Source organism: Neobacillus sp. NPDC093127 (assembly GCF_044754175.1).
Lineage (GTDB): Bacteria > Bacillota > Bacilli > Bacillales > Cytobacillaceae > Neobacillus.
On record NZ_JBIVOP010000005.1, the window covers coordinates 115,343 to 230,685 of the forward strand.

The 115,343-nt window shown below is 41.0% G+C and carries 103 protein-coding genes and 2 pseudogenes (2 of these 105 running past the window's edge); 80 read left to right on the top strand and 25 right to left on the bottom strand.

Going from position 1 to position 115,343, the window contains the following annotated elements; all coding sequences use genetic code 11:
* The 5 genes in view from ACIQCO_RS09085 to lsrF are tightly spaced (at most 53 nt apart) and all read left to right on the top strand, a layout consistent with a single transcriptional unit that may run on beyond the window.
* Nucleotides 1–1,000, top strand: partial view of a sugar ABC transporter ATP-binding protein gene (locus ACIQCO_RS09085; protein WP_400427612.1) — the 3' portion only. The gene continues 509 nt to the left of window position 1, outside the view; 1,000 of the gene's 1,509 nt are visible here — the last part of the coding sequence; its start codon lies off the left edge, out of view; it ends in the stop codon at nt 998–1,000.
* Nucleotides 993–1,988 (top strand): ABC transporter permease, encoded by a 996-nt coding sequence (locus tag ACIQCO_RS09090; RefSeq protein ID WP_400427615.1) that lies wholly within the window; start codon nt 993–995, stop codon nt 1,986–1,988. The genes ACIQCO_RS09085 and ACIQCO_RS09090 overlap by 8 nt, the downstream gene beginning before the upstream one ends.
* A gap of 6 nt (nt 1,989–1,994) precedes the next feature.
* On the top strand, nt 1,995–2,993 hold the full coding sequence (locus ACIQCO_RS09095; RefSeq protein ID WP_400427618.1) for an ABC transporter permease: 999 nt from the start codon (nt 1,995–1,997) through the stop codon (nt 2,991–2,993).
* 6 nt (nt 2,994–2,999) lie between these two features.
* Nucleotides 3,000–4,073: an autoinducer 2 ABC transporter substrate-binding protein LsrB gene (gene lsrB, locus ACIQCO_RS09100; protein ID WP_400427621.1), complete on the top strand. Its 1,074-nt coding sequence runs from the start codon at nt 3,000–3,002 to the stop codon at nt 4,071–4,073.
* Nucleotides 4,074–4,126: 53 nt separating this feature from the next.
* Nucleotides 4,127–5,005 (top strand): 3-hydroxy-5-phosphonooxypentane-2,4-dione thiolase, encoded by an 879-nt coding sequence (gene lsrF / locus ACIQCO_RS09105; protein ID WP_400427623.1) that lies wholly within the window; start codon nt 4,127–4,129, stop codon nt 5,003–5,005.
* 170 nt (nt 5,006–5,175) lie between these two features.
* On the opposite strand, the gene dacB is transcribed toward lsrF, so the two are convergent.
* Both dacB and ACIQCO_RS09115 read right to left on the bottom strand, forming a co-directional pair.
* Nucleotides 5,176–8,043 (bottom strand): D-alanyl-D-alanine carboxypeptidase/D-alanyl-D-alanine endopeptidase, encoded by a 2,868-nt coding sequence (gene dacB, locus ACIQCO_RS09110; RefSeq protein WP_400427625.1) that lies wholly within the window; start codon nt 8,041–8,043, stop codon nt 5,176–5,178.
* Between the two features lie 173 nt (nt 8,044–8,216).
* A complete protein-coding gene (locus tag ACIQCO_RS09115) occupies nt 8,217–8,609 on the bottom strand; it encodes a hypothetical protein (protein WP_400427627.1) in 393 nt (130 codons plus the stop codon).
* Between the two features lie 129 nt (nt 8,610–8,738).
* Between ACIQCO_RS09115 and ACIQCO_RS09120 the strand changes: the two genes are divergently transcribed.
* The 18 genes and pseudogenes from ACIQCO_RS09120 to ACIQCO_RS09205 all read left to right on the top strand — a co-directional run bounded on the left by ACIQCO_RS09120 (nt 8,739) and on the right by ACIQCO_RS09205 (nt 26,580).
* Nucleotides 8,739–9,731 carry a macro domain-containing protein gene (locus ACIQCO_RS09120; protein ID WP_400427629.1) on the top strand — a complete coding sequence of 331 codons (993 nt, stop codon included), beginning with the start codon at nt 8,739–8,741 and terminating at the stop codon, nt 9,729–9,731.
* A 77-nt stretch (nt 9,732–9,808) separates the two neighbouring features.
* Nucleotides 9,809–10,462, top strand: coding sequence for a vWA domain-containing protein (locus ACIQCO_RS09125; RefSeq protein ID WP_400427631.1), 654 nt, complete (start codon nt 9,809–9,811; stop codon nt 10,460–10,462).
* Between the two features lie 238 nt (nt 10,463–10,700).
* Entirely contained in the window at nt 10,701–12,086 is a 1,386-nt protein-coding gene (locus tag ACIQCO_RS09130; protein WP_400427635.1) for an amino acid permease, read from the top strand.
* Nucleotides 12,087–12,425: 339 nt separating this feature from the next.
* On the top strand, nt 12,426–12,977 hold the full coding sequence (locus ACIQCO_RS09135) for a GNAT family N-acetyltransferase (RefSeq protein ID WP_400427637.1): 552 nt from the start codon (nt 12,426–12,428) through the stop codon (nt 12,975–12,977).
* Between the two features lie 283 nt (nt 12,978–13,260).
* Nucleotides 13,261–14,019 (top strand): 3-oxoacyl-ACP reductase FabG, encoded by a 759-nt coding sequence (fabG, locus tag ACIQCO_RS09140; RefSeq protein ID WP_400427640.1) that lies wholly within the window; start codon nt 13,261–13,263, stop codon nt 14,017–14,019.
* A 50-nt stretch (nt 14,020–14,069) separates the two neighbouring features.
* Nucleotides 14,070–14,849 carry a DeoR/GlpR family DNA-binding transcription regulator gene (locus tag ACIQCO_RS09145; protein WP_400427642.1) on the top strand — a complete coding sequence of 260 codons (780 nt, stop codon included), beginning with the start codon at nt 14,070–14,072 and terminating at the stop codon, nt 14,847–14,849.
* Nucleotides 14,850–14,914: 65 nt separating this feature from the next.
* Nucleotides 14,915–16,177: a class-III pyridoxal-phosphate-dependent aminotransferase gene (locus ACIQCO_RS09150; protein ID WP_400427645.1), complete on the top strand. Its 1,263-nt coding sequence runs from the start codon at nt 14,915–14,917 to the stop codon at nt 16,175–16,177.
* Between the two features lie 22 nt (nt 16,178–16,199).
* Nucleotides 16,200–17,213, top strand: coding sequence for a phosphotransferase enzyme family protein (locus ACIQCO_RS09155; RefSeq protein WP_400427647.1), 1,014 nt, complete (start codon nt 16,200–16,202; stop codon nt 17,211–17,213).
* Nucleotides 17,214–17,255: 42 nt separating this feature from the next.
* Nucleotides 17,256–17,582: a hypothetical protein gene (locus tag ACIQCO_RS09160; protein WP_400427649.1), complete on the top strand. Its 327-nt coding sequence runs from the start codon at nt 17,256–17,258 to the stop codon at nt 17,580–17,582.
* Nucleotides 17,583–17,765: 183 nt separating this feature from the next.
* The gene (locus tag ACIQCO_RS09165) at nt 17,766–18,026 is read left to right on the top strand and encodes a BMC domain-containing protein (RefSeq protein WP_400427956.1); all 261 of its coding nucleotides are present in this window, start codon (nt 17,766–17,768) and stop codon (nt 18,024–18,026) included.
* A 45-nt stretch (nt 18,027–18,071) separates the two neighbouring features.
* Nucleotides 18,072–18,704: pseudogene (locus tag ACIQCO_RS09170) on the top strand (phosphate propanoyltransferase); the annotation flags it as partial.
* Between the two features lie 247 nt (nt 18,705–18,951).
* Nucleotides 18,952–19,320 (top strand): BMC domain-containing protein, encoded by a 369-nt coding sequence (locus ACIQCO_RS09175; RefSeq protein ID WP_400427651.1) that lies wholly within the window; start codon nt 18,952–18,954, stop codon nt 19,318–19,320.
* A gap of 41 nt (nt 19,321–19,361) precedes the next feature.
* Nucleotides 19,362–20,298, top strand: a pseudogene (gene mdh, locus ACIQCO_RS09180) (malate dehydrogenase).
* A gap of 149 nt (nt 20,299–20,447) precedes the next feature.
* On the top strand, nt 20,448–22,049 hold the full coding sequence (locus tag ACIQCO_RS09185) for an APC family permease (protein WP_400427653.1): 1,602 nt from the start codon (nt 20,448–20,450) through the stop codon (nt 22,047–22,049).
* Nucleotides 22,050–22,084: 35 nt separating this feature from the next.
* The gene (locus tag ACIQCO_RS09190; protein ID WP_400427655.1) at nt 22,085–23,017 is read left to right on the top strand and encodes a metallophosphoesterase family protein; all 933 of its coding nucleotides are present in this window, start codon (nt 22,085–22,087) and stop codon (nt 23,015–23,017) included.
* Nucleotides 23,018–23,332: 315 nt separating this feature from the next.
* The gene (locus tag ACIQCO_RS09195) at nt 23,333–24,232 is read left to right on the top strand and encodes an acetamidase/formamidase family protein (protein WP_400427657.1); all 900 of its coding nucleotides are present in this window, start codon (nt 23,333–23,335) and stop codon (nt 24,230–24,232) included.
* Nucleotides 24,233–24,416: 184 nt separating this feature from the next.
* Nucleotides 24,417–25,517, top strand: a complete 1,101-nt coding sequence (locus ACIQCO_RS09200; RefSeq protein ID WP_400427660.1) for a DmpA family aminopeptidase — start codon at nt 24,417–24,419, stop codon at nt 25,515–25,517.
* Between the two features lie 112 nt (nt 25,518–25,629).
* On the top strand, nt 25,630–26,580 hold the full coding sequence (locus ACIQCO_RS09205) for a ribose-phosphate diphosphokinase (protein ID WP_400427661.1): 951 nt from the start codon (nt 25,630–25,632) through the stop codon (nt 26,578–26,580).
* 114 nt (nt 26,581–26,694) lie between these two features.
* On the opposite strand, the gene ACIQCO_RS09210 is transcribed toward ACIQCO_RS09205, so the two are convergent.
* Nucleotides 26,695–27,147, bottom strand: coding sequence for a DUF2269 family protein (locus ACIQCO_RS09210; RefSeq protein WP_400427663.1), 453 nt, complete (start codon nt 27,145–27,147; stop codon nt 26,695–26,697).
* 113 nt (nt 27,148–27,260) lie between these two features.
* On the opposite strand from ACIQCO_RS09210, the gene ACIQCO_RS09215 reads away from it, so the two are divergent.
* Both ACIQCO_RS09215 and ACIQCO_RS09220 read left to right on the top strand, forming a co-directional pair.
* Nucleotides 27,261–28,577: an MFS transporter gene (locus ACIQCO_RS09215; RefSeq protein WP_400427665.1), complete on the top strand. Its 1,317-nt coding sequence runs from the start codon at nt 27,261–27,263 to the stop codon at nt 28,575–28,577.
* Nucleotides 28,578–28,712: 135 nt separating this feature from the next.
* Nucleotides 28,713–29,786, top strand: coding sequence for an NAD(P)H-dependent flavin oxidoreductase (locus ACIQCO_RS09220; protein ID WP_400427668.1), 1,074 nt, complete (start codon nt 28,713–28,715; stop codon nt 29,784–29,786).
* A 69-nt stretch (nt 29,787–29,855) separates the two neighbouring features.
* Here ACIQCO_RS09220 and ACIQCO_RS09225 read toward each other — a convergent pair whose 3' ends face one another.
* The gene (locus ACIQCO_RS09225) at nt 29,856–30,677 is read right to left on the bottom strand and encodes an RMD1 family protein (protein ID WP_400427670.1); all 822 of its coding nucleotides are present in this window, start codon (nt 30,675–30,677) and stop codon (nt 29,856–29,858) included.
* 126 nt (nt 30,678–30,803) lie between these two features.
* Nucleotides 30,804–31,967, bottom strand: coding sequence for an acyltransferase family protein (locus ACIQCO_RS09230; protein WP_400427672.1), 1,164 nt, complete (start codon nt 31,965–31,967; stop codon nt 30,804–30,806).
* Nucleotides 31,968–32,068: 101 nt separating this feature from the next.
* Here ACIQCO_RS09230 and ACIQCO_RS09235 point away from each other — a divergent pair, with 101 nt between their 5' ends.
* The 4 genes from ACIQCO_RS09235 to ACIQCO_RS09250 all read left to right on the top strand — a co-directional run bounded on the left by ACIQCO_RS09235 (nt 32,069) and on the right by ACIQCO_RS09250 (nt 37,494).
* Nucleotides 32,069–32,389: a respiratory nitrate reductase subunit gamma gene (locus ACIQCO_RS09235; RefSeq protein WP_400427674.1), complete on the top strand. Its 321-nt coding sequence runs from the start codon at nt 32,069–32,071 to the stop codon at nt 32,387–32,389.
* 45 nt (nt 32,390–32,434) lie between these two features.
* Nucleotides 32,435–34,816 (top strand): polyprenyl synthetase family protein, encoded by a 2,382-nt coding sequence (locus ACIQCO_RS09240; RefSeq protein ID WP_400427677.1) that lies wholly within the window; start codon nt 32,435–32,437, stop codon nt 34,814–34,816.
* A 182-nt stretch (nt 34,817–34,998) separates the two neighbouring features.
* Entirely contained in the window at nt 34,999–36,459 is a 1,461-nt protein-coding gene (locus ACIQCO_RS09245) for a protein adenylyltransferase SelO (RefSeq protein ID WP_400427679.1), read from the top strand.
* Between the two features lie 129 nt (nt 36,460–36,588).
* The gene (locus tag ACIQCO_RS09250; RefSeq protein WP_400427682.1) at nt 36,589–37,494 is read left to right on the top strand and encodes a TIGR01777 family oxidoreductase; all 906 of its coding nucleotides are present in this window, start codon (nt 36,589–36,591) and stop codon (nt 37,492–37,494) included.
* A 36-nt stretch (nt 37,495–37,530) separates the two neighbouring features.
* Here ACIQCO_RS09250 and ACIQCO_RS09255 read toward each other — a convergent pair whose 3' ends face one another.
* On the bottom strand, nt 37,531–38,775 hold the full coding sequence (locus tag ACIQCO_RS09255) for an MFS transporter (protein WP_400427684.1): 1,245 nt from the start codon (nt 38,773–38,775) through the stop codon (nt 37,531–37,533).
* Between the two features lie 65 nt (nt 38,776–38,840).
* A complete protein-coding gene (locus ACIQCO_RS09260) occupies nt 38,841–39,296 on the bottom strand; it encodes a CBS domain-containing protein (protein ID WP_400427686.1) in 456 nt (151 codons plus the stop codon).
* 275 nt (nt 39,297–39,571) lie between these two features.
* Here ACIQCO_RS09260 and ACIQCO_RS09265 point away from each other — a divergent pair, with 275 nt between their 5' ends.
* The 3 genes from ACIQCO_RS09265 (at nt 39,572) to ACIQCO_RS09275 (ending at nt 41,231) form a co-directional block, all read left to right on the top strand.
* The gene (locus ACIQCO_RS09265; RefSeq protein WP_400427688.1) at nt 39,572–40,003 is read left to right on the top strand and encodes a MarR family winged helix-turn-helix transcriptional regulator; all 432 of its coding nucleotides are present in this window, start codon (nt 39,572–39,574) and stop codon (nt 40,001–40,003) included.
* A 105-nt stretch (nt 40,004–40,108) separates the two neighbouring features.
* Complete coding sequence (locus ACIQCO_RS09270) at nt 40,109–40,768, top strand: hypothetical protein (RefSeq protein WP_400427689.1); 660 nt, start codon at nt 40,109–40,111, stop codon at nt 40,766–40,768.
* A complete protein-coding gene (locus tag ACIQCO_RS09275; RefSeq protein WP_400427691.1) occupies nt 40,746–41,231 on the top strand; it encodes a nitroreductase family protein in 486 nt (161 codons plus the stop codon). The genes ACIQCO_RS09270 and ACIQCO_RS09275 overlap by 23 nt, the downstream gene beginning before the upstream one ends.
* Before the next feature lie 154 nt (nt 41,232–41,385).
* Here ACIQCO_RS09275 and ACIQCO_RS09280 read toward each other — a convergent pair whose 3' ends face one another.
* The 4 genes from ACIQCO_RS09280 to ACIQCO_RS09295 form a co-directional block, all read right to left on the bottom strand.
* A complete protein-coding gene (locus ACIQCO_RS09280; RefSeq protein WP_400427693.1) occupies nt 41,386–42,150 on the bottom strand; it encodes a sulfite exporter TauE/SafE family protein in 765 nt (254 codons plus the stop codon).
* A 164-nt stretch (nt 42,151–42,314) separates the two neighbouring features.
* Entirely contained in the window at nt 42,315–43,226 is a 912-nt protein-coding gene (locus ACIQCO_RS09285) for a YIEGIA family protein (protein ID WP_400427695.1), read from the bottom strand.
* A 36-nt stretch (nt 43,227–43,262) separates the two neighbouring features.
* The gene (locus tag ACIQCO_RS09290) at nt 43,263–43,544 is read right to left on the bottom strand and encodes a hypothetical protein (protein ID WP_400427697.1); all 282 of its coding nucleotides are present in this window, start codon (nt 43,542–43,544) and stop codon (nt 43,263–43,265) included.
* Nucleotides 43,545–43,643: 99 nt separating this feature from the next.
* Nucleotides 43,644–44,864: an MFS transporter gene (locus tag ACIQCO_RS09295; RefSeq protein ID WP_400427959.1), complete on the bottom strand. Its 1,221-nt coding sequence runs from the start codon at nt 44,862–44,864 to the stop codon at nt 43,644–43,646.
* Nucleotides 44,865–45,051: 187 nt separating this feature from the next.
* Between ACIQCO_RS09295 and ACIQCO_RS09300 the strand changes: the two genes are divergently transcribed.
* The 5 genes from ACIQCO_RS09300 to cysC are packed head-to-tail and all read left to right on the top strand — an operon-like array spanning nt 45,052 to nt 48,877.
* On the top strand, nt 45,052–45,819 hold the full coding sequence (locus ACIQCO_RS09300) for a phosphosulfolactate synthase (RefSeq protein ID WP_400427698.1): 768 nt from the start codon (nt 45,052–45,054) through the stop codon (nt 45,817–45,819).
* Entirely contained in the window at nt 45,804–46,331 is a 528-nt protein-coding gene (locus tag ACIQCO_RS09305; RefSeq protein ID WP_400427700.1) for a histidine phosphatase family protein, read from the top strand. The genes ACIQCO_RS09300 and ACIQCO_RS09305 overlap by 16 nt, the downstream gene beginning before the upstream one ends.
* A 36-nt stretch (nt 46,332–46,367) precedes the next feature.
* On the top strand, nt 46,368–47,078 hold the full coding sequence (locus ACIQCO_RS09310; RefSeq protein ID WP_400427701.1) for a phosphoadenylyl-sulfate reductase: 711 nt from the start codon (nt 46,368–46,370) through the stop codon (nt 47,076–47,078).
* 38 nt (nt 47,079–47,116) lie between these two features.
* A complete protein-coding gene (gene sat / locus ACIQCO_RS09315) occupies nt 47,117–48,265 on the top strand; it encodes a sulfate adenylyltransferase (protein WP_400427704.1) in 1,149 nt (382 codons plus the stop codon).
* Between the two features lie 12 nt (nt 48,266–48,277).
* Nucleotides 48,278–48,877 carry an adenylyl-sulfate kinase gene (gene cysC / locus ACIQCO_RS09320; protein WP_400427706.1) on the top strand — a complete coding sequence of 200 codons (600 nt, stop codon included), beginning with the start codon at nt 48,278–48,280 and terminating at the stop codon, nt 48,875–48,877.
* Nucleotides 48,878–48,889: 12 nt separating this feature from the next.
* Here the strand turns inward: cysC and ACIQCO_RS09325 are convergent, their stop codons facing one another.
* Together ACIQCO_RS09325 and ACIQCO_RS09330 are read right to left on the bottom strand one after the other, a co-directional pair.
* Nucleotides 48,890–49,507 carry a YitT family protein gene (locus ACIQCO_RS09325; RefSeq protein ID WP_400427707.1) on the bottom strand — a complete coding sequence of 206 codons (618 nt, stop codon included), beginning with the start codon at nt 49,505–49,507 and terminating at the stop codon, nt 48,890–48,892.
* A gap of 135 nt (nt 49,508–49,642) precedes the next feature.
* On the bottom strand, nt 49,643–49,849 hold the full coding sequence (locus ACIQCO_RS09330; protein WP_400427711.1) for a capping complex subunit for YIEGIA: 207 nt from the start codon (nt 49,847–49,849) through the stop codon (nt 49,643–49,645).
* A gap of 225 nt (nt 49,850–50,074) precedes the next feature.
* Between ACIQCO_RS09330 and ACIQCO_RS09335 the strand changes: the two genes are divergently transcribed.
* Nucleotides 50,075–50,656 carry a hypothetical protein gene (locus tag ACIQCO_RS09335; protein ID WP_400427713.1) on the top strand — a complete coding sequence of 194 codons (582 nt, stop codon included), beginning with the start codon at nt 50,075–50,077 and terminating at the stop codon, nt 50,654–50,656.
* Nucleotides 50,657–50,792: 136 nt separating this feature from the next.
* On the opposite strand, the gene ACIQCO_RS09340 is transcribed toward ACIQCO_RS09335, so the two are convergent.
* Together ACIQCO_RS09340 and ACIQCO_RS09345 are read right to left on the bottom strand one after the other, a co-directional pair.
* On the bottom strand, nt 50,793–53,105 hold the full coding sequence (locus ACIQCO_RS09340; RefSeq protein ID WP_400427715.1) for a thiamine pyrophosphate-dependent enzyme: 2,313 nt from the start codon (nt 53,103–53,105) through the stop codon (nt 50,793–50,795).
* 24 nt (nt 53,106–53,129) lie between these two features.
* Nucleotides 53,130–54,134, bottom strand: coding sequence for a 2-oxoacid:acceptor oxidoreductase family protein (locus ACIQCO_RS09345; protein WP_400427718.1), 1,005 nt, complete (start codon nt 54,132–54,134; stop codon nt 53,130–53,132).
* Between the two features lie 385 nt (nt 54,135–54,519).
* On the opposite strand from ACIQCO_RS09345, the gene ACIQCO_RS09350 reads away from it, so the two are divergent.
* The 3 genes from ACIQCO_RS09350 (at nt 54,520) to ACIQCO_RS09360 (ending at nt 56,019) form a co-directional block, all read left to right on the top strand.
* Nucleotides 54,520–55,017 (top strand): hypothetical protein, encoded by a 498-nt coding sequence (locus ACIQCO_RS09350; protein ID WP_400427721.1) that lies wholly within the window; start codon nt 54,520–54,522, stop codon nt 55,015–55,017.
* Nucleotides 55,018–55,154: 137 nt separating this feature from the next.
* The gene (locus ACIQCO_RS09355) at nt 55,155–55,535 is read left to right on the top strand and encodes a hypothetical protein (RefSeq protein WP_400427722.1); all 381 of its coding nucleotides are present in this window, start codon (nt 55,155–55,157) and stop codon (nt 55,533–55,535) included.
* Nucleotides 55,525–56,019, top strand: coding sequence for an aminodeoxychorismate lyase (locus ACIQCO_RS09360; RefSeq protein ID WP_400427724.1), 495 nt, complete (start codon nt 55,525–55,527; stop codon nt 56,017–56,019). The genes ACIQCO_RS09355 and ACIQCO_RS09360 overlap by 11 nt, the downstream gene beginning before the upstream one ends.
* Before the next feature lie 71 nt (nt 56,020–56,090).
* Here the strand turns inward: ACIQCO_RS09360 and pabB are convergent, their stop codons facing one another.
* A complete protein-coding gene (pabB, locus tag ACIQCO_RS09365; protein ID WP_400427727.1) occupies nt 56,091–57,839 on the bottom strand; it encodes an aminodeoxychorismate synthase component I in 1,749 nt (582 codons plus the stop codon).
* Between the two features lie 211 nt (nt 57,840–58,050).
* On the opposite strand from pabB, the gene ACIQCO_RS09370 reads away from it, so the two are divergent.
* From ACIQCO_RS09370 to ACIQCO_RS09460, 19 genes are all read left to right on the top strand, one after another.
* The gene (locus tag ACIQCO_RS09370) at nt 58,051–58,668 is read left to right on the top strand and encodes a TetR/AcrR family transcriptional regulator (protein WP_400427729.1); all 618 of its coding nucleotides are present in this window, start codon (nt 58,051–58,053) and stop codon (nt 58,666–58,668) included.
* Nucleotides 58,669–58,725: 57 nt separating this feature from the next.
* Nucleotides 58,726–59,664 carry an MBL fold metallo-hydrolase gene (locus ACIQCO_RS09375; protein ID WP_400427731.1) on the top strand — a complete coding sequence of 313 codons (939 nt, stop codon included), beginning with the start codon at nt 58,726–58,728 and terminating at the stop codon, nt 59,662–59,664.
* Between the two features lie 273 nt (nt 59,665–59,937).
* On the top strand, nt 59,938–61,572 hold the full coding sequence (locus ACIQCO_RS09380) for an AMP-binding protein (RefSeq protein WP_400427734.1): 1,635 nt from the start codon (nt 59,938–59,940) through the stop codon (nt 61,570–61,572).
* A gap of 367 nt (nt 61,573–61,939) precedes the next feature.
* Nucleotides 61,940–63,178, top strand: coding sequence for a thiolase family protein (locus ACIQCO_RS09385; protein ID WP_400427737.1), 1,239 nt, complete (start codon nt 61,940–61,942; stop codon nt 63,176–63,178).
* Nucleotides 63,179–63,209: 31 nt separating this feature from the next.
* Nucleotides 63,210–64,349 carry an acyl-CoA dehydrogenase family protein gene (locus ACIQCO_RS09390; protein ID WP_400427739.1) on the top strand — a complete coding sequence of 380 codons (1,140 nt, stop codon included), beginning with the start codon at nt 63,210–63,212 and terminating at the stop codon, nt 64,347–64,349.
* Between the two features lie 84 nt (nt 64,350–64,433).
* Nucleotides 64,434–65,204, top strand: a complete 771-nt coding sequence (locus tag ACIQCO_RS09395; protein WP_400427741.1) for an SDR family NAD(P)-dependent oxidoreductase — start codon at nt 64,434–64,436, stop codon at nt 65,202–65,204.
* Between the two features lie 78 nt (nt 65,205–65,282).
* Complete coding sequence (locus tag ACIQCO_RS09400) at nt 65,283–66,440, top strand: 2-hydroxyacyl-CoA dehydratase subunit D (protein WP_400427742.1); 1,158 nt, start codon at nt 65,283–65,285, stop codon at nt 66,438–66,440.
* A 35-nt stretch (nt 66,441–66,475) separates the two neighbouring features.
* A complete protein-coding gene (locus ACIQCO_RS09405) occupies nt 66,476–67,777 on the top strand; it encodes a 2-hydroxyacyl-CoA dehydratase subunit D (protein ID WP_400427744.1) in 1,302 nt (433 codons plus the stop codon).
* Nucleotides 67,778–67,790: 13 nt separating this feature from the next.
* The gene (locus ACIQCO_RS09410; RefSeq protein WP_400427746.1) at nt 67,791–68,702 is read left to right on the top strand and encodes an acyl-CoA dehydratase activase; all 912 of its coding nucleotides are present in this window, start codon (nt 67,791–67,793) and stop codon (nt 68,700–68,702) included.
* 36 nt (nt 68,703–68,738) lie between these two features.
* On the top strand, nt 68,739–69,527 hold the full coding sequence (locus ACIQCO_RS09415; RefSeq protein WP_400427748.1) for an enoyl-CoA hydratase/isomerase family protein: 789 nt from the start codon (nt 68,739–68,741) through the stop codon (nt 69,525–69,527).
* A gap of 17 nt (nt 69,528–69,544) precedes the next feature.
* The gene (locus ACIQCO_RS09420; RefSeq protein ID WP_400427749.1) at nt 69,545–70,312 is read left to right on the top strand and encodes an SDR family NAD(P)-dependent oxidoreductase; all 768 of its coding nucleotides are present in this window, start codon (nt 69,545–69,547) and stop codon (nt 70,310–70,312) included.
* Nucleotides 70,313–70,356: 44 nt separating this feature from the next.
* Complete coding sequence (locus ACIQCO_RS09425) at nt 70,357–71,544, top strand: CaiB/BaiF CoA transferase family protein (RefSeq protein ID WP_400427751.1); 1,188 nt, start codon at nt 70,357–70,359, stop codon at nt 71,542–71,544.
* Between the two features lie 56 nt (nt 71,545–71,600).
* The gene (locus tag ACIQCO_RS09430) at nt 71,601–72,377 is read left to right on the top strand and encodes an enoyl-CoA hydratase/isomerase family protein (protein ID WP_400427963.1); all 777 of its coding nucleotides are present in this window, start codon (nt 71,601–71,603) and stop codon (nt 72,375–72,377) included.
* Between the two features lie 80 nt (nt 72,378–72,457).
* A complete protein-coding gene (locus ACIQCO_RS09435) occupies nt 72,458–73,234 on the top strand; it encodes an enoyl-CoA hydratase/isomerase family protein (RefSeq protein WP_400427754.1) in 777 nt (258 codons plus the stop codon).
* A gap of 36 nt (nt 73,235–73,270) precedes the next feature.
* A complete protein-coding gene (locus ACIQCO_RS09440; RefSeq protein ID WP_400427756.1) occupies nt 73,271–74,131 on the top strand; it encodes a 3-hydroxyacyl-CoA dehydrogenase NAD-binding domain-containing protein in 861 nt (286 codons plus the stop codon).
* A 197-nt stretch (nt 74,132–74,328) separates the two neighbouring features.
* Nucleotides 74,329–75,816, top strand: coding sequence for a TIGR02677 family protein (locus ACIQCO_RS09445; protein WP_400427758.1), 1,488 nt, complete (start codon nt 74,329–74,331; stop codon nt 75,814–75,816).
* Nucleotides 75,817–75,821: 5 nt separating this feature from the next.
* Nucleotides 75,822–76,985, top strand: coding sequence for a TIGR02678 family protein (locus ACIQCO_RS09450; RefSeq protein ID WP_400427759.1), 1,164 nt, complete (start codon nt 75,822–75,824; stop codon nt 76,983–76,985).
* The gene (locus ACIQCO_RS09455; protein ID WP_400427761.1) at nt 76,982–81,091 is read left to right on the top strand and encodes a TIGR02680 family protein; all 4,110 of its coding nucleotides are present in this window, start codon (nt 76,982–76,984) and stop codon (nt 81,089–81,091) included. The genes ACIQCO_RS09450 and ACIQCO_RS09455 overlap by 4 nt, the downstream gene beginning before the upstream one ends.
* Nucleotides 81,084–82,370, top strand: a complete 1,287-nt coding sequence (locus ACIQCO_RS09460; RefSeq protein ID WP_400427764.1) for a TIGR02679 family protein — start codon at nt 81,084–81,086, stop codon at nt 82,368–82,370. The genes ACIQCO_RS09455 and ACIQCO_RS09460 overlap by 8 nt, the downstream gene beginning before the upstream one ends.
* A gap of 402 nt (nt 82,371–82,772) precedes the next feature.
* Here the strand turns inward: ACIQCO_RS09460 and ACIQCO_RS09465 are convergent, their stop codons facing one another.
* The 5 genes from ACIQCO_RS09465 to ACIQCO_RS09485 form a co-directional block, all read right to left on the bottom strand.
* Nucleotides 82,773–84,116, bottom strand: coding sequence for a TldD/PmbA family protein (locus ACIQCO_RS09465; protein WP_400427766.1), 1,344 nt, complete (start codon nt 84,114–84,116; stop codon nt 82,773–82,775).
* A 4-nt stretch (nt 84,117–84,120) separates the two neighbouring features.
* Nucleotides 84,121–85,509, bottom strand: a complete 1,389-nt coding sequence (locus tag ACIQCO_RS09470; RefSeq protein WP_400427768.1) for a TldD/PmbA family protein — start codon at nt 85,507–85,509, stop codon at nt 84,121–84,123.
* Nucleotides 85,510–85,690: 181 nt separating this feature from the next.
* Entirely contained in the window at nt 85,691–86,527 is an 837-nt protein-coding gene (locus ACIQCO_RS09475; RefSeq protein WP_400427771.1) for an SDR family oxidoreductase, read from the bottom strand.
* A gap of 120 nt (nt 86,528–86,647) precedes the next feature.
* Nucleotides 86,648–86,842 (bottom strand): alpha/beta-type small acid-soluble spore protein, encoded by a 195-nt coding sequence (locus tag ACIQCO_RS09480; RefSeq protein ID WP_400427773.1) that lies wholly within the window; start codon nt 86,840–86,842, stop codon nt 86,648–86,650.
* Nucleotides 86,843–86,940: 98 nt separating this feature from the next.
* On the bottom strand, nt 86,941–87,915 hold the full coding sequence (locus tag ACIQCO_RS09485) for a 2-hydroxyacid dehydrogenase (protein WP_400427775.1): 975 nt from the start codon (nt 87,913–87,915) through the stop codon (nt 86,941–86,943).
* 247 nt (nt 87,916–88,162) lie between these two features.
* On the opposite strand from ACIQCO_RS09485, the gene ACIQCO_RS09490 reads away from it, so the two are divergent.
* From ACIQCO_RS09490 to ACIQCO_RS09500, 3 genes are all read left to right on the top strand, one after another.
* Nucleotides 88,163–89,473: a DUF4139 domain-containing protein gene (locus tag ACIQCO_RS09490; protein ID WP_400427776.1), complete on the top strand. Its 1,311-nt coding sequence runs from the start codon at nt 88,163–88,165 to the stop codon at nt 89,471–89,473.
* Nucleotides 89,474–89,687: 214 nt separating this feature from the next.
* Nucleotides 89,688–90,947, top strand: a complete 1,260-nt coding sequence (ftsZ, locus tag ACIQCO_RS09495; RefSeq protein ID WP_400427778.1) for a cell division protein FtsZ — start codon at nt 89,688–89,690, stop codon at nt 90,945–90,947.
* A 186-nt stretch (nt 90,948–91,133) separates the two neighbouring features.
* A complete protein-coding gene (locus ACIQCO_RS09500) occupies nt 91,134–92,114 on the top strand; it encodes a proline dehydrogenase family protein (protein WP_400427780.1) in 981 nt (326 codons plus the stop codon).
* 145 nt (nt 92,115–92,259) lie between these two features.
* Here the strand turns inward: ACIQCO_RS09500 and ACIQCO_RS09505 are convergent, their stop codons facing one another.
* On the bottom strand, nt 92,260–92,682 hold the full coding sequence (locus tag ACIQCO_RS09505) for a hypothetical protein (protein ID WP_400427784.1): 423 nt from the start codon (nt 92,680–92,682) through the stop codon (nt 92,260–92,262).
* Between the two features lie 311 nt (nt 92,683–92,993).
* Here ACIQCO_RS09505 and ACIQCO_RS09510 point away from each other — a divergent pair, with 311 nt between their 5' ends.
* Complete coding sequence (locus tag ACIQCO_RS09510) at nt 92,994–93,974, top strand: VanW family protein (RefSeq protein WP_400427786.1); 981 nt, start codon at nt 92,994–92,996, stop codon at nt 93,972–93,974.
* Nucleotides 93,975–94,031: 57 nt separating this feature from the next.
* On the opposite strand, the gene ACIQCO_RS09515 is transcribed toward ACIQCO_RS09510, so the two are convergent.
* Together ACIQCO_RS09515 and pepF are read right to left on the bottom strand one after the other, a co-directional pair.
* Nucleotides 94,032–95,081 carry a sulfite oxidase gene (locus ACIQCO_RS09515; protein ID WP_400427788.1) on the bottom strand — a complete coding sequence of 350 codons (1,050 nt, stop codon included), beginning with the start codon at nt 95,079–95,081 and terminating at the stop codon, nt 94,032–94,034.
* Nucleotides 95,082–95,207: 126 nt separating this feature from the next.
* Entirely contained in the window at nt 95,208–97,022 is a 1,815-nt protein-coding gene (gene pepF / locus ACIQCO_RS09520) for an oligoendopeptidase F (protein ID WP_400427790.1), read from the bottom strand.
* Nucleotides 97,023–97,078: 56 nt separating this feature from the next.
* Between pepF and ACIQCO_RS09525 the strand changes: the two genes are divergently transcribed.
* The gene (locus ACIQCO_RS09525) at nt 97,079–97,597 is read left to right on the top strand and encodes a PaaI family thioesterase (RefSeq protein WP_400427792.1); all 519 of its coding nucleotides are present in this window, start codon (nt 97,079–97,081) and stop codon (nt 97,595–97,597) included.
* A gap of 96 nt (nt 97,598–97,693) precedes the next feature.
* Nucleotides 97,694–98,095, top strand: a complete 402-nt coding sequence (locus ACIQCO_RS09530) for a hypothetical protein (RefSeq protein WP_400427794.1) — start codon at nt 97,694–97,696, stop codon at nt 98,093–98,095.
* Nucleotides 98,096–98,138: 43 nt separating this feature from the next.
* On the opposite strand, the gene ACIQCO_RS09535 is transcribed toward ACIQCO_RS09530, so the two are convergent.
* Complete coding sequence (locus tag ACIQCO_RS09535; RefSeq protein ID WP_400427797.1) at nt 98,139–99,011, bottom strand: TetR/AcrR family transcriptional regulator; 873 nt, start codon at nt 99,009–99,011, stop codon at nt 98,139–98,141.
* Nucleotides 99,012–99,223: 212 nt separating this feature from the next.
* Here ACIQCO_RS09535 and ACIQCO_RS09540 point away from each other — a divergent pair, with 212 nt between their 5' ends.
* From ACIQCO_RS09540 to ACIQCO_RS09605, 14 genes are all read left to right on the top strand, one after another.
* Nucleotides 99,224–100,753, top strand: coding sequence for a DHA2 family efflux MFS transporter permease subunit (locus tag ACIQCO_RS09540; RefSeq protein ID WP_400427799.1), 1,530 nt, complete (start codon nt 99,224–99,226; stop codon nt 100,751–100,753).
* A 136-nt stretch (nt 100,754–100,889) separates the two neighbouring features.
* On the top strand, nt 100,890–101,486 hold the full coding sequence (locus ACIQCO_RS09545; protein WP_400427801.1) for a branched-chain amino acid aminotransferase: 597 nt from the start codon (nt 100,890–100,892) through the stop codon (nt 101,484–101,486).
* A 525-nt stretch (nt 101,487–102,011) separates the two neighbouring features.
* Nucleotides 102,012–103,364 carry an NAD(P)-dependent oxidoreductase gene (locus ACIQCO_RS09550; RefSeq protein WP_400427966.1) on the top strand — a complete coding sequence of 451 codons (1,353 nt, stop codon included), beginning with the start codon at nt 102,012–102,014 and terminating at the stop codon, nt 103,362–103,364.
* Between the two features lie 22 nt (nt 103,365–103,386).
* A complete protein-coding gene (preA, locus tag ACIQCO_RS09555) occupies nt 103,387–104,673 on the top strand; it encodes an NAD-dependent dihydropyrimidine dehydrogenase subunit PreA (RefSeq protein ID WP_400427803.1) in 1,287 nt (428 codons plus the stop codon).
* Between the two features lie 21 nt (nt 104,674–104,694).
* Nucleotides 104,695–106,113, top strand: a complete 1,419-nt coding sequence (gene hydA / locus ACIQCO_RS09560; RefSeq protein ID WP_400427805.1) for a dihydropyrimidinase — start codon at nt 104,695–104,697, stop codon at nt 106,111–106,113.
* Between the two features lie 50 nt (nt 106,114–106,163).
* Nucleotides 106,164–106,382 (top strand): hypothetical protein, encoded by a 219-nt coding sequence (locus tag ACIQCO_RS09565; RefSeq protein WP_400427807.1) that lies wholly within the window; start codon nt 106,164–106,166, stop codon nt 106,380–106,382.
* A gap of 78 nt (nt 106,383–106,460) precedes the next feature.
* Nucleotides 106,461–108,077, top strand: coding sequence for a PucR family transcriptional regulator (locus ACIQCO_RS09570; RefSeq protein WP_400427809.1), 1,617 nt, complete (start codon nt 106,461–106,463; stop codon nt 108,075–108,077).
* A gap of 176 nt (nt 108,078–108,253) precedes the next feature.
* Nucleotides 108,254–109,720, top strand: a complete 1,467-nt coding sequence (locus tag ACIQCO_RS09575; RefSeq protein ID WP_400427811.1) for a CoA-acylating methylmalonate-semialdehyde dehydrogenase — start codon at nt 108,254–108,256, stop codon at nt 109,718–109,720.
* Between the two features lie 43 nt (nt 109,721–109,763).
* Entirely contained in the window at nt 109,764–111,119 is a 1,356-nt protein-coding gene (locus ACIQCO_RS09580) for an aspartate aminotransferase family protein (RefSeq protein WP_400427813.1), read from the top strand.
* Between the two features lie 331 nt (nt 111,120–111,450).
* Nucleotides 111,451–112,413: a DNA-binding transcriptional repressor DeoR gene (locus ACIQCO_RS09585; protein WP_400427815.1), complete on the top strand. Its 963-nt coding sequence runs from the start codon at nt 111,451–111,453 to the stop codon at nt 112,411–112,413.
* Entirely contained in the window at nt 112,406–113,065 is a 660-nt protein-coding gene (gene pduL / locus ACIQCO_RS09590; protein WP_400427818.1) for a phosphate propanoyltransferase, read from the top strand. The genes ACIQCO_RS09585 and pduL overlap by 8 nt, the downstream gene beginning before the upstream one ends.
* A 5-nt stretch (nt 113,066–113,070) precedes the next feature.
* Nucleotides 113,071–113,817 (top strand): hypothetical protein, encoded by a 747-nt coding sequence (locus ACIQCO_RS09595; RefSeq protein WP_400427820.1) that lies wholly within the window; start codon nt 113,071–113,073, stop codon nt 113,815–113,817.
* Nucleotides 113,814–114,113 (top strand): EutN/CcmL family microcompartment protein, encoded by a 300-nt coding sequence (locus ACIQCO_RS09600; protein WP_400427822.1) that lies wholly within the window; start codon nt 113,814–113,816, stop codon nt 114,111–114,113. Before ACIQCO_RS09595 ends, ACIQCO_RS09600 begins: the two co-directional genes overlap by 4 nt.
* Nucleotides 114,114–114,115: 2 nt before the next feature.
* Nucleotides 114,116–115,343: the 5' portion of an aldehyde dehydrogenase family protein gene (locus ACIQCO_RS09605; RefSeq protein ID WP_400427825.1), read on the top strand. The gene runs 200 nt beyond the window's last position; 1,228 of the gene's 1,428 nt are visible here — the first part of the coding sequence; the start codon lies at nt 114,116–114,118; the stop codon falls past the right edge of the window.

Sequence of the window (115,343 nt, forward strand, 5' to 3'; positions counted from 1 at the left end):
TTCAGAAACGGAGTCTTTATTCAAAGTGATTGAGCAGTTAAAGAATTCCGGCGTTGGGGTCTTCTATATTACCCACCGACTTGATGAAGTCTTTCAGATTTCCACGCATGCAGTCATACTAAGGGACGGAAAAGTAGCGCTTAAAGGCAGAATAGAAGAGTTTACGAAAGAAATGCTGATTCAAGGCCTGCTTCCGGCAGGCAACGAACATCATTACGAAGATAAGTTTGAAAGACGAAGGTCCAATCACGAGGGAGAAGAAGCGATCCTTAAAGTGGAAAACCTAGTTGGCGATGGATTTAAGAATATTAGTTTTGAAGTTTATAAGGGGGAAGTTGTGGGTCTTGCTGGGCTTGTCGGTGCTGGCAGAACAGAGATTGCTGAAGCGATTTACGGAATCACTCCCATCCAGAGCGGAAAAGTCTATCTTGATGGAAAAGACATTACAAAGTTGTCCATCAATGAAACAGTGGACAGCGGGCTGGCATATATACCTGAAGATCGATTTTTGAATGGTATTTTTTCAATAAGTTCTGTAAGAAATAATATCACAGCACAACTGATTAAACGGCACGGTATTTTTACAAAGAAAAAGGTAGAAGAACAGGTGGCCAATCAGTATATTGATCGCTTAAGGATTAAGGTGAGTTCCCAGGAGGATGAAATCAAATCACTATCAGGCGGGAATCAACAGAAGGCTGTTATTGCAAGGGCCCTTTCCATGAACCCTAAATTGATTATCATGGATGAACCAACAAGGGGAATTGATGCCGCAGCCAGGGGAGACATCTATTCCATCATCACGGAACTAAAAAACCAAGGATTTTCTATTCTGCTCATTTCCTCTGACCTGGAGGAAATCGAAAGAATCAGCGACCGCATCTATGCTGTCTATCAGGGAACCTGCAATGCTTGCCTAAACTTAGACGAAATTAATGCAGTCAATGTGATGAAAGCAGCTTTTGGAACATTTGAAGGAAGTGATAAGGGGCATGGCTAGGATTTCAACCATAATCAAACAAAGGGAACTTAGAACCTTACTATTTTTAATCCTTCTTTTTGTGGTGGTGGGTTTCATAAACACTGACTATTTATCTTTACAAAATATCGATAAGTCCCTGAAAAGCAGCTTGCTTTATATTGTTCTTGCTGTCGGGATGACCTTTGTCTTGTTGACTGGGAATTTAGATATTTCAGTAGGCGGAACGCTGGGCTTAAGCGCCGCCGTTTGCGGAACCATTTTAAGAGATGGGGGGAATATTTTTCTAGCTGTAATTGCTGCTCTCTTAATAGGAGCATTCATTGGACTCATTAATGGTTTTGGAGTGATAAAATTAAAAATTTCTTCGTTTATTATGACTTTAGCCTTACTCTCGATTACGAGAGTAGTTCAAGTTATTTATACGGACGGGAAATGGGTAGAAAATATTCCTGTAAACGTTAAAGAACTTTCAAAAATAGACATCTTCGGAATCAATTTATTATCAGTCACCATCATTGTTGGGGTCATATTCGTTCAGGTGTACCTATCAAAGAGTAGCAAGGGAAGATATTACACCGCTATTGGTGACAATATAGACGGAGCCATCTCATTAGGCATTCCAGTGAAAAGATATATTGCCTATTCATTTGTCATTTCTGGTATCTGTGCTTCTTTAGCAGGTTTAATCTTTGTTAGCCAAATTGGCTTTGTCTCCACAAATGCCGGAGCAGGAATTGAGTTGACTGTCATCGCTGCCTGCGTTCTTGGGGGGGTGTCATTGATAGGCGGGATTGGAACGGTTATTGGGGCGGCATTAGGTGCCATCATATTAACGTCGATCAATTCTGCCCTTGTTTTTATGAAAGTACCAGCATTTTGGAATGATACAATTTCGGGGTCTCTCTTAATCATCATTGTAGTTATCGATGCCCAGCTTGCGTTTCATGCTAATAAAAAGGCAAAGAAAGTAAGATTAAATGCAAGAGTTCTACAAAAGGAGGCTTAGAATGACATGTTAACGAAAATCCCGAAGTGGAACCTTACTTTATTCATCTTAATCGTTGCTGAAATTATTATGTTTGGGATGATAAATCCGAGATTCTGGAATGTCACGATCTTGTTAAATAGTTTTAATGATTTTATTGCGCTTGCGATTATTGGCTTTTTTGTCACATTGGTTGTTATTACAGGAGGAATCGATATTTCTGGAGTTTCAATTATCGGGTTAACCTCTGTTGTAACGGGTCTCTTATCACAAGTGGCTGGTATAAATATCTGGATTGCCATCATTTGTGCCATTTTAATTGGTGGATTATGCGGCTTTCTCAATGGAGTCCTTATTGCTTATGGAAGAGTTCAAGCCATGGTTATGACCCTTGGCGGCATGCTGTTATATCGTGGGATTGCCATTGTGCTGGTGGGGTTGTCTGGTGTAAGTACCTATGAAGGGATTTCCGGATTTTCTGAAGGATTTGGGCAAATTGCCAATGGGGAGGTCATGGGAATCCCTCATGCTGTGCTTCTTTTTATTATTATGTTTGTAATCGCCTATATCCTTCTGCACCGCACTAGGTATGGCAGATATATATACTTGACAGGAATTAATCAAAACACAGCTGAGTACTCTGGCATCAATACGAAAAAAATTATTGTTAGTACATATGTCTTGTCAGGGTTAAGTGCTGGTATTGCAGGGGTCGTATTAACGTCCTATTTAGGCAGTGCAAGATCTGATTATGGTGCTGAGTATCTTATGCCGATTCTGACTGTTGTTGTCTTGGGAGGGACTTTCATTACAGGAGGTAAAGGGGGTGTTGTAGGGACAGCGTTAGCCAGCATTATTTTGGGATTTATGCAGGTTGGTTTGCAAATGGCTGGAGTTTCGACCCAGTATATCGGATTAGCTACGGGTGTCCTTCTTATCGTGTCTGTCGCATTCTTGGGAATAAATCCAGAGTTCAGATTTAATATGAAAAGAATCTTACCACAAAAACAAAATATTGGAGGTTAACGTACAATGGGAAGATTAAAATCTATTAAAATATTGATTCTTGTGGCAATAGCAACATTATTTATCGCTGCATGCGGTGCAGATAAAGGCGCTTCTGTAGACGGCAAAAAGAAAGATGCGAAGGATATTCAGGTTGTTTTCATACCAAAAATGACTGGGAATGCCTTCTTTGAATCTGGTAATAATGGCGCGCAGGAAATGGCCAAGAAAGTTGGCTTTAAAGTAAAATACGATGGTGCTCCAGAAGGTACAGTTGCCAATCAAGTACAAATCATTAATAGTGCGGTAAATAGCGGTGCTGATGCGATTGCCATCTCGTCTGTCTCTTCCGACGGTTTGAATCAGGCACTGAAAAAGGCATTAGCTGCAGGTGTTAAAGTTGTCACATGGGATTCGGATGTTGATCCTAAATATCGTTCTGTTTATATCAACCAAGGAACACCTGAAATCCTAGGAAAAATGCTTGTTGATATGGCCGCAGAACAAATGGATAAACCCGATGATGCTAAAAAAATTGCTTGGTTCTACTCAAGCCCAACCGTTCCAGACCAAAACTCATGGGTTAATTATGCAAACAAATATATTAAAGAAAAATATCCTAAATGGGAAGTTGTCACGACTCAATTTGGTGATGCCAATGAACAAAAATCATTACAAGTAGGTGGAAGTATTTTAGATACTTATCCTGATATTGATGCTGTTATTTGCCCAGACTCAACAGCTCTTCCGGCAATGGCACAAGCAGCCGAAAATAAAGGGTTAAAGGCAGCTGATGTTATTATTACAGGATTTGCTTCACCAAATTCAATGAGACAATTTATTGAAAACGGAACCATTAACAATCATGGTTTATGGGATGTAAAAGATCAAGGCGCCCTTGCCGTATACGTCGCGTATTGGTTAGCTAAAGGCAATAATCTGAAAGTTGGCGACTCTATCGAAGTTCCCGATATGGGTTCCGTTAAAGTAGAACCGAATACCATTCAAGGCTACGATTATACAGCAGATGATTCAGGAATTATCGTTTTACCAGAACGGATTGTATTTACGAAAGACAATACGAAGGACTACGATTTTTAAGAGTGTATCGTTTACATCGTGGTTATTAATTTTGGAATGAAGGAGAGCGAGAGATGGCAGATAGTATTGGTAACAAAAATGCAAAAGATTTTTCTGAGAGTGTTCCTTTCGCGAACAATGGGAATTACCATGTTAAAGGTGCGAACAATTATGATTGGGGGATGAAGGATCGTTTATCCAGAATCTTTAACCCTGACTCTGGTAAAACAGTCATGTTAGCGTTTGATCATGGTTATTTCATGGGTCCTACTTCAGGATTAGAAAGATTAGATTTGCTTATTCCTAGATTGGCAAATTATGCGGATTGTTTAATGGGGACTAGAGGGGCGATTCGAAGCAGTGTCCCGCCGACTTATAATAAGGCGATTGCATTAAGAGCTTCATCTGGATCGAGTGTCCTCCAAGATGACCTAAGCCATGAATCCATGGTGGTTGACATTGAAGATGCTATAAAGATGAATGCGAGTGCCATTGCGATTCAAACATTTATTGGGGCTGACGGTCAAAAAGAAACAATTGAAGAGTTAAACCGAGCTGTTAACTTTGGATCAAGATACTCCATTCCAACAATGGGTGTAGTAGCAGTAGGTAAAAAAATGGAACGGACCAATCAATTCTTCTTGTTAGCCACAAGAATGCTGGCTGAATTTGGCGTTCAAATTGTTAAAACCTATTACTGTGAGGATTTTGAAAAAGTTGCTTCTGCTTGCCCAGTCCCATTAGTTGTTGCCGGCGGTAAGAAAATTCCAGAAAAAGATGCCCTTACCCTAGCCTATAACTCGATTCAAGGTGGAGCAGCTGGTGTGGATATGGGAAGGAATATTTTCCAATCCCATTACCCTGAAGAGATGATCCAAGCCGTTGGCAAGGTTGTTCATGAAGGGTTTACTGATAAGGAGGCTTTTGAGCTTTTCCAACATCTCACAAACTAATTTTTGGGTTCAATCCCCCGGTGAAAAAAAGCTTTAACGCACCGGGGACTGAACCCATTTTTCTGTGAAATCTTTTATGAAATACAGAATATATAAATCACGAAGTTTGAAGAACAATGGTAATTGTTTCATCCAATAGGGGTCAATATAGTTCTCCTTGTAATCATGTTTTATTGTGTTATGTCAACTAGTTTCTGGGCAAAGTTTTTAACGAGCTGCTTGCTTTCGGTTTGGCTGTAGCCGTTAAGTAATAGTGAGAAGGCTAATAAGTCGCCGTCTTTTGTTTTAATATATCCAGAGAGTCCGGGCATGTCTTCGCGATTTTCCAAAATCCCCGTTAGCTGCGGACTAGAGATGTTGTCTAATCCGGTTTTTAAGCTGCCGTCTTCACCTGCGTTCGCAAGAGAGTCATAGAATATCGGGAAAGTCGGTTTTTGTGTTTCCGCTGTTAATAAACTGGCAACTTGTGCTGCCGAAATTTGCGTGTATTTTGTTAGTCCTGATCCATCCATCATGTCAAATGGAGTAGAAATCACTCTATTCATCATGGTATAAACCGTATCGATTCCATCATCAAAGGTTCCCTTGCCATTGATCAATGCGCCCAGTGACCGAATGATCATTTCTGCAGTGAAATTGTCGTTATGGTGATTCATATAAGTAACGATTTCAGCTAGTGGAGGTGATTCATAGCTATTCACCAGGTTGGCATCTGCTGGTTTGGCCGCGCTTACCACTTGACTATGGGGACTTACGTTTACCCCAGCTTCTTTTAACATATTTTTTAAAACATAACCCGTATATAAATGAGGGGCATCGATAGAAACATCTTTAAAGCCTTTTTCCGTTCCGGCAGGGAGCGTTCCCGAAATTTCAATCGTATTATCTCCGCGTACTCTTTTGATTGCCAGCGTATTTTTGCTTTTTGCCTCTCCGGTAATGGCAGTATTGACAATTTTAATCTCATCCACTCTTGGCTCCATCGTTACGTTGATGGTCTTGCCGGTCTTTCCTGGCTCATACTGGAGCCGGACCGTGCCGTGATTGACGGAAAGTGCCGTAATTTGCGGCTGGAATTGCTCACTTTCATGGTCCCATGTCCATCCTGGTGCATAGACATCCTCCGTGAAGAATTGACTATCCACGATAATGTTTCCTTTCACGAGATGTATACCGGCATTCTTGAGGTCTTGTGCGATTCCTTCCATCGTTGGGCCTCCTAATACTTGCCGGTTACTGTCAGTTGCTAATGTAGGATCCCCATAGCCTTTGACAATGATATCCCCGTTTAATATCCCATTTCTGATGGTGCCTGTGGTATAAAGTTCTGTTTTAAACTGGTAATTTTGTCCAAGGTTATCAAGGGCACTTGCGGTTGTTAATAATTTTACACTAGCCCCAGGCGTTAGAAGCGATTGCGGACTGCGGGCGTATAGCACTTCCTGTTTCTTTGTGGAATAGATCACTGCTCCTTTAATAATTCCTTTAAAGGCCGGATCATCTAATATTGGATCAAATTCTTTAGCCAAAGGAAAACTTGGCGATTCAGGTGTGCCTGCAGGCGGCTTGGGCAAATTCGGATATTGCGCTAAAGCAATGGCAATTTGGTTCTGTAAATTTGTTGCGTAAGAACTTTTATAAATACCATTGAGTAAAATCGAAAACGAAAAGGTTTGTCCGTTTTTCGCCGTAACATAACCGGCAAGCGAGTTTACTCCGCTCATACTGCCTGTCTTGGCCTTCACATTCCCTTCAGCTGCAGTGCCCTTAAGTCGGTTTTTCAACGTACCATCTTTACCGGCAATCGGCAGAAAAGAAATAAATCGGTCTCGTTCCGGTCCATTATACATGCTGTTTAGTAATTGAATATAGGCATGAGGGGAGATGTGGTCCAAACGTGTTAGACCAGAGCCATCTCTTTGGATAAAACCATCCTCCAGACCCAAATTATTTACCAGAAAATGATGAATCACTTCGGCTCCTGCAGCTGTAGATCCTACGCCGGACTCTTTGGCACCAAGCAGTTTGGTGAGCATCTCTGCGTAAAAATTATCGCTTTCTTTCACCATTTCTGTTAAAATATCATCTAATTTTGGTGATTCGACGGCTGCAGCTAAACGGGCATCATCATTCACAGTGCCTTTTATTACAGCGGATTTATTATTAAAAGTAATCCCTTGTTTTACAAGTAAGTCACGAAATAAGGTACCTGTAAAAGGCGCCGGGTCATGTATCGTGCGTGTAAGGGTATACCCGTTAGCAGAATAGTTTTTCCCAATTGTTCCGTTTACGGCGATTTCATTTTTTCCAAGTGTTCGGTCAATTGTTAACGAAACTTTGTTTCCTTCAACCGTTTTTGCATTGTTGACAACTGTCACATAGTCAGGTGCCGGATCAATGGTTATTGTTGGGCTTTCACCATTTTCCTTTCCTGGATGAACGGTAATATCCACTGTATTTTCTCTTACGGATAGGGCGCTCATTTGTGTATTATAGCTGTAATTCTCGTCATCCCACATCCACTCTTCGCCTAAACGCTGATCATCAAAATAACTTTCGTCCACGATAACGTTGCCATTCACTTTATGAATCCCCAGAGCTGCCAAATTTTTTGCCAAGGTGTCTAATTTTTCAACTGTCAGTGTCGGATCCCCAAAGCCTTTAAGAATGATATCTCCATTAAGTACACCGGCATTACTCAGATTTCCTGTCATAAAAACTTTTGTCGGGATTGTCATATCTTTTGACCATTTGCTTACGGCTGCCGCAGTTACAAGGAGCTTAAAGACAGAGGCAGGAACAAATGTTTTATCCGAATGATATGAGGCGAGTGTCTTATCGTCATCAAGCGAATAGACTTCATACCCCACAGACATCCCTTCGCTATTTGGATTTGCGCTCAGCTGCTGAACATAGGCCTGTAAAAGCTGACTCAGTTCCTCCTCCTGAGTAGTTTGTGCCTGGATTTGCGGAACTAAAGAAATCATGAGCATGAATGTTAACAGTACCGCTCCCCACTTTGCTTTCCATCGTTTCATACAGTCTCTCCTTTCTTTCAAAAAAAAAATAGTTGTGTGTTAAAGATTAAATATTTCGACAACTAATTGTAAATTCCTACTATAATTACGATAACAGTAAATAAGCATTAGAAGATTAGTAGTCTTATTGTTTATAAAAAGGAGATTAAAGGTAATTAAATGAGGAATAAGAATTATTTGATGTGGATTCTTAAGAATGGAAGGTAAACTCCCCTTCTGACAAATCCGTGTCTGTAACGTATTGACGACGGCAACACCAAGTTTACCTGCCAGTAGAACCTTTTTATTGAACATGGCATCGGCTTCCTCTGAAATTTGTTTTTGGGATGAAGCGGATTCGAATAGCAGCTTAATGCACTAGTCGTCAGTCCTCTGCTGCCGATTTTCTCCAAAAATTCTCTTTGCATTGTTTCATCCGCTAATAATTCATCCACTATACAATGGGCATCACCAGGATATCCGCCAGTCCCCAGTTCGACTGCTTCAATTCCTTTTGCAGCATCAAAACCTAACATATCCTCCAGCTTCTTATCTGAAAACAAAACGGTAAAAACCCCTAACTTCATAAAAAATCCCCCTTAAATGTAATCCGTTACTTCCATTAAAGTTTAATATCCTAAGTAGTTTGTATTTGGTGTTTGCTAAAAAATTAAAGTAAAATAAAGGTAAATGTATTGTGGGGAAGGAAAGAAATTATGCCATTAGAAATAGTTCGTCATGATATTACGAAGATGAATGTAGATGCGATTGTGAATGCAGCGAATACAGCACTGAAAATGGGCGGCGGTGTATGCGGAGCAATATTTCAAGCGGCAGGTGCAAGTGAGTTGCAAAAAGCATGCAATCAAATGGGTGAGTGTAAGGTTGGAGAAGCCGTTATAACGGATGGATTTAATTTGAAAGCAAAATATATTATTCATACACCAGGTCCTATTTGGCAAGGCGGTTCAAATCAAGAAGCCGCTTTGTTAAAGGCATCTTATTATAGCTCTTTGAAACTTGCAAAAAACCATCAATGCGAATCTATCGCTTTTCCATTGATTTCGACTGGCATCTATGGCTATCCGAAAGAGGAAGCATTACAAATTGCGATTGCCGCCATCGGTTCATTTTTATTAACTCATGAGATGCTCGTTTACCTAGTTGTTTTTGATAAAAAATCTTTTGGGATAAGTAAAAAGCTATTTACCTCCATTCATCAATATATTGATGATCATTATGTTGGGGAAGTAGAAACCATTTATAATCGCAATAGAGAAGAACGATTTATCATGGAGCAAATACAGGATTGCGAAATTCTTCATCATGAAGAGGCAGAGTATTCTCTAGTAAACCTATTGGACCAGCTGGACGAATCTTTTTCTGAGCGGCTCCTTCGTTTCATTGATGAAAAAGGAATGACCGATGTTGAGACGTATAAGAGGGCGAATATTGACCGGCGCTTATTCTCTAGAATCCGGAATGAAGCAGATTATACTCCACATAAAAAAACCGCTGTCGCTTTTGCGATTGCATTAAAATTAACTTTAGAGGAAACAAATGAGCTGCTAGCTGCAGCCGGCTATACCATGTCACGCAGCAGGAAATTTGATGTCATTATTGATTTCTTTATCGGGCAAGCAAACTATAATATTCATGAAATCAATGAAGCCTTATTTGCTTTTGACCAGTCACTGCTCGGTGCTTAAAATGTCGCTTTCCAAGCGACCACTTCTAACCGAATAATTGTTATCCTGAGTTTATCAATTAATGGAGGATGACAATTATGAAGAAGAATTTAACTGAATTAGTGTTTATTTTAGATAACAGCGGCTCCATGGCAGGCCTTGAGGCAGATACAATTGGCGGCTATAATGCGATGCTGAGGAAACAACAAAAGGCTGAAGGAGAAGCCATTGTTACGACTGTATTATTTGATCACGATTATGAAGTATTACACGACCGCATCAATGTAAAGGGCATATCTCCTATTACTGAAAAGGATTATGAAGTAGGGGGCGCCACTGCGTTATTAGATGCGATTGGTTTTACCATTCAAAAAATGGTGAATGTACAAAAGAGAACAATTGAGGATGAACGTGCAGAAAAGGTCCTATTTGTGATTACAACTGATGGCGAGGAAAATGCCAGCCGTGAATTCACAACTGGCAAAATCAAAAAAATGGTTCAGCATCAAAAAGAGAAATTTGGATGGGAATTCCTCTTCCTTGGAGCCAATATCGATGCCGTCACAACCGCTGCACGCTTTGGAATCAATGAGGACTTCGCAGTTGAATACCATGCTGATCATGTTGGAACGCAATTAAATTATGAAGCGGTAAATGAAGTTGTGATAAACCTTAGAAGCGGCAAAAGGATTGATCGAAACTGGAAAGAAGGAATTGAAAGGGATTACAATCAGCGTTCGAGAAATCACTAAGATACAAAATTTTTCGATCTTTTTAAGAGATCAGGCTTAGAAGTTTAGTAGGGACTGGGGGACAGGTAGTGTCCCTCCATTCCTTTGTTTAAATTAGATTTTCTTTGGCTAGGACCTGTTCCCTCGTCCCCCCAACTATCGAAAATTAGTTGCAATTATTTGATTTTCCTTTATTATTGAATTATTTAAACCTATCAAAAGATTACGAAATCTAAGAAAGTAGGGAGAGGAAAATCATATGCAGGAACAAAAATTGTCGAGAGGTCTAAAAAACAGGCACGTACAACTAATCGCTATTGGCGGGGCAATCGGAACGGGATTATTTCTTGGAGCAGGAAAATCTATTCATTTAGCAGGACCATCCATTTTATTTGCTTATTTGATAACAGGGGTAATTTGCTTTTTAATCATGCGTACACTTGGAGAACTGCTTTTGTCCAATTTGAAATATCATTCTTTTGTTGACTTTGTAAGAGACTATTTAGGTAATATGGCAGCTTTTATCACCGGCTGGACCTACTGGTTTTGCTGGATTTCAATCGCAATGGCCGACTTAACAGCTGTTGGTCTCTATACTCAGTATTGGCTTCCTGATGTACCACAGTGGTTACCAGGACTAATCGCCCTTGTTATTTTGCTATTCATGAACCTTGCAACTGTAAAACTTTTTGGCGAAATGGAATTCTGGTTCGCATTAATTAAAGTCATTGCGATTCTAGCACTAATTGTTATCGGCATTTTCATGATTATTAAAGGCCTTTCAACAAATTCAGGCTCATCCAGTTTCACGAATCTATGGAGCCATGGCGGCATGTTCCCAAATGGCATAAATGGCTTTATCCTCTCATTCCAGATGGTAGTGTTTGCGTTTGTTGGCATCGAACTTGTAGGACTAACTGCAGGTGAAACAGAAGACCCTGAAAAAGTTATCCCAAAAGCTATCAATAATATTCCTATACGGATAATAATTTTCTATATTGGCGCCCTTATCGTCATTATGAGTATTTATCCGTGGAGTGCTATCAACCCAATGAAAAGCCCGTTCGTCCAAGTCTTCGTGGCGGTTGGTATCGCAGTAGCTGCTGGTATCGTCAATTTTGTCGTCCTTACATCTGCAGCGTCGGCATGTAACAGCGCCATCTTTAGTACTAGCCGGATGGTATACACACTTTCCAAAGATAAAAATGCACCTGTACCATTTGCAAAACTTAATGCCCGTAAAGTTCCTTCCAATGCCTTGTTCTTTTCCACTGTCGTCATTCTAATTGCTGTTATTTTGAACTATGTTATGCCAGAAGGAGTATTTACGCTGATTACAAGTATTTCTACAGTATGTTTCATATTTATTTGGGGAATTACGGTCATCAGCCATTTGAAATACCGCAAAACTAGACCCGATCTAGCAAAAGTGAACAAATTTAAATTGCCGTTTTACCCAATTTCCAATTACTTAATCCTTGCTTTCCTAGCGTTCGTTCTTGTCGTCCTTGCTCTTGCGGAAGACACCCGTGTTGCCTTATTCGTAACTCCCGTTTGGTTTATTTTGCTGATTGCGATTTATAAGATGCGGAAACCGAAGGGGAATCTTATTGATCAGGTGAATAAAGGAAAAATAGCTAATTGAGAGACAACTCTGGATAGCGCAGTTACAGTTATACGCCAAAGGGGAAGTTTCTTACTCGAACTTAAACTCTCAGGTTAATGGACAGAAAAGGGTAGAAGGAAGCCTTGTGCACCCTTTTCTGTCCTTTTTTTCTGTGTCGCTTCCGTATACCTCATGCAAAACCAGACTCGAAATCCTCCTTTCCATTCAAAAACTCTTTTGTATTTGCTGTGGAGATGATGACTTTTTTACGAAGCAGCTTATAAGACTATGTTAAAATAAAGAAAAATATGATTTGGTTAAAAAATTGATTATAACAATAGACTGATCTCGAATTTTGTAATGCTTGGAGGCGATTTCGTGTTTTATCAAGATAATGACTTATTAATACGGCCAATAATAGAGGAAGATTTACCAGTACTTTGGAAGCTTATTTATCAAGAGGAATCTCCTGAATGGAAAAAGTGGGACGCACCCTATTTTGAACATAAGCAAATTTCCTTTGATGAATACATAGGTCAAAAAGAAAAATGGATAAACCGAGAGGATCGCTGGACAATTGTTGTCAATGGTGAGGTTGTGGGTACAGTAGGCTATTATTGGGAGCATAAGCCTTCAAACTGGCTCGAGATGGGAATCGTGATTTACACTCCCACCTATTGGAGCGGTGGTTATGGTACAAAAGTTCTTCGACTGTGGATTAATCATTTATTCCAAACGATGCCTTTAGTTCGAGTCGGCTATACAACTTGGTCAGGGAACGAGCGGATGATAAAGGTTGGCGAAAAGCTAGGGATGACAATGGAGGCCCGGCTTCGAAAATGCCGGTACTACAGTGGAGAATACTATGATTCTATTAGAATGGGTCTTTTGCGTGAGGAATGGGAGGCAAATCCACGATTTCGTGAATAAATCAACGACCGCAATCATTGTGATTGCGGTCGTTTTCGTATTGGATAATCTTTTTTAAAATTTGCCGAATAAAAAATTGCCAGGATGTATTTTTCCTGGCAGTTTTCTATTTATCTATAATAATCCATTAAACCCACTGAATATTCAGTCCTAAACAAACATACACATTACTATCAACTGAAATTCACAACATTTCACAGTACATCCCACAACTTCATTCAAATTTTATTTGTATTTTGTTGTTTTTAAAATAAGCCCATTTAATATGTGAGGAGCTGTTCATATGTTTAGTTCATTTAAGAGTAAGACTGTAATCGTTACCGGTGGCAGTAAAGGGATAGGAAAAGGAATTGCTCGAGTATTTGCAAATCATGGCGCGAATGTAGCTGTGGTGGCACGGAATCTAGAAGCTGCGGAGGCCTGTGCAGCCCAATTGAATGGTGAAAATGAAAAGGTAGCTGCCTTTTCAGCGGATGTTCAAGATCGTGATTCGATGAAAGCGATGGCAAAAGAGGTCAATGAAAAATTTGGCAGCATTGATGTGTTATGTGCAAATGCTGGGATATTTCCTTCAGCATCCCTTGAGGACATGACAAATGAAAACTGGGATACAGTGATGAATACAAACGCGAAAGGTACTTTCCATGCTGTACAGGCATGTATCCCTTACTTAAAGCAAGCGGAATATGGACGAATTGTAATAACCTCATCGATTACTGGTCCCGTTACGGGTTACCCCGGCTGGTCGCACTATGCAGCAAGTAAGGCTGCCCAACTAGGTTTTATGCGGACAGCAGCACTGGAGTTGGCTGGTGAACAGATTACTGTGAACGCAGTGTTACCGGGAAATGTTTTGACAGAAGGCTTGGAAGGCTTAGGAGACGATTATTTGAAAGAAATGGCTTCTGCTATTCCGATGAAAAAGTTAGGCACTGTTGAAGATATCGGTCATGCTGCCCTTTTCTTGGCCACAAAGGAAGCAGGGTTTATCACGGGTCAATCAATTATTGTTGATGGCGGACAAATTTTACCGGAAAATTAACTAACCTCTAAAAAAGGTTCCCATTCTTTGCTAAGCAGGTGGCAGCATATATGTCTTTATCCTTTGAAGAACGCAAAACAACCATTATGGAATCTTTAGAAAAAGAAGAGAAAGTTCAGGTACGGCTGTTGGCTACTATCCTTCAGGTTTCAGATGAAACGATTCGCCGTGATTTAGATCGGCTTGAAAAGGAAGGTTTTCTGAAAAAGGTATATGGGGGAGCCGTAAAAACGAAGAATCATAACTGGGAATTACCTTTTGATGAAAAAACAATGATTAATAAAAAAGAGAAACAAGCAATTTGTAAGGCAGCAGCAAGCCTTGTCGAAGATGGTGACATTATTATGATTGGAAATGGAACCACTCCATTAGATATGATTCCATACTTAGCGGACAAAAATGAGGTTACTTTGATTACTCATTCTGTTCCGGTCATGCTTGGTGCTATGGATGCATTTAAAGGCCGTATTGTTTTTATTGGCGGTGAAATTGAAAGAAATCAGAAATACATGAGTGGTCCTCTTTCAGAAAGAATGCTAGAGCTGCTCCAGGCAAATAAAGCCTTTATTTGCGCAGGAGGAATTTCAACGGTTAATGGAATCACTGATTATGATATCAGCGGATCTAGTATCTCTCGAAAAATGATGGAACGTGCGGAAGAGGTAATCATTTTGGCGGATCATACCAAGTTTGGAAAAACTACTTTTGCTAATATGTGCTCTTTAACAGATACAACTAAGATTATCACGGATGATAGTTGTCCAAACGAATGGAAAAAAATAATAGCTGAAAATGGAATCGAATTATTAATAGCAAACGAAATGAACTAGCAGCGAATATCGATAGATGTGAAACAAACTTATCCAAATGCTGTAAGAGAAGTGAGGAGAAAAGTATGGTTGAATTTGGCAGTAAACAAACAGTCATAGATCAATCCCTTCAATGGTGGAATCCAGGGAAAACAAGCCAGTGGCAAAAAGATGGTATTGACCTGGTTATGGGGAAACGTGAAGGGTATTACTTTTACGATATGAATGGCAAAAAATTAATGGATGTTCATTTAAATGGCGGAACCTATAATTTAGGGCATCGTAATCCTGAAATTATCGCTGCTTTGAAGGAAGCGTTAGATGATTTCGATATCGGCAATCATCATTTTCCGGCGATGACCCGTGCCAAGCTTGCTGAAAAACTGTCACAATGCACACCTGATGGTCTACATTACTCTATCCTATCTGCGGGTGGAAGTGAAGCAATAGATGTTGCCTTAAAATGCGCAAGATATGCCACGAAACGGAAAAAAATCGTCTCGATCATTAATGGGTATCATGGCCATACCGGACTCGCTGTTTCATTAGGAAATGAACGGTATTCACGCATGTTTTTGAGTGAAGGGGACCCGACAGAGTTTATTCATGTTCCATTCAATGATTTAGATGCGATGGAGAGAGAATTAATGAATGAAGATGTTGCCTGTGTCATGATCGAAACGATTCCGGCAACCTACGGATTCCCGCTTCCTGAAAGAGGATATCTTCCTTCAGTTAAAAGATTGTGTGAAAGATTTGGTACCCAATATATTGCGGATGAGGTTCAAACGGGCTTAATGCGGACAGGAAAACTTTGGGGGATTGAACACTACGGGGTGGAACCAGATATTTTAGTTACCTCCAAAGGCTTTAGTGGCGGAATTTACCCGATAGCAGCTACCGTTGTTAACAAAAAGGCAGGGAATTGGATGAATGAAGATGGGTTTGCCCATATCTCTACATTTGGTGGTTCGGAATTAGGCTGTATTGTGGCTATGAAGGTGTTAGAAATCTCCCAGCGTAAGGAGGTACAGCAGAACGTTGATTTTGTGGCACGTTATTTACGGACAGGACTTGAAAGAATTAAAAAGCAAAACCCTGACTTTTTTGTTGGCATTCGCCAATTGGGCGTTGTAATGGGACTGGAGTTTAGTCATCCGCAAGGTGCTATCTTTGTCATGCAGCAGCTTTTTAAAAATGGCGTTTGGGCCATTTATTCCATGCTCGATAATAAAGTCCTTCAATTTAAACCTGGTTTGCTTTGCGATCAAGAATATTGTGATGAGTTACTGACAAAATGTGAACTTAGTATTACTCAAGCAGCAAAAATGGTCTATAGCTATAGTTAACCAATTGAAGGGAGAAAAGAAAATGAGCAACCCCTCCGTTGACCCATTACAAGAATCCTTGAATAAATTTAATGAAATTGCAACTATCGCTCTTCCTTTCTATCCATTTTTATCTCAATCTACGATTCAATTATTAAATTACTCTGAAAATGCAACCTATCTTGTTACTGATTCGGGTACGGGTGAAAAATATATTTTACGTGTCGGCCGCCCGGGATATCATACAAAAATGGAAGTGGAGAGCGAGCTTGAGTGGTTGAAGTCAATCCATAAGCACTCGTCTATTCAGATTTCCTTGCCCATTTTAGGAGGAAACAGCGAATATATTCAAGTAGTCCAACATCAAAACGAGACATATTACTGTACACTTTTCACATTTTTAGAAGGGGATGCGCCAAATGAAGAGAACGAAAGTGAACTAATCAGACAATTTTTCAAGCTTGGCGAAATAACTGCGCAATTACATGAACATAGCATCAATAATTGGAAAAGTCTTAGGAAAATCCGCAGACTCACCTGGGATTATGATACCATTCTAGGCACTGCTCCAAAGTGGGGAAGATGGCAGGATGGATTAGCGATCACTCAGGAACGAGTGGAATTATTCACAGAGGTTTCAAAGAAAATTAGAGATAGACTGAATCGATTTGGAAAAGCCCCTAATCGTTATGGCTTAATCCATTCCGATTTACGTCTTGCCAACCTGTTAGTAGAGAGTGAACAAATTAAGGTCATCGACTTTGATGATTGTGGATTTGGCTGGTATCTCTATGATTTTGCTACTTCTCTAAGCTTTATCGAACATAAACGATATATCCCAGCCTTAATTGCCTCTTGGTTAAAAGGGTATCGCAGGGTTCGCCCCCTTTCAGAAGAAGAAGAACAAGAGATTCCAACTTTTATTCTGATGCGAAGACTTCAGCTGATTGCTTGGGTAGGCAGCCGTGATAATGAAACAACCAGGGAGTTAGGAAACGGATTTACTGAAGACACTGACAATATAGCAAAAAGATATCTGCAGAATGGAAAAATATAAGGATGCCCATTAGATGAAGTTTTTTACAGGTGGTGAGAAAAAATGGATTCCGATTTAGTTGAAAAGATTACAAGATTAGTACTTTCTCGGATAGAGGAACAGTCGAAACGTTCTGTTCTAAACGAATGGAGGGAACAATATTTCGCAGTTGATGAAAGGGTAGAATATCCCCCACTTACGAAAGAGGAGATGAAAAAATGGAATAAAATTACCTCCACAGTGGGGTTTTCCAATAAAGCAGATGAAATATCTCCGCACGAAGTTCCGCTAACGTTGGAAGAATTGAAAACCTGGAACGACCTTTCAGTTTCCATAAGCACGAAAGAACCGGGACAGGGTCGGGTGAAGTTTTTCCCGCATCACGAATGAAAGGGTGAGTTTAAAAGAGAGGAGTTGTTCCCAATTAGTGCTGCTGGAGCCACGACAGGATTAACAGCATCGTTCCCACTTGGATGTGGTTCATACGGCGGGAACATTAAAATATGAATCGATAAAATGTATCTAATTGCAAATTAGGAGGAATGTAGCGTGGCTATTAATGGTGCACTTGGCATGATTGAAACAAGGGGATTGGTGGCCTCTCTAGAAGCAGCGGATGCAATGGTAAAGGCAGCAAATGTCAATTTAATAGGGAAGGTTCATGTCGGCGGCGGGATTGTGACCGTGCTTGTAACGGGAGATGTGGGTGCAGTAAAAGCAGCAACAGAAGCCGGAAGTGAGGCGGCCGGGCGAGTAGGCGAGATTTTATCTGTTCATGTCATCCCACGCCCACATAATGAACTGCAAATTATATTACCAAAATTTGAGGGATAATATCGCTAGTGGACTTATAAATGTTGAATGAGTGAGGCACATATGATGAAAGAACTAAACTCACAACTAATTGTAAAAGAAGTAGTAAGGCGTCTGCAAGAAAGGCAAAATGGAAAACCAACTATACCTATTGGCGTGTCAGCTAGGCATTGTCATTTAAAGGAACAGGATATAGAAATTCTTTTTGGAAAAGGTTACCGGATTACGAAAAAGTCGGATTTATTACAGCCAGCCCAATTTGCGGCAAACGAGGTCGTGACCATCGCTGGACCAAGGGGAAGCATTGAGAGGGTTAGAGTTCTCGGACCCTTAAGAAGAGTAACGCAAGTAGAAGTAAGCCAAACAGATGTAATCAAGCTTGGATTGAATCCACCGATAAGGGAGTCAGGAAACCTACAAGGTTCTTCATGGGTTACAATCGTTGGTCCAAAAGGAAGTATTTACCTTGAAGAGGGGTTAATCATAGCTCAAGCACAAATTCATGTGCCGCCAGAGCAGGCCTGCTAGTTTGATGTGAAAGATGGAGAATATGTAAAAGTGGAAATTGATCATCCAAAGCGCCCATTAAGATTTGAAAAGGTACGGATTCGGATTTCAGATAACTATGTATTGGAAATGCATATTGATACAGATGAAGCCAATGCCGGATTTATTAAAAGTGGACTTAAAGGTAAATTAATTAAAACAGGTAGATTCTATAACGAAACAGGAGATGGTAAGGCAGGTCCTAACATGAATGGAATTTTGGGAACTATATTTGTGGTCGATTCTCATGAAAAACTGTTAACGAAAGCCATTATTGATGGGTGGAAGAAAAGCATTATTACTATTAAGCCGAATACGATTATCACCCCTTTAGCACGGGATGCGGCAAAAGAAAGAGGGATTTCGATCGTAATGAATGAAATTGGAAGGGGGCAGGCCGGTGACAAAGGCATTAGGAATGATAGAAACGCGAGGGTTGGCTACCTCGATTGAGGCAGCAGACGTGATGTTAAAAAATTCTTATGTCCAACTTGTACAGCAATCGATGGTGGACGCTGCACTTGTGACAATTTTAATAGAAGGAGATGTAAGTGCGGTAAAAGCTGCCGTCGAAGCTGGTGTAGAACTAGCGAAAAGAAGGGGTGCCCTAGTTGCCTTTCATGTCATTCCTCATCCTGATTTGGGTACAAATCACTTAATTAGAATGAAAGCGGCGGATGGGTATGAAGCGAATAAAATGGACAATAAGCCTAAGGTGAATAAAAAAGATGCAGAAAATGAAAGCAATCAAGATGAAGTGAAGGAGTAGTTTGCTCCCAAACTTATTTCATCTGAAGAAGGAGGTTAGTCATGTCCTTCAAACGGAAAAAATCTGCTGTCATTGGCGTCGGATATACCGGAACGACAATCGCCCTTATGATTGCCCAAAAAGAACTGGGGGACATTGTTCTGGTAGATATTCCTTCTATGGTGAACCCAACTAAAGGGAAGGCATTGGACCTGCTGCAATTAAGTTCCGTCCATAAGTTTGATTCCGCGATTATTGGCACTTCTAATTATGAAGATTTGAAGGATGTTGACCTCGTAATCATTACTGCGGGAGTAGCAAGAAAAGCAGGGATGAGCCGGGATGATTTAGTAGCAATAAATGCGAAAGTGATCAAAGAGGTATCCGAAAATATCGCAGCCTATGCTACTAATAGTTTTGTATTAGTATTGAGTAATCCAGTCGATGCAATGACCTATGTTTGTTACAAAACGACAGGTTTTCCGAAAAACCGGGTGATCGGGCAATCGGGGGTGCTCGATACAGCAAGGTTTAATACGTTTGTTGCGCGGGGGTTAAATATATCCGTCGAAGATGTTTCTGGGTTTGTTTTAGGAGGGCATGGAGATTCCATGGTTCCTTTAATCCGCTTTTCGTATGCAGGGGATCCCTTTGGAAAGAATTCTTTCGGAAGAAAAGATAGCGGAGATTGTTGAGCGTACCCGAAATGGCGGGGGGGAAATTGTTACTCTTCTCGGTAAAGGAAGTGCTTATTATGCACCTGCTGCTGCAATTGTACAAATGACAGAGGCAATTGTTAAAGACAAAAAAAGAATTTTACCTTCGATTGCCTATTTGGAAGGTGAATACGGATATAGGGACATTTATCTGGGTGTTCCCACTATCCTCGGTGGGAACGGTGTAGAAAGTATTATCGAATTACCGCTCGCTCCTGAGGAAAAGGAGGCATTAGACCTTTCAGCCCAATCTGTAAAGAGAGTCATAAACCAACTAAGATAAAAATTTTTAAAAATAATTATCTAAATATTCAGAACCACTTAGAGGGGTGGATAAATAGGTATACTCATTGAAAATGGAAGGTTCGGTGCTGGAAAGTCATTGAGAATGTCACCCCAGTTGTTAACTTTTAAGGAGAGAAGGGAGAAAAAATGTCTAAAGCTGGTCTCGCTTTGTTTGAACAGAAATCTACCGGTGGAATTGCACGGCAAATTAGTCCCATTGACACAATGATTTACTCAGCTGCAAACCCAGGATTGATGTTTGCGCTCGTTTATATTATGTGGGCACCATTTTTATATCCAGGCGCTCATATGGTTTGGGCAATTTTGGCTGTTGCCCAGATGTTCATTATCGCAGGTCTCTATTGGTTATTATCAGTCTCGATGCCAAGGTCGGGCGGTGAATATATCTACATTAGCCGGATCCTTCATCCGGCGATTGGACTGATGGCGAGCTTTATGATTACGTTTACTTCCATCTCGTGGACTGGAATCCTGTTAAACTGGATTATTAAATGGTCCGTAGTAGAATTTTTCTATTCAATCGCACTTATTAATGGGAATGACGCAGGATGGCTTCATTTAGCGGAGTTTTTTAATAGTAATTACATGCATGCCATTATTGGCACAGGATTGTTGCTGTTCATCTATTTTATCTATTATAAAGGAACAAAGTGGATGGTAAGATTAGCGTATTTAACATTGGGTGCTACCCTGGTAGGCGCTGTTGTCTTTATTATTGCTAACCTAATCACAGGGCAAGGAACCTTTGCCGCTAATTTTTCACAGCTTACAGGTTTAGCCTATAATGATGTCATTCAACTTGCAAAAGCAGATGGATATACGACTAAGTTCCTCTTCGGTGCGACTATTATGGCGGGTTCCACCTATATTATTCTCAATACACTAGGTTCAACCTTTGGGGCAAATCTAGCAGGAGAAGTTCGAAACGTACAAAAATCTCAGTTGATGGCATTATTTGGATCACTGGCGATATTAATGGTAGTTTGGGCGATTTTTTACTCGTTGTCCTATATCAACTTTGGCGATATCTGGTCCAATAGCCTGTATTATCTTTATAATTCCGGTCATGAAGCCTATCCGTTCAAGGGATATGATCCATTTATCACCATCATGATTGGGATCATGACAAAGAGTCCCGTTTTTGTCTTTTTAATTGCGATCTGCTTTGCGGTTGCGACCTTTGGATCAGCTGCTGGTTTAGGTTTTGGACCTTCACGTAATATGGTTGCTTGGTCGTTTGACCGTTTAATTCCTAGTAAATTTATGGAACTCAATAAAAAGACTAATTCACCTACGTACGCATTAAGAACCGTTATCATTGGTGCCTGGTTTTTCTTAATGCTCGACATTTTCGTCCCTTCATGGACGGCAAATATTGCTTACACTATTTTCACTTGGTTCTTAGCCTGGATCTTCCTGGGGATTGCTGGTATTGTTTTTTCAACCAGAAAGAAAATATTGTTTAATTCTTCACCTCCAATCGTAAAGACAAAATTCTTAGGGGTCCATTTAGTTACCATTTTAGGCTGGTTAACCTTAGCAATCAGCGTCTCGATTTGTTACTATCTCCTAATTCCATTTTTAAGAGGAGATTTACCATTTACGATGATTGTTGTATCCCTGTGTTTAATGTTTATCCCGATTATCATCTATTTTGTGATGAAACGTCATCATGCTAAGAAAGGGATCGATATCGATATCCAATTCCAGGAGATTCCTTCAGACTGATCAACTCTTCTAAAAAATAATATGGGGTGAGGAATTTGAAAATTTTTTATGCAGGCGATCTGCATGGAGGAGAAACCGCGTTTCGAAAATTCACTAATGCCGGTAAGTTCTATAAAGCCGATTTAGTCATATATGGCGGCGACTTTACAGGGAAAATGGTCGTCCCGATAGTTGAAAAGTCGGGTATTTATACGTGCCAATATTATGGATCTACTGTGAAAGTGAAAAAAGTAAATGAACTCCCAGATTTGGAACGGAATTTACGGGATGCAGGATTCTATCCTTACTTAGTGTCAGAAAAAGAGCTAAATCAATTAATTGAGAGCGATGCAGAGCGGATTATTAAAGAGAAGCAAATAGAAGTGTTCAGGCAGTGGATCGAAATGGCTGATGAACGGTTTAAAGCAGCAGGAATTCCTTGTATAATGATTCCAGGGAGCGTGGATGACTTTTATCTTGATGAGTTTCTCAATGCCGGAAGTTTTGTTCAAAATGGGGATGAAAAAATTATTGAGATAGATGGATTTGAAATTCTTTCAATTGGCGGTGGAAAACCAAGTGTATTTAAGTATCCTCGTGAGTACAGTGAGGAAGAACTAGCGAAGAAAATTGAAAACGCTGCCAAACAGGTGAAGGATATGAATAAATGCATCTTTAATATTCACATCCCTCCTTACGACACTGATTTAGATCAAGGGACCCTGTACGATGATGAGTTAAAGCCGGTTCTAGACGGTGATTCCTTAGCAACGGCGCCAATAGGAAGTAAAGCTGTGCGTGATGCCATTGAAAAATATCAACCCATGCTTTCCTTACATGGTCATGTTCATGAAAGCCGTGGAGTGACCACTATAGGCAGAACAATCTGTATCAATGCTGGAACAGATTATGACCAAGGCTTGCTTAGAGGAGCCCTGTTGGATGTTAGTGCTGATGGGAACGTGTCTTATACTTTAACAGCAGGTTAATGATATAGTCCTATTACTCTTTATGAAATGACAGTTCTTTTAAGATGGCTATTTCTAGATTGCTGCTTTCGTAGATTCGCCGATAAAATACCGAAATTCGCGGATAGAACAGCAAAATTGCCGATAGAACCACGAAATTCGCCGATTGAACCGTAAAATTCGCTGATAGACTGGCATGGGCTCGTAAACAATCAATAAAGTGGTGTAAATTTACACCGGTAATGGATACTTTATAAATTTGCTTATGATTTTTGCAAAAATGTTTACCAAACAGCTTTAAAAATCGTTAAATTGTAAGAGGAAGGAGTCGTAATAATGGAAATTATTTATAAAGGCCAGTGTGTACTGAATATGTCACGCAACAATCCAGCTGTGAAAAAGGTACAGCCGGGAAGTACTGTCATTTTTGAAACGTATGATTGCTTCAGTAATCAAATTCAGCAGGAAGACCAGCCTTTTAGCTCAGTCGGCTGGGATAAAATAAATCCGGCTACGGGTCCATTATTTGTAGAAGGGGCGGAGCCTGGGGATATTTTAAAAGTGGAAATAACAGATATTAAAATCGAACACAAAGGTGTCATGACGACGGCTCCGAAACTTGGAGTACTTGGTGATATTGTGACCGGCGAAACGACAAAAATTATTGCTATTCAAGACGGAAAAGCGATTTTCAACGAGAAAATTCAGATTCCCATTAAACCGATGATTGGTGTAATTGGCACCGCACCTGCAGACGGGGATATTCCTACTGGAACTCCGGGTGATCACGGCGGCAATATGGACTGTAAAAAAATCATAAAAGGCTCCACCTTATATTTACCAGTCAATGTCTCCGGTGCGCTCCTGTCGATGGGTGATTTACATGCGGTGATGGCAGACGGGGAAATTGTCATATGCGGATTGGAAATTCCGGGAGAAGTAACCATCAAAGTGGATGTTATAAAAGGAGAATCCTATCCTTTACCAATGCTTGTTAGTGAAGAGAGACTAATAACGATTGCCTCAGCAAAAACATTGGATGAAGCGGGCAAACTTGCAACGGTAAATATGCACACGTTTATCGTCGAACAGCTTGGACTGCCAATTGATGAAGCAGCAATGCTCTTATCCTTAGTTGGTGACTTAAGAATTTGTCAGGTTGTTGATCCATTAATGACAGCACGAATGGAGCTGCCACAATGGATATTGGATCAATATAATTACAAAACAAAGTAGACCTGCTTCATCAATCCAAATTTTTTTTACAGAGAAGGTCATGAATCGCAGATTTTATTAGAATTATGGAAAGCGGGTCAGTCCCACTTGTATGAAATAGAAAGGGGACTGACCCAAACAAAGTCTGGAAATGAGAACTTTACTTTTTTTACATATCATCCGACTTAAAGGAGGGAAAAAGACTATGAGCAAAAAGCGAGCACGAGATCTTGGATTGCCATTTCCTGGTATTCCAGGGGAATTTAATGCATTAACAGATGTTCCAGGTGTAGAAATCGGGTTTACCACAATCATAGAAGGTGAAGGACAAGTTCAGATCGGTAAAGGTCCAATCCGAACTGGGGTGACAGCCATTTTACCTCGTGGTAAAAAAGAAAAAATGCAGCCGATTTGGGCAGGGTTTTACAGTCTAAATGGTAATGGTGAAATGACAGGCGTGCATTGGGTGAATGATGGAGGCTATTTTCTAAGTCCAATTTGTATTACAAATACCCATTCAGTTGGAATTGCTCACCATGCTACAACAAAATGGATGGTGAATAACTATGAAAAACAATTCAGCACCGAACATTTATGGGCGATGCCCGTGATTGCTGAAACATATGACGGTGTTCTTAACGACATTAACGGTCAGCATATTTCTGAAGAGCATGTTCTCTCAGCAATTGATGGGGCTCAACCAGGACCAGTAGCCGAAGGGAATGTTGGCGGAGGGACGGGGATGATCTGTTACGAATTTAAAGGGGGAACGGGAACATCTTCACGTGTTGTCACGATTAATGGTCAACAGCTTCATATCGGTGTTCTGGTTCAAGCAAACTTTGGTATACGTGAATGGCTTACCATTCTAGGTGTCCCTGTCGGAAAACATATGAGTAATGAAAAGCTTTTAGAAAAGGAACAAGGTTCAATCATTGTCATTATAGGGACAGATATTCCAATGCTTCCCCATCAACTAAAAAGGGTTGCTAAGCGTGCCGCAATTGGAATTGGCAGGAGCGGGAGCCCTGGGGGAAATAGTTCAGGTGATATTTTTCTTGCCTTTTCAACTGCCAATGAAATGGATATTCTCCAATTATCACAAGAAAAATTGACGATGGAATTTGTCAATGATGAAGGATTTGACCCAATTTATGAAGCTGTTTGCCAAGCATTGGATGAATCAGTCGTTAATGCTTTGATTGCCGCGGAATCAATGACTACCGTTAAACCATATGGGAAAATAGTCCACGCAATCAATCATGAAGAACTTTTGCGAGTAATGAGAGAATATAATCGGGTTTAAGAAGTTATTTGTGGAAGCCTTTCCTACCACAATGTTGTTTAATATAGTAAAATAAGATGAAATGATTGGAGTAAAGGCATCATTCGAATTTATACAGTGTGGAGGATAAAAGGTGACGTATCATTTAAATAACAGATTTAAAATGTTTACATTGAATTCAAATCAAGCGCTTGCAGCCGAGATGGCAGAGCTTTTGGGCTGTGAGTTGGGCAAATGCTCTATATCTAAATTTAGTGATGGAGAAATTCAAATTCATATTGAAGAAAGCGTTCGTGGCAGTGAGGTATTTATTGTTCAATCGACTTCCTACCCGGTTAATGAAAATATTATGGAGCTTCTGATTATGCTGGATTCCTTGAAAAGGGCTTCTGCGAGAACAATTAATGTGGTCATTCCTTACTATGGTTATGGACGCCAAGATCGAAAGGCTCGTTCTCGGGAACCGATTACGGCGAAACTAGTAGCGAACCTGTTAGAAGCTGCAGGCGCAACTAGAGTTCTTACAATGGATCTCCATACACCACAGCTACAAGGATTTTTTGATATTCCCGTTGACCACTTATTTGGCGTTCCTATCCTTACACAGTACTTTAAAAATAAAGGATTGGACAATATTGTTGTCGTTGCGCCGCATAATGGCAGCATCGGGAGAGCAAGAAAAATGGCGAACCTTTTACATGCTCCGCTTGCACTTATCGATAAACGAAAACTGGAAGAAAATGAATACGAAATCCTCAATGTCATTGGGAATGTTGAAGGGAAAAATGCTATTATTATTGATGATTTAATTGATACAGCTGAAACGATAACATCCGCTGCTAAGGCGTTAGCAGAATACGGAGCAACATCTATCTATGCGGGATGTACTCATCCTGTTTTCACCGAGCAAGCAATTGAAAAAATTCAACTGTCATCGATTAAAGAATTAGTAGTGACGAATACGATTGAGTTACCGGAAGAGAAAATGATAGAAAAAATAAAAATGATTTCCGTTGCGCCGTTGCTTGTAGAGGCGATCGATCGGATTCATAATGAAAAAGCAGTAAGTCCTTTATTCGAATAAGTTTAGTGGAAGGCTGACTATCTAAGGTAGTTGGCTTTTTTATATCGAATGGAAATGGGAGCATTTTTAGAGAATAAATGAATAAAAATCCTATAAGACCATTGCTTTTTAGTATTAAAATGGTTTAATTGTCATTAGAATAATTAAAATAATAGCTGAAATGTGCAAGGTATTATTAAGCGGGATAGCCTGTTTAGCTATATTAATATATTCCACTGGCAGCTCTTCACCATCATGATTTTCAAGAATCTCCATTTGAAGTTTAGCTTTCTTCGGCAGCATCCCTGCTGCAATTGGCTGCACCGCTATGTAAATGACGATGGATACAATATACCAAATTTCCTTAAATAAGTCTGGATGCATAATGGCCATGATGATGCCTGTTACCAGCAATGTGATACTTCCAATTTTGGCTAATTTCTCCGTTCCTTGTGAAACGGACAGAGCAAACTTTGCCTGGGATACATTTTTTACCTTACCCATCAAAACGGGCATGCCAAAAGTTGAACCAAGTCCGACCACTGCTGCGACAATGTGAATGAGCAATACGAATGAGTACAAAGTCATATCCTTCTATCCTCCTTTATTACTACTTTTTTATTTTACTTAATTTATTAGAAAATTAGAACAATTATTTTTATTTTACTATTACATTTAAAAAGGAAAGGCGGACTGATTGTTTGTCCCATACAGCAGATGATTCAAAAGCTTTAGAAAGTCAACATAAATGGATACAAAATTACATTGATTCTCCGGAAAACCAAAGACAGCTATATAGACGGACGTTGATAGTTGTAGTAATTTCACAAATTTTTGGAGGTGCCGGACTTGCTGCGGGAATTACGGTTGGGGCACTGATCGCTCAAGATATGCTAGGAACAGATCGATTTGCCGGCGTGCCTACTGCATTGTTTACTTTGGGTTCTGCAGCAGCAGCCTATCTTGTAGGGCGGATTTCTCAACGTTATGGACGCCGGTTAGGACTTGCCGCGGGATTCTTGACCGGCGGTATTGGCGCTATCGGAGTAGTGATATCAGCATTGACTAATAACCTTCTATTGCTCTTTGCCTCTCTATTAATCTATGGAGCTGGTTCAGCAACCAACCTCCAGGCTCGGTATGCGGGTACCGATATGGCCAATACGAAACAGCGGGCAACAGCCATCAGTATTGCCATGGTTTCAACCACGTTTGGAGCTGTTGCAGGACCTAACCTGGTTGATGTCATGGGGGGATTTGCTGCGTCAATTGGTGTTCCGACTTTAGCGGGTCCTTTCATACTGGCAGCAACAGCTTTTATCCTGGCCGGATTGGTACACTTAGTTTTCCTTCGCCCTGATCCACTCCTAGTAGCTAACGGCCTTTCAGCAATGAAAAGAAGGGGAAAGGAAGAACTTTCAAATGTGAATTCCAATGATAGTCAAAGGTTAGAGGGGAGGGGTATCGTTGTTGGAACAGCACTAATGATTTTTACCCAAATGGTTATGGTTGGCATTATGACCATGACACCCGTCCATATGAGGCATCATGGACATAATTTGAGTGAAGTGGGAATGGTCATCAGCATTCATGTGGCCTTCATGTACCTGCCGTCCTTCGTAACTGGCATTCTCGTTGATAAGATTGGCAGAACGGCAATGGCCATTGCTGCTGGCGCAACTCTGCTTGCTGCTGGTGTTTTTGCAGCTTTTGCACCAGCCGATTCCATGCTGTTTCTCATCATCGCACTCGCTTTGCTTGGGCTTGGCTGGAACTTCGGTTTGATTTGCGGCACTGCACTTATTGTAGATGCAACCCATCCTTCTACACGTGCAAAAACACAGGGAACGGTAGATGTTTTAATTGCGTTAGCGGGAGCGACTGGTGGAGCAGTTTCAGGGATGGTGGTTGCCCAATCAAGTTACGCAACACTCTCACTAGCAGGAGGCATCTTTTCCCTATTGCTAATCCCGGTTGTGTTATGGTCGCGTTATAAACCGATTAGTTCGGATTCATAATGAAAAAATGCAGGGCAGAGGGACAGGCACGGCGTCCCAACTTCTATTAAAAGTGATTAACTCCAAATTGGTAGATTTCTTGTGGGACAATAAACCTGTCCTTTTTTCCCATTTAAAATTGAAAGGAAGTTGTTTATGCGCCTAAACACAGAACTATGTGAAAAACTGGGTATTGCTTTTCCGATTATTCAAGCTGGTATGGCTGGAGGCCCGACAACTGTGGATTTGGTTGCCAATGTTTCTAATGCAGGTGGGTTAGGGACCTTAGGTGCGGCCTATATGAAACCGGAAGAGATAAGAACGGCGATTCGAAAAATAAAAGAGCGGACAACAAAGCCATTTGCCGTTAACTTATTTTGTACCAATTGGCAAGATCACTATGAAGGAGTAGAAGAGTCTCAGAAGGTACTGAATCCGATTCGGGGAAAGTTAGGTTTGAAGTATTTGGATCAGCAGGTGATGACAAATAACTTTTTCGATAAACAATTTGAAGTCCTATTAGCAGAAAAAGTACCTGTACTGTCTACCGCTTTCGGTGTTCTTCCCCGGGATAAAATGGCTGCGGCCAAGAAACAGGGAATAACAGTTACCACGATGATAACGACTGTTCGAGAAGCTCAACTGGCAGAAAATGAGGGCGCAGATATCATCATCGCACAAGGTAGTGATGCCGGCGGTCATAGAGGAACATTTGAAATCGAAAAAGATACTCTTGGTGCTTCAATCGGAACCTTTTCCCTTGTCCCTCAGGTGGTGGATGCTGTTTCGGTACCAGTGGTGGCTGCAGGCGGAATCATGGATAGCCGTGGCATTGTAGCAGCATTAGCATTAGGGGCACAAGCCGTTCAAATGGGAACGGCATTCTTAACTACTATAGAGTCGGGTGCACATCCAGTATATAAACAAGCACTAATCAATAGTACAGAAGAAAGTACGGTTATTACCAAAGTGTTTTCAGGCCGTCCGGCTAGAGGAATTAAAAATGCTTTTATAAAAGCCTACCAAGATGCAAAAATACCTCCTGCCGACTTCCCAACGCAAAACACATTGACCAGTGACATTCGCAGGGAAGCAGCTTTACAAAATAATCCCGACTATATGTCGCTATGGGCTGGGCAGGCTACAAGGCTATTACTGAACGAAATAACTGCTGAGAACCTAATAAGAAGGTTAGTAGCAGGTGCAGAACGAATACTTTTTAGTAAATAAATTACTTAAGGGTTCAGTCCCCCGACGCGATAAAGCTTTACAGCGCCAGTGGGACTGAACCCATTTTTACTAGTATTTAATAATCGTCAGAATGATCTCAAAGAGGATGAGAAAGACGATAATCCATTCCACGAAGAGTCCACGGATGGAATGACTAATGGTGGAAAAACCATTCATGATGTTATATAAAATATCTGTTTTATTTTTCAAAATGATATATCTATCATTTAATTCGAAAAACTCGACCATCTTGTCGTAAAATTCGTTTGCCGTACTGCTGGTCCAGGTAATATCAGGTTTATCTAATATCATGATATACGCAAGCGTGTTGTATTCGTGACGGACGATTTTCGCGGTCGTCCTCGCCAGTTCTTTATTACCGATTCTCAGTCTTCCTTTTTCCAGCCGGTCAATCATCGTTTCGAGTTTATCATGGATTTTTCCGAGCTGCTCCTCCGTTTTCTCAAGTGCTACCGATTTGGCGAGGACAGTGGAAATCAACTCCGGGAAATAAACCTCATATTCCGGAACCACAATATATTCATCCGTTAACTCAATATTTTCGGTTTCTTTAATATGAAGACTGTAATCGTCGGTATATCTATTCGTATTTTTGATTTCAATATCCGGCTCAAAGGAATAGAGGTATTTCAAAAAGCAGGTTATCTCATCGTTGTGCGAGTGATTGATAAAGACAACGCTGCCAAAGGAAAAGACCATCACCATCTGTGAGTCGTTCAGCTTTTTTTGGAGGATGGATTGGAGAATATCGCCTTTTAAAATCAAAGGCTGCTCCCAGGTAAACTTTTTTGGAATGCCACATTGAATGGCAATTTGGTTTAAATCAATTTCATTCGTAATCGCAAATGCCTTAAAGTGGATAGGAGTCATTCTAATCACTCTTTCCAGTGAAATAGTAAAATGGCAAGAAAAATAATCACCATTTCTATCAATCTCTTACTACTATTATTTCTATGAGCAGGATAGATAGATTAGAATGACAATGGTTTCTAAATTTTAAACTGTCTTATTTTGCTCTTGTTTGAGTAATGGTGTGGCTTTTTTAATTTTTACTCCAAATAAAAATCGTGTCAATACCGTTCGCTTAATGATCAGTTCAAAAATTAATAGGGAAGCAATTAGTGTTGATAGCATAATCAAGATAAATTTTGCCGAAACACTCATGTCTAATCGGATTACATAATAGCCGATCACCACTAATACACTTTGATGAATGATATAAATTGGAAACGCCGCTTCATTTAAGTAGGTTAAAATTTTATGACGGACATTTAAAAATTTATTTCCAAAGCCAACGATGACGATCAGTCCAAGCAGCGTAATAAGGGATCGAAATAACGTTAGAAAGATAGAGATTGTGGAAAAATCTTTCGCGTCTTGGTTTTGTGCTGCAAGTATTGCCCAGATTGGAACGAGTATCAACACCAAAATAAGCACCTTGAAACGAATGCGATTAAACATTTCTTGATACCTTGGGTCACTACAGGATATATATCCAATGAGGAGGATGGCCAGATAGTAGAAGGGGTTTTGACCTCCAGGTGCAGGTAATGCTTGGGCAATGGTTAAAACAATAAAAAGTAACATAAAAATGAATGGATGACTGAAAATCTTATGAAACTTATTCACGTTATCTTTTCTTTTTTGGTTATTAAAAAACGTAAAGAATGGTAATGCAGCAACTGAAAGTACAAATAAATAAAGGATAAACCATAGATGTGCCGGTGTAAAGGTTCCAAAATAACCCGACAAATCACTTAAATCGGTGAAAAAATTTTTTATGAACATAATATAAGATCCGGCAGATTTCCCAGAGTGATCCAGTATGGCAAAATAGCCTTGCGGCGGAACAATGAAGAGAATTCCAAATAAGAGCGGGATCAATAATCGATTGGATCTTTCTTTTAGAAAAAATGATGTGGATTTCACGCGCAGGGCATACCAACTGGCCGATCCGGCTAACCAGAATAGGAGCGGCATAAACCATAAGTTTGCAACGGAAATAAACCAGCTTAATCCCCAGCTCAACGTTTCACTTTTTACATAAAAAGGATCCCAATGATCAAAAACTCTGGCAGAATGAAACGGGAATAATAGCAAGATTCCAAAATTTCTTAGCCAATCAATATCATATCTTCGTATTAACTCTTTATTATTCATTTCTTTACCCCTTCAAATTTGTTTTTATTTCCAATTTTACATGGGAAAAGAAATTTTGAATAGTGTTTTTATGGTCTTTTTTGGAAAGGGTGTCAGGACTAATGGTGGTATTCGGCCTTGTTGTCATGATCATTCGAAAGTTCTCATTTCCATGGGTTCGGGTACATACCACGTTTGCCGATTATTTTACGATTGTTTTGTTACTCATTATTGCGGCACTTGGGGCATATTTGACACTAATCTACAGTACGACTGTTGTTGCTTATGAGTACCGATTAACCATCGGCCCTTGGTTTCGGAGCCTATTTACCTTCCAGCCATTATCCGAACTTATGTTAGGGATTCCGACCTTATTTAAGGTTCATGTTACTTTGTCCTTTTTCTTTTTTGTAATAAAGATGGTATTTATTGCTTATATTTAAATATATTTTAATAGTTTTTAAGAAAACAAGAAGTAGAGGTATTGTATGTACTGGATGAATGAGGAGTTAGTAAAAAATGCCGATGCATGCTACCGGCTGGCTGAGGAAAAGGCTGCTGATTATTTCCGAGTACTTTATGAGCTAGTCTCACAAAAGACCTATGTTCCTACCTTGACAAAAGATATTCAATCCTGGAAACAGAACCATATTCATCATCCATCCTTATTATCCTTTTTTTCGCGAGGAAAAGGAAAACCGGATTCTCGCGAGTACCACCATTATATTCAATGGCTGGATTACAGAGGCAAACTAGATAATTATCTGGAGCGAAGCATCTCCTATATTTTCATGCGCGACTTGGGGAAAGGACTTGACTCATCTGACACCAAGAATAGGGTTCGGCATGCAGTTGACAATTTAAAGAACCATTTGACAACTGACCGAGGAGATAAAACTGAGTCGTTTAGTATGGCCGGGTTGTACCGATGGGCACAGAAGGAAGGTGTTGAATCCACGATTATCTGGGTATTCGACAAACTGAAGACTGTTTCCACCAATATTCCAAAGGGGATGGACGCGGAGCAAGCTCAGCGAAAACTAATTAAAATTATTGCCGGAGTATTGTTGCACGAGTTTGAAGAGATGGGTTCGGAGATATCTGCCGAAGATCGGACTTCCAAACTAGATAAAGCAATTAGACTTGGGTTTTCCTATGGTCTGACATATCCTTTCATAGACGATCTCCTGGATTCAGACATTTTGTCCGCTCATGAGAAAAAACAATATTCAGATTTGATACGTACTACCCTTATCACAGGAACTGTGCCTAAATTGGGCAAGTGGACTGGAAGTAACACAAACCTGATCCGGTATATTCATAAGGAACTACGTGAGGCCTTTGAGTATATTAAGGGCCACCAGGGGGCGCAGTCAAGGAGGAAATTTTCCGAGCAAGCCTATGTGTTTTTTCATTCCCAAGAAATGGATCGTGTAAAGGATATATCCAATGAAAATTACACTAATGAAGAGCTTTACATCCCGATTATTTTAAAATCCTCTTCTTCAAGATTAATTGCTCGTTCGGTACTCAGCGCTCCTGAGGATGAGGGCTTTGATAACCGAACATTCTTTTATGGCATTTACAACCAGCTGGCAGATGATTTTGCTGATATCTTTGATGACTTAAAGGATGGTGCAGTGACACCCTACACCTATTATCTGAAACATCATCTTAGACGCCCCGATCTTATCAATCCCTTTGAATTATACTGGACGGTCATTTCCAATTTAATCCATAACATCTATCACTCTGATACTACGACGAGTGAGGTGATGCTGGATCGTGCAATCAACGGACTAAAACGTTTTAAAGAACGATTCGGGAGCAAACAATACAACGAAGTGATGGAGTTGTTTGCTTCTGGAAATCCGGAATTTAATCGTATCATCCAAAAAATGGTTCGAAAAGCGGATGATGTGGATTTCTTTGATAAATTGCTTCGGGACTATATGATGACCATTCTGAAAAATGAACGGAAAGAGCAGGAAGATTTTGTAGATACGATCGAAATCGTCCGAAATCAGATTAACCACATCTTGCCTATTCCTAAACTCGATCATACTCCTTTGATGTTTGAGCCTATCATTAATGCGGCAAATTACAGTTTAAAAGGAGATGGAAAGAGGCTCCGGCCCATTGTGGCTTGGGTCATGGGTGTTAATGAATACGGATTAAAAGGTTCCACAATCGTGCCACTTCTGAAATCATTGGAATATATGCATACGGCCTCGCTAATCTTCGATGATCTGCCATCCCAGGATAATGCGTCCTTCCGCAGGGGGCGTCCAACCCTCCATAAGACGTATAACATTGCAATCGCAGAATTAACCGCACTCTTTCTGACCCAGAAGGCTACTGAAGAACAAGCATCACTTGACCAGTTCGATTCGAAAACGGTACTGACGTTAATCCAATATTCGGCGCAAATGACAGCAGATATGTGCAGGGGACAGGCGATGGACTTAGAATCCAAAGGAAAACCATTGACACTGGAACAATTGAATCTAATGTGCTTTAATAAAACCGGGATAGGTTTCGAAGCTTCGCTCATCATGCCTGCGATTCTCGCACAAACCAACGAATTGGAAATACGAGCTTTGAAAAAATATGCCTATCATACCGGCATTGCGTTTCAGATAAAGGATGATTTGCTTGATGTGGAAGGCGAGCTGTCCAAACTTGGCAAATCGATTGGCAAAGATGCTGAAAACAAAAATTCAACCTTTGTGTCAATTCTAGGTCTGGAAGGTGCCAGAAAGGCGATGTGGGAACATTACTGTCTTGCCATGGAAGCGGTGCAAAAGGTGCAGCTAAAGACGACTTTTCTGAAGCATTTATTGAATTATATTGTGAACAGAGATCATTAAGCGGTAGTGATATTTAAAAATGATGTAGCTGCTTTAAGAATTATAAGAATCCGGCAATAAATAAGCTAGGAATTTCTTAATAGGATTAGCGATAAAATATAGGATGTAACGGATCATCAAAGCTTTTGAACGAAACTAATTATATCCGAGAACGAATGTTCAAAAGAAGAAAAGGAGATACGATGTCAAAAAATACAGGTTGGAACTTCGATAACAGTTATGCCCGTCTGCCGAAATCATTTTTTTCCAGCGTCAACCCAACCGCAGTCCGCTCGCCGAAATTGATTATTTTCAATCATACCCTAGCAAAATCCTTGGGGTTGAACGATGAGGCTTTGCGAAGTGAAGAGGGAGCTTCCTTTCTTGCCGGCAATCAAATTCCCGAAGGCGCTTCGCCGCTTGCTCAAGCTTACGCGGGGCATCAATTTGGACACTTTACGATGTTAGGGGACGGCAGGGCTATACTGCTTGGCGAGCAGATTACTCCCACAGGTAATCGGGTTGATATTCAGCTCAAGGGTCCAGGCAGAACACCGTACTCCCGCGGAGGGGATGGTCGAGCGGCACTGGGACCGATGCTGCGCGAATACATCATCAGCGAAGCCATGCATGCGCTTGGTATCCCTACCACCCGCGGTCTTGCAGTGGTGACAACCGGTGAGTCAGTAATCCGCGAAACCGAACTGCCTGGTGCGATTCTAACCCGTGTGGCTGCCAGTCATCTGCGTGTCGCCACCTTTCAATACGTTGCAAAATGGGGCACAGTGGAGGAACTTCGGGTCCTGGCTGACTATACACTTAACCGTCATTTTCCAGATGTTGAAGCGGATGAGGGCCGATATCTTTCACTGCTTCAGGAAGTGATTAAGCGTCAGGCCATGTTAATCTCCAAATGGCAGCTAGTTGGTTTTATCCACGGGGTGATGAATACCGATAACATGGCGATTAGTGGTGAAACGATTGATTATGGTCCATGCGCCTTTATGGATGAATACGACCCGGATACAGTTTTCAGTTCCATTGACAGGAATGGCCGGTATGCTTATGGCAATCAGCCATATATAGGCGGGTGGAATCTCGCTCGCTTTGCTGAAACCCTATTGCCGCTGCTGCATGAGGATCAGGATGAGGCTGTTAACCTTGCCCAGGCTGCGATTTCAGGTTATATGGAGCAGTATAAGAGTAATTGGCTTGCGGGCATGAGGGCGAAACTAGGAATATTTAATGAAGAGGCAGAGGACGAATCCCTAATTGAAAACCTTCTTACTATGATGCAGAAGTATCGTGCGGACTATACCAATACCTTCCGCGCTTTAACATTTGAAAGTCATGAGGATTTGTCCCTGTTTGGTACATCAGAATTTGCTCAATGGAATGAACAGTGGCAGGCAAGGCAAGAAAGACAAGAGGAATCGAAAGCCTCCTCGATTCAGTTGATGCAAAACAGCAATCCTGCAATTATTCCACGGAACCACCGGGTAGAAGAGGCACTAGAAGCAGCAGTGCAACATGGAGACTATAGCGTGATGGAGAAGCTTCTTGATGTTCTTTCAAACCCTTTTGCGCACACGAGCGAACAGGCTGTTTACTCCACACTTCCTGCGCCATCAACCCAACCTTACCGGACCTTTTGCGGGACATGATTGCTTTTAAACTTGAATTAGAACGTACAAGGGTTTAGTCAATTGCGGACTAAACCTTTTTCATATGGTAAAATTAAATATATCAAAGATATGCTAAGGTGCACCAAACAGGAGAGCGGAGGTGGAAGAGTGAAAATTGTTATTGCTGGCGGTTCCGGATTTATTGGACAGAAGTTGACAGACATCCTTCACGAAGCGGGGCATCAAATTGTTATTTTAACAAGGAAGGATAAGCAGCCTGCTGGGAATGTGACTTACGTTAAGTGGCTTGAGGAAGGCACTTCTCCAGAAAAAGAAATAAAAATTGCTGATGTATTTATTAACTTAGCAGGTGTTTCCATAAACGATGGCAGATGGAATGCAAACCATCAGAAACAAATTTACGACAGCCGGATGAAAGCAACAGACGAGTTAGTAAGAATAATCGCAGCATTGCCTGACAAGCCTTCTGTACTAATCAATGCCAGTGCAATCGGCATTTACCCGGCATCGATAAATACTATATATACGGAAAATTCACCAGAAACGGCCACTGATTTTCTTGGCAAGACGGTACTTGACTGGGAAAACAAAGCGAAACAGGCGGAAGCACATGGAATTCGTGTCATTTTTATGAGATTCGGAGTTGTGCTTGGCATTGAAGGCGGTGCACTTCCCCTCATGGCGCTGCCTTATAAATTGTTCGTCGGCGGGACGGTTGGTTCGGGTGAACAGTGGGTATCATGGGTGCATGTGTTGGATGTTGTCCGCGCTATTCACTTTGTCATTGACCATGAAAACTTATCTGGACCTGTTAATGTCACTTCGCCTTCGCCAATCCAGATGAAGGATTTCGGTAAAACCATTGGTTCAGTTTTACATCGGCCGCACTGGCTCCCAGTGCCTGCATTTGCCATGAAAATGGTCCTGGGACAAAAAAGTACACTTGTTCTTGAAGGGCAGCATGTGGTTCCCAAAGTGTTATTAGAAGAAGGGTTTGAATTTATGTTCCCTACACTCTATACCGCATTGGAAGATTTACTTATAAAAAATTGAAAAAAGATCTGCTCTATGGCAGATTCTAAAATTTAATCAATGGCCAGCACCAGCCTGATCGACGTGCTTCACATGTTTATGATTCATGCCAATAAACAGCACGGAAATAAGCACAAACGCTGCGCCAACAATAAAGGGAACATGCGGGTTGTACCACTCAGCCAATTTACCTGCAAGAAATGGTGCAATCGCTCCGCCAAGAAAACGCAGGAAGCTATAGGCAGCAGATGCTGTTGAGCGTTCAACAGGGGCTGAGTTCATAACGGCCGTTGTAATTAATGTATTGTTATTTCCTAATAATGCTCCAGCTAAAATAACCGCGGTGATAACGACCCATTGAGTTGACGTCCAGATACCCATGACTAAGAGCAGGAGAGCAAATAAGACTAACATAAGAGACATGGATTTAATCGTTCCAAACGCTTGTTGAAGTTTTGGCGCCATGAAAACAGAGGTGACGGCGAGCAATAACCCCCAACCTAGGAATACAAAGCCTAAACCATGTTCATCTAATCCCAATACGAAAGGCGCGTAAGCAAGCAGGGTGAAAAATCCAAAGTTGTAAAGGGCTGCTGCTATTCCGAATGTTAAAAGCGAACGGTGTTTTAAAGCACGGAACGGATCCAGTAAGGATGTTTTGGTTTTTACAGTCGCTTTGGAATTCGATTTAGGCATTAATATGGAAAGGCCAATAAAGGCAATGACCATCAATGTTGCCACACCAAGAAACGGGCCTCTCCATGACATTCCGCCTAACCAGCCGCCAAGCAGTGGTCCAACGGAAATGCCAAGTCCAATTGCGGCTTCATATAAAATGATGGCTTTTGCGGTTCCGCTATTTGAAAGTGACACAATTGCGGCAAGAGAGGTGGCGACAAACAGGGCATTGCCGAGACCCCAGCCACCGCGTAGGCCGACGAGTGCCCAGATATTATTCGACGATCCTCCAAGGGCTGAAAATAACGCAATAATGATAATACCAGTTAAGAGTGTCCACTTGACTCCAATTCTTGACGAAATAGCACCGGTAATAAGCATTGCCACTGCCATTACAGCGTTGTAGCTAGTGAAAAGCAGGGTTACCTCACTCTGTGAGGCGTCTAATTGTTTGGCGATTGCCGGCAAAATCGGATCAACAAGACCAAGCCCCATGAAAGCGATGATACAGGCAAAAAAGACGGCCCATACTGCTTTCGGCTGTTTTAGAAGACTCGGATTTACTCCGGCTGCAGAAAGTGCTTTTGCCTGAGTTACCGGAGCAGATTGTGTTCTAACTGACATAGTATTTTCCCCTCTTCTGTAACAAAATTTCCGAAACACGATCAAGGATGTGAGCAAAGCTACTTTTACAGCAGGGCTTTAAAGGAATGCCTAATGACATCGCCGCGGCTGATAATACCGACCAATACTCCATTCCGTTCGACAGGAAGTTTTTTTATTTGTCTTTTTCCTAGAATCGCAGCAATGTTCTCCAATTTCTCATCCCAGGCGACTTTAATAACCTTTTTATTGGCAATTTCAAGCACATTTAAATTTAGTATTCTTTGTTCTCGTTCCTGGAAATCTTCGATATCTCCCTTTATCACAAAGGTGTAGTAGATTGCATCCACAATCCGATCATCATGTTTACCGATGTAACGCATTATATCCCCATCAGTTACGAAGGCAATAATTTCGTTTCTGTCGTTAACCACGGGAAGTCCGCTGATACGATACTTAATAAATTTTTCGATGACGGAACGGACTGTGTCGGTTTCCTTCACCTTATGAACTTGGCTAATCATGATTTCATGCGCGAGCATATTAAATCCCCCAATAATAAATTTCCTTCTTTTTCAAATGGTTGTATGATGAAACTATATGTTTGTATTATACAACCATTTTTCACTATGTCAATAGCGTTTTTGTATAATAGCATTTCCATTTTGAACTTGAATTATTATTAATGAACAAGGAGAATTTTGCGCAAGCAATGATCCAGTTCCAACCCTAAGCATTTCCTAGAGATTACAAAGATAATCGTAATTATGATATTATAGGGCTAGTTAAATACGGTTAACAGTGAGGAAGTTATAAGATGAATGAACATGTGTTGGAAATAATTGAACTAGAACTGGCCATCTTAATTCGCCGGACCACTTCAATTTCATCCCATAAAAAATTCGGTAATCTTGACCGATCTGCCTATTTATTACTACACCAAATCATCTCCAATGGGGCTGCGGGGGTAAAGGCTTTGGCTGGTGAATTCCAATTGGATATTTCCACAGTAAGCAGGCAAACTGCAGCTCTTGAGCAAAAAGGATATGTGTACAGAATTCCGGATCCGCTAGATGGAAGAGCGTACTCTCTCCAAATTACGGAATTGGGTAAAAAGGAATACACGGAAAACAAACATGCACGATTGGCGAGAATTGTGGAAGTGTTGGAAAGTTGGTCTGAGGAAGAAAGCAAAGTATTCGGAGAACTTTTAAAAAAGTTTAATCAATCTGCGATTCAAGAGCAGTAGGAGGGAGGGGGAAAGTTTGATACGCAAGAAGTTATTTCTGGAAAATTGATATGATCACATTGAAAAAATAATTCCAAATGAATTACTTATTAGGAAGGAATAACATTGATACTAACTACTATCTTATTTACTGCCATTTTTTTAAGTGGAATTTATTACTTAATCCGAAATCTTTACAATTTGAAAAAAGCGGCTGAGCTTTCAAAGGATGCACTCTATCCAATGAATGAGAGTGAGTTTGCAGGCATTATTATCCCGCATGAATGGAAACAGATGGAGCCCCTTACAAAAAACACAAAGTCCTATCGATTTGTAGTATGGGGAACGGTTGCTGCCTTAGTTTTATTAACTGCCCTTTTGGTGATTGTCCTTACTACCAATTGGTTAGACTCTTCCTATTTTAGTTTTGCCTATTTATTTTTCGCCATCATTAGCTCAATACGGCACCGAGGGAATTTATTTATTCTTCCAAAAGGTATCGTTCTTAATGGAAAATATTTCACCTACAGTCAAATTAAAAATTATGAGACTGAGCAAATCGTCCGTTGGCATGACTTATATGGTCTAGATTCGAAGGTGAATAATTCCTATAAATTGACAATTCGTGTGAAAAGGGATCTATTTCGTTCGAATTTCATTGTGATAGGAAATTCTGCACAACTTGAACAAATTAGTACTTTATTAAATCAGAAAGGGGTTCTGTGTAAAACAATCCCTTCTGAACAAATGGGAGGAAACAAGAATGAATATGATAGATTTAATTAAATCACGCCGGAATATAAAAAATTTTAAGGCGGATAAAGTCGATGAAACCCTGATTAAAATCTGGTTAGATGCCGCCACAATGGCACCCAATCACCGTATGACTGAGCCGTGGGAAATTTATTTTATCGGTCCAGAAACAAGAGGAAAATTAAATCATAAAACAAATTTTGGGAACGCACCTACTGTAATGGCGGTGTTATCAAGACACGGGGCAACCAAGGTTGAAACCGAAGAAAATGCAGCCGCAACAGCCTGTTTTATCCAAAATTTTAATTTAGCTGCATGGTCCGAGGGCGTGGGGACATTTTGGTCGTCCATAGGTATAACAGAACAAAAACGCGCGCTTCTAACCGTACCTGATAATTATGATTTGCTTGGTGTTCTTGCAATTGGATACCCGGAGATGATCCCCGATCCAAAACCACGAACTCCAATTGAAAATAAACTCAACTATTTACCTTAAACATTGATTCATTTTTAGAGGGGTTCTACCCGACCGAAAACCTCCAAATAGAAAAAAACGGCCGCCAATAGGGTTATTGGCGGCCGTAACGGCTAATCCTTCAATTTCTAATTTTCAAGCGCCCAGAGGACTGCCCCATTGTTTATAGTCTTGGTTAAATTAACTTAAATCCACTCACCAATATCATTAAAGCCATGATTGTTCTTAATGGTTTTGCAGGTAATTTCGATGATAAGGTACTCCCCAATATGACCCCCGGGATGGATCCAACTAAAAGGTTTATCATTAAAAGGTAATCTACATTGCCAATCCCGGCATGCATCATTCCAGCGGCAGTAACCAATAAGAAAGCATGAGCAATATCCGTTCCGACTAACTCTGAGGGACTCATCCTAAATAAATAAAGCATTGCTAATGCGAACAATGACCCAGATCCAATGGAGGTTAAACCAACAATAAAGCCCAATATTGCGCCAATTGCTATCGTAAGGGACCGTTTTTCATAGATTGACTTTAACTGTAGACGATTCCATTCCAATTTATTTTTCATAAACGTTTTAATTAATGTAGTCAATGCCACTAATATTAATACGTATCCTAATGCATGTTTAATCACTTGTTCCTCATTATGAAAAAAGGAATCAAATAAATGGAGAATCCCCACTGCACAAATAGCACTTGGAATACTTCCAATCGCCAAGTACTTAACCAACTTGAGATTAATTGTCTTTTGCCGCCAATGCTGGAAAGAACCAAAAAACTTCGTGATGGAATTGTAAACTAGATCCGTTCCGACAGCGATGGATGGACTTATTCCTAATAAAATTAATACTGGTGTTAAAAGGGCCGCACCTCCCACTCCTGTTAATCCGACCATAAAGCCAATTAAAAGCCCCATTACGATGATTCCAATACTCACAAGGCACACACTCCAAATTTCTCTAAACTACTTTACAAAGTAATTTATGAAGTAGGTAAATGCCTTGTTACAGGTTGCAGCGCCCGTTTTGCATGTTGGACAATTAGACCTCCCATAAAGCAAAAAAAGAGCAGTACAGCAGGTTTTAATCGCTGCAACTGCTCTTATTTTTTGCCCACTAGATTGGTGTTCATAACCGCCTTACTTTTTCTGGTGCTTTCTAGCAATGGCGTTTTCTTCACTGCTTCAATCAGCCGGTCAATATCGTTAATGATGGGCACAAGGGTAATGACAATTCTGCCATTTTCAAAATCCCTTCTTGTAAAGTGATAGCGTTTTAATCCTAACGCCCTTGTTGCTTCAAAAAGGGCAGCTTGCCTTTGCCCGAAATGATCCAATGTGATTCGTAAATGATTTTCATGGGGTTTAATGATAACGGCTAAGCCTTCAGTTTCAAACAGCTTGGAAGCATGATCTGATCCTAATAGATTTGATACATACATGCCGTCTACATAAAGCTCAGATTCTCTCACTTCAACGGTTCCTTGTTCAACATCCGCAATATCGCCTATTGATTTTCCTTTTGAAAATCTTTTCAAAAAATAAAAAACAATCAAGCCTACGAGCGATCCAGCTATAACATTGACCCAGGTGGCTTTGGCATCAATGAGCTCCATGGTAATCGCAGTTATTAAAGCAACGATTAGGGCAAAATAATTACGGGATTCAAAGGTTTTGGCAATGCCGTCGATATAGGCCTCACCGCGATATGCATATTCTGTGTGTTCTAAATCCTTAAGACTTTCTCGTTCTGATTTTCTAACATCTCGAAATTGTTGGGCAGCAGCTGTTAGGAACGTAACGGCGATAAAGTTTTTGGTCATTAATGCGGGAACAGCAACCGCTCCTATGGCAGCAGATACAAACCCTGTTAGGAGATGTATTAAATAACCATTTGGATAACTAGGATATTGCCGATAGTCTTCTATAATCGTGAACAGCCTTGCCAGCGTCCCGACAATTACAGCGGTTACAATCATGACGAGGTGTTCATGGGAAATCAAGCCGTCCTTCATGGTTTCACTCCAATGATTACGTATTTAATGTTATTGCTATTTTTGTTGTTCTTCGTTCAGCTTAATTTTCTTACATCCTACATACAAACAGGTGAAAATATCCAGTCCAGGTTTTGCCTTTGTTAATCCTTTTAGATAAGGGGTAACTAAATCTTTGAAATCTGCACCGACCCCTTCCTCTTCCAAAATTCCATATACGTACAGTTTTTTTTCATCAAACAAAAAGGCGACGTTCCCAACTGCTTTGCCCGCGGAATCTACCACATTTAATACTTGGAATTGCGGTGTAATAACCTCAGGGGAAAAATATATTTGCAATCGAATTTACTCCTTTCAATGTTAAGCTAAGGTCGAGTAAGCTTTTAAAAAGCAAACTTTGCATAAGTTTCTAAAATGAGATTACCTATTTCCATCTTCCTAAGTGAACTGCAATTTTTCAAATAAGGTGTCACTTTCTTTTTCAGGTTCTTTTTTCGCTACATGGATAAGTACTAAGCAAAGCAGTGCAGAAACAAGAGTTAATCCGGCGGTTGTTAAAAACATCCCAGGACGCGACCATTCCATTAATTTACTAAAAATAGGCGGACCGATTGCAACACCTAAGAAACGAACGGACCCATATAACGATGTGACGAATCCCCTTCGGTCTGCAGGAACAGATCCTGTAATAAAGCTATTGATACAGGGCAGGGCAAGACCTGTTCCAATACTGCTAATAACGAGTACGGAGAAAAAAGGAATTAATTTTTTAAAGAAAATCAGCGATGCAAATGAACCGGTCATTAATAGTAATCCTATAATAATTAAAGCTTTCATTAATTTCATTTTTTTCCCAATCTTACTTCCCGTGATGTAGGAAGTGATGGTCATAAATAAAAGCGGTATCGCTAAAATACATCCTTTAATCAGTCCATCAATATGATGATCCTTTTCGAGAATATCGGAAATATAAAACAAAATCCCAAATAAGGTAAATAAACAGACAGCACCTGTTAAATAGGCAGCAAATAACCAGCGTCCTTCTGTTTTAAAAACGGAAATCAAACCTTTTACATATTTTCCTACAGGCGGCGGCTCTTTTTCTGCTTTCTTTTCTTTGATAAAAAAGATCGCCAATAGGATAGAAATAAGACAAAAAATCGGAAAAGCAAAAAAGGCTGCGTACCAGAAAAGCAGGGCTAAAAGAGAACCAATAATCGGACTAATAACTTTTCCAAAACCATTTGAAGCCTCTACCAAGCCTAAAACCTTGCTTTGTTCTCCACCCGTAAATAAATCTCCTGTTAAGGCCATGGCAATTGGGGCAGTTCCGGCAGCCCCAATCCCTTGCATAATCCTTCCCGCAATAATCCATGTATAGGAATTGGAAAACCACGCCGCGGCAGCACCTGCTAAAAGCCCTCCACACCCATATAGAATAAGAGCAGGAATAATAACCGCCTTTCGTGAAAAGCGGTCTGACAGATAGCCTAAAACCGGAATAGAAATCGCTGCAGCAATTGAAAACACCGAAATTATTAAGCTAATCTTAAATTGGCTAACGTCTAATTCTGTTTTCATTTTTGGGAGAATCGGAATCAACATCGAGTTACCTAAGACAAGAATTAGCGGAATTGAACTGATTGCAAATATAGTCATGCCTTTAGGTTTTTGCTTTGGCAATTAAGTACACCTCTCACTATAAGAATCACGCCTTTATATTGTTTGAGGTGACCCAGCAGTTTATACAGGGCAAATGCCTATTTTCTGAGGAATAAGCCTATTATTTACACTCCCACCCATATTTTGAATACTCTATCCTAGAAAAATGGAGGAGGCTTTCCCTATGGATTTTTTAACTATACCGAAAAGGACATCCGGAAATAGGACTTCCGGCTTGACATCTGTTGTCGATTTCGGAACCCCACTGGGAGAATTAAACAATATTTTAGTCGATTACGGCCACATTATAGACATTGCAAAAATTGGAATCGGCTCTGCCTATGTGACCCCAAATGTAAAGAAAAAGGTGGACTTATATAAGGAATATAAGATTAAGCCATATTGCGGAGGCACCTTATTTGAAAAGTGTTATTACCAAAATAAATTACCTGAATATATCAGCTATTTACACAATCTAGGCATAGAATGGATTGAGATTTCTAATGGGACTTTAGAAATTCCTCTACAAGAACGCCTCCAAATCATCTCTTGGTTAAAAAAGGATTTTCGTGTGATTGCAGAGGTTGGCTCAAAGGATGCAGATCATACTATGCCTGTATCTGAATGGAAGGAAGAAGTAAGGCTTTTACTAAAGGCGGGCTGCGAATATGTGATTACTGAGGGCAGAGATTCAGGCACAGCTGGGATTTATGAAAAAAATGGCACGATTAATTCCGACTTAATTCATGAATTACTCGAGGTTGCTGATGCTGAAAAAATCATTTTTGAAGCGCCTTCGCCCAAACATCAAATGTATTTTATTAAAGAAATAGGACCAAATGTTAATTTAGGAAATGTGAAACTTCAAGATGTTTTAGTTTTAGAGGCACAGCGCTGCGGCCTTAGGAGTGAAACGTTTTTTTTGGAGGCAAGTGAATGCAACTTACTTTAATTAGGCATCTGCCGACTGAATGGAATAAACAGCAGAAGCTCCAAGGGAGGAGGGATATTGAAATTTCTTTTTTAACAGAAGAGTTTCAAAAAGGAATGGCCGCGAATCAACAAATTTTACAAGGATTGTCACCATTTGACGTCGTTTTAGCTAGTACCTTAAAACGTACTCAGCAAACAGCCTGTCTTTATGGTTACAAATGCGAACCTGAATCCTTATTGGATGAATTAGATTTTGGCCAGTTTGAAGGGCTGCCAAAGGAAAAACTTATGCTGGAGTTTGGTGAAAAGTGGATGAGTCAGCCAAAAGAATTGGTTTTAGGAGAAAGTATTTGTAACTTAGAGGGCAGGATTGCTTTGTTTTTAGAAAAATATAAGGGGTTTCGGAATATTTTAGTATTTGGCCACGGATCATGGATTCGAGCCATGATTTCGTACCATCAGGACGGTCATATCAATCAGATGAATAAAATAGTCGTTGAAAACAATGCATGTATTACATTATCAATTTAATATGGTGCTTTAGGGAGAAAATGGGAGGGCTGAATGTTGTCTAAGCAATTAATATATGACAATTGGGAAGAAAAAAAGGTCGCTGCCCTTGTGGAACAACACCAAGACTTTGTAGAAATTCTAAAATGGGCTTTTAGTGAATACGGGGATGAAATTGTATATTCGTGCAGCTTTGGAGCCGAGGGGATTGTGTTAATCGATTTGATTCATAAAGTAAACAAATCGGCAAAAATTATTTTTCTTGATACAGGACTTCATTTTCCGGAAACATATGGATTGATTGAAGAAGTAAAGAGTCGCTACCCTACTTTAGACATCAAAATAATTAAACCTAAAATATCATTAGAGGAACAGGAAAAATGGTATGGGGATGAGCTGTGGAAGGATAATCCAAATCTTTGCTGCCACATGAGGAAGATTGTCCCCTTAAAGGAAGCTCTTGTTGGTGTCAAGGCATGGATTTCCGGTTTAAGACGAGAACAATCCCTCTCAAGGAGCAGAATCCAGTACATTAATAAGGATGAAAAGTTTCATAAAATAAAAATTTGTCCGCTCATCCATTGGACATGGGAAGATGTTATGACCTATATCCATTTAAACAAGCTCCCGTACAATCCGTTGCATGATCAGGGGTATCCTAGTATTGGATGTGCCCCTTGTACGCAGCCTGTCTCTGAAGCAGGGGACCTTCGTTCAGGCAGATGGGCCGATTCATCAAAAACAGAGTGCGGACTTCATCAAACATAGACTTTTTAGATAAATCTAGGAGTATGGGAGGGGAAAAAGTGAGTAAAAGTGTACCGCACGGCGGAAAATTAATTAATCGAATGAACCTTAATGCTGCTAGTGATTTTTCCTTAAATTACGTGGACTTAGATAATGTAGAATTAAGTGATTTAGAGTTAATCGCAAATGGCGCGTATAGTCCACTGGAAGGATTTATGGGAAAGGCTGATTATGAGTCTGTTGTAAACAATATGAGACTAGCAAACGGGCTTCCGTGGTCATTACCGATAACCTTAGCTATTGATAGGAATAAAGCAGAGGAGCTAAGCATTGGTGAAACCATCAATCTTGTTCATAACGGCATGGTTTACGGGGTAATGGAGGTAACGGAAACTTTTTCACCTGATAAAACGCTGGAAGCCGAGAACATTTATCAAACAACTGACATGGCTCATCCAGGTGTAAAGAAGCTATTTGAACGGCCGGAAATTTATATTGCGGGACCAATCACCTTAATTAAAAGGGTGGAACAAAATAAGTTTCAATCCTATTATTTAGATCCGATTCAAACGAGAGAAAGATTTCAAGAATTAGGCTGGAATACCGTGGTTGGTTTTCAAACGAGAAATCCTGTCCATCGAGCCCATGAATATATTCAAAAATCGGCATTAGAAATAGTAGATGGTCTTTTCTTAAATCCGCTGGTAGGAGAGACGAAGTCTGATGACATCCCTAGCGAAATCCGTATGGAAAGCTATCAGGTACTGCTAGAAAATTATTATCCAAAGAATAGGGTATTCTTGTCGGTGTTCCCGGCTGCCATGCGTTATGCTGGACCAAGAGAGGCCATCTTTCATTCACTAGTCCGGAAGAATTTTGGATGCACCCATTTTATCGTTGGAAGAGACCATGCAGGGGTTGGAAATTATTATGGAACCTATGATGCACAAAAAATATTTAGCCATTTTAATAAGGATGAACTAGGGATTAAACCGCTTTTTTTTGAGCATAGCTTTTATTGTAAAAAGTGTGAAAACATGGCGTCTGAGAAAACATGCCCTCATGACAAGCAATTTCATGTGATTTTATCGGGAACAAAGGTAAGAGGGATGTTGAAAAATGGCGAACAGCCGCCAAAAGAATTCAGTCGTCCTGAGGTTGTGGAAATTCTTATTCAAGGAATGAAAACGGTTCTTACAAAAAACTAAAGGGTGTAGGTAATGGGGAAAAGCAATCACATAACATGGCATGAATCAACAGTAACCAAACATGATCGCCATCAATTAAACGGTCACAAAAGTTGTGTTCTTTGGTTTACTGGATTATCGGGGTCTGGTAAATCTACCTTAGCTAATGCCGTGGACCACATGTTATTTCAACATGGCAGTCAGAGTTATGTTTTAGACGGGGATAACGTACGGCATGGTTTAAACAGTGATTTAAGCTTCCGGGACGTGGATCGGAAAGAAAATATTCGGAGAATTGGGGAAGTAGCAAAGTTATTTGTTGATAGCGGACAAATCGTTTCCTCGGCATTTATTTCTCCATTTCGCGAGGATCGGGACCTTGTTCGCAACATGTTTGCAAACGAAGAGTTTATTGAAATCTTTTTAAATTGTCCAATTCAAGTTTGTGAAGACCGAGACCCAAAAGGTTTATATAAAAAAGCGCGCAAAGGAGAAATTCCTCATTTTACAGGAATTTCTTCACCATATGAAAGCCCATTTTATCCTGAAATTATTATTGAAACCAATAAACTAACGGTAGAACAATCGATTAGCAAAATAGTAGGGTATTTAAAAGATAAGGAGATCCTTTAAAAGGGGATCTCCTTATCTTTTTCGCCAATTTGCGTTTAAAAAACTAATATTTTGAAACTTTAAAGTATAAATAAAATCAATAATATTAGTTGAAAAAAATTGGCAAATGATGGCATAGATAACAATTTTATAATCAATCACAAATGCAGTTAACAAAAAAATAAACAGGTTAATCCCCATCATTACCTTTCCGGGGCTCCATTTCTTGTAGGAAGCAATCATCAATGCCGGTATGACCATTCCACCACTCGAAGCCCCCGCACGAATCAGCAAGCCCACTCCAATACCAAAGAAGAGGGAACCGGCAGCTAGGTCCACTAAAATATGTACATGCGGATGAACAAATTGAGAAGTGAGGATGCTTACAATTGTCGAGGTAGTTGCAACCGAAATGATGGTCCGAATGGTCCAGGTATAACCAAAATATTTTAACGCAAACAGTAAAAAAACGATATTGGCCAGCCATAATGAAAAACCTAGTGATAAATGGAACCAATGATTGATCAAGATGGCTATCCCAGCTGCCCCTCCAGAAGGGATGGAGTGGGGAAATAAAAACAAGGACATGGCGATTCCCTGCAAGCTAGCCCCAAAGAGTAAACAAACATAGATGATTAGCTTTTTCTTCATCTTAATGGAAATGAATCCTAAAGTCGATTATAGAATTATTCAAATTTATCCCTCCCTAGGACAGCCCTTCCTTGTCCCATTTTATGAGGAAAGGAATAAGAATATGTTGGATTGTTATTTCAGGGAGGATACCATTTACACTCGAACAATCATATAATCGTTATTTTTTAGCTTCACAACATCGGCTTTTAATGCCTTTGCAATATCTACAGTTGTTTCTTTGAGCTCTTCCTCAGTCTTTAATGTCATAAATAAAGGTGCCCCTGAAACCTTACGTTGCTCGTTTGCCGTCAAATAAGCCAAAATTTTATAGTCTGGTTTAATGGAAGATTCTTTCCCCATATTGTTGGAACCTCCTCGTCTATTAAAAAATTTATTCATATAAGTACCAATTTACCTAAGCCCACCAATAGTATTGCCAACGCTGCCAATAATTAATGCTTAGGCCGAATACCATTCTGTATAAACAAACGTTTTTATAAAAGCTGGCTTGGTAAATCCCTTGATAAAAATTAAACATCATATTAGAGGATACGAAAGCATTAACTTAAACAGGAGGTGTTTTCGATGAAAGACCTTGAGGGACACAGACAGCAACACCAAAATACCCAGTCTAATCTGAACATACAATATTCACGTACAACCAAAATAGTATTAGGAGCTGTTTTTTCTGCAATTGCAGTCATTTTTCAGTCAGCAGGTATTTTTGCGGGTATTGGTTATGCATTAAGTATCTTAGCTACTCTTCCAATTGTCCTTTCTTGCTTCATCTCTTTAAGGATAGGATTTATGTCCTATTTCATAACCATTTTGTTATTAATGATTGTTCAGCCAAGTGAGCTGATTGTTTTCCCTTTTACAACTGGACTATTAGGGATAAGCTTAGGCACAGCCTTTAAGCTATGGAAGAATTGGCTGTCAATCACATTATTTGGCGGCATTGCCCTAACAGCAGGAATTATGGCCATATTATATATTTTTCGTTTTCCTGTTTTAGGGCCTTCTATTTCCCAAACATTTAATATAAAAGTGGCCATTATCATTTTGCTATTCTCGCTATTTTATAGTTGGATTTGGATGGGGCTGAGTAGGAAAGCAGCAGGGGTGTTATTCTTTGCCGGCGTTAAGAAAAATTTTTCTGATAAATAGTAATTTTGTTTTGGCACTCATTTTGGAGTGCCTTTTCCATAAATTTTTTCCAAAGCTTATGAGGTCAGTCCTCTAATGTATGATTACATACATGCGTTGGGGACTGACCTCATTATTATCCTGATTAATGTTTCATTTATAGGTAAGGGCTCTCATCTTTCGCTTTGAGACGTTTCCAACGGCGTTCGACCTCATCATCAAACATTTGCAGCATGTCTTGGCTGTCTTCATTTAGCATATGTTTCGTTTTACCCATCAGCTTTAGCCACTCCGTTACGGCCAACCGTTTATTTTTAGCCTCAGGATCATAGGTAATCGTCGTGATTCCGCGTTCCACCTCATAAAGAGGGAAGAAGCAGGTGTTGACGGCAGCCTCAACAATTGTCTGCCCTAATTCATCCTTTGATTTCCAGTTCAATGGACAGGTAATTAAAATTTTGCCGTAAACCAGGCCTTCATTTTTAGCATACCACCCAGCCTTAGCTGCTTTCTTTAAAAGGTCGCGGTCAAATGCCTCTGTCCCAGTAAAGACATAAGGAATATGGGTCGCAGCCATGATTTGGGCCGTATCCTTGTGATGGAATGGCTTTCCATTCTGAAAGGAACCAACATTTGAGGTACTTGTCATATGTCCCATCGGTGTCGAATAGGAGAGCTGGCTGCCTGTGTTCATGTAGCCCTCATTATCATACTCAAGGATAATCATTTTATGGTTGCGCAGTGCGGTTCCGATGGCAGGGCCCATGCCAATATCCATCCCGCCGTCGCCTGTAACCATGACAAAGGTAAAATCATCGCTTAAGCCCAGTTCAGCTAATTCACCGCGCCGTTTTCGTTCATGGAACATTTCCACCAGACCCGATAATGTTGCTGAGCCATTTTGGAAAAGATTGTGAATGTAAGTCGCTTTATGGGCGCTGTATGGAAAACCAGTCGTCACGACCATGGCACAGCCGGTATGGAATAACGCGACAATATCTCCTTCAATTCCTTTAAAAAACAACTCGAGCCCTGAGAAAATGCCGCAGCCAGGACATGCTCCGTGTCCGGAAGCTAACCGTTTTGGTTTTTTTGTTAAGCTCCTTAGCGGCGGGATTTTCACTTTTAGTTCACAGGTATTTTCATCAGGAGTGACGGTGATTAATCCTGAATTCAACTCTTCTTTTTTCATTGGATTTAAGACGCGCTTTGGTGCGAATTCCAGCCTGCCGGGATTATGTCCAAAGTAATCAAATCCCTTTTCAACAAAGCTAGTTTCAGCTGCATCAATCGCTAAGCGGAAAAAGTGTTCCGCGTCATCTGCATAAAAATCTTTACCGCCTAATCCGTAGATGCGGTTAATCACCTTTGTGCTGACATTTCCAACGGTTTGCAGCGCCGCTCTTAATTCTAGGGCCATGTTTCCGCCATGTGCTCCGTACGAGTCGGCCCTGTCTCCAACCGTAACCGCTTTCACATTTTTCAATGCTTCCGCTAATTTTGCCTGCGGGAAGGGGCGAATCATATTCGGAGAGATGACCCCGGCTTTTATCCCTTGCAGGCGGAGCCTGTCGGCTACGTCTTTACAAACTTCGGCGGCTGAGTTTAACATAAATACGGCAACTTCTGCGTCATCCATACGATATAAATCGAGGACAGGATATTCCCGGCCAGTTAATTCCGTATACTCCTTCGAAATTCTCTCGAAGACATGCTCTGCTTGATACATCGCTTCCGATTGTTGATAGCAGTTATTAATATAATCGGGTTCATTCATATAAGGGCCAATCGTGACCGGATTCTCGCGATCTAACGCATGAGGGAAGTTCCTCGGAGGATCGCCGATAAACGTGTGAACATCTTGTTTATTTTTCAACACCTGTACCCGCCGCTTTTGATGGGAGGTGAAGTAACCGTCGAATGATACAATCACTGGAAGTCGGACTTCAGGATCTTCTGCTAGTTTAATAGCAATCAAGTTCATATCATAGACGATTTGCGGGTCACGGGCCATCAAAATGGGCCATCCCGTATTTAACGCGAAATATAAATCGGAGTGATCTCCATGAATATTTAAAGGTCCCGATACGGAGCGGTTGACTAAATTCAATACCATCGGAAATCGAGTTCCGGATTGAACAGGCAGCTGCTCTAACATATAGAGAAAGCCATTGGCACTAGTTGCGTTAAACACACGTCCACCGCCAGTTGACGCCCCGTAACAAATGCCGGCGGATCCGTGTTCGCCATCGGCAGGAATCAACACGATATCATGTTCTCCTTTGGCTTTCATCCCATCGAGGAACTGGGCAACTTCTGTAGAAGGGGAAATCGGAAAATAGCCCATTACATGATAATTAATTTGGTGTGCAGCATAGGCAGCCATTTCATTGCCTGATTCAAAAACAACAGTTTGTTCAACGGATCCTTGATTAATCGATCCCTTTTCTTGTTCTAAATTAATTGACATGAAGATCCCGCCCTTTTCTTAATTTTAGGTAGTCAAATCATATAAATGCGGCACACGGTTCTTGTCGGCATAGCCGTCATTATATTCTCTTTCGCCTGATAATGCTTCAACAGGACATGCTGTGACGCATTTCAAGCAGCCTTTGCAATATTGGTAGTCAATCCCTTGGAGGAACATTTGCGGCCGGCCGCGTTTGTCTTCTTTTTCTTCCCAAACAAAGCAAAAGTCAGGGCAAGCCGTATCACAGGCTGCACAATTAATACATTTTTCTTCGTGAAAATGGGGCAGCATCCCGGCACGGGAAATGCTTAAATCCTTTAAAATGCTGTTCCCTGGATTTGTAATGGTTCCGCCAATCGCTTGAGTTTGATAGCCTAGGAGCGGTTCAGCTCTCGTGAATGGTTGTGGTTCGTACCCATCATCAACCAAATAGGTTTTGAATTCGACTTCATTGTACCCGCGGTCAAACGTCCGAATATTTGGTTCAACCATGTGCGGATACTTTTTCTCGAATGTGCGGCGAATCGTCTGTTTCATTGATTCAGGGTCTAAGAAGCCGAGAATTCGATAAAGCGCTCCCAACATTGCCGTGTTGGCTTTTGTTTGCTCTTCTAAAGCAATTCCGGTTGCATCAACAATGGCGATTGTTCCGCCAGTAATTTTCATTAACGTCTTCAGTTGGTCAGGGGATTTTTGTGAATTCACTAAGATGTTGCTGTCAGGATAAACCCCGCTTGTACAATCGATGGTTTTAAAAAGGGCATCATGGAAAATACCTACTACATGTGGGCGTTCAATTGGTGTCGTGTCTCTGATGTTTGTTTCAGGTTCGCAAAAACGAATATGCGCTTTTACTGGGGAGCCTTTTTTCTCTGATCCGTATGATGAAAAACCGATTCCGTTCAGTCCGTTTCCTACAACTCCATCCTCGGAAAGCATTTTTCCAGCCAAATTAGCTCCCAATCCGCCGATTGATTCAAGGCGAATTTCAAAAAAACCTAATTCATTGGTTTTCGGCAGTTTTGACAAACGTATTCCTCCTATCTGTTTAAGTCGACCTAACAATTGGAATTTTATAAATTTTCTATAAATTATCCATTTTTATTGTAACAGGATAGAAAATCAATTACAACAGATTATTAAGGGGAAAACGAACAATAGCCTTAAAACCCTTTTTTCATCCTCTTTTTGCAGGGATTTATGTATTAGAATATTTAATATTTACGACGTGATGTAGTACAGAATAAAAATGTTGTATAACAGAAGTTGAATCCATAGACGAAACAGAAACAATATTCGGTCTATTTTGTATAAAACCTAGAAAGATATAGCAAAAAACTTATAATGGGATATAATTAATCCAATATGTGTTTGTGTATATATGGGATCACAAAGCTATATGGGGGAAGGGTTTATGGTTGAAATAAAAACAATAAAAATTGATGGTGAAAGTATTCATGTCTTTAAAAGTGCCATCTATATTTTTGAATCAAGCTCTGGATATACCTTGGAATTAGATATCATTGTAAGTGAGCTTGCAGTGAAAAAATATAAAAAGATAGAAAACCTGATTATTGAGATTGAATTAGCAGATGGTCGAATCATAAATTCGATTATGCATGTAAAAATCCTGTCAGGGGGATTGCCGCAGCTTAATTTATTTTGTGAACTTGATGACATTCAAGAGTATGAGGATTTCGAAAAAGTGAACGAAAATGATTCTTGGTTTCCGGATATAGAAGAAGGTATTACTATAGAAGAAATAAGAAAAGTGGAAATGCCATTTGAAGATATTAGTATAAAATTAAAACTGCCAATCGACCAGGTTGAATGGTTAAAAAGTCAAAAAAAGGGAGCATTAAACGAAATGTTCCAAGCCTTCATTTCGGATTATTGGAAAAAGCAGAAATGAAAGAAATGACTTCTTCAATCCACAAAATTTGTAAAGTTCCTCCGACTTATTACGCATTTTTATAATTAAAAGCGAAAAAAATTCGTTTTGGTTGTATAATAAGTACTTGTTATTTAATTGAAGGAGGAATTATTTTGATGGTATGGACTTTAGGCGGATTGTTTGTATTATCCGTTTTATTACTGATCATTTCTATATTAAAATCTAACCATGTGGCTAAAATGGAACATAATCAAATTGATGTGATTCATATATCCACGATGAAAGAAATCAATGCCCTTCAAGAATCAATTCGGAATCTTGAGCTTGATATAGAAGTGGTAATGAACGAAGCAGGGATTCAACTTTCTTCAGAGGAAAAGGTTTTCATGCGTGAAGTACTAGACTTATATAAACGCAATTACTCGATCGAAAGTATCGCAAAACAAAAACAAGTACCTGAAAGTGAAATTGAACAGAGGCTGGCTCCTTTTCAGAAAATAAAGGATGAAGGGAGAAAAGTTGCCAATGAGAATTAACTTATTAAGCAGCTTTGCAGCAGGGATTCTTATCGCCACAACAATTAGTGGAATTGTTTATTTTTCTAGTACAAGTGATACGCCAAAAACAGCTGCAAAAATAGCGACTAACCAAAAAACAGTAAAGGTTCAATCATCAGACAACGAGATGAAAAAAAACCTTGAAACGAAAGGCTATGTCGTTCAATCGAAAGCTGAATATGACAAGAATATGCAAGCAGCAAAGGCAACCGTCCAAAAACAAGCCCCGGCTGATGACAAAAAGCCTGCTAAAGAGGTTACACGAGTCGTCGTTGGCGTATCCGATGGAATGACCAGTATCGATGTCGGAAAAATGCTTGAAAAAGCCAAATTGATTCCGAATGGATTTAATTTCTCTATGGATGTAGAGAAAAAAGGGCTAGATAAAAATTTGCGCCCAGGTACTTATGTAGTTGATAGTGAAATGTCCACCGATCAAATAATTACTACTATTTTTAAGTAAACATAAGTATATAAAGGTGCCTTTCCCCCTGTGATGTAACGCTGAAAAGCAGCGGGAGTCAGGCACCTTTTTTAATGATTCAATTGAACCTCGATCCATTTTCGTACGCTATTGATAAACCAGATTCTTGTGCTTTTTTGTATATCAGCAATGGTTAATGTCTTCTCGTGAATTTCTCCGGTTTTAAGTAACTTTTCACGGAATGTGCCAGCTAATAAGCCGCTTTTCACGGGCGGTGTCCACAGTAATCCTTCAATTTCTAAAACGAGATTCCCATTAGTAAACTCAGTCAACTCTCCGTCCTTATTCCAAAGGAGCACATCGAAAACATGAGCAGGTTTCTTTATTTGAAAGTGGGAGTAAATATCCCGATTCGTTGTTTTATGATAAAGGAAGGGCACGTTTTTATCTAACGGTTTGTCGGCAAGGATAACCTTTAATGCAGCCTTCGGTGGTGTGATTGGGTTTCCTTCAATTATAATTTCCCCATCCTTTGCCAAAAGGAGCCGAACTTTTAACTTCCCTTCGTTATTTTGTCTCGAAAACGCTTGTAATGCCTCGTTGACAACCTCTAAATTACATAGAAAACCGAAGTATAGAGCTGTATTTTTCAAGCGATTGAGATGTTCATCTAACAAGAAATAGCTTCCGGCGTCTAATAATAAGCTTTCCAGCAATTGAAACACTGGTCTGTTTTCTTCAAGTAAACTTGCTTTTGCAACGATTTCTTCATATTCACCTTCAGTAGTTGAATCCCATGTAATCCCGCCGCCAACGCCGTAGGTTGCTTTACCAGATTGATGTTCAATCAAAACAGTTCTAATCGGTACATTAAAAATAGCTTCCTTGTTCGGTGTAATAAAACCAATTGCCCCACAATAGACATTCCGCGCTGCCGTTTCTAAATCAGCAATAATGTTCATCGTGCTGATTTTTGGAGCACCAGTAATCGATCCGCATGGAAATAGGGCTTTAAAAATTTCAACGAGTTTAGTATTGGCTGAGACCCTTGCTGTAATGGTTGAAGTCATTTGATGAACGGTTGGGTAACGTTCAATTTCAAAAAGCTTTGGAACCGAAACCGTACTAGGTTCGGCGATTATGCCTAAGTCATTTCGCAGCAGATCAACAATCATGAGATTCTCAGCCCGGTTTTTTTCAGAATGATAGAGCCAGTTGGCGTTTTCTTCATCCTCTACAACGGATTTTCCTCTTTTTGTTGTTCCCTTCATCGGTCGAGTAGTAATTTTGTCACCGTCTAAATGAAAAAACAGTTCTGGAGATGCAGACAAAATACTATGCTCACCTGTGTTGATGTAGGCACAATAATTGGAAGCTTGAGCTCTCTTTAATTTTTCGTAATAAGCGATATCGTCACCTTGGAAGTGAGTGTTTAGTTGAATCGTATAGTTTGTCTGGTACGTATCGCCACTTTCAATCGCTTGTTTTATCGATAGGATAGATTTATTGTATTCATCTGTACTAACAGATGGGTTCCATTCCGTATGTGAATATGTACCATTACTGCTGAGCGGTTGATGAAGCGGCTCCGAAAAGATTCCAAACCATAGCAGCGGCATTGAACTTTTGTCCTTGACTCTATAAGCAAAATCGAAAGCGGGCGCACTTTCATATGATAAAAAACCAGCAGCATAATAACCGTTATCAACGGCATCCTGGACAAATTGAAAGCTTGGAAGTACATCTTCGATAGTATCCGCCATTATCACCTGGATTGGGTTTTGAAATGTAAGCGGTTTTATCTTGCCGTTCGATTCGGCAAATTCAAACGATAACAGAGGTTGTTGTATTATTTTCATTCTTACAGTCCTTTTAAAAGAGTTCTCTACGTCTGTAATCCGTTTTCGGCCACGATAGACTCAGGATGGAATACAAGATTACAATAAATTTAAAACCCTTTCATGTCAATGTATAAATGAGAAACGTTTCATTAAAAATATTGACACCAGCGTCACAAGTGACTACAATTTTAGTTAAGTTAATTTGTATTTATAAAGGAGTAATTGAATCATGGAAATGAAGAAATCTGAGAATATTACAAGAACGGATCGGCGCAAGGCGAGGATTAGGGAGCAGCTTATTACTGGAGCTATGAAAGCGTTTGCTGAAGTTGGTTATATGAAGACCACGGTGGATGACATTACATCCCGTGCTGACGTTGGACATGGAACCTTTTACCATCATTTTAAAAATAAACAGGACCTCCTCGGTAAATTGGTTGATGAGCTGGCCGATAAGGTAAATGACTATGTTCAGCCGAAGAACATGCAATTAAGTATTTACGAAAGAATGAGATATGAAGCCCGTGGAATATTGGAATATTATGTGAATAATAGAAGCATATTGTTGGCATTAAAGGAAGCCGTAATGGTGGAAAAACAATTTGAGGGTAAATGGCTGAAAATTAGCGAAAGCTTATTTAAGCGAATTGAACATGACATCAAAGGATCAGTGGATAAGGGGTACTGCCACAACATAAATGTAGATGTAACTATTCGCTCGTTAACTTGTATGTTTGAGGGATATGGTCATTATTTAATGACGGAGGACTTGGGTTCAGAGGATATCAATGCGGTTGCAGATTCTCTAACAGACCTATGCTATCGAGCCATTTTTAAAACACAATAATTCTGGTTAAAAGAATCACTATCTATCTTTTTGAAAACTAAAAGGGGGAAACTGAAATTGCTGTCTCAAATAGGAGTTACACAAGTTACAATTCCACTGCCATTCCGATTAAATCATGTCAATTGTTTTTTAGCAGAAGGGGCCAGGGGCTGGACGATTATTGATGCGGGATTAAATACAGAAGTATCGGAAAATATTTGGAAACCAATTATTGAGAAACATGATGTGAAGGATATCATCATAACGCACTATCACCCTGACCATTTTGGCTTTGCTGGAAAACTGCAGGAATTAACAAATGCTGATGTTTGGATGACTGAGGTGGATGCGCAAGCAGGTTTGAGCTACTGGGAACCCGAATCAATGGAATGTGTAAAAAAAAATTTTTACACATACGGCCTTCCTCAAGACAATCTATCCGAATTAATCGTTGATGAAGAAAGATTTCTTAATCGAGTTCAACCATATCCTATGGTCAATCAGTACCTCACAGAGGGTATGAAACTATTATTTGGCAAACACGAATATGAAGTTATTTTCACCCCAGGTCATTCTGATGGATTAATTACATTATATAATAATGAAAATAGTATCCTTTTTTCTACTGATCATATCTTACCAAGAATTTCACCGAATATTTCTTATTTTTTTAGAGGTATTCGTAATCCACTTGAATCCTTCTTTCAATCGCTGAACAAAATTAAATGTTTAGATGCAGATGTTGTCATACCTTCCCACGGTAAGCCATTCCGAAATGCCAATAAAAGAATTGAAGAATTATTGGCGCACCATCAAGAAAGATTGGAAATAGTCTATCAATCTATTAAGCAGCCTTCTTCGATCATTGAAGTTAGCCGGCAGCTGTTTAAAAATTTGACAATCCACGAAACCCGATTCGCAATTGGAGAAACCTTAGCACATTTGGAATACCTGTTTTTGAATCAGCAGTGTACAAGAAGATTTGTTAATGGAACATGGTTTTACGAGGCTGTTTAGGTTTATTTATAAAAATTTTTACGAAAATATTGACATTGTAGTCATATATGCCTACAATGTCAAATAGGGAATAGTCGGAATATTATAAAAGTTATTTTGGAGGTGATGAATATCGAGAATAAGTGGTAAATATGCAAACAATTTTTTTGAATCTAGATTCTTCGTGCATAAGACTAAAAACGGAATAATCATCAAACCTCATGCTTTTACTTCACCTCAGCTAATCATACTTAATGTGATGTCCTAAACTTTATCTGTCAAGGGGAGATCAATATGGAAAACCACAATGTGTACAATACTAGACGTTTAACTGAATCGTATTGGCCAGCTGATACATCTAGAACTTTGCATGACTCAACTGTTGCTCAGGTATTACGGCAAGCAGCAGCAGAGGTACCGAATCGAATTGCATTAATAGATGGGGAAAATGACCCGGCAAATCGCAAACGCTGGACCTACGCTCAACTTCTCTCAGACGCAGAACGGGTGGCATGTGCCCTGTTAAACAAGTTCAAGCCTGGTGAGCGGGTGGCCATATGGGCACCAAATAGAATTGAATGGATGTTAATCGAATATGGCTGCGCGATTGCAGGTATCATTTTGGTCACGGTGAATCCTGCTTTAAGGGGAAAAGAACTCGAATATGTTTTACGGCAGTCAGTGGCAGCAGGTTTATTCCTAACGGAGGAATATCGTGGTCACAATATGCTCCAAACAGCCCTTGATGTTCGTGAAAATTTACCGGCGCTTAGAGAAGTGATCAATTTTTCAAGTTTCGAGGATTTCATTCATTCCGGGAACAAGTCTGTAACCTTCCCGGAAGTGAAGTCAGAAGATCCTTTTGTGATTATGTACACGTCGGGAACGACCGGCAACCCAAAAGGAGCAATCCTCCATAATAAAGGTATGACTAATAGTACAAAATTCATGGCCGAACGGGCCGGAATGGCAGAAGGAGGCGTGTGGGTAAATGTCATGCCATTGGTTCATATGGGCGGTTGTGGTTTCGCCGTATTGGGAACTTTGCAACAGCGTGGTACCCATGTACTAGTGGGAGGTTTTGACCCAGCTCTTTTTCTAAAGCTTGTTGAGGAAGAGAAGGGGACATTTGCTCTCCTCGTCCCTACGATGGTAGAGGCTATCCTAAACTTACCTGAACGAGATCAGTATGATCTTTCAACGTTGAACTCTATTTTGTCTGGAGCATCGAAAGTAGAACCATATTTAGTTAGGCGTGTTAAAAATGAATTGGGCTGTGGAATGTCGATCGTGTGCGGGCAAACAGAGATGCACGGGGGGACGACGCAAACTCATCTCGATGATACGCCAGAGGACCAGGCTGAAACCATTGGGCAGCCATATCCCCATATTGAAGTAAAAATCGCTGACCCAGCTACCGGTGATGTGCTCCCGCTTGGGATGGATGGAGAAATCTGCTGCCGTGGTTATCAAACGATGGTTGGCTATTATAATATGCCGGAAGAAACGGCCGCTACACTAAAGGATGATGGATGGCTCCACTCCGGTGATTTTGGCTCAATGGACGAACGCGGCTTCATAAAGATTAGGGGACGATTGAAGGATTTGATAATTCGTGGAGGGGTCAACATTTACCCGATTGAAGTAGAAAACCTTTTGAAGGAACATCCGAAGGTTGAAAATGTATCAGTTGTTGGCTTGCCGGATGAATACTGGGGAGAGCAAGTGGCTGCAATCATTATACCAAAGTCACCTGAGAAAAAACCAACTGAAGAAGAATTAACTGAATACTGTAAAGCGAATTTGGCGAGTTATAAAAGGCCTAGGTTTTGGTTTTTCGTTAATGAGTTCCCGACAACGGCAGCAGGTAAAATCCAAAAGTTCAAGCTGCGTGAAATAGTACTAAAAGATGAACCTCAGCTTAATTAAAAATAGAGTGGATTAATGTAAGTTGATCTCTTTGTCAAAAAAGGGGATTTTAAAACCTTAGTAAAATTAAATTAATGTTTCGGAGATAAAATACGAATTTACAAAGGGAGCTGAAAAATTGGGCTCCCTATTTCTGATTTTTCAAATTGAAACTAGGGACTAAGTAAGCATAAATACATATAATTAAGTTATTGACACTAGTGTCATATATGACTACAATGTATTTAAAGGAATTATCTGAATATTAAGGAAGTGAAAAGCAACCTTGAATGAATGGTTGATAGTCACGCTATCAAGGTGAATGCCTGCGTCCAGCAAAGAATTTGCCGTTGGTCCAACTATAAAGAATAGGGGGTTAAAAAGGTTTATGCAGGATGTATATATCATTGGAATCGGGATGAATAAATTTGGTAAATATCCGTTTGAGACAGTTCGTACCATGGCAGAGGACGTAATTCATCAATCATTAATCGATGCTGGGATAAACAAAGAGGATTTAGAAGCTGGATTCTTCTCCAATACCTTTTGGGGGATGTTTGATGCTCAGCACTCGATTCGTGGACAGGTGGTTTTCAGGGGAATGGGGATGGACCGGATCCCAGTAACTAATGTTGAAAACGCCTGTGCAGGCGCATCAACTGCCCTTCACCTAGCCTATACCGGAATACGGGCAGGAATGTATGACGTCGCCATTGCTGTCGGTTCTGAAAAGCTTACGAACCCTGACAAAGCTAAATCGTTATCTGCCTATTCCAGTTGTATGGATGTCGAAAATTATGAAAAACAGATCGGTTTGCTATTAGATTATGGAAAAAATCTCGTGGGTTCCTATCCTCCAGAAGAATCCGCACCTGGTACTGGCAGAAGTGTTTTTATGGATGTTTACGCGATGATGACTCGCTGGCATATGAACAAGTACGGAACGACGCAAAGACAATTGGCAGCGATTGCATCTAAGAATCACTTTCACTCTTCGCTCAATCCCAATGCACAATACCAGACCCTCATGAGCATTGAAGATGTTTTAAATGATAGCCCGGTAACATTCCCTTTAACCCGCAGTATGTGTGCCCCGGTAGGGGATGGTGCAGCAGCAGTCATCGTTTGCTCAGAATCTTTTATGAAAAAGTTAAAGAAACCGCGTCCGATAAAAATTCTTGCCTCGGTACATGGGCAAGGTGCCGATAGAGACCTTGACGGGGAGGATATCGGTGAAAGACTTGCCAAAGCTGCCTATGAGAAGGCAGGAATTGGTCCTCAGGATATTGACCTTGCAGAGTTACATGATGCTACGGCTTTCGGGGAACTGCACCAAAGTGAAGCGATGGGATTTTGTCCGCCTGGAGAGGGAGGCGCACTTGCTGAATCAGGTGCGACAACTCTTGGGGGATCCATCCCAATTAATACGAGCGGAGGACTTGAGAGTAGAGGACACCCCATTGGTGCCTCTGGCCTTGCGCAGATTTACGAAGTTGTCACACAGCTTAGGGGAGAAGCGGGGGACAGACAGGTGATTGGCTCCAGAATCGGACTTGCTGAGAACGGCGGCGGCAGTATTGGTGTTGAAGAAGCTGCCATGTGTATTCATATTTTAGAAAAAGTGTGACCACTAAAAAGATAGAGAAGGAAGTGGAAATGTGGATTTTAATTTATCGGATGAATTAAATATGTTAAAGGAAATGACGTACAAGTTTGCGGTCAATGAAATCGCTCCACATTCATCGGAATGTGATAAACAAGAGAAGTATACACCAGAAATCCGTAGGCAAGCTGCGGAATTGGGACTGGTTGGAGCCTGGATTCCGGAAAAATATGGCGGTGCAGGAATGGGAATCTTAGGGCAAGCCGTTATTACGGAACAGCTTTCCCGGGTTGATATGGGGATAGGCACGAATATTATTACCGCCAGCTTCGGATGCGAGGCGATTTATCTTTACGGAACAGAGGAGCAAAAACAGAAGTATTTGCCGAAAGTTTGTCAAGGGGAGTGGGTTTCTTCGGGTGCCTTCACTGAGCCGAATGCCGGTACGGATGCTGCCGGATATCTAACGCGGGCTGTCCCCGATGGTGATGAATTCGTGATTAATGGCAGCAAAATATTCATCACCAATGGAACGGTTTGTGATTTTATGGTCGTGCAAGCGATTACCCAACCGGATGAAAAAAGGCACAATAGATTCTCGCAAATTATCGTAGACGCAAATAAGGAAGGAATCACTAGAACTAAACTGCATGGAAAATTAGGAATCCGCGCCAGTGATACGGCACAAATTTCTTTCGAGAATGTCCGCGTCCCTCAGGAAAATCTTGTCGGAACGGATGGTAAAGGATTCCCTCAGCTAATGCATTTTTTTGATATTACGCGAATGATGGTGGCCGCTCAGGCACTTGGAATTTCTCAGGCATGCCTAGATGCTGCGGTCAAGTATTCGAAAGAAAGGCATGCTTTTGGGAACCCAATCGGCAGTTACCAAGCCACCATGACCAAATTGACTGAAATGGCAGTTAAAATTGAAGCACTGCGAAATCTTGTTTATAAGGCGGCGTGGCTCGTTGATACGGGAAAACCCGATTTTACTCTATCAGCAATGGCTAAATATTTGGGTGGTCAGACAGCCGTTTTTTGTGCAAACGCTGCCATAGAAATTCATGGTGGATACGGTTATATGGAGGAATACAGTGTCCAGAAATGGTACCGCGATGCCAAAATTCTCGAAATCTATGAAGGGACGAAGGAAGCCGAAGTCATGGCAATCGGTCGTGTTCTCCAGTCCTAATAACAACTGGGGCAAACAAAAACGTGTTAGGAAATCAGATTATTGATTTCAGAAGATTAAACCTAATCGAAAAAGGAGAAAAACATGATTACCAATCTAGAAGGAAAAGTTGCCCTAGTTACAGGAGGGACGAATGGCATCGGCAAAGCCACAGCTTTAAAGCTCGCAAAGAGTGGTGCTGATGTGGTGATAAGTGGCAGAAACCACGAAGCAGGAATGCAGGTCGTATCTGAAATAAAGGAATTGGGCAGAAGAGCTGTATTTTTAGAATGTGACTTGTTTGTCTATGATTCTGTTAAGGAAATGGCTGACAGGGCCGTTGCTGAAATGGGAAAGATTGATATTTTAATAGCGAACGGTGGAGCTACTGTCCAATATGCCAAATTCTTTCATGAACTGGATCCAAATGACTACGATGGCTGTTTAAACAGTCAACAATCATCCCGGCTTTATGCAATCCGCGCTTTGCTCGACCATATGCGGGAGCAGAATTACGGGAAAATTGTCATTGTTACCAGCGATGCAGGGAGAATTGCAACGCCAAGAGAATCTCTCATTGGGTCAGCAGCTGCAGGGCTGGTGCTAATGAATAAAGCTTTAGCTAATGAATTCGCCCGCTGGCAAATTCGGGTGAATGCCCTTTGTTTAACGGTCATTCAGGACACTCCTGGCTTTGATGCCGTTATGGCTACCGAGGCAAGTCATGTATTTCAAAAAGCAGTCGATCGTGCAAAGCTTGGTCTTCCAAATGCAGAAGATGTCGCAGAGGCTGCGCTTTTCTTTGCCTCACCAGAATCTGACCGAATTACGGGTCAAACTCTTAGTATTAATGGTGGGCTTTCCTTCGCGGGCTAACAAATTTCGATACCTTTTGTTTTTGTAAATTATCAAAATAAAAAAAGTTAGGCAAGTAATTAATGGAGGGACATGTATATGTATCTAAATTTATCAGCAGATGAAATATTAAATAACTTAACCCAAATAGCAGCCGAACCCTACGAAAGAGCAAAAGAGTGGAAAATGGAAACAGGCTCAAAGATTATTGGATGTTACATTATGCATTTTCCAGAAGAATTACTTCATGCAGCGGGAATTTTACCGATTGTACTTCAAGTAAAAGAGGAACCAATTACCTCTGGTCACGCTTATTATCCTTCCTATTTCTGTGGACCCACCCGCAGTGTTGTCGATCAAGCGGCTAAGGGAGAATTAGATTTCCTTGACGCATTCGTTGGCGGAGATTACTGTATTCAAGCCGTTGGCGGTTCAGAGGTAGTAGGGAATCTTCTTCCTAAAGTCAACAACATGTTTTTCCGCTTGCCTGTTGGTAACCAGCCATGGACACAAGGAGATATTGTTCAAGGCTTAAAGGAATTAAAGCGAGATACTGAGAGATTCACAGGCAAAGAGATTAATGCCGACTCCATCCGTGAAAGCATCCGAATCTATAACAAGAATCGCAGCCTCATCAGAGAACTATACGAGTTAAGAACATCAAATCCCGGGATTCTAAGTTCTAGTGAGATGATGTCGATTATTAAGTCAAGTATGCTCATTCCGAAGGAAGAGCATAACGCGATATTAGAAAGTCTATTGCCGAAGCTTACCGAACAAAAGGATTCTAAGCGGCAGGACGCAGTACGTGTCTTCTTATCTGGAAGCTTTTGTGGAGCTCCGAAAAATGAAATATTGTCACTTGTTGAAGAGTCAGGTGCTGTTGTTGTTGGAGATGATCTTTTCCACGGTTTCAGATATGTAAGTGACAATATTCGTGAGGATGATAGGGAACCGTTGGAGGCAATCGCTGCTCATTATATAGATAAGAACACGAACGTACCTTGTCCAACTAGATGTGACCCTAAAACCGACTGGCCTCAATACCTTGTTGACTCGATGAGAAAACATAAGGCAGACCAACTCGTTATTGTGATGGCACAATTTTGTGAACCGCATATGTTCTTCTATCCAGATATCAAAGATGCCATGCAAACGGCCGGAATCCCTCACCTGCTCCTAGAAATCTCACACGAACTTGATTCGATTGAAACCATTAAGACTAGATTAGAAGCCTTTGTTGAAATGGCTGTTTAAATGCTTGTAACAAAAATAGAAAGGAATGATGATAAATGACAGTACAGGAAGCGAAAAGAGCGAATAGGCTAAAATCAGGTAAATTGGTTAACAAACTGGTCAATGAGTATTGGGAGGATCTAATTAATGCAAAGAAGACTGGTAAAAAAGTCGTTTATACGACTGGTCTGCCAATTGGTCCATTTATGGCAGCACAGGATTTGGCGTGGATCCATGGAGAAGGGTACGGTGCACGTGTGGCAGCGAGACACGAGGAAAAAGAACCCCAAACCTTTGCAGAAAACCGCGGTTTTAATCGTGAACTTTGCTCCTATGCCCGAACACAGATGGGTTGTGCAATGTTCGCTGAATTTGGGGTCCCGGATGATTTAATGCCAGGTCCAATTGCAACCGAAATACCGGCGCCGGATGCCATTGTTACCTGCTATCCTGGCTGTTCAACCGGTCCGCAGTGGGATTGGGCCATCGAGCGTGTCTTCGGCAAAAAAATCCCCTGGTTCAATGTCGTCATTCCGTATCATATGGGACGTAACGGCTCTACCTATATGAAAGGGGAAGAATTTGAGGAAAATGTTAAATACGTTGAGAGACAATTTGAAGATTTGATTAAGTTTTTAGAGGTAATAAGCGGGAAACCTTATAATTGGGATAAATTTCAAGAGTTAATGGGTGTAACCAAGAAGGTTGGTCAGCTTCGGATGGAGGCTATGGAACTATGTAAGGCGAAACCAGCTCCTGCCAGCTTCTTTGATTGGTCCATTCAAATTGCACCGGTCAATTATCTCACAGCATGGCCGGGAACAATAGAAGCAATGGAAGCGGTCAAAGCAGAAGTACAAGAGAGGCTAGACAATGGTGTGAGTGCTGTTCCGACCGAAAAGTATCGCATTTTCTGGGAAGGAATCATGAATTGGAATAAGCTTGGCTGGATGGCTGATAAGTTTGCGAGTTATGATGCCACTGTGGTCGCTGGCCGATATACACATATGGCCTTCTGGCATGAACCAGATTCGATAGACCCTGAACATCCGCTGAGGGGAATTGCGATTAATCACCTCGAGTGCCAATTAAATCTTGGTTATCCGATAACTGAGGAACGGATGATGACTTTATCCAAGGAATATTCCATCGATGGTATTGTCTTTCATGGTGCGAGAACATGCCGATCGTTTTCCCGTTCACATTTCTTGTTAGCTGAAAACCTAAATAAAAAGATGGGCATCCAATCTACTTCGTTTGAAGGTGACATGGTCGACGATTCATTCTACAAGGAAGAACTCGTTAACACCCGAATTGAGGCGCTGATTGAAAGCCTTGAAGCTCAGAAAAGCAGATAAAGGAGTGAGTTAGATGACATCTAAAATGGATGGTTCTTCCTTTTATACAATGGGGGTAGATAGTGGTTCCCTAACTGGCAAAGCAGTAATTATCGACGAAAATATGCGAATTGTTTCGTATAGCGTTAAACAGTTGGGGTTTGTTAGTCAAAAAGCAGTAACCATGGCAATTGATGAGGCATTGGAAAAAGCAGGATTGGTATTGGATGATATCGCGTTTACAGTAAGTACTGGTTATGGGCGAAAAAGGTTAGAAATTGCTGGTAAGAATCTAACAGAAATAAGCTGCCATGCAAAGGGGGCCAACTATCTTTTTCCCGAAGTAAAAACGGTGATTGATATTGGCGGGCAGGACAGTAAGGTAATCGCAGTTGACCAGACAGGAAACGTTAAAAACTTTGCAATGAATGACAAATGTGCTGCTGGAACCGGCCAATTTTTAGAAGTACTCGCTAGAGCATTAGATGTTGAACTGACTGAAATTGGCGAGTTGTCTATGCAATCAGATGCAGATATCAAAATCAGCAGCATGTGTACAACATTTGCTGAGTCGGAAGTTATTTCTTTAGTGGCTGAGGGACATTCAACGATCGATATTCTTTCTGGGATGCATAAAGCGATATCAGGGAGAATGAAAGGATTGGTTGGGCGTGTAGGGATGCAAAAACCGGTGATGATGACAGGTGGCGGCGCCAAAAATATTGGATTGGTCCATGCGTTAGAAAAATCTTTAGGTGTTTCGATTTTTATCCCTAATGAACCCCAAATCGTTGGCGCTTTAGGGGCGGCGTTATTTGCCAAAGACTTCGCTACAGGAATCAGGAAAAAGGTGGAGGAAGAGGAGGATTTAGATAAGTCTCGGGCACCGGCAAAAGATTGTGCGAGTTGTTCGATTCAGAATTATCAACTAAACAAAACCACTTAAATCGCTTTGAAACATAGGTATGGAAGGGAGAAGGCCATGCAGTACGAAACAATCCAATTTGAGCGTCGGGGTACCGGCGCTTGGATTATTTTAAACAGTCCCGAAAATATGAACTCGGTATCATCAACCATGCTCCAAGAGTTGGAGACCGTACTATCTGTATGCCAATCTGACAGTAGTGTTCAAGCAGTTGTACTTACCGGGACTGGGCAAGCCTTTTGTGCTGGGGCAGACCTTAAAAACGTGCTTTCCTCACTAAATCATTCACAACCGGGGATGAAAGATTTTCTCGAAATGTTTGACGAGGTGTGCGGACTGATTCGGATAATGCCGAAGCCAGTCATTGCTGCGATTAACGGTCTTGCACTGGCGGGGGGACTCGAGCTTGTCATGTGCTGCGATATCGTTTTTGCAGCAGAAAGTGCCAAGATTGGAGATGCCCACTCTAACTTTGGCGTATTTCCTGGTGCCGGTGGTGCTGCTGTTCTACCGAAGAAAATCGGTCTCAACCGGGCGAAGTATCTCCTTTTCAGCGGCGATTTTCTTTCAGCTGCTGAAATGGAAAGGTTTGGTTTGGTTAATAAAGTTGTCCCTGATGGCGAACTTTCCTTCGAAGTAGAAAAATTTGTTGAGAAGCTCGCCGCCAAAAGTCCATTGGTGCTTCGTCGGATGAAGGAAGTGGCGAACGCAGCTTTGGATCAAACTCAGGATGCGGCATTACGCCATGAGATGCTAAACCTCAGGCAGCATGTACGCTCTTACGATCTTGCCGAAGGACTTAAAGCATTTGCCGAGAAACGCAAACCTGAATTCAAAGGTTATTGATAGGAAGGTGACAAAAAGTGAAAATAGAAAATCGTGTGTTTATCATTACAGGCGGCGCATCGGGTCTCGGTGAGTCATGTTCGCGACTGTTTGTGGAAAAGGGCGCCAAGATTGGAATTTTAGATATGAATGAAGATCGCGGAGAGAATCTTGCAAGGGAACTTGGTAAATCCGCCGTTTTCTGCAAGACAGATGTAAGTGATGAAAACTCTGTACGTGATGCAGTAGAGGCGGTTACTAAAGTATTTGGCGCCATCCATGTGGCGGTCAATTGTGCTGGTCTTATTTATGCAGCAAAAGTCCACTCAAAGAAGGGACTTTTTCCAATGGATATGTTCAACAAAGTGATACAAGTAAATTTAATCGGGACAATGAACGTGGTCCGTTATGCAGTACAAGAAATGAAGAAGAATGAACCAGATGAAAATGGGGAGAGGGGTGTTATTGTCACTACAGCCTCGGCAGCGGCTTTTGCTGGTCAGCTTGGCCAGGCAGCATACAGTGCTTCCAAAGCCGGGGTGGTCGGCATGACACTTCCAATTGCCCGTGAAGTTGGGGATTACGGAATTAGAATTGTTTCCATTTCACCAGGTCTTTTCGATACACAAATGTCTAGTGGCATGCCTGAGTCCTTTAAGGAAGAGGTTTCAAAGCATATTCCTTTCCCAAAAAGGTTAGGCAGACCGCCAGAATATGCGGCAACGGTTAGTCATATTGTAGAGAATCCTTATCTCAATGGAACGACGATTATGCTGGACGGTGCAGCACAGCTGCCTGCGAAATAAACGTGACAGGTCAATAAATGAAACATTCTGAAAGGAGAATGAAAATGGCTGGAGCACTTGAAGGTCTGAAAATACTAGATTTTAGTACATTGGTTCCTGGACCTTACGCAACAATGTGCTTGGCAGATATGGGAGCGGATGTTCTTAGGATTAAATCAGGTACTAGGCCTGATGTAGTTGATTTTTTACCGCCTTTCCTGCCCGGGACAGAGTTGTCATCCGTTTCGGCGCAATTAAGCAGGAATAAACAGCTTATGACCTTAAATCTTAAGGATTCACGTGCGCAAGAAGTGATTCACCAACTCTTAGGTGAGTACGATATTATCATTGAGCAATTTCGTCCGGGTGTGATGGCGAAATTAAATCTCGATTATGAAAGCCTAAAAGAGGTAAACCCAAGACTAATTTATTGCTCCTTAACTGGTTATGGACAGACAGGTCCGATGAGAAATCGGGCGGGGCACGACCTTAACTACATAGCGATGTCAGGCGTCGCATCATACTCAGGGAAAAAAGAGTCGGGACCGCCGCTTTTAGGGGTGCAAATCGGTGACATTGCTTCAGGTTCTAACAATGCCATAATTGGCATTCTGTCAGCGGTCATCTATCGAGAGCGGACTGGTAAGGGTCAGCATATTGATGTTTCAATGACCGATGGATTGATTGCCTTCAATTCGTTCATGCAAGGGGCCGCATATTTAGTCGATGGGAAAGACGTGGGAATGGAAGAAAACCTTGTTAATGGAGGCTCTTTGTATGATTACTATGAGACGCTGGACGGCAGATACTTGAGTTTTGGCGGTGTAGAGCCGCAATTTTTCAAACGGTTTTGCCAAACGATTGGCAGACCTGACTTTGCGACAGGTGGAGTGACACCAAAGAAAGGGGCCGCGATCAAGGAAGAGATTCGCCAGATTATTAGAACGAGAACATTAGAGGACTGGATGAACCTATTCAATGATGCGGATGCCTGTGTTGAGCCAGTCCTTAAACTTTCCGAAGTATTAGATGGTCCGCTTGTTCGGGAGCGGGGAATGGTTGTAGAGGTTTCTGGACCAAATGGAAACAAAATAAAACAGATTGCAAATCCGATTAAGTTTTCGGAATCTTTACCTGTGTATCGACATACAGGGATTCCGCTATCACAAGCTAATACCGAGGCAATTATGAAAAGTCTAGGATACTCACAAGCCAAAATTGAGGAATTGGCCAATACGGGTCTTTTCAGCTAAAAGAATGTCATTTTCAAAGATAGTAGCCAGCTAATTGAGGAGGAAACATTTTGTCAATGAAACCATGTGTTAAACTTCATTTTGAAAGCAGGACAGCAGTTATCACGATCGAACATCCACCTGTTAACGCACTTAACCGGCAGATTATGGATGAGCTTGATCAGACACTGGAAGGGCTAAAAAGAAATTCCGATGCAAGGGCGCTCATCATTACTGGTGCAGGGGACAAAGCTTTTGTAGCCGGGGCGGATATCACACAGTTTCTCGATATTACGCCAGAAATAGGTTATGAACTCGCGAAAATTGGTCAGCGTATTTTTGATCGGCTTGAAGCTTTTGAAATCCCAGTTATTGCGGCTATTGACGGATTTGCACTTGGAGCTGGTTGTGAAATTGCCATGGCTTGTGATATGAGAATTGCAGGGGAAAAGGCGAAATTTGGGCAGCCAGAGGTGAATTTAGGGATTATTCCAGGATACGGAGGAACACAGCGATTACCAAGATTGGTCGGTACGGGTAAAGCGAAAGAGCTTATTTTTACCGGTGATGTTATTGAGGCTAGTGAAGCATACCGAATTGGATTAGTGGATATTCTCGTTCCTAGCGGGGAAGCCCTAAGTCAGGCTCTTAGCCTATCAGCCAGGATTCAGAAAAAGGCACCGTTGGCAATCAGCGCGGCAAAAAAGGCAATTACATTAGGGCTGGATCAACCGCTAGCGGATGCATTAGACTTAGAGGCTGAGTTGTTTAAAAAGCTTTGCTCCACAGAAGATCAAAAGGAAGGTGCAAGGGCATTTTTGGCGAAAGAAAAGCCAAGGTTTCAAGGGAAGTAGCACCTTTTTTTAGGGCACTACACCTCTAGCTATCAGAATTTTTAAGAAATAATAATCTTTGTAAGAAGGGAGAGGTAAATATGTCTGAATCTATTAAGGTAAGTATTGAGAACGGAATTGGTGCAATTTCTTTCAATCGTCCAGAGAAGTTGAACTCACTTTCAACCGAATTAGTAGAAGCTCTTACTGAAGTACTGCTAAACTTGGATAAAAATGCCGAAGTCAAAGTGGTTCTCCTATCAGGCGGAGGGAAATCATATTGTGCCGGTGGAGATTTGGAAACCATCATGCAGTTTACGAAACCCGGTGAAATCGCCATTTATCTGCAAAAGGCTATTAACCTAACAAGAATCATCCTCAATATGGAGAAATATGTGATTTCTGCGGTCCATGGATTTGCTGCTGGAGCAGGGTTTAGTCTTGCACTTGCTTCCGATTTTATTGTTGCTGACCGCTCAGCGAAGTTTGGGTTAAGTTTTGTGAATCTGGGAGTGATTCCTGATCTTGGCTTAATGAAGTTATTATCGGAACGAGTACCATTGGCCATTGCCAAGGAATGGATTGTTTCCGGTAAGATTATCGGAATGGAAGAGGCAAAGAACTGGGGAATCGTTAATAAGGTGGTGGAAGGTGATTTACTTCAGGAAGCAAGTGAATTTGCCCAGATGATCTTAAAGGGACCGCCAGTAAGTAATAAATATGTTAAAAAGATGCTGAATCATTCCGTTCAACTCCCTTGGGATGCTTTTTTAGAGCAAGAGACCATGGTTCAAACTCACCTACTAGCAACCGAAGATATTCAAGAGGGATTGAATGCGTTCCTGGAAAAACGTCCACCGGAATTTAAGGGGATTTAACCTAGACATAAACAAAACTGAGTGGGAGGGATTTAAATGTCGCTTAAAAAAATCGGTGTGATTGGGGCCGGGAGCATGGGATCAGGAATCGCCCAAGTAGCTGCTTGCGCTGGCTTTCAAGTTATTTTAACAGATTTGCAGCAGGATTTTTTAAATAGGAGTATCGGCAGTATTCATAAAAGCTTAGAGAAGCTGTCAGCAAAAGGGAGAATTAATGACTCAGTTGGGGCAATAATGGATCGGTTTACCGTGTCCACTAGCTTAGAAGATTTGAAGGACGCCGATATAGTTTTTGAGGTTATCATCGAGAATATCGCGAAAAAGAAGGAGCTATATAGTGAGATTGATCAAATTTGCAAAACGGACACGATTTTTTGTTCCAATACATCCGGTTTGAGCATAACCGAAATGGCATCTGCCACCAAGCGGCCAGATCGGGTAATTGGCACTCACTTTTTTAATCCGGTACCAATTATGGAACTGGTCGAAATTACCCGAGGCAATGATACCTCGGATGAAACTTATCTGATAGCCAAAGATTTATGTGAAAGCTTTGATAAAAAAACAATAACAGTTAACGAAGCACCTTTGTTTGCAGTAAACCGAATTTTAGCGCCGATGATTAACGAGGCGATCTTCGTTCTTCAAGAAGGAATTGCCAGTAAAGAAGATATTGACCTTGGAATGAGACTTGGGGCCAATCACCCTATAGGTCCTTTAGCTTTGGCAGATATGATAGGGCTGGACGTACTGCTGATGGTTATCGATACTCTTTACGAAGAAACTGCCGATTCTAAATATCGTCCCGCACCTTTATTGCGCAAACTAGTTCGGGCAGGCCACTACGGCCGGAAAACAGGTCGCGGTTTCTATGAATATGAAGAATTACAAAAATGAAACGTAAATAACCTCAATGCCGTTGATCTAGGAACTGAGTATTATAGATAAAAACGTAAATATCTTGCGAGAAACCGCAACTTATTTGCGTTTTTTTTGCTAATATCTTACATTTTTCCAATCTATCTTAAAGTATAGGAATCCTTCGTTCTATATTATACAATTGTAATTATAAACAAAAAATAGGATGATGCCCAATGGATTCTACGATGAAAAAAATTATAGAGGCTAGTTATTTAACTGCGGACTCGGCGGCACACTATCGGACGATTCTTCGCTATTTTTATCACCAGCACGAAAGAATGAGAGATTTTATTGCGCCGGAAGAGTTATTGGAACATATGCATTCGATACCAGCCTTCGCGGACTATCAAGAGGACCAGCTGCACCAGCAATTAGCGCAGCTAGTAAAATGGAATAATTTAATTGCCAGGCAGGATATGACCAACGCTAAAACAATTGAAGAATATAAGAAGAAACGGTTCCGCTACCAATGTACACCCTATACGGTTGAGATTGAGAGAATGATTGTACAGCTTGAAAAATTAGGAGATACGTTCCAAGGCTCGTTAGAACGATCGCAATTTGACCGGCTTTTCCAAGCGGTAACCACCCTGCAAAGTGAACTTGAACATGACCTTAACAAATCGGCAGAAGAATATATGCGGAATTGGGAGGATGTGTTTCGCTATTTTCAAACGATTCGTACCAGCACGGCTGATTATATTGCCTATATCAATAGTGAACAAACCGACCAAAGGATGCAGACCGATGCGTTTCTAGTCTATAAAAATCAGTTTACAACTTATTTACGAGATTTTATTGTATCCTTGCAAAAAACATCACTGCAAATCCAGCATTCATTATCAGAATTAACCTCTGGACGGTTACAGCATTTTTTTCAAAAATTAATCGAACATCGCGGGGCGATTCCCCGTCTTGAAGATGTTTCTTCGTCTACAAACGATTGGCTAACCGAATATGAGGAATATTGGTTCTCTCTTAGACAATGGTTTTTAGGATCCGCCACACAGCAAAGTGAACTAGATATCCTCCAGTGGCAAACCAATGAAATGATTCGCCGTATGACAAGATATGTGCAGCGCATTGGTGAGCGGCAGCAGCATTTTCGCAGCCGCAAAAAGGATTATCTGCAATTATCCAAATGGTTTGTGGAATGCCTCGATAGGGAAGAAGCGCACAAATTATCAGCGGTTGTATTTGGCTCAATGACGATTCAGCATCTTCAGCTCGTGGATGCGACCACCGAAAACCTTCATGTCGATACATGGGATGAGGCCCCGTTTGAATTGACCATTAAACCCAGAACAGTAAGGTATCGTGAAAAAACGAAGCCAGGATCATTTAATTCTAATGAAAGCAAGAAAAAAGAACAGCGAGAACTCTATTTAAAAGAACGAGAACAAGAGAAACGGTTAATCGAAAAATATATTACCCAAGGGAGAATAACACTCTCATCGCTAACAACAGTAGAACCGTTTATCCGAAAGGTTCTATTAAGCTGGATTGGGAAGTCTATGGCTAACAAAAATCGCATGGTTAAAACGGATTACGGGTTACAAGTTAAGGTAATGCTTGATTATGAGAAAATGATTACCTTACAGGCTGAAGACGGAAATTTACGAATGCCTGATGCCACATTCTTGTTTGGAGAGACTAGGTGATATTAATGGAGCAAACACAACTATTCGATGAAAAAGCTATCCAGGGAATGGACATCCTATTTCATCATTATTGGATCTTACGCACCGAACAGCCGGAATGGTATCAGTTGATCCGCGAGCGAGAGAAGGTATTGCGCCGCTACCTGGATGAAAAGTTCGGCCTGCGACTTATTGTCCACCAACATTTTATTAAACTGGAAAAAATCCCGGTTGAACCGGAAGGCTGGATGGGCATTCAAGATTTTCAAGAGCCGATGGATTATGCGATTTTTTGCTGTGCGCTTGCCTTTTTAGAGGGAAAAGCAGTGGATGAACAGTTTCTTCTTTCTGAGCTATGTCAAGAAATTCAAGCTGATTACCCAGGAGACTTTCCGCTTGATTGGACGCTCTATACCCACCGGAAATCATTGATAAGGGCTGTGAAAATCTTGATGGAATTCCAGCTCATTCGAACCATTGACGGGGATATCGGCCGCTTTGACCAAAATGAAGAGCAGGAAGTTTTATATGAAGCCAGCACCTATAGCAGATATTTTATGAGAACATATCCAGATGATTTTTCGAGCTACAAACACTGGGGCGAGTTACTAAAGGAAGATTGGAAACTAAATCAGGAAGATGAAAGAAGGAAGCGGGTGTACCGCAAGCTGTTCTTTTCACCTGGATTACATCGCCGTGATCAACAGGATCCTGATTTTCTCTATATCAGGAACTATCGAAATCGCTTAGCAGAAGATATCGAAAAACATAGTGACTATAAACTTCATGTCTATAAAAATACCGCCTTTTTATCGATTGCCGAACCAAGACAGTATCAGCAGGTTTTTCCGAATTCCAAGGCATCCACTGACATAATCCTTCAGTTGTCAAAGTACATTCATGGGCAGCCTGAGCGGTTCAAAGCAAACGAAAATGGTGAAATGCTGATGACAGAAGGTGAGTTTGAACAAGTGGTGGATGATTTAAGGCAGCAAAATGGCACAGGTTGGGCAAAGTATTTTCGCGATATGAGTACGAGTGGTATACGAACGGAGTTGCTTCGTGCCATGAAGGATTGGATGATGGTCGAGGTAGAAGCCGAAACTTCTCTTATTCGGATTAAATCAATAGTAGGGATAATGACGGGTGAGTACCCCGCAGATTTTCATACAGGAGGAACCGAACGATGACAGAGGAAAAATGGGTGATGAACCGAGCGGGGTTATTGAATTTTTGGTATTATGATGATGAAATTTTCCATTTTTCGGATGGAAAGCTTCTGCTTAGGGGGACGAACGGATCGGGAAAATCGGTTACAATGCAAAGCTTCCTGCCTGTGTTGTTAGACGGAAAAAAATCTCCTGACCGCCTCGACCCATTTGGGTCAAAAGCTCGCAGAATGGAAGATTATCTGCTTGGGGAAAAAGAGGTAGTCGATCGTGATGAGCGCACGGGATATCTGTTTATCGAATATAAAAAAGCTGGTGTAGAACGGTATATTACAACGGGGATTGGGATGCAGGCCAAGCGGCATAAAGGAATTAAATCCTGGTATTTTGTGATAACCGATAATCGCAGAATTGGCCATGATTTTGAACTTGCCCATTCGCAATTGGGTGACAGGGTGCCTTTTTCCGCAAAGGAACTGGAAAATCGCATCAGTGAGGGCGGATATGTTGTCCATACCCAGCGTGAATACATGGAGCTCGTCAATAAATATATATTCGGTTTCCAGTCAAATGAAGCCTATGAAGACTTGATTAAACTGTTGATCCAATTACGAAGCCCTAAACTGTCAAAGGATTTTAAACCGACAGTTATTTATGAAATATTGGAATCTGCCCTGCCTCCTTTAACCGATGATGAATTAAGGCACCTGTCAGATACGATTGAAAGTATGGATCAAACCCAGCAGCAACTCGAACAGTTAGAACGTGAATATGCCTCTAGCAGCAGGCTCGTTAACCAGTATCATTCCTATAATCAATATATTTTGGCTGAACGGGCGGAGAAGTGGCAGAATGCCTTAAAAAGATTCACTGTCGCAGAGGAACATGTAAAAGGTTTAACGGCTCAAGACGAAGAATTGACTAAAGAAATTCAACTAGAAGAAGAACAGAAGCGGCATTATGTCCAGCAGCAAGAAATTGCCGAAGAGGAAAAAAAGCGGCTGGAGCGCCATGAGGTTTGGAATCTGGAAGAGGATAAGCGTAAGAAAATAGAATATACAAAATCACTAAGTAGTGAAATAAATTCCTTACAGAAGAAATGGGATCACAAAAACAGACAGTACAATCATCTATGGCAGGAGCGGGAACAGAGTCAAAACCAGATAAGGCAGCATGAAAGCGTCATGGAAGATTTACTGGGTGATCTGCAATTTGATGCGGAAGAAGCTGCTTTTTCAGAGCATGTGGTTAACGTCCACGATTTCGAACGTCATCAGCAGGAGGAGTTTGATTTTTCCATCTGGATTCGTGAGATTGGCAGTCATGAACAATTACTTGCGGATTTAAAGCAATTAGCTGATGAGGAAAATCGTCTAGCAGAAGAGCATAGCCGGTTCCAGCGGCAGTCTTCTGAGAAAAAGAAAGAAGTGGATGCCTTAAGAAAGAATCTCGATCATTTAGCCGATTGGTTTACGGAAGAGAAACAAAAGGTGGAGCACCAGGTGTTTTCTTGGATTGAGCAGCATCCAAAGCTTATTTTTTCAAAAGAGAAACGACAAGAAATCGCCCGTTCAATCGAAGGCTTATATGAAGAAAATCGCTACGAGCAAGTGAGGGAAAAACTGCTTGCTGCGGTTAATGATTATATTACCGAGATTAGTACGAAGAAAAACCTAATGGAGAAAAAGATAGAAGATAAAAAGCAAGAAATGGAAGCAGCTCGGGCAGAACTGCATCACTGGAAGACATTGAAAATGCCTAACCCGGAGCGAGCAAAGGATACAGAGGTATTTCGCAGGCAGCTTCTAGAAGAAGGGCAGGCCTTTATTCCGTTTTATGCAGCGGTAGAGTTTCAGGATCATGTGACAGAAGTGCAAAAGGAGAGAATTGAGTCTGCATTAAAACAAACGGGCATATTGGACAGCCTAATCACTGAAAATTTCCTTGACCCGACCCATGATCGGGTGATCCGACCGGAGCCGCAATTACTCGGATATACGCTAGCGGATTATTTGCGTCCGGATGTAGAGGCAGATAGTCTTATTTCAAATAATCTGGTTGATGAAATATTACGGAGCATCTCCCTTGAACAGGAAGGATCTGGTTTTCATGTGGATGCCGATGGGTCGTATTCACTTGGTTGTTTAGTGGGGCATGCCCCAAATGAAGGGCCGTCCAAATATATCGGCCGTACATCGCGCAAACGATACCAGCAGGAGAAAATCAAAGAATGCGAGGTATCCATTGAGCAAATCCAATTAGTGTTGGAGGAACTAAACGTTCAACGTCGTCAATACGAGGAGGAGGTCCTCCGTGCTGAACAATGGAAGCAGACCATGCCGGAAGATCAAAACTTGAGTGACGTGAATGTTCAAATTGAAAAGACCGGTCATCAATTGGAGGAGCAGAAAAAGGTTCATCTTCAGCTAGATGAACACTGGAAGCAAGTACACGGTCAGCTTCAAGCAATTAAGGTAAAACTTCATCAAGAAGGCGGCCAGCTAAACATTTCATTAACAAAGGAAGTCTTGGGACAAGCATTAATCTCAGCGAAGAATTATCGTGATCAACTTTATAGCTTCAAGGATCTCTTTCAAAAATGTTTGTTTGTGCGGAATAGAATAGAGGATCTAACTTATCGCTTAGCTGAAATGGAAACGGAACTGGACGAGCTCAAAGGGGATCAAAATGTAAAAGAATCAAAGTTGCGTAAAGAAAAGGTTGAAATTGAGGCAATTGAGCAACAGTTGAAACTAAAAGGGATCGAGGAAGTAAGACATAGGATTCAACAAGTGCAGCAGCAGCTAAGAGAAGCAATAGAAAGGATTACTCATCTGCTTGAAACCATCCCTGAAAAGAAAGCAAGGCAAGGGACTTGTGAACAGGAATTAGTTTCCGCGAAAACAAGTGCGGAATTCTGGTCAAATATGGCGGACGAATGGGAACAGATGGTGAAAGCGGAAATCGCCCGTGGTTTTGTAGAGGTTGCTGAAATGGATCCTGTTAAAATCGTCAAACAGCTAGAATCCATTTTAGGAAAATATGACCGGTCAAAGCTAAATGAACAGCTAACAAAGGCGTTCATCAATGAACAGGTATTTTTAACAGAATACAGAATGTTTGAATACCCGGAAGACACGGAGCGTCCAGGGTGGTTTTCGAAAGAATGGGGTGACTACTATGAACCCTTTATGAATGAATGGAATCAGCTTCAAAGCCGCCGTCTAATTCTAATGGAATATAAAGGACAGCGTGTCAGTCCGTATTTTGTGTTCACATCACTGGAAAAAGAGTTAGAAGACCAAAAAGGCTGGCTCGATGAACAAGACCGCCAACTCTATGAGGATATTATCGTCAATACAGTTGGAGTAATCTTACGAAACCGAATCAAACGTGCCGAAAAATGGGTGAGTGAGATGGACAAAATTATGGAAAGTCGTGATAACTCATCCGGCTTAACGTTCTCTATTGCTTGGAAACCATTAACGGCTGAATCCGAAAAGGAATTGGATACGAAAGATCTGGTCAAGCTCTTGCAGCGAAATAGTAAGTTTTTGAACGAAGAGGATTTAAATCGGATTACAAAACACTTCCAGTCCAGAATTGAAAAAGCAAAGGAATTAATTCAGTTACGAAATGAAGGGTCGACGCTTCATCAAGTATTAAAAGAAGTGTTGGATTATCGAAAGTGGTTCACCTTTGTTCTTTCCTTTAAGCGTGTGAATGAGCCGAAACGAGAATTGACGAACAATGCCTTCTTTAAATTTAGCGGCGGGGAAAAGGCAATGGCGATGTATATTCCTTTATTTACAGCAGCTTATTCAAGATACAAAGAAGCAGGAGCGATGGCACCGTATATCATTTCCCTCGATGAGGCCTTTGCTGGGGTAGATGAGAATAACATCCGCGACATGTTTGAAGTGGTGGAGCAGCTTGGCTTTAATTATATTATGAACTCCCAAGCCTTATGGGGCGATTATGACACCATTTCGAGTCTATCGATTTGTGAGTTAGTCCGGCCAAAGAATGCCGACTTTGTTACGGTGATTCGCTATCAATGGGACGGGAAACAGCGTACCTTTGTGGTGGATGATGAGCCTGCTCCGGAGCTAGTGACACATGAATGACAAAGTACAGGTGTTTAGGGACGAACCAGGTTTTGTTAAATTGTTTACCTTATTTAAGGAAAAATACCGTTCAATCGGGAGAATCGGTGGCACGGTCAGTTTGGATGGCTTTTCCTATGATGATGTAGAATCAATTGCCGGGTTTTTAGGTCAGTCGGTTGACACAATCCTTGAAAAAGGGAAGATTTCATTACTTTCCTTTGAAAAAGAATTACCGCTGACCGGTTTTGCAGAGTATTCCCTTATTGAATTGCTTGAAGAAGTGCTCGGGGAGTCGATTCTTACTAAAAATGAGGAAAGTAGCATTGAAGAAGAGAAAGAAAAGAGGTTCTTTCAAGAGTTATGTTTTAATTATCCTGAGGGAAGCTGGTGGTGGGAATGGATCGAGTCGAAGCCGCCGGATTCCCGGTGGATCTGGTCGCTTTATAAGCAGGATGCTTTGGGATTAAAGGAAAAATTAATCACCGTTTTTAAAGCATATCAAGATCTTCCCTGTATGGAGAATAAGTATGAAAGACTGCCGCTGTTTGCCCAACGAACAACGGGAAATCCGCATTTTTTTGATAATAATCAACTAGCAGGTAAATTGCTCGTCAATTGCCTGCAGGTAGATCAACAGCTTAAGGGACAACGTGTACCGGGTATGCCGAAAACAACAGAGGACCTAAATGATTTGCTAGGTTTGTATGGTTTGATGAGGGATGATTTGTGGAGTTTTGTTTCCTGCCGCGGATTACTTGCGGAATGTGAAATGGGGCTTCATCCGGTTTGGAAAGCCGCTGCTGAAACGAATACCGTTTTAAACGTTCCGATTAAGGAATTACTGAAAATAAAAAGAATCTGGCCAGCAGCAGGAAACAAGGTATGGATTGTAGAAAATTCTAGTGTCTGTTCAACGATTGTTGATGAGGTTGCTGATGCTCCCGTAATCTGTACCCATGGGCAATTTCGGGCTGCGAGCTGGATAATGTTAGATTTGTTAGTAGAAGCGGACTGTCATCTTTACTATTCTGGGGACTTAGATCCGGAAGGGCTTTCGATGGCACAGCGGTTAAAAGAACGTTATCAGGATCGAGTTACTTGCTGGAGGATGGATGTAGAGTCATATGAAAAGACCATTTCAGATGAGGATATTTCTGGCAGGCTTTCGAAAATGGAGTCAATATCATCACCTGAACTTGTTGAAGTGGTGAATGTTCTAAAAATCAGGAAAAAAGCGGGGTATCAAGAAGGATTAGTAAATGAACTTGTGTGTGATATAAAAAGGGAATTTAAATAGTAGATGAAAGGCTGACCCAAATGGTCGTTGAAAAATAACTTTTAGGGTCAGTTTTTTTAATTCACAAAGGAACAATTTTTCGATTCGCCGATAAATTTCATTATTCGCCGATAAATGGTGTGAATTCGCCGATAAAATACCTGGATTCGCCGATATACCTTAAAAATTCGCCGATAAAAAGTAAAAAGCAGTGTCTGTCCAAATAGTGGAAACCCGCTATACATGCGATTCACAAATAATACAGGTAAATTCGTAAATAAAAGCAGAAATTTAATCTTTTTACATAATGAAACTCGCAAAACAATCTTCCAAAATGCCTTTTTGCGGAAAAACTTCCACTATTTTTTACAAAAACTCAAATAAAGTGGGAATCCAGTTGGATCCCCACCCTAAAAAGCACAATTACTCTACCGTAACCGACAATGATTTCACTAAAACCGATGGAGATCCGATTGGTGAAAGTGGGAACGTTAAATCAGAGCCAATTTCCTCGACATCCTGCAATAATTGATAAAAGTTACCTGCAATGGTCATTAAATTAACTGGGTATTGAACCTTACCATCTGCGACATAGAACCCATTTGCGGCAAGTGAGAAGTCACCTGAAACTGTGTTTGCTCCTGAATGCAAGCCAGAAAGACTTGTAATCAAAATACCTTCGCCCATGACAGCGAGCAAATCTTCAAAGGAGAGATCGGAAGGTTCAATATATAGATTAGATGGGCCGACCTTGACAGCATTTTTATATGAATCCTTATGGGCATGGCCAGTCGTTTCAGCCTGCTCTTTTTTTGCTGTTTTTTGATTGTGAAGCAAGGATTGCAGTACACCTGACTCTACTAATGTAAGTTTCTTTGTTGCAACTCCTTCACTGTCAAACGTCCTGCTGGCAAGGCCATCTTCAAGAAATGGGTCATCAACAATGGTAATCTTTTGATTGGCTATCTGACTACCCAACTTATCCTTTAAGGATGAGATCCCAGCCTGCGTATTTTCCGCTGAAAAATTAGCCGAGTAAGTTGCCAAAAGACTTGCCGCGGCATCATTTCTTAAAAGCACTGGATAGTCTTTGCTCTCGATATTTTTTGAACCTAATTGTGAAAGTGCTTCTTCGCCAGCTTTTTTGGCGATTTCCTTTGCATTTAAGCCATGGAAGTCTTTTGACACTTTAAATTCATATGCTGATTTTGTTTCCTCTCCGTCCTTAACAATCGCTTCAAGGATGACATACAAATAATTCATTCCATCCGTTAATGACAATCCTTTATTATTTGAAAGGGATCGCGAAACCGATTCTGTCCGAATCATGCAATAGTCTGTCGCTACAATTCTTGGATCCAATTCGAGTAATTCACGTTCCGCATCTTTAATAAATTGTATTTTTTCAGGAATAGTTACTTCATTTAAGGCTGTAGAGAAAAAGTTTCCTTGCTCATAGTGACTGCTGCCGGCAAAGATTTCTTCACTATCTTCATCATTAATGATCAACGTGTTTTCTTTCGCGTTATCCAACAAGAAGGGGATGGAGGCATCGTCGATTTTTTCGGTATAGGCATAGCCCATTTTTCCATTAAATATCCCACGGAAGGAAACGCCGCCGTCTTCGGCAATTTCATATTGATCAATTTCCCCTTTGAATATTTGGCAGCCAAATACTTCTTTCTTTTCATAATACATTTCAACATCCGTAAAACCGCTGGCTAGTGCCGCACTAAATAGGTTCGCTTGAAATTCCTGTATATTCATGCGCTTATTCCCCCTTTGTCCCACCGACGGTAATTTCGCTGACACGGATCATTGGCTGTCCGACGTTAACTGGAATACTGCCACTAAGCGAACCGCACATTCCAGCACCATGTCCTAAATTATTTCCGACCATATCGACAAGCTGCAAGGTTTTAGGTCCATTTCCGATTAAGGTGGCACCTTTTAATGGCTTACCGAGCTTACCGTTTTTGACCTCATACGCTTCCATAACAGCAAAGTTATAATCACCTGTTGCCGGGTTAACCTGGCCGCCACCCATATATTTGGTATAAATACCATGTTCGGTATTGGCAATGATTTCTTCAGGAGTTGATGCTCCTGGGGCTATATACGTATTTGTCATCCTCGAGGTCGGCGCAAAGCGAAAGGATTGTCTTCTTCCCGAACCAGTCGATTCCATGCCCATTCGTCTTGAATTAAATTTATCAATTAAATAGCCTTTGAGAATACCATTTTCAATGAGAACATTTTTGCGCGCCTTTTCGCCTTCATCATCAATATTAATTGAACCCCATTCATTTTGAATCGTGCCGTCATCGATATAGGTAACAATGGACGGCGCAACCTTTTCGCCGATGCGGTTCGCAAACACAGAGTTGTTTTTCGCAACAGCGGTTGCCTCTAATCCATGGCCGCAGGCTTCATGAAAAATAACGCCGCCGAAATCATTATCGATAATCACCGGGAATTTGCCGCTTGGACAAGGGCTTGCGTCTAACATCGTCACAGCAATTCGGGCTGCTTCATTTGCATAATGATCGATATTTAAATTCTCGAAAAATTCAAAGCCTTGGTGGGCGCCCGGTCCATGAAAACCTGTTTCCATTTGGTTATCACGCACTGCTACTGCCTGAATCGATAGCCTTGAACGGACTCGTTTGTCTTCAGCAAATTTCCCTTCGGAATTGGCAATCAGGACATTTTGTTCTTCATCCATGTAACGGACGGTTACCTGTGAAATACTAGAATGATAGTTTTTTGCCGTATCATAAGCATTTTTCATGATCGATGCTTTGCGGGATTTATTGACCTCTTGCGGGTTGAGATGGATAGGATGGATGTTTTCCACTGACTCGTGTACAAAAGGAGTCAGCTGAATTATTGAATTCCCGCTAATCGCCTGAGCGGCATTTTTAGCTGCTTTCAGAAGTCCTTCCTTACTGTGATCGGTTGTATACGCGTAGACGCTTTGCAATCCTTTAAAAACACGGATGCCAATCCCAAAATCACGCCCGGAAAGGCACGTTTCAATTTTTCCACTCTGTAATGTAAAGTTAATCGTAAAACGATCCTCGACGAAAATCTCTGAAAAATCCCCGCCAGTTGATAAAGCCGCTGTCAGTACGTCTTCAATTAATGATTGACTTAACATTTTAGACCTCCCTGATTGTTTTTAATAATAAAAAAAATTCCGAATTTTTCTGTTAGAATCTGCCTATTGGATGATACCTTTTTATCATACAACATTTTTCTTCATTATGGTTAATTTTACCTCTAACGGGTTGTTATCATTTGAAAACGTAAAACAGAAGGGAGGTTTTCATTTTTTATGGTTATTGCTTTAGTTTTTTGATTATAACAGCTTCGATTGTTTTCCAAGGCAGGATCGTTTTTAGAAACAGATTTTTCTTTACACCTTTTCCAATCAGATATCTAAGGGCTGGAGTTTTCTGCTGTGAGGCAATTTGTGCAACTAATTTTGCAACTTCAATGGGATTGCCATGTTCTGCTTTTCCGGTTTCCATTTCGTTTAGCATACTCACTATATAGGATAAATAGGGTGAATCAGGATGGATATCCATCTGGTCGACGCTTGTCCAAATATTGGTATGATACGATCCCGGCTCGATGATCGACACATCAATCCCAAAAGGTTTGAGCTCAAGTCTTAAGCTTTCGCTGTAACCCTCAAGAGCATGCTTGGATGAAGTATAAGCAGATAAACCTGGGAATCCGATTCTCCCGCTAATGCTGCCCATGTTGATAATCCTGCCTTGATTTCTAGCTCTCATAAATGGAAGGACTGCATTGGTTACGGCAATCACACCAAAGAAATTGGTTTCAAATTGCTGCCGGTAATCTTCTAGTGAAAGCTCCTCGCTAAAGCCTCCCTGCGCAAAACCTGCATTGTTTACCAGCACATCTACAGATGGATAGTCAGAGAGAATCGTTTTAAAGTGATCAGTAGCATCAGTCGATGTGACATCGAGTGGTTGAATACGAATGAAATCAGCCACCTTGTTTTCTTTGGCACGTTCTAGTAGTGGTTTTGCTTTAGTAATATCTCTCATTGTCGCAATCACCGTAAAGCCCTTCAATGCCAGTTCAATGACGCAGAACAAACCAAAGCCGCTCGAAGACCCTGTTACGATAGCTGTTTTTTTGCTCATAATTTCTCCTTTAAAAATCGCTTTTATTTTATTTAACCTTAATCAAGCGGGGATTGTATAGTATTAAACGAAAGAGGGTGCCCCAATCTTATTGGGGCACCCAAATTCTGAAATCGCAGGTTATTGACCCTGTTGATTTCGTAATGATTGTTCAGCGATAGCGACAAGCCGTTTTGTCATTTCGCCGCCAACTGAACCGTTTGCTCGTGCGGTCGTATCAGCACCAAGCTGAACTCCAAACTCGCCCGCAATTTCTTCCTTCATTTGATCCAGAACATTGTCTGCACCCGGAACCAAAAGTTTGTTTCTAGCCATGATCCATCACTCCCGCCGAAGTTTTTTGAGCAATTAAAAAATTGCTCGTATATACTTTGTCCTATTTAGCAATACTGATTCGTTTCAAAAAGTAACAACTAGTTCAACACATCAGGATTAATCAAGTTCTTAGGACGTTTACCCGTTAATCCAGCATGCAGATTCTCGACTGCAAGCTTGGCCATTTTTAGTTCGGTTTCATAGGTTGATGACCCGATATGAGGGGTTGTCACAACATTAGCAAACTGGAGCAGTGGATGATCTGGTTTTAGCGGCTCTGTTTGGTAAACGTCTAAGGCAGCGCCATGAATCTCGTTAGTTCTTAATGCCTCAATCAGTGCCTTTTCATCAACTGTTTTTCCGCGCGAACCATTGACAAAAATAGAGGATTTTTTCATCAATTTAAATTCTCGTTCGCCAATTAAATTCTCCGTTTCAGGTGTGAGCGGGGTCATTAGGCAAACAAAATCGGATTCCTTTAGCAGTGTATCAAGGTCACAGTATGCAGCATGATATTTTTCCTCGGCGTCAATATTCCGGGTGCGATTGTGGTACAAAATCTTCATATCAAAGCCGAAATGCCCGCGTTTAGCGATGATTGAACCGATTTTCCCCATGCCAATGATCCCTAATGTTTTGTGATGGACATCGACTGCATATTGTTCGGTCGTTAAATGCTGCTTCCAATTGCCAGCCTTTACGAAGTGATCAAGTTCTGGGATGCGCCGTGCCGCCGCAAGGAGTATGCCGAAGATGGCATCGGCCGTTGTATCTTCTAGAACTCCAGGGGTATGAGTCCCCATAACGCCGCGCTTTGTCATCTCTTCAATTGAGAGATTGTTATAGCCTGTGGAATTATTCGCAACAATTTTTAAGTTCGGAGCCCGGTCCAGTAATTCTTTATCAACCGGGAGTGCAAGACCGACAATCCCTTCAGCCTCTTGGAGAGCCCTTAAAAACGTCAGGTCCGTTTTTGGGTTAATCCCTTCAAAACATTCTATTTCAAAGCTGTCATCTATTTTTTCTAGTGCTTCAGTTAAAACAAAGTTATAAGTAATAATTTTTCTGCTCATTAGGGAGTGAGCTCCTCTCCTATGGAATAAGGGGTGAATAGGACAATTCTCCTTTAAGGTGACACAAAATTTCCCTAGAGTCAACAATTCAGAAAATTAGCCGCTGGATATTGTTTTATAATTTGGCTTTTGAAAAAGAATCATTTTTACTGAATAATCCGTTTATTTAACAGGAAACTTTGGTAGTACAATGGATATTTATGTTAAGATGTGTATAAATATCTTAATAAATTGGAGGAATCTAAATATGGTCTACAAGTCTTCTTCTGCTAATACTCAAAACCTATCATTAACGATTTATAATGACAATTTTGCTGTTGTGAAAGAGACGAGGGATTATGCACCGCAGGAGAATGAGACTATTGTTCATTATTTAGATGTTGCCAAAAAGATTGAAACCGATTCTATCATTGTTTCCGGTGTTGAAGTACGGGAGTTGAACTATGATTTTGATTTAGTAGATAAATCAAAGCTGCTGGAAAAGTATAGGGATTACACAGTTCTTTTACAAGATAGTAAAACGAAAGAAAAAACCGAGTATCGCTTGCTAAGTGTGAGCGGTGGACTTGTTTTGGAAAATGCCGCAACGAAAGAAATTGTCCTTGATCCTGCCGGGGAGATTATTTTGCCAAAACTTCCCGATGAATTAATTGTTAAACCTGCACTTGTCTGGAAAGTGATCCCATCAAACTCAAAATCTATCAATGTATCTTACATAACAAAAGGGATTAGCTGGGAATCAAATTATGTCCTCAAGCTTAAGAATGAGACGTTTGACCTTACCGGATGGGTAGAAATTGAGAACTTTTCTGGAGCTGCTTTTCTCGATGCCAAGCTAAAGGTTTTAGCTGGAGATGTGAGCCGGGTAGAAGAAGGAAGAACTTATGAAATAGAGCCAGTCGTTTATAGCCTTACGAATATGGAAGAACATTTCGAGGAAAAGCCATTCGCAGACTATCATATCTATACGTTAAAGGGAACGACCACCCTAAAGGATAATCAGAAAAAACAAATTAAGTTCATCCACGTTGAAAATGGTACGTTTAAAAGGTATTACGAGTTTGATTCCTATAGTGAAAATCCGAAAGTGATGCTCGAGATCAAGAATTCTGTGCCTAATCGAATGGGGATCCCTCTGCCTAAAGGGAAGATTAAAGTCTATCAAGACGATGTGAATGAGAATACGACTGAATTTATCGGCGAAGACCGTATTGCCCACACCACGAAGGATGAAAACATTTCCTTATATATTGGCAATGCCTTTGATATTGTTTGTGAAAGCAAAATTTTAAAACGCTATAAAATGAAAAACTACGAATATGAAAAGCATGAATACATTTTGAAAAACCGAAAGAGTGAAAGCGTCCTGATTAAAATTAACCATTACATTAGTGACCGTTTTTGGAAGATTGAGGAATCAACCGATGAGTTTAAATCAGTAGACGCCAACCATATCGAATTTTGGGCAGAGGTAGCGTCTGGGGAAGAGAAAACGATCAGCTTCGGGATTACCAGTGACCGTTCCATTTACATGGAGATTAAGAAGTCTGACGATTAATAATCGATGATAATGAAATGTCGGGAAAAATCCAACTAACGATTTGGGTGTTTCATGACATTTTTTTAAAAGGAATGTCCTGAGGACTATATAAAAAACGCTATTATATTGGTAAAATATCTAGATAAAGAGGTTTTTGTAATCAAACGGATAACAAAGTAAAAATTTTCGCTGAAATTTTTATTATAGTGAATGGAAATTAGGAGGAAGAAAAATGTGGGATTTTGACATGGACATAGATCAAGCAGCTAAAATTAAAGTTATTGGTGTAGGGGGCGGCGGAAATAACGCCGTAAACCGAATGATTGAGGACGGTGTTCAGGGTGTCGAATTTATTGCTGTGAATACCGATGCTCAGGCTCTTAACTTATCGAAAGCCGGGATTAAGATGCAAATTGGGGCCTCATTGACAAGAGGTTTAGGTGCAGGGGCTAATCCGGAAATTGGCAGGAGAGCAGTGGAAGAGAGCAAAAATCAGATCCAAGAGGTACTAAAGGGTGCAGACATGGTTTTCGTTACAGCCGGAATGGGCGGCGGAACGGGAACGGGAGCAGCGCCGGCGATTGCAGAAATCTCCCATGAGCTTGGTGCTCTTACGATTGGAGTGGTAACACGTCCGTTCGGATTTGAAGGCCATAAGCGCAGATTAAATGCAGCGAGCGGCATTGAGTTAATGAGGCAAGCAGTTGACACCTTAATTATTGTTCCAAATGATCGCTTATTACAGATTGTCGATAAAAGAACACCGATGGTTGAAGCATTCCGGGAAGCGGATAATGTTCTTCGTCAGGGTGTGCAGGGTATTTCTGATTTAATTGCTGTCCCTGGATTAATTAATCTTGATTTTGCTGACGTGAAAGCGATTATGTCTAATCAAGGGACTGCATTAATGGGGATTGGAGTTTCAAAGGGCGAAAATCGCGCCGTCGATGCAGCCAAAAAGGCGATATCCAGCCCGTTACTTGAAACTTCTATCGACGGAGCACAAGGTGTTTTAATGAACATTACAGGCGGCAGTAATTTGAGTCTGTTTGAAGTGCAAGCGGCGGCGGATATTGTCGCTTCTGCTGCTGATAAGGAATTGAACATGATTTTCGGTTCGAGCATTAACGATAACTATAAGGATGAAATCATGATAACGGTCATTGCCACCGGATTTATGGATAAAGAGAAACTAGCTTCCAAATCCTCAAGGGAAGCACTGCCAAAGTCAAATTTCCAGGGACAGCCTAGACGTGAAAGGACAAAACAGGAGGAACAAGTTCATTATTATGGCAGGCAAGAATCAGAGAAATCAACCCATGAAAACGGTCACGGGCACTGGGGGAAGTCGGAAGGAACGCTGTATAATAATGAGGATAATAAACCAGAGACAAAAGAATCGCACGGTGATAGCAGCTGGTACGAGCAAGAGCCGGAAAAGTCACTGGATATCCCTGCTTTCTTGCGGAACCGTAACAGAAGGAATTACTAAATAACTGACAATAGAGGTGTCAGGGTATACTTGTGCCTGACACCCTTTTGTGTGCAATTTAAATCTTCTGAATTTTTTGGTATTAGCGTTTCTCACTATTTTAAATTGGCAATATTCGCAAAATAATTTTTATTGAAAGCGTATGCTATAATGAAATTGTAAATTTAACTGCAAGGAGAAATCGCTATGTTAAAAGATTTTTTCATGGGTTTATCCCAAAATCAATTTCTAAATAATACAGCTAAAAAGTATGGGTTAAAAATGGGAGCCCAAACCGTTGTTGCCGGCACCAATATAGAAGAAGCCATCAAAAGTATTAAAGAGCTTAATGCCCACGGAATCTCTTGTACTGTCGATAACTTAGGAGAATTCGTCTACAAAGAAGAAGAGGCGGAAGAAGCGAGAGAACAAATTCTTAAGGTAATTGAAGCGATCCATAAGCATCAAGTGGATGCACATATTTCTTTAAAGCCGACACAATTAGGTTTGGATATTGACTATCACTTTTGTTTAAACAACGTCAAAGAAATTGTCGACAGAGCAAATAATTATGGAATTTTTGTTAATATTGATATGGAAGACTACAGTCACCTGCAGCCGACTTTTGATCTTTTAGAAGATCTTTCACTTGAGTATGAGAATGTCGGAACCGTTATTCAGTCTTACTTCCGCCAGGCACAAGAATATCTTGAGAAATATCGGAATTTCCGGATTCGGATTGTAAAAGGTGCCTATAAAGAGTCAGAAGAAATAGCATACCCGGATAAAAAAGATATCGATGCGAACTTTATTAAGATTACTGAATGGCATCTGCTAAACGGAAAATTTACGTCGATTGCCACCCATGATCATCAAATCATTAATCATATAAAGGAATTTGTTAAAAAGAATAACATTCCCAAAGAAAAATTCGAATTTCAAATGCTTTATGGTTTCAGAAAAGACCTGCAGTTAAAACTAGCAAGCGAGGGCTACAACTTCTGTACTTATGTGCCTTTTGGAAAAGACTGGTATGGGTATTTCATGAGACGCCTTGCAGAAAGACCGCAAAACTTAAATCTTGTAGCTAAACAAGTATTTAACAAAAAAACCAACACCGTCCTCGGCGTAGCGGCAGGAGCGTTTTTGTTGGGGAGAATGACGAAGAAGACTAAAAAACGTAGATAACTAGACGATTAATCAGCTTGTTATCGAAAAAGCTGACATCAAAAGAACCGCTGGAAACTAACTTCCAGCGGTTTTTGACGTCAGCTCTAGATATTAAAAAAAGGAACCTACCTTTGTATGTTAATTTTTCTTAACTACAAAGGTGTCAGGCACCTGAGTTTACTGAATTATATGAAAAGTCATTGTCATCCCATTGGAAAATTCCCTCTTGCAGTTTTATCATGTGATCAAAGGGGCGTGTGATGGGGGTGGCCGCTTCAAGGTATTCGCCAATGCTATTTCTCTCTTGGTCCATTAATTGTTTTTTTAACTGAAGCATATCTACTTTTGATGCAATCCGAATGATTTTATCCAGTGTAATCTTCTTTTCACTGATGCCATGGCTATTACAAATGCTATTTTGAAAACTTTTGTTATACTGGATCATCATTTGTAAATCATTGATACTTGCCACACCAAAAACCTCTTTTATTATATCCTCATATCGAAGCTGTGTGCCAGTTGCAAATTTCACAATATTCTTCTCAGGGTTTTCCAAGAAATAAACTGTTTCAATTGAATGTTCCATGAAAAAACCTCCTTTTACATTTATTTCTTCATCCAGGCTGAAAAAGCGAATCAGATAACTTTATTATACCATAAAATAAAAACCTTTGCTCGGCATCTTAAGTTTTTTGTAGGTTTATGTCGAAATACCAACTTGTATATACAATCAGCATGGGCTCCAATTTAATGGAGATGTTGAGGTAATATGGACAGGCTGAACGGAATAGGATAGGTGAGTGGAAGCCGATTGCTTCCATTTGTATTTTTGTTATACAGCATTTAATGAAAGGATAAGTGGAGAAGTTGCGGAAAATCCAAAAGCGGACGTGGATCATGTCAATTTTTTTAATTAGTAGTTTAATAGGGTTGGCGGGATGTAGCGAAAAGCCAGCAAAAGATAAGTCTTTAGAAGGAAAGGTAACCGCGCCGCAAAAACAGCCTGAGAAGAAGCCCCAGGATGAACCAAAGAAAGAAGAGGCACCGAAGCCTATTGTGGTAAATGTCATCGACCCTAATACGAAGGATTTAGTCAAATCCTTTCTACCGGTAGATTTGGGGTTTGGAACAGACAATGACACATATAAAAAGGAAATGGAAAAGTGGGCCAAGGAGCTGGCGCGGGGAACCAATCAATCGCCTGGATATGACCAGCGAATGATTTTAGATAAACTGGACGCCAATGGCCAAATTAATAAAGGAAAGCCAAAAATCATCTTAGAGGAATCCGAGTTGGTTGAAAAGCTGATGGAGGTATCGGAAGTGGGCGGTGATGTCGAGCTGCCGTTATATGTGACTGAAAGCGGCTATAAGCCGGAGGACGCTGCCCATTTAGATGAAGTAACTGTCGCATCCTTTACGACAAAATTTAGCAGCGCGGTCGTTGGCCGTTCAAAAAATATAGAGCTCTCGGCACAAGCTATTAATAATATCATTGTTGGCACCGGGGATATTTTTTCATTTAATACGACTGTGGGCCCGAGTGATGCCGCCCATGGATATCAAATAGCGAAAGAAATTGTCAACAAAAAATTAGTAGATGGAGTTGGCGGAGGCATTTGCCAGACATCTTCCACCTTATTCAATGCTGTTGACAAATTAGGCGTGAAGTATGTAGAGAAACATCATCATTCCTTGTCTGTCGGCTATGTGCCTGCAGGAAGGGATGCGACAGTTTCCTATGGCGGACCGGACTTCCAGTTTCAAAACACAACCGGAGTCCCATTCCTAATAAAAACCGTCTATGGCAAAGGCACATTAACAATCGAAGTAAGAACATCACAAGCCTATCAAGGCCTGCTTAAAAAAGCGAATTAAGGGTGTCATTTATGGGTGTCAGGCACTATGTGAAAAATTCACATGGTGCCTGACACCTCATTCCACTTTTACCCAAATTTTATCGATGGCGTTGTTGCCGTAGCCTTTTTGATTCCAGAATGGGGTTTCGGGCTGGGTCCGGTTATCGGAATCGGTTGCTCTTGTCATGATGGTGTATTCTCCTTTTTTGGTTACGGACCATTCATATGTCCAGAAGGTCCACCCATAGCCGTGATTAGCAGGCTTCGCAATTACAACGGTATACCAGTTTTGACCCCGGTCCAAACTGATTTCCACTTTCGTAATCACGCCCATTCCTGTCCAGGCAATCCCCTTAATCACGTGCTTTCCTGTATTGAGAATTTCCATATTTAATGGTTTTTGAATGGTAGAATTTACATTTTGGATCGTGACGGGATAAGCGTCCACATCGGTTTCTTTATTGGGATAATAAACATAATCGACTGTTTGAAAAGGGCCGTTAAATCCTGACCCTATGACAGATATTTGTTTTATCCACTTTACCGAGGCCATCGCGTACCACTGCGGAACAATTAATCTTAGTGGATACCCGTGCTTAAAGGGAATCGGCTGCCCATTATATTCATAGGCAATGATGGTGTCGGGGTGCAGCGCTTTTTCCATGGGCAAGCTTCTGGAGAAAGTAATGATTTTATCTATGTCTGTTCTTAATCCATTATCATAGCCCTCGACTAAAACTTCTCTAGCACTTTGCTTTATACCTGCTAGCATAAGGATATGCCTCAGCGAAACGCCCTTCCAATAACCTTCGCTAATTGCTCCCTTTTCCCATTGTTCTCCATACACTTTCGGTTCAAAGAAATGACGCTTATTGCCGGCGCATTCGAGGACAACTTTAATCGTTCTCGAAGGAAGCTTACGAATTTCCTCGAGGGAGAACAATTTTGGATGGTTAACGAATCCATTGACATGGAGCCAATAGCTTGCATGAGAGAGACTTGGGTAGGAAAAGTGATTTCTGCGAAAAAACAACTTATTGTCAATAGGACCAGATTCAATAAACTGAATCGGTGTTTCTTTGTTTTCCGGCTCTAACTTCCGGACAATTAACGATGGCTTCGGCATGATAACCTCCTAAAAAGTGATTAATAATAGGTATGCTCGGGATTCAAGTAAAATTAAAATAAAAAAAACGGGTGTCAGGCACTATGTGAAATATTCACATGGTGCCTGACACCCTAGTCGTTTAAACTATTCATATGACCGTTCTAATTCATCTATCAATGAGCCCACATATGTTACTGCTTTGCGGATTGGATCTGGTGTTGACATATCAATGCCTGCGTGTTTTAAGAGTTCCAGCGGTTTCATTGTGCCGCCAGCTCGAAGGACATCAAGCCATCGGTCAACGGCTGGCTGACCTTCTTCCTGAATCATTTGGGCAACTGCAGTCGACGCCGTTAAGCCTGCGGAGTACGTGTATGGATATAAGCCCATATAATAATGGGGCTGACGCATCCAAGTCAGGCCTGCACCCTCATCAATTTCAACAGTGTCCCCCCAGAATTCTGAAAGGACCGCTCCGGTGATTTCTGTTAATGTTTGTGCTGTAAGGGCTTTGCCAGCTTCAGCAAGAGCATACACCCTGCGCTGATACTCCGCTTCAAGTAAATGGGTGACAAAGTTATGATAATAGGTTCCCAGCAGCTGCAGAATTACCCAGCGGCGCATTTGTTTATCTTCCGTCCCGGCGAGTAAATGCTGGCCCAATAACATTTCATTCATCGTTGAAGGGGCTTCGACGAAATACATGGAGGGACGGACATTCATAATTCGCTGATTTTCATTTGCTAAATAGAAATGTCCCGCATGGCCGAATTCGTGTGCAAGGGTGAAGCAGCCGCGCATATTGTCCTGCCAAGTAATTAGAATGTATGGATGCGCACCATATGGACTAGAGCAGAATGCACCGGTTGATTTGCCTACATTATCTGCTAGGTCAACCCATCTCTCTTTAAAACCCCGCTCAATAATCGAACAGTATTCAGGTCCCATAACTTGGAGAGAGTCCAAGATTACTTGACTAGCCTCTTCATAGGTCGTCTCCGGATTGAAATCCGGATCAAGTGGGGCCTTTAAATCACAAAACAATAGCTGATTGAGACCTAAAACCTTTTGCTTTAATTGGGCAAAACGGCGCATATGCGGTGCTAATTCTTTATAAATAATGTCAATCTGATTGTTATACATTTCAAGTGTTACTTGCTGTGGTTCCAACAGCATATGTGTAACAGACTCGTACTTCCGCAGGCGGGCAAGCGTAACTTGCTTATTCACCTCAGCTGCATACGTAGCTGCCATGGTATTCTTATATTGCTTTAACGATGAAACAAACGAGTCATATGCTTTTCTGCGGACCGCTGTATCAGGTGAGAATTCGTAGCGGCTCTCAAATAAGGCAAACGATACAGGAAGTTCATTTCCTTCTTCATCCTCAATTGAAGAAAAATCCATATCAGCTAATTTGGTCATTTGATAAATTTGATAAGGAGCTCCCTGCAGTTCGCCAAGTGCTGCCAGTGCTTCTTCCGTTTCATGTGAAAGGATATGGTTTTTTGTTTCAAGCAGCTCGAGCAGATTTTTTCGGAAATCTGCAAGTCCAGGTTCTTCCTGAAGATATTTTTCGACTGTCCCATCCTCAAGGGCAAGAATTTCTGTGTTAATAAACGACATGGCCGCCATAGTTTTTGTACGAAGGGCCGAGAATTTAGCTGAATTTGCCTGATTAAGCGGATCGGTTCCGTCGGCCGATTGTTTCAGGCTTGCAAAAGTCCCAGCCTTTATTAGTTTCATCAAAAGTTGTTCTTGGGCACTTAAACAATCAAGTAAAGCGTTTGGACTAGTATGTAAGGTACCTTTAAATTTTCCAAATCGTAAAATTTCTTGGTCGATTACTTCTAATTCTGCTTCCCAAGCCTGTTCAGACGGGAATAAATCCACAAGATTCCATGTCAATTCCTTCGGTACTTCAGCCCGGGTAAGCCGTTTTTCAATTGTTTTTTTCATAAGTCATTCCTCCTTAACTATTTCGTACTACTAAATATTATCACAGGTTGAGAAATATGTTATACTTTTCTGAAAAAGGGGGAATCACTTTGGTTGAAAAAATAGTAAATGCCATTCAAGATGAGTATCCGGATGATTTTGCTTGGTGTTATGGCTGCGGCCGCTTGAATGAAGCGGGACACCATTTTCGAACCGGCTGGCACGGTGAGCAAACGGTAACGATTTATACTCCTGAAAAAGCTCATCTTGCATTGCCGGGATTTGTTTATGGCGGACTTATTGCTTCGCTGATTGATTGCCATGGAACAGGTTCCGCAGCCTTGGCGCTGCATCGGAAAAAGGGTCATGAGCCTGGAGAAAAAGTTGACCCGCCGCGTTTTGTAACCGCTTCATTAAATGTGAATTTTCTCAAGCCTACTCCACATGGTGTACCGTTAAAGGCTGTTGGAATTGTCCATGAAATTCACCCGAAAAAGTTTAAAGTGGAAACTGAGGTTTTTGCAAATGATGTTCTTTGCGCACGCGGAGAAGTCGTCGCTGTCGTCATGCCAAGCACCTTTTTTACCAACAAGTAAATATCTTGTAATATAACTGAAATATCCCAATTTGAAACAAAAACCACCCTTAAGCCGTCTAATGAAGTATGAGAGGTTTGATCGGGAGGAAAACGGATGGGGAAGCTGAAAATAATATTTATTACTTTCATTATTTTGCTGGCACTTGGGTCAGCCATTATTATAAGTTCTTTTGGGTCTGTGTTATTTCAGGAGGGAAATCCAGTTCCATTAATGGTATCCGCCATGAAACTGCATCTTTTCGATTCTGACTACGTGCAGTTCTCTAAAACAGAAAAACGAAGCCGGTATTTATCGAAAAATATCGGGGATAGTCAATATGATATCGTTAAGGAATTTATGAAATCAAAAGGCTGGATATATGAAGAACAAATGGGTTCGGGATTAATCTTTGTTAAAGAAGGTAAAGAGGCTATTGTTGAAACTAGGCAATACTCGAAGTATTTCATCATTTGGGATGTTCAGCAAGCATTGTTTACTAGTGACATCGGTACATAAAGCCAGTAAAAACCCCTAATCAATTGATTAGGGGTAAATTTATTTAGTGAACTTCCTCTAATTGCTTAAAGTATTCTTCAATCAGCTCTTCCAGCTGCTTCAATTCTTTTTTCAAAAATGAACTGCTTAAAGTTCCTAAAGCACTTTCAATTAGAAATTTCCGGGGCTTATGTCCATGCAATAATTCATCCTGGATAAAGTCTAACAGTTCGAGGTATTTTTCCTGTTCGCCTTCAGTAAGGAAATTCTTCGTTATCGCTTTCCGCAACGAGACAGCTTGGTGAAGGAGTTGTTGTTTAAATGTTTGATTATTGTTGTTACAAGACGGCAGCCACTTTTCCAAATGCTCAGGTTCAAGCAATTGGCTGCCGGATTCGGCAACTTCTTCAACCATTTTCACTAAACGCCCGACGCTGTATCGAACTACATGGCTGATTTTTTCCCCTGTTTCAAATGCCATTCGATTATATTGAAGATTATGCTGTAATATTCCCTGAAACATGATGGCACAATCCAGCAGGTATGGTTTCTTATCCTCACCGAAGATATCTATGAACCTTGCATAATACCAATGAAGTGTACTCAAACGAGTACGTTGAATGAATTGTTTAAGGTCGATATCATTGGAAGCCATAACTTCTTCATAAAGGGCGATTAACTTATTCTTTTTATTTAAAATCAGCTGCAATTCCAGTTGTTTCATAAATATCTCGATATCCGATCGATCATGGCCCACTAGTAAATCAGTGCGTTCTTTTTCTAGTTCCTTGAAAATCGTTTTATAAATACCGATTAATAACTCGCTTTTTGATGAAAAATAATTATAAAATGTCCCTTTAGAAATCCCGCTATAATCTAGAATGTCTTGAATAGAGGTAGCGTGGAAGCCCTTTTCAACAAATAATTGATGTGCCATCTTAATCACATTTTGTTTCCGGTTGTACATATTATCACCTTTAATTAGATTTGTACTTACTGTATAAATTTATACTACCTTATTTATAGACTGAATACAAACTCATAATTTTTATGTTTTTTTTACTTGCAAAAGTTGAACTGAGAGTATATTATATCTAAGTGTATAACAGGGGTATAAAAAAATGTACTAATATTATAGGGGGAAATTTAATGACTCAAACTATAAAAGAAACCAAGCGTCCACCGTACGGGATTATTGCGGTTTTGATGATTGGAGCTTTTATTGCATTCTTAAATAACACATTACTAAACATTGCCTTGCCATCAATTATGAAGGACTTAAAAATTGAACCGGCAACGGTTCAGTGGCTAACGACAGGGTTTATGTTAGTAAACGGAATTTTGATTCCAGCTACAGCCTATTTAATTCAAAAATATTCCGTCCGGCAATTATTTTTAGCTGCCATGGGATTATTCGCATTCGGAACCATCCTTGCAGGATTTGCCCATGTCTTTCCAATATTATTAGCGGGCCGAATGATCCAAGCCTCTGGCTCAGCCATCTTGATGCCACTCTTAATGAATGTTATGTTAATTAGCTTCCCAGTAGAAAAAAGAGGGGCAGCGATGGGAGTTTTCGGATTAATATTAATGTCTGCACCGGCGATTGGGCCTACATTATCGGGATGGATCATTGAACATTATGACTGGAGAATGCTATTCCACTTTGTGACACCAATTGCTATTGTAGTCATATTAATAGGATTTTTTATGCTTAAAGATAAGAAGGAAAAAGTTAATATTCGTCTTGATTTTCTTTCTTTACTATTATCCAGTATCGGTTTTGGCGGAATCCTATATGGATTTAGTTCTGCCGGCAGTAAAGGGTGGGATAGTCCGCAGGTCTACGGGACAATAATCATTGGGGTTATTTCTTTGATCGTGTTTATATTACGTCAATTAAATCAAGAACAGCCCTTGCTTAATTTCAAAATTTATAAATACCCGATGTTTGCTTTATCATCTGCCATTGCAATGGTTGTTAATATGGCTTTGTTTTCTGGAATGTTACTTCTCCCTATCTATGTTCAAACACTAAGGGGAATTACTCCAATGGATGCTGGACTCTTGCTGCTGCCAGGAGCGATTTTGATGTCCATTATGTCGCCAATTACAGGGAAATTATTTGATAAGATTGGCGGACGGATTTTAGCAATCCTGGGCTTACTAATTATCGTCGTGACGACTTATGGATTTAGCAAATTAACACTGACAACTAGCTATACACATTTAATTATTCTGTACTCAATAAGAAGTTTCGGTATGTCTATGGTGATGATGCCGGTTTCAACAAATGGGCTGAATCAATTACCAACACGTTTCTATCCACATGGTACTGCCATGAACAATACCATGAACCAGGTAGCCGGGGCGATTGGCACCGCGTTATTGGTAACGATTATGACAAACCGTACGGCATCGAAGGCGAAAGAACTCGGTGATGCTGCTATGAAACACTTTACAGAACAGCCGACTCCAGCTGCAATCAAAGAAATGAAACAACAAGTTATGGCGCAAGCAATGTTAAATGGAATAAATTTCTCATTCTTAATTGCCACCGGTATTGCCGTTGTTGCACTCGTTCTTGCTTTCTTTATTAAACGGGCAAAACAAGCGGAAGACCCTGGCGATGTCAAATCAGCAGCTAAAAAGATGACGGCTAAGTTAGCGGAAAATTAAATATCAATCCAGGAGGTGACTTTCTATGGTCACCTCTTTTATTTTAATTTAACTCGATTCTTTTTTAGGCAAAATTTGATTTTTTTCTAAAAATGCTCAATATTAATAGGAGAAGATTTTGATAGGAGGATATCGCATGTTAAAAGACCGAATTATGCAATACATAACAGTACAACAAGCTAACGAAAATGCTGATGGTTTTGGTATTTATAAAGAAGAAAAAGAATACGCAGAGAAAAATCAACTGGCGGTCGATAATCTTTTTGTTGAGAAGGATGCTAATACTCGATTCGCTGATGCCTACATTGAACGTTGTGATAAAGAATCAGAAAATATGCTAAAGAATGAGAATTCCTCGTTCTTATCGGAGCCACTCGTTTACCTGAAAAAGCATAAAAATGAGTTTATTTATTTAGAGTCCAATTGGTTTGAGTTGATTGGAGTTGAAGCTGTTTCATTAGAGGCGGACGATGTCTTCGGGACTTATGACGTCATGTTAGGATTAAAACTTCAGAAGAAATTCGAAAAAACCTTAAAGGAGCATTTGAATAGTCATTTACATGGCGGAGAAGCAAAATTCGATTTAATGTTTAGTCATGATGACGGTTTATGGAATCTGAATTTCGCCCTGAATTATGTAGAAGGATTCACGGAAGAAATGACCATGGGCGAAGCGTTTCAGTTAATTTATCGGTTTTTATTTAAGCTCGTCGAAGCGGCGGAAGAAAGATAGTGTAAAGAAAACAGGATCGAAATGGGCATCGGAAGAGAATCCGATGCCTGTTTTTTATGATGATTCGACAAAATGTCGAAAACTTTCTTTAGAAAAATTTCGAAGGAAAGCTGTTTTTTTAGTTAGAATTCATGATGTTCAGAGAATAATGAATTTTTTCGATAAAAAGAAAGATTGATAGATTTCGAGTTTTTTTTACAATATCCTTACTTTTTATATGGTAAATTGGTAGAGAATTCAGAATAATGGACAAGGAGGCTATTTTTAAGAAAGTAAATCATTTTACATAGTGGATAATGAAACAGCTGCATGATTTAACAAGTTGTTAGGTGTATTGCCAGCAGTGGGTCTGTAAAATGAAGATAAGCTGCAGAATATTCTGCAAACTACATAAATGAACTTGAGGGGAGTGGAGTTTTTCCGAAACCAGAGGTGGACAATAATTTAAGCGCTTTCATTTTCAAGGAATTAATTGGGTTATAAACCATTGATTAAAAGGAGGGTTTCGCATTGGCGATTGAAAAAATGCAACGAATTTCCCTTTCAAATCTTGAAAGAAACTTTCAAGAGGTGGAACTAGGACTGACAAACCAAGAAGCGATGGAAGAATCCAATCGCTGCCTCTATTGTTATGATGCCCCATGTATTAAAGCCTGTCCAACAGGTATCGATATTCCAACCTTTATTAAGAAAATTGCCTCAGGGAATTTTCTTGGATCCGCAAAAACGATTATGTCTTCGAACCCAGTGGGAGCAAGCTGTGCCAGGGTTTGTCCAACAGAAGAACTCTGTGAAGGAGCATGTGTCCTAAATTCTTCAACAAAACCAATTATGATTGGCAATCTGCAAAGATATGCGACAGACTGGGCCATTCAAAATGAACAGACCCTATTTAAACCTGGTGAATCAAATGGACAAACTGTTGCTGTTATCGGCGGTGGTCCTGCCGGATTATCTGCGGCCCGTGAACTTGCAAGATTTGGCTATGATGTAACGATATTTGAAGGAGCCGAGAAAGCTGGCGGATTAAATACCTACGGCATTGTTTCCTTCCGATTGCCGCAGAAGATTTCCTTCTGGGAAGTTGAGCAGGTTGAAAAAATGAATGTCAAAATCAGAACGAACACAATGGTCGGGCGGGATATTTCAGTAAAAGAAATAACTGAAAATTACGATAAAGTCATATTAGCTATTGGAATGGCCCATGTGCCAAACCTTGGCATTGAAGGCGAGAATCTAGATGGAGTCTTTGATGCGATTGAATTTGTCAAAGCAACAAAGAATGGGGAGTTGTCTAATGACTATCAAGGCAAGCGTGTCGTTGTCATCGGTGCCGGAAATACTGCGATTGACGGAGCCACCTGTTCGGTCCGTTTAGGTGCTGAAAACGTCAAAATTCTCTACAGAAGAACAGAAGAGGAAATGACGGCTTATGACTTTGAATACGAATTTGCCAAACAGGATGGCGTCGAGTTCCGCTGGTTAACAGCACCAAAAAGGATTATCGGTGACGAGAATGGAAAGGTCACCGGCATTGAGTGTATCAAGATGGAATTAGGAGAGCCGGAAAAGGATGGACGCCCGAGACCTGTAGCAATTGAAGGGTCGGAGCATGTCCTACCGGTAGATGCCGTTGTAAAAGCAATTGGACAAACAAGATATGTGGATTTGATTGAGCTGTTTGGTCTAACACATGAAGGCGGGGTTGTAAAGGTCGATAAAGAAACCCTTCAAACCTCGAATCCCAAAATATTTGCCTGCGGCGACGTCATTTTTGGCAAAGGAAAAGGCGATGCCATGGTCGTAACGGCAGCACAGCAGGGCAAAGATGTCGCCTACGCGATTCACAAGCAATTTACCGCTGTGGGAACAGCTTAATCGATCATAAGGAGGAAAAATAATGGCTGATTTACGTATAAACCTTGCGGGAATAAAATCTCCTAATCCATTCTGGCTGGCATCAGCACCCCCAACCAACTCGGGTTATCAGGTTCAAAGAGCCTTTGAAGCCGGCTGGGGGGGAGCAGTTTGGAAAACACTTGGCGACCCAATCCTAAATGTTACATCAAGATTTGCCGCAATTGGTTTTAACGGGCAAAGAGTCGCCGGCTTCAATAATATTGAGCTGATTACCGATCGTCCATTAGATGTCAATTTAAAGGAAATCTATGAAACGAAAAAGAAATTCCCGAACCATGCGATTATCGCTTCGTTAATGGTCGAACCGAAACAGGAAAAATGGCATGAAATTGTAAAGCGCGTTGAAGATGTCGGGGTTGATGGGCTCGAGTTAAACTTCGGCTGTCCGCACGGTATGGCCGAGCGCGGAATGGGTTCGGCCTCCGGTCAGGTCCCAGCCCTTGTTGAACGCCAGACCTATTGGGCGAAAGAAGTAGCGAAAACTCCTGTCATCGTTAAATTAACGCCTAATATTACCGATATAACCGCAACTGCGGAAGCAGCCTGCAATGGCGGTGCCGATGCTATCAGTATGATCAATACCATTAATAGCCTAATGGGAGTGGACCTTGATTCATGGAATACCATCCCGCATGTCGCCGGAAAAGGGGCACACGGTGGTTATTGCGGCCCTGCGGTTAAGCCGATTGCCTTGAATATGGTTGCCGAATGTGCAAGGCACCCGCATATCAATGTACCAATTTCCGGAATTGGCGGGATTTCCAATTGGCAGGATGCAGTTGAATTTATGCTGATGGGGGCAACTGGTATTCAAGTCTGTACTGCTGCGATGCACCATGGCTTCCGGATTGTTGAAGATATGATTGATGGCCTCAATAACTACTTAGATAGTAAAGGGATTGTAGCCGTTTCTGATATTATCGGGAAATCCGTTCCAAAATACTCCGATTGGGGTAACTTGGACTTGAACTACAACATTGTCGCAAAAATCAATCCGGAAGTATGTATCAATTGTAATAAATGCCATATTGCCTGTGAGGATACCTCCCATCAATGCATTGATATGCTTACAGATGCAAATGGAAAAAGCTATCTGAGAGTTAGAGAAGAAGACTGTGTCGGCTGTAATTTATGTTCAATTGTCTGCCCGGTTGATGGAGCAATCGACATGATTGAAGCACCTAGAGAGCTGGCGCCAATGACTTGGAATGAACGGCAAACGGCCTTAAGTGTCGCAGTCGAGTGCAAAGCAGACGTTGCTAAATAATAGATTAGGAGGATTCAATATATGAAAAAAATCATTAAGAATGGAACGATTGTCACCGCTTCTGACACTTTTCAAGCAGAACTATTAATCGAAGATGGAAAAATTACGCAAATTGGCTCGAATCTCTCTGCCATTGGCGCTGAGGTTATTGATGCCAAAGGTTGTCTTGTTTTTCCAGGAGGAATTGATCCGCACACCCATTTAGATATGCCCTTTGGCGGCACGGTCACAAAAGATGATTTCGAAACGGGAACAATGGCTGCTGCCTTCGGCGGTACGACGACGGTCATTGATTTTTGTTTAACGAATAAGGGCGAGCCGCTAAAAAATGCGATTCAAACCTGGCATGATAAATCGAAGGACAAAGCCGTGATTGACTATGGTTTCCACTTAATGATTTCGGAAATCAACGAGAATGTTCTAAAGGAACTGCCACAGGTCATTAATGAAGAAGGAATTTCCTCGTTTAAGGTGTTTATGGCTTACAAAAATGTCTTCCAGGCAGACGATGAAACCTTGTTCAAGACGCTTGTCACCGCAAAAGACCTTGGCGCCTTGGTTATGGTCCATGCCGAGAATGGCGATGTCATTGATTATTTAACGAAGAAAGCCCTCGACGAAGGGAATACAGAACCGATTTATCATGCGTTAACAAGGCCGCCGGAATTAGAGGGAGAAGCAACGGGCCGTGCTGCTAGGTTTACCGGACTGGCCAATTCGCAATTATATGTGGTTCATGTTTCCTGTGCTGATGCGGCCGAAAAAATTGCTGAGGCGCGCAGCAAGGGCTTTGATGTCTGGGGCGAAACCTGCCCGCAATATCTGGTCCTTGATCAAAGCTATTTAGAAAAGCCGAATTTTGAAGGAGCCAAATATGTTTGGTCGCCGCCGCTCCGTGAAAAGTGGAACCAAGAAGCTCTCTGGAATGCGTTAAAAAGCGGTCAGCTGCAAACTATCGGCTCCGATCAATGCTCGTTTGATTTTAACGGGCAAAAGGATTTAGGCCGGGATGATTTCACGAAAATCCCGAATGGCGGTCCGATTATTGAAGACCGCTTAGCGATTTTGTTTTCGGAGGGGGTGAAGAAAGGTCGGATCAGTCTGAACCAATTTGTTGACCTTACTTCGACAAGAGCCGCGAAACTCTTTGGGCTTTATCCGCAAAAAGGAACGATTGCTGTTGGGACTGACGCCGACCTTGTGATTTTTGATCCGAATGTCGAACGGGTTATATCTGCTGAGACCCACCATATGGCGGTCGATTACAATGCGTTTGAAGGTATGCAGGTCACCGGGGAACCTGTTTCTGTGCTAGTGCGTGGTGAATATGTCGTCCGTGAAAAACAGTTTGTCGGTAAACCAGGTTCCGGTCAATATTTGAAGCGAGCGAAATATCGCACAAATACACCTTTAAATCAAAATGAAACCTTATCTATCTAAGAAATATCAACTTTCCTTTATATATTAACTCAGAACAGGATGGGGATACGATGTCAGACTATCAACAATACCTCGATGAACGAGACAAGATTGATTTTCTTATCCAAAAAGGCTGTCAAATTAACGGAGTAAGAGAACATTTAAATGGGGCATCTGTTGACTTTTTGCACCCAAATGGAAAAGTCACTGAAACCTTACTGATCGGAACGGCCAACGGAAGGAAATATTTTTCCAGTCTGTTAATTAGTCAGAATCAGCCTAAAAATTGATAAAAATGGGAAAGGGGTTGGTTGAAAAACCAATCTTTTTCCAAGTATATGTCTTATTTTTCAAGGAGTGCTAATCAGATGAAAGAACATTTTCAATTAACGACCGCAGATATTTTGAAACGAAAGCACTTTGAAAACTCAATCGTTATTGCAGGGGAGGAGGGCATCCAGCGAATAGTTAAATGGGTTCATGTTGTCGAGGTAACAAGTATTCGCAACCTCTTAAATGGGAACGAGCTAATTTTGTCAACAGGTGTGGCCTGGAAGGATAATGTTGAACTATTTGTGTCGATGGTGAAGGCGTTCCTGGAAAACAACGCAGCGGGGTTATGTATTGAGATGGGGACATACATAGCGGAGATCCCGGCCGAGGTTATTGACCTTGCAAATGAACATCAATTCCCAATCATTATTTTCCAAAATGAAGTGCCGTTTGTTGAAATTACACAGGACATCCATTCCATCATCATTAACCAGCAATACCAGAAAATTTCTGACTTAGAGAATTATTCTCAGAGCTTAAATAAACGACTTCTTACTATTGAAACGTATGAAGATATCCTTCAATTTATTTTCTCAGCATTGGATGTGCAAATCATTTTCCGCTTGAAAAGCCAGGAGTATGAATTTGTACCTGAAATCAACCGCCATGAACAAATTTCCATCATCGCTAAGCTTCAAGAGGCCAAAACGCTGCCCTATGATCATATTGCCTCGGCACCGATTTTTTTGTTTGGTCAGGAATATGCCGAATTGGCAATCTATTCAAAGGATATTCCCATCAGCGAATACGATTCATTGATTTTAGATCGAACGGCTACCGCATTAGCCCAGCATTTATTAAGAGATTTGTTTGTGGAGGAAAAAAAGCGCGTCGAAGAATTTGAGTGGCTGCGCGGCTGGCTTGACGGCGAACATTCACTCGAAGATATTCACGAATACCTGGTTGAGAATGGAATCAAACCAAAAACAAGTGATGTCGCGGTATTAATCACAAAACTAATCCCTGTTAAGGAAAAATCAAGTCAGGATGTTACTTACTTCAAATTATTACTTCGCTCTGTTTTTGAACAGAATGGCTTTTCTGTCTTTTTCGTCGAAAAAAGAAATGAGATTACCTTTATTCTGTTAAATAATCGAGCGAAAAAAAATCTAAAGGAACGAATTAAAAAGGCGATTGAATCGATTCAGGACTCAGAATTTATCCGCCAGCAAAATACGGCAAAGTTGGTCATTGCGGCGGGTAAGTTTATTCAATCACTGAGTGAGGTACATAAGAGCTATCAAACAGCTAAAGAAACGCTGCGGATTCAACAAAAAATGACGAACAAACAAATTTATCATTTTTATGAAGATTTGCATTTATATCGGCTGATTTCGCAAATGAGCAGACATAACGATTTACATGAACTGGCTTCTGAATATTTACAGCCCGTCATTCAATATGATCAACAATACAATGGCAAATTGTTAGAAACGTTAAAAGCCTATTTGGAGTGTAATGGGTCGAAGCAGGAAACCTCGAACAAGCTATTTATCGTCAGACAAACTTTATATCATCGTCTCCATAAACTCGAAAACCTTTTGGGAGAAGACTTTATGGAGCATGAAAAACGTGTGGCGATCGAATTTATGCTTTTGGTTCATGATTATCTGTCGGCTTCCCAGTTTAAGAAAGCAAATCAAGCCTTGTAAATCGACTCGGTATAAGCAAAATGTTAAATGAATATTCAATTTGTCGTAGAATTGCTTCCAGTTATTTTACGGATTGTCTAATGAAAGCCGTCTATCGATACGAGATAATGATGGTATCAACGTTTTATTGTTGGAAAATTCAATCGATTATTTTTACAAAACAAGGAGGTTTCAGAATGAGCGTAACAAAAAATGATACAGCGGTATTAAAAAACTTTATTAACGGTGAATGGGTAAGCTCGAACAGCAATCAAACACTTGATGTACCGAATCCGGCAACGAATGAACTATTAACAAAGGTTCCGGTCTCATCACAAGAGGACGTCAATCTTGCTGTTGCAGCAGCTAAAGAAGCGTTTAAAAAGTGGAAAAACGTCCCGGTACCGAAGCGGGCAAGGATCCTGTTCAAATATCACTATCTGTTAACTGAAAACCATGAAGCATTGGCAAAGTTGATTGTTCAGGAAAATGGAAAGGCTTACAAGGAAGCGTATGGGGAAGTACAGCGCGGGATAGAGTGTGTTGAATTCGCCTCAGGCGCACCAACCTTAATGATGGGTGAAACACTTTCAGGAATTGCTGAGGACATTGATTCAGAAATGTTCCGTTATCCGTTGGGTGTTGTTGGGGGGATTACCCCGTTCAACTTCCCGATGATGGTGCCCCTATGGATGTTCCCGCTCGCTGTTGCTTGTGGAAATACCTTTGTCTTGAAACCATCTGAACGGACACCGATTTTAGCTAATCGCTTAGCGGAGTTATTCACAGAGGCTGGAGCACCAAATGGTGTCTTAAATGTTGTACATGGTGCCCATGATGTGGTCAACGGCTTACTCGAGCATAAGGATATTGCCGCAATTTCCTTTGTCGGCTCGCAGGTGGTGGCAAAGTATGTTTATCAGCGGGCAGCTGCTGAAGGCAAGCGGGTTCAAGCCCTTTCTGGTGCAAAAAACCACCATATTGTCATGCCGGATGCTGACATGGATAAGGCGGTGCAGCATGTGCTAAGTTCCACATTTGGCAGTGCCGGGCAGCGCTGCATGGCCTGCAGTGCCGTTGTCGTTGTCGGCGATAATGAGCCATTTGTTGAAGCGTTGAAGAAAAAGGCAGATGAATTAATTATCGGGAACGGCATGGATGACGAGGTATTATTAACTCCTGTCATCCGCAAGGAACACCGTGAAAAGGCATTAAGCTATATCGAAAAAGGAGTGGCGGAAGGAGCAGACTTGATCAGGGATGGACGCAGAGAAATGGAGGAACTTCCAGAAGGAAATTTCCTCGGGCCCACGATATTTGACCATGTTACTCCGGAGATGACGATCGCTAAGGATGAAATCTTTGCCCCGGTCTTAAGTCTGCTGCGCGCGAATAATTTAGATGAAGGGTTAGAATTTATCCGTAAATCGAGGTACGGAAACGGAGCAACTATATATACGAATAACGCAAAAGCTGTCCGTCAGTTCCGTGAAGAAGCAGATGCCGGCATGTTAGGGATCAACGTCGGCGTTCCGGCCACAATGGCCTTCTTCCCATTCTCAGGCTGGAAGGATTCCTTCTATGGTGACCTGCATGTGAACGGAAAAGACGGATTAAACTTCTATACACGGAAGAAAATGATTACCTCTAGATTTGATGCATAAATATAGTGTCAGGCACCAAATTACAAGAAATGGAGGAGAGAATATGGTTCAAACGAGTGGTCCCCACGAAACATTATTGGAACAGGATGATAAGTATGTCTGGCATTCGATGAAGCCTTATAATCCGAATGCCACCATTGTAGCAACAAAGGCGGAGGGTTCCTGGGTAACCGATGCCGACGGAAAACGCTACTTAGATGCGATGGCAGGTCTATGGTGTGTCAATGTCGGCTACGGCCGGACGGAGCTTGCAGAAGCTGCTTATGAACAATTAAAGGAAATGGCCTATTTTCCACTATCGCAAAGCCATGTTCCGGCTATTAAACTAGCGGAAAAATTAAATGAAATGCTTGGCGATGATTATGTCATCTTTTTCTCGAACAGCGGTTCAGAGGCGAACGAAACTGCTTTTAAAATCGTAAGGCAATACCATCAGCAAATGGGCGAACATAATCGCTATAAAATCGTTTCGCGGTACCGTGCCTACCATGGCAACTCAATGGGTGCATTGGCAGCAACCGGGCAGGCACAACGAAAATATAAATATGAGCCGTTATCACCAGGGTTTATCCATGTATCACCTCCAGATTCGTACCGAGATGATATAAACGTCTCTGACCCAAGGGAATTATCTTCCGTAAAAGAAATCGACCGGACGATGACCTGGGAGCTAAGTGAAACGATTGCCGCGATGATTATGGAGCCGATTATCACTGGCGGCGGTGTGCTTGTTCCGCCGGATGGATACATGCAGGCAGCGAAAGAAGTTTGTGAAAAACACGGCGCATTATTAATTGTCGATGAAGTCATTTGCGGATTTGGCCGCACTGGTAAACCATTTGGCTTTATGAACTATGGGGTGAAGCCAGACATCATTACCATGGCGAAAGGGATTACCAGTGCCTATTTGCCGCTATCGGCGACAGCAGTTCGTAAAGACATTTATGAATCGTTTAAAGGGAATGAGGAGTATGATTACTTCCGTCACGTGAATACGTTTGGCGGCAATCCCGCAGCCTGTGCACTTGCGTTAAAGAATCTCGAGATTATGGAAAAGGAAAACTTATTTGACCGCTCCAGAGATTTAGGTGAACAATTACTGAATGATCTAACGAACTTGTTACATGACCACCCCAATGTAGGAAATGTCCGTGGTAAAGGATTGTTGGTAGGGATTGAATTAGTGAAAAATAAGGATACAAAGGAACCGTTAGATGCAGCCCTTGTTAACCAAGTAATTGCCAATTGTAAACAGGAAGGGATTATCATTGGCAAAAACGGAGCAACTGTAGCTGGATACAATAATGTGTTAACATTAGCACCGCCACTCAACATTGAACAGAAGGATTTACATTTTATAGTCAAAACACTGACAGAATCACTGGATAAAATCCGTTGATTCGATAAAGAAGAGCGCACGTAACTTACAAATTGTAAATTACGAGCGTTCTTTTTTTTCATTTTAGGACATAAAGTCACAATATCAATATTTTAATAGGATGGGGTTCATTTCGTGAATCCCTGTGAAAAAATGTCGAAATTTTTCGAAGTAATAATTGACAGAACATTTGAATGAGTTATAATAAACTTAGCAATTGTTCACATAAGATTTACATAATTTCACGTATTCCGCTCTCGTGAAAAAATGCAAGGTTTCGTTAAACAATAGTTTGTAATCGTTTTCTTCAAGTTTCCGATTTTGATAACATTAAAAATTAGGTGAGGATAAAATGGCGGATGAAAGAATTTCGCGCCTCGTTGAAGTGGCGAAATTGTACTATCAATTAGACTACAGTCAACAGGAAATTGCGAAACAGTTAGGTATTTCGCGCCCCACCGTTTCCAGGCTTCTGGATCAAGCGATTCAAGAAGGTGTTGTCCATATTAAAATAATTAATCCGGCCGAAGATGTTCAAGAATTGGCAATGCAGCTGAAGGAAAAATTCCAGTTAAAGCATTGCATTGTCGCTTCGATTCCAGAGTATGAGGATGAACTCATCAAAGAGAAGCTGGGAGATGTTTCTGCCGATTATTTATATGAAATTGTTCAAAACGGCGACACCATTGGAATTACTTGGGGAACAACCCTTTATCAACTTGTGAAAAAACTGCAGCCAAAGAATGTAAAGGATATTACGATTGTTCAGCTGAATGGCGGGGTGAGTTACTCTGAGTCAAACACATTTGCATCAGAAATCGTCAACGGCCTTGCTAATGCCTTCAATACGACACCACATTTCTTACCGGTCCCGGCGGTGGTAGACCATATCGTTGTCAAGCAGGCAATTGTTGCCGACAGGCATGTAAAAAGAATATTAGAATTAGGCAAACAGGCAAATATCGCGATTTTCACGGTAGGGGAGCCTGGCGAACAATCTACCCTCATGCACGCGGGTTACTTTTTAGAAAGTGATGTCGAGATTTTACGATCAAATAACACAGTCGGTGATATCTGCTCCAGGTTTATTGATATTGACGGACAGATAAGCCATGAAGCTTTAAATGACCGTACAATTGGCATTGAACTCTCTCATTTGGCCGGAAAAGAATATGGCATCTTGATTGCAGGCGGTAACACGAAAGTGGATGGTATTTATGGTGCCCTGAATGGCAGGCACGCAAATATACTGATTACTGATCAATATACTGCCAAGGCTTTACTCGAAATGGGGGGTGATAACGTTAATGGATAAAGAGAGTATTAGAGAACTTGTCGAAAAGATTGTCAAAAATACGCTCCAATCAGCTAAGCAGGTTCCGATTGCAGCCTCAAACCGGCATATTCATTTATCACCTGAACATGTCGAACGGCTCTTCGGGAAAGGCTACCAATTAAATAAATTGAAAGCCCTTTCCCAGCCGAATCAATTTGCCGCAAAGGAAACTGTTACCTTAATTGGTCCAAAGGGTAAGATTGAAAATGTTCGAGTTCTCGGGCCCGCAAGGGGCAGCACGCAAGTGGAAGTGTCCCTATTCGACGGCTTTACGCTCGGTGTGAAACCGCCGATTCGTAACTCTGGCGATATTAAAGGTTCAGAATCGATTACAATCCAAGGTCCGCGCGGGCAAATCACCATTGAAGAAGGGCTGATATGTGCCGCACGCCATATTCATATGCACACTGTAGATGCCGAAGCGTTTGCTGTTTCAGATGGAGATCGTGTTCAAGTGAAAGTAGCTGGAGCACGCGGGATTATTTTCTCCAATGTTTTGATTCGAGTTTCACCCAAATACAAGCTTGAGATGCATATTGACCTGGATGAAGCAAATGCTGCAAATATCAAAAATGGACAACTAGGTGAAATTGTTGCTGTTGAAAGTCGAAATAAAGTGAGTGGGGAGTAATGCTGGTGGATGTCAAATTGCAGGTTAAAATGCTTGTCCAGCAGGTTGTCGAAGCCTACTTAAATGAAAAGTCGCAAATGAAAAAAGGACAACCGATTGCTATACTTTTAGGCTATCAATCTCCTAATCCAGCTGAAATCTTGGAAGCGGTTACCCCGTTATTGAATTCTTACGAGGTGACGTTAATTTTATCAAAGGATTGGCTCCAGGCAACTACTAAGTTGAGCGGAAAGACATATGTTTTATTAGAAGAGACTTCACAGCAAGAATTGAATGCCATAATGGAAAAATCAGCCGTTCTTGTTGTTCCGGCAGCGTCTTACCAATTGATTTCGAAGCTTGCCTTAACAATCGATGATGAATTAGCAGTGTGGTTAGCGATTCAATACCAATTAGTTGGTAAGCCAATCGTCATCGCAAACGATTATGTTGAACCGAATGTGTATCAGCAAATCTATGCGCCGCATTCTGTTCAGGAACGACTGCAGTCATACATTAGGCAGATTCAAGCAGATGACGTGAAATGGGTGCCGTTAAAGAAACTAATTCCAACGGTGGAGGACCAGTACAAGGATTTCCAAGAAAAGAAAGCTCTTATACTAGCAAAGCATGTAGAAAAAGCGGATCGAGATGGATTAAGAGAAATTGTTGTTCCGTCTTGGTGTAAGGTGACACCTTCGGCAAAGGACTTGGCGAAAGAATTAAAGATTGATATTAAGCAGGTCGATTCCTCGAAAGGAGGGACGCTATGATCATTTGTAAAGTGGTTGGATCGATTGTATCTACCACCAAAGCAGAGAAATTAAAAGGGAAGAAACTTCTTATTGTCCAACCGCTTGATATGAGGAGTATCGAAGAAGACGGAAAACCACTTGTCGCAATCGATACAGTTGGATCTGGTGTCGGGGAAGTCGTTTTACTCGTCAGCGGAAGTTCTGCACGGCAAACAGAAATTACAAACGGTGTGCCTGCTGATGCGGCAATCGTGGGAATTGTCGATCAGATTGAGATACAAGGGTCCTTAACCTTTAATAAAGGGGGTAACTAGCATTGCAAATAAATGAAACCGATATCAAAAAAATGGTTGAACAGGTGCTAAAGCAACTAGGCCAGACGGAATCAGCCGATGCTCCTATTGCACCACAAAATGATGTCAGCTATGGCGATGGCGTGTTCGCAACGGTCGACGAAGCGGCAGCCGCAGCACGACTTGCTTGGGAAAAGCTTCGCAAGCTTCCATTGGCAGCGAGAAGACAAATGATTGACAACATGAGAGATGTCAGCCGCGCTCATGCGAATGAGCTGGCACAGCTCGCTGTTGACGAAACCGGCTTAGGACGTGTGGAGGACAAGGTTGCTAAAATCCTTTTAGCTGCCAACAAAACACCAGGAGTTGAAGATTTAGTCAGTACATCCTATTCCGGTGATGATGGATTAACACTTGTAGAATATGCCCCAATCGGTGTATTTGGTTCGATCACACCATCAACAAACCCGGCAGCGACCGTTATTAATAACTCGATTTCGCTGATTGCCGCCGGGAATACAGTGGTCTACAACCCGCACCCAAGCGCAAAACGGGTGTCGCTAAAAACATTAAAGCTGCTAAATCAAGCGATTGTCGCTGCAGGCGGGCCTGAAAACGCCCTTACCTCTGTAGCTGCACCGAATCTTGAAACATCGGCACAAGTGATGAACCATCCTAAAGTAAATGCCTTAGTTGTCACAGGAGGCGGACCTGTTGTCAAGGCAGCGATGGCAGTTGGTAAAAAAGTAATTGCTGCCGGCCCTGGAAATCCACCAGTAGTCGTCGATGAAACGGCAATCATTTCCCAAGCGGCGGCTGATATTGTCCAAGGTGCAAGCTTTGATAATAACGTATTATGTACCGCTGAGAAAGAAGTCTTCGTTGTTGACAAGGCTGCCAACGCTTTAAAGGCGGAAATGGTTAAAAACGGAGCAATTGAACTGAAAGGCTTCCAATTTGAAAAATTATTGGAAAAAGTATTAGTGAAGAAAAACGATAAGTATTATCCGAACAGAGACTATATTGGCAAGGATGCCGCGGTGATTTTGCAGGCAGCCGGCATTCAAGCAAGTCCGAATGTGAAGTTAATCATCGCTGAAACAACAAAGGACCACCCATTGGTGATGACTGAAATGTTAATGCCTATCTTACCAATCGTCAGAGTTCCTGACGTGGATAAAGCGATTGAATTGGCCGTCATTGCTGAAAAAGGAAATCGTCATACGGCGATCATGCACTCACAAAACATCA

What these genes read in the sequence shown, in the direction of transcription:
- ACIQCO_RS09090 (WP_400427615.1), top strand. Translation starts at nt 993, where the DNA reads ATGGCTAGGATTTCAACCATAATCAAACAAAGGGAACTTAGAACCTTA.
- ACIQCO_RS09095 (WP_400427618.1), top strand. Translation starts at nt 1,995, where the DNA reads ATGTTAACGAAAATCCCGAAGTGGAACCTTACTTTATTCATCTTAATC.
- lsrB (WP_400427621.1), top strand. Translation starts at nt 3,000, where the DNA reads ATGGGAAGATTAAAATCTATTAAAATATTGATTCTTGTGGCAATAGCA.
- lsrF (WP_400427623.1), top strand. Translation starts at nt 4,127, where the DNA reads ATGGCAGATAGTATTGGTAACAAAAATGCAAAAGATTTTTCTGAGAGT.
- dacB (WP_400427625.1), bottom strand. Translation starts at nt 8,043, where the DNA reads ATGAAACGATGGAAAGCAAAGTGGGGAGCGGTACTGTTAACATTCATG.
- ACIQCO_RS09115 (WP_400427627.1), bottom strand. Translation starts at nt 8,609, where the DNA reads ATGAAGTTAGGGGTTTTTACCGTTTTGTTTTCAGATAAGAAGCTGGAG.
- ACIQCO_RS09120 (WP_400427629.1), top strand. Translation starts at nt 8,739, where the DNA reads ATGCCATTAGAAATAGTTCGTCATGATATTACGAAGATGAATGTAGAT.
- ACIQCO_RS09125 (WP_400427631.1), top strand. Translation starts at nt 9,809, where the DNA reads ATGAAGAAGAATTTAACTGAATTAGTGTTTATTTTAGATAACAGCGGC.
- ACIQCO_RS09130 (WP_400427635.1), top strand. Translation starts at nt 10,701, where the DNA reads ATGCAGGAACAAAAATTGTCGAGAGGTCTAAAAAACAGGCACGTACAA.
- fabG (WP_400427640.1), top strand. Translation starts at nt 13,261, where the DNA reads ATGTTTAGTTCATTTAAGAGTAAGACTGTAATCGTTACCGGTGGCAGT.
- ACIQCO_RS09145 (WP_400427642.1), top strand. Translation starts at nt 14,070, where the DNA reads ATGTCTTTATCCTTTGAAGAACGCAAAACAACCATTATGGAATCTTTA.
- ACIQCO_RS09150 (WP_400427645.1), top strand. Translation starts at nt 14,915, where the DNA reads ATGGTTGAATTTGGCAGTAAACAAACAGTCATAGATCAATCCCTTCAA.
- ACIQCO_RS09155 (WP_400427647.1), top strand. Translation starts at nt 16,200, where the DNA reads ATGAGCAACCCCTCCGTTGACCCATTACAAGAATCCTTGAATAAATTT.
- ACIQCO_RS09160 (WP_400427649.1), top strand. Translation starts at nt 17,256, where the DNA reads ATGGATTCCGATTTAGTTGAAAAGATTACAAGATTAGTACTTTCTCGG.
- ACIQCO_RS09165 (WP_400427956.1), top strand. Translation starts at nt 17,766, where the DNA reads ATGATTGAAACAAGGGGATTGGTGGCCTCTCTAGAAGCAGCGGATGCA.
- ACIQCO_RS09185 (WP_400427653.1), top strand. Translation starts at nt 20,448, where the DNA reads ATGTCTAAAGCTGGTCTCGCTTTGTTTGAACAGAAATCTACCGGTGGA.
- ACIQCO_RS09195 (WP_400427657.1), top strand. Translation starts at nt 23,333, where the DNA reads ATGGAAATTATTTATAAAGGCCAGTGTGTACTGAATATGTCACGCAAC.
- ACIQCO_RS09200 (WP_400427660.1), top strand. Translation starts at nt 24,417, where the DNA reads ATGAGCAAAAAGCGAGCACGAGATCTTGGATTGCCATTTCCTGGTATT.
- ACIQCO_RS09210 (WP_400427663.1), bottom strand. Translation starts at nt 27,147, where the DNA reads ATGACTTTGTACTCATTCGTATTGCTCATTCACATTGTCGCAGCAGTG.
- ACIQCO_RS09220 (WP_400427668.1), top strand. Translation starts at nt 28,713, where the DNA reads ATGCGCCTAAACACAGAACTATGTGAAAAACTGGGTATTGCTTTTCCG.
- ACIQCO_RS09225 (WP_400427670.1), bottom strand. Translation starts at nt 30,677, where the DNA reads ATGACTCCTATCCACTTTAAGGCATTTGCGATTACGAATGAAATTGAT.
- ACIQCO_RS09230 (WP_400427672.1), bottom strand. Translation starts at nt 31,967, where the DNA reads ATGAATAATAAAGAGTTAATACGAAGATATGATATTGATTGGCTAAGA.
- ACIQCO_RS09235 (WP_400427674.1), top strand. Translation starts at nt 32,069, where the DNA reads ATGGTGGTATTCGGCCTTGTTGTCATGATCATTCGAAAGTTCTCATTT.
- ACIQCO_RS09240 (WP_400427677.1), top strand. Translation starts at nt 32,435, where the DNA reads ATGTACTGGATGAATGAGGAGTTAGTAAAAAATGCCGATGCATGCTAC.
- ACIQCO_RS09245 (WP_400427679.1), top strand. Translation starts at nt 34,999, where the DNA reads ATGTCAAAAAATACAGGTTGGAACTTCGATAACAGTTATGCCCGTCTG.
- ACIQCO_RS09255 (WP_400427684.1), bottom strand. Translation starts at nt 38,775, where the DNA reads ATGTCAGTTAGAACACAATCTGCTCCGGTAACTCAGGCAAAAGCACTT.
- ACIQCO_RS09260 (WP_400427686.1), bottom strand. Translation starts at nt 39,296, where the DNA reads ATGCTCGCGCATGAAATCATGATTAGCCAAGTTCATAAGGTGAAGGAA.
- ACIQCO_RS09265 (WP_400427688.1), top strand. Translation starts at nt 39,572, where the DNA reads ATGAATGAACATGTGTTGGAAATAATTGAACTAGAACTGGCCATCTTA.
- ACIQCO_RS09275 (WP_400427691.1), top strand. Translation starts at nt 40,746, where the DNA reads ATGAATATGATAGATTTAATTAAATCACGCCGGAATATAAAAAATTTT.
- ACIQCO_RS09285 (WP_400427695.1), bottom strand. Translation starts at nt 43,226, where the DNA reads ATGAAGGACGGCTTGATTTCCCATGAACACCTCGTCATGATTGTAACC.
- ACIQCO_RS09295 (WP_400427959.1), bottom strand. Translation starts at nt 44,864, where the DNA reads ATGACTATATTTGCAATCAGTTCAATTCCGCTAATTCTTGTCTTAGGT.
- ACIQCO_RS09300 (WP_400427698.1), top strand. Translation starts at nt 45,052, where the DNA reads ATGGATTTTTTAACTATACCGAAAAGGACATCCGGAAATAGGACTTCC.
- ACIQCO_RS09305 (WP_400427700.1), top strand. Translation starts at nt 45,804, where the DNA reads ATGCAACTTACTTTAATTAGGCATCTGCCGACTGAATGGAATAAACAG.
- cysC (WP_400427706.1), top strand. Translation starts at nt 48,278, where the DNA reads ATGGGGAAAAGCAATCACATAACATGGCATGAATCAACAGTAACCAAA.
- ACIQCO_RS09325 (WP_400427707.1), bottom strand. Translation starts at nt 49,507, where the DNA reads ATGAAGAAAAAGCTAATCATCTATGTTTGTTTACTCTTTGGGGCTAGC.
- ACIQCO_RS09330 (WP_400427711.1), bottom strand. Translation starts at nt 49,849, where the DNA reads ATGGGGAAAGAATCTTCCATTAAACCAGACTATAAAATTTTGGCTTAT.
- ACIQCO_RS09335 (WP_400427713.1), top strand. Translation starts at nt 50,075, where the DNA reads ATGAAAGACCTTGAGGGACACAGACAGCAACACCAAAATACCCAGTCT.
- ACIQCO_RS09340 (WP_400427715.1), bottom strand. Translation starts at nt 53,105, where the DNA reads ATGTCAATTAATTTAGAACAAGAAAAGGGATCGATTAATCAAGGATCC.
- ACIQCO_RS09350 (WP_400427721.1), top strand. Translation starts at nt 54,520, where the DNA reads ATGGTTGAAATAAAAACAATAAAAATTGATGGTGAAAGTATTCATGTC.
- ACIQCO_RS09355 (WP_400427722.1), top strand. Translation starts at nt 55,155, where the DNA reads ATGGTATGGACTTTAGGCGGATTGTTTGTATTATCCGTTTTATTACTG.
- ACIQCO_RS09360 (WP_400427724.1), top strand. Translation starts at nt 55,525, where the DNA reads ATGAGAATTAACTTATTAAGCAGCTTTGCAGCAGGGATTCTTATCGCC.
- pabB (WP_400427727.1), bottom strand. Translation starts at nt 57,839, where the DNA reads ATGAAAATAATACAACAACCTCTGTTATCGTTTGAATTTGCCGAATCG.
- ACIQCO_RS09370 (WP_400427729.1), top strand. Translation starts at nt 58,051, where the DNA reads ATGGAAATGAAGAAATCTGAGAATATTACAAGAACGGATCGGCGCAAG.
- ACIQCO_RS09380 (WP_400427734.1), top strand. Translation starts at nt 59,938, where the DNA reads ATGGAAAACCACAATGTGTACAATACTAGACGTTTAACTGAATCGTAT.
- ACIQCO_RS09385 (WP_400427737.1), top strand. Translation starts at nt 61,940, where the DNA reads ATGCAGGATGTATATATCATTGGAATCGGGATGAATAAATTTGGTAAA.
- ACIQCO_RS09395 (WP_400427741.1), top strand. Translation starts at nt 64,434, where the DNA reads ATGATTACCAATCTAGAAGGAAAAGTTGCCCTAGTTACAGGAGGGACG.
- ACIQCO_RS09400 (WP_400427742.1), top strand. Translation starts at nt 65,283, where the DNA reads ATGTATCTAAATTTATCAGCAGATGAAATATTAAATAACTTAACCCAA.
- ACIQCO_RS09405 (WP_400427744.1), top strand. Translation starts at nt 66,476, where the DNA reads ATGACAGTACAGGAAGCGAAAAGAGCGAATAGGCTAAAATCAGGTAAA.
- ACIQCO_RS09410 (WP_400427746.1), top strand. Translation starts at nt 67,791, where the DNA reads ATGACATCTAAAATGGATGGTTCTTCCTTTTATACAATGGGGGTAGAT.
- ACIQCO_RS09415 (WP_400427748.1), top strand. Translation starts at nt 68,739, where the DNA reads ATGCAGTACGAAACAATCCAATTTGAGCGTCGGGGTACCGGCGCTTGG.
- ACIQCO_RS09425 (WP_400427751.1), top strand. Translation starts at nt 70,357, where the DNA reads ATGGCTGGAGCACTTGAAGGTCTGAAAATACTAGATTTTAGTACATTG.
- ACIQCO_RS09430 (WP_400427963.1), top strand. Translation starts at nt 71,601, where the DNA reads ATGAAACCATGTGTTAAACTTCATTTTGAAAGCAGGACAGCAGTTATC.
- ACIQCO_RS09435 (WP_400427754.1), top strand. Translation starts at nt 72,458, where the DNA reads ATGTCTGAATCTATTAAGGTAAGTATTGAGAACGGAATTGGTGCAATT.
- ACIQCO_RS09440 (WP_400427756.1), top strand. Translation starts at nt 73,271, where the DNA reads ATGTCGCTTAAAAAAATCGGTGTGATTGGGGCCGGGAGCATGGGATCA.
- ACIQCO_RS09445 (WP_400427758.1), top strand. Translation starts at nt 74,329, where the DNA reads ATGGATTCTACGATGAAAAAAATTATAGAGGCTAGTTATTTAACTGCG.
- ACIQCO_RS09450 (WP_400427759.1), top strand. Translation starts at nt 75,822, where the DNA reads ATGGAGCAAACACAACTATTCGATGAAAAAGCTATCCAGGGAATGGAC.
- ACIQCO_RS09455 (WP_400427761.1), top strand. Translation starts at nt 76,982, where the DNA reads ATGACAGAGGAAAAATGGGTGATGAACCGAGCGGGGTTATTGAATTTT.
- ACIQCO_RS09460 (WP_400427764.1), top strand. Translation starts at nt 81,084, where the DNA reads ATGAATGACAAAGTACAGGTGTTTAGGGACGAACCAGGTTTTGTTAAA.
- ACIQCO_RS09465 (WP_400427766.1), bottom strand. Translation starts at nt 84,116, where the DNA reads ATGAATATACAGGAATTTCAAGCGAACCTATTTAGTGCGGCACTAGCC.
- ACIQCO_RS09470 (WP_400427768.1), bottom strand. Translation starts at nt 85,509, where the DNA reads ATGTTAAGTCAATCATTAATTGAAGACGTACTGACAGCGGCTTTATCA.
- ACIQCO_RS09475 (WP_400427771.1), bottom strand. Translation starts at nt 86,527, where the DNA reads ATGAGCAAAAAAACAGCTATCGTAACAGGGTCTTCGAGCGGCTTTGGT.
- ACIQCO_RS09480 (WP_400427773.1), bottom strand. Translation starts at nt 86,842, where the DNA reads ATGGCTAGAAACAAACTTTTGGTTCCGGGTGCAGACAATGTTCTGGAT.
- ACIQCO_RS09485 (WP_400427775.1), bottom strand. Translation starts at nt 87,915, where the DNA reads ATGAGCAGAAAAATTATTACTTATAACTTTGTTTTAACTGAAGCACTA.
- ACIQCO_RS09490 (WP_400427776.1), top strand. Translation starts at nt 88,163, where the DNA reads ATGGTCTACAAGTCTTCTTCTGCTAATACTCAAAACCTATCATTAACG.
- ftsZ (WP_400427778.1), top strand. Translation starts at nt 89,688, where the DNA reads ATGTGGGATTTTGACATGGACATAGATCAAGCAGCTAAAATTAAAGTT.
- ACIQCO_RS09500 (WP_400427780.1), top strand. Translation starts at nt 91,134, where the DNA reads ATGTTAAAAGATTTTTTCATGGGTTTATCCCAAAATCAATTTCTAAAT.
- ACIQCO_RS09505 (WP_400427784.1), bottom strand. Translation starts at nt 92,682, where the DNA reads ATGGAACATTCAATTGAAACAGTTTATTTCTTGGAAAACCCTGAGAAG.
- ACIQCO_RS09510 (WP_400427786.1), top strand. Translation starts at nt 92,994, where the DNA reads ATGTCAATTTTTTTAATTAGTAGTTTAATAGGGTTGGCGGGATGTAGC.
- ACIQCO_RS09515 (WP_400427788.1), bottom strand. Translation starts at nt 95,081, where the DNA reads ATGCCGAAGCCATCGTTAATTGTCCGGAAGTTAGAGCCGGAAAACAAA.
- pepF (WP_400427790.1), bottom strand. Translation starts at nt 97,022, where the DNA reads ATGAAAAAAACAATTGAAAAACGGCTTACCCGGGCTGAAGTACCGAAG.
- ACIQCO_RS09525 (WP_400427792.1), top strand. Translation starts at nt 97,079, where the DNA reads ATGTTATACTTTTCTGAAAAAGGGGGAATCACTTTGGTTGAAAAAATA.
- ACIQCO_RS09530 (WP_400427794.1), top strand. Translation starts at nt 97,694, where the DNA reads ATGGGGAAGCTGAAAATAATATTTATTACTTTCATTATTTTGCTGGCA.
- ACIQCO_RS09535 (WP_400427797.1), bottom strand. Translation starts at nt 99,011, where the DNA reads ATGGCACATCAATTATTTGTTGAAAAGGGCTTCCACGCTACCTCTATT.
- ACIQCO_RS09540 (WP_400427799.1), top strand. Translation starts at nt 99,224, where the DNA reads ATGACTCAAACTATAAAAGAAACCAAGCGTCCACCGTACGGGATTATT.
- ACIQCO_RS09545 (WP_400427801.1), top strand. Translation starts at nt 100,890, where the DNA reads ATGTTAAAAGACCGAATTATGCAATACATAACAGTACAACAAGCTAAC.
- ACIQCO_RS09550 (WP_400427966.1), top strand. Translation starts at nt 102,012, where the DNA reads ATGCAACGAATTTCCCTTTCAAATCTTGAAAGAAACTTTCAAGAGGTG.
- preA (WP_400427803.1), top strand. Translation starts at nt 103,387, where the DNA reads ATGGCTGATTTACGTATAAACCTTGCGGGAATAAAATCTCCTAATCCA.
- hydA (WP_400427805.1), top strand. Translation starts at nt 104,695, where the DNA reads ATGAAAAAAATCATTAAGAATGGAACGATTGTCACCGCTTCTGACACT.
- ACIQCO_RS09565 (WP_400427807.1), top strand. Translation starts at nt 106,164, where the DNA reads ATGTCAGACTATCAACAATACCTCGATGAACGAGACAAGATTGATTTT.
- ACIQCO_RS09570 (WP_400427809.1), top strand. Translation starts at nt 106,461, where the DNA reads ATGAAAGAACATTTTCAATTAACGACCGCAGATATTTTGAAACGAAAG.
- ACIQCO_RS09575 (WP_400427811.1), top strand. Translation starts at nt 108,254, where the DNA reads ATGAGCGTAACAAAAAATGATACAGCGGTATTAAAAAACTTTATTAAC.
- ACIQCO_RS09580 (WP_400427813.1), top strand. Translation starts at nt 109,764, where the DNA reads ATGGTTCAAACGAGTGGTCCCCACGAAACATTATTGGAACAGGATGAT.
- ACIQCO_RS09585 (WP_400427815.1), top strand. Translation starts at nt 111,451, where the DNA reads ATGGCGGATGAAAGAATTTCGCGCCTCGTTGAAGTGGCGAAATTGTAC.
- pduL (WP_400427818.1), top strand. Translation starts at nt 112,406, where the DNA reads ATGGATAAAGAGAGTATTAGAGAACTTGTCGAAAAGATTGTCAAAAAT.
- ACIQCO_RS09600 (WP_400427822.1), top strand. Translation starts at nt 113,814, where the DNA reads ATGATCATTTGTAAAGTGGTTGGATCGATTGTATCTACCACCAAAGCA.